This window comes from Halobiforma lacisalsi AJ5, from assembly GCF_000226975.2.
GTDB classification, from domain to species: Archaea; Halobacteriota; Halobacteria; order Halobacteriales; family Natrialbaceae; genus Natronobacterium; species Natronobacterium lacisalsi.
This window is the reverse complement of sequence record NZ_CP019285.1, coordinates 1,219,387-1,333,618: the sequence shown is the minus strand read 5'-3', so window position 1 is coordinate 1,333,618 and position 114,232 is coordinate 1,219,387. Positions and strand designations below refer to the sequence as shown.

Sequence of the window (114,232 nt, the reverse complement as noted above, 5' to 3'; positions counted from 1 at the left end):
CCGTATCGATCGATGTCGGCGGTTACGCTCAATTCATCGCCCGCAACGGCTGCAGTGCTGTTCGTGATGAACACCGCCGCACCTGCAGCACCGATCTCGACGGGCGCAGTGTCGGAGTCGCCGTCGACGGTCTCCGTGTCCTTCACTTCGACTTTCACTTCCTCGAAGACGTAGTCGCCGCTTTCCGTATCGTACGAAAACGTGTGGGTCGTCTCCCCGTCGCCCTCGACGTCGATCGTCGTCGGGCTTCCGTCGATCTCATCCAGCGACTTCCGGTTTCCGTCGTCGAGGAGTCGGAACACCACCTCTTCGGACGCGTCCGCCCACCGCGAATTGTTGATGGCGACGTCAACGGAGATCGATTCCCCTTCGTCGGCGTTTTCGACGTCAGTGATTTCGATCCCCAGGTCGACGTAGTTGTACTCCGGATACTCGATCGGCGTCCCGTTGACAGCGACTACCTCGTCACCATCGACGGTTCGAACCAGTCCGGTATCACGATCCACTTGTAACTCGTCGACGACGACTTCCTGCTCGTCGTCGAGGACGACCAGATCCGGGTCGTCGTCGACCCGATACACCGGTCGGGTTCCGTTTACTTTCGCAACGTCGCCGTCCGGCGTCTGGACGACCTCGAGGTCGTAGTCGTCGTGTTCGTCGACGATGAGGTCCTCGTATCCCCCGTCGCTTCGATTGACGGCGATCGCCGGCTCCGGCGGGAGGTCCTCCTCGAGGGAGCCGCTGACGACGTGGTCCTCTTCGAACCGAACGACGACCCGTTTGTCATCGGGTGGTCCCGACGGAGCGTTGACCGGATCGCTCGTGACGCCGTAGACGTCGGAAGTGTTCGCCGTCGTTTCGAACGTCAGGGGTGACCCGGCGACCGGGGACGACCCCGTCACCGTCGGTTCTTCGTGGTCCGTATCGGCCCGGTCGTCGACGGCGGGTAGAACAACGCTGCCTCCGGCGAGCACAGCGGTAACGACGACGAAAAGGGAGAGGACGGCTATCGCGCCACGGAGTTGTCCTCGCCGACGGTCCCCGTGAGACGCCAGGCCCCGATTCCGACAGCGATCCTCGTCCGCGGAGTTCGTCCGCTCCGTTGCTATTCCGAGTCCGGCGAGAAGAGAGCGAGCGACGACGCTCGAGAACACGGTCCGAGCGACCGCCGTTCGGAGAGAGACAGTCGAGTCAGTACAGAGGTTTCCGTTCATCGAGACGGCACCGGTCGTGTGTTCGCAACTGTTTGCAGGGGCCCGTAATATACTCTCTGGGCGATTTAATTCTCTATATTTGATACCTGCGGGGATGGCCGACGCGCTTTTCACCCATTGGTGAGACCATACCGTAACGATGACTACGGGTCGCGGGTGCTCGATAGAAGAAAGCGACGGCGGCGAACCCGGAAACCGCTCGCCGACGGATACCGAACCGGACGGTCGACTGACACGCCGGCGTGCGCTCGCCACTGCCGCAGCCGTTTCGGTCGGAGCGACGGCGGGGTGTCTGGACTCGGCGCTGAATCTGGACGACACGCGAGTCGAAGTATCGCCGGAAGATCCCGGCGACGATCCCGAAGCGACCCCCGGAGAGTTCTACTTCCTCCTCGAGAAAAACGGCATCGTCGTCGACGAACTGTACCACGATACCGAAGACAACGATCTGATCCTGTTCTACGAGTCGACCGCCGAGAACCGGGCGGAATCCGACGAAGAGGTCGCACTGATCTACCGCGTGTTCAGCGAAGGGCTCGTGGATCGTGGCTCGGACGTCAACCACCTGTACACGGAGGTACTGGATCGGTTCGACGGGCAGGTCGAAGGGTGGGGCGTCAACTCGCAGTGGGCGGAGCGCCACCTCAACGACGAGGTCGGCGATCTCCAGCTCTGGAACCAGATCGTCACGACGATGGTGTACGAGGACGGCGAGGAACGGGGCGCTTCCGAAAACGGAGGTGACAACGACTCCGAGGCCGTTCTCGGCGACGGCAACGAAAGCGCCCCGACGACGGATACGGAGGACGGTGAGGAACGTGACGACGGCGACGAGAACGAGTAGGCGTCGCTCGGGCCCCGACGAAGCCGTCAGCGTGCGCTCGGGACCGGGGAAGACCTGCCGATATGCGACCGGTGAACGGCAGACGGGCCCCACGTGTCGGGCCGGAACGAAACCGGACAGGAAGAGTGAATATTCAGCGGTCGCTACCGAGCCGGTACGGACGAGAATCCGCAACTCCCCCGAGAGTTGTTTTCCGTCCCGAACTGCGGTGAAGACCGGGATGGATGCGGCGACGGGAACGGTGATCTAGAACATGTCCCTCTTCGAACTCGAGCGCAACGCGGAATTCGAACGACTCGTCGAGGTTCTTGAGGAGAGTTCGAATCCGAACGTACGACGGCGGGCCGCGGAGATCCTGGGGAGTCTGGAAAGCGAGATCGACGATACACGCTTCCCTCGCGAGGACGTCGTCGACGCCCTCGTGGCCGCCTCCCAGGACGACGACGACGAGGAAGTCCGCGCGGCGGCCATCGACGCCCTGGACCAGTACGGACAGGAAGCCCTCGAGACGTTCATCGGCGAGGAGTCCGGGCAGCAGATCGACGGCGTCGCCGAGTGGAAGAAGGCGAAAGTGCTGGCCCAGGGACTGACCGCCGACCGACCCGAACTCCGGATGGCGGCCGCCACGGGTCTCGGCCGGATCGGCGAGGACAACGTGATGAAACCCCTCGTGGAGCGACTCGAGGATTCGGACCCCCGGGTTCGAAAACGAGTCGCGCGTGCGCTGGGGCGGATCGGCGCGCCCGAGTGCGTGCCGGCGCTGACGAACCGATTACACGAGGACCGCTACGGCGTCCGCATCGAGGTCGCCTACGCGCTGGCCGACATCGGGACGAACAACGCCCTGCGGGAACTGGTCGACGTCGCCGATGCCGACGACGAGCGGCTCCGCCGGATCGCCGTCGACGCGCTCGGCAGGCTGGGGAGCATCGAGGCCGTGGAAGTCCTCGCGGAGGCGCTGCGGGACGAGTCCGATACCGTCCGCCGGACGGCGATGTTCTCGCTCGTGCAACTGCTCTCGGAAGCACCGGCCGACGCCAGCCACCAGATCCGCGAGAAGATCGTCGGCGAACTCGAGGCTGTCACCGAGACGGAGGTCGTCCAGCCGCTGATCGACATCCTCGATCAGAGTACGGAGACCGCCCAGCGGCGCAACGCGGCGTGGCTGCTGGGCCGGGTCGCCAACGACGACTACGAACGCGGGGCCCAGGAGGCGTTGATCGAGACGCTGGCCGACGACGACGAGATGACCTCGAAGTTCGCCGCGACCAGCCTCTCCCTTCTGGACGGGAGCAACCTCGAGAAACGGCTGCTCGATCTGGTGGAAGACGACACCCGGGACGAGGAAGCCCGCGTGAAGGCGCTGTTCGTCCTGGGGAAGATCGGGACGGAGACGTCCCGCAACAGGCTCGCGGGGTTCGTCGATCGGACGGAGAGCGATCGACTGCGTAAACGCGGGTTCTCCGCACTATCGAAACTCGGCGGCGCGGGGATGCCGAGTGGTGACTTCGCATGAGCAAGTCCGAACAGAAACTCGCGGACGTCACCGGGCAGTTCACCCAGGTGATGCGAGATGGCCGGAAGCTGTCGGATACCGACTGGTCCAACGGCCGGATCATCCTCTCGAACAAGCGGATCGTGATCGCGAGCAACGACGGGAAACACACGATCCCGCTGTCGGAGATCCAGTCGATCCGCGGGCGGTACGACGTCAACCAGACCGTCGCGAAGGTCTCGGACTACATCAGCATCAACTACGGGGCCGACGTCTTCCTCGTCTCGATGGGCGACGTCGAGGAGTTCGAACTCCAGATCCAGAAGGCGATCCTGGACGGCGAGATCGTTCTGATCAAACACCCCGCGGTGAAAGGCGGCGTCGTCCAGGACAGTTCCTGGGAGAAGGCCCGCGTGAAGATCAACGACGGCGTCGCGAACTTCGCGGTCGAATCAGGCTCGCTGGTCCAGATCGAGGTCGACGACGTCGGCACCGTCGAGAGCGACGAGCGGACGATCCGCTCGAAGGAACGGCCCGTGATCGAGGCCGAACACACCGAGGAGGGCTCGAGCGTCCAGACGTACCTCTCGGGGGGCGCACAGAACTGTGCGATCCTCAAGTCGGTACTCGATCGGGGAGCCGAGAAGAACGCCTCCCAGATCGAACTCTCGGGGAAGGAAGAGGAAGTGCTGATGGCGATCTACTCCGGTGTGTCGCCGTTCGAGGTGCCGGAGTTCCTGGACATGGACGTCGACGAGGTCGAGGAGATCTACGAGCGGTTGATCGAACTGGACGTGTTGGAAGAAGTCCGGGTGCGTCGGGAAGTGGCGTTGAAGCCACGTGGACGGAATATCGCGAGCGAAGCGATGAATAGCAAGTGATTGTCTGTCGTTCTATCTGAACCACAGCTTCGTGAACGAAGACGAGAGACAGTTAGTCTCTCCTCTATCGGTAAGAAAATCCCGCCCTTCCTGCGAAGGACGAACGTTCCGACAGGGCCGGAACCGAGGAACGAGCACCGGGTGACTGCTGCAAAGTCGCTCGTACCCCTGCGACGAATGACAGGTGTCGTATCATTGCAACGACCAGTTCAAACATCACAATCTGCCTTCATACGGATACAACAGTAACCGACGGATCTCGTTGCCAGGACTGTGAAACGCGTCAGTGTTCGGCTCCATGTCGAGACAGACCCTCATGCGTCGTTTCGTTGCATCAACACTTTTGAGTGTGTGAAACGAGGGATAACTGATCTCCAGTTCTGAGACAGTCCGCATCTACTCGTAGAAACGTTTACCCAGTTACGGATGTAACTGAAAGACATGACGACGGCGGTCAAAGTACACGAAGACGCGAAGTCCCGTCTCGAGGAACTCCAGGCGGAGATTCGACTGCAGACGGGGCGCAGCGTGACACAGCAGGAGTTGTTAACGCGACTCATCGACGACGCGTACGAATCGCGCGACGAGGTGATCGATTCATTCCGGAAGTCGGCAGTACCGCTCTCGGAAGAGGAAAAAGCGGCCATGCGCCGCGATCGGTACCACTCCGGTGTCGAGACGGACGAGAGCGATATTGACGACGTGCTCTACGGATGACGATCTGTATCGATACTGGCGTTCTGTATGCGGATCACGATCTGGATGCATCGAGACACGGCGCAGCGAGCAATGCACTCGAGGCAGTTTATGACGGGGAGTTCGGCCAACCGTACGTGAGCGACTATATTTACGACGAGGTCGTTACGCTCACGCTCAAACGGGGTCAGGCATTCACACCGGCACAACGGATCGGTGAAAAGATTCGTGGTGTCGATCCGTACCCGCAGGTATACGAACTGGTTCGAGTATCAGCGGTCATATTCGACGATGCCGTGGACCTATTCGAACGCTACGACGACCAGGCGTTGAGTTTCACGGACGCGACGACGGTTGCACTTTGTCGGCGCCACGGTATTGACGCCGTCATGAGTTTCGACGACGATTTTGACGGTATCGTCGAACGGATCGACCCAGAATCCGTGTGACTCGAGCAGTGTTTTCGACCGCCCGGAGCGCCGGTGAGTAGCTGGAACGATGAGAGAAGAGCAGTGCCTCGAAACGAATCGGTCGGACGCTGCGATGCTGTCCGTCGCCGTCGGTCACTCGGTCGCCTTCGAATCCTGCTTGAGGTAGCTGACGTCGCGCTCGAGTTCGTACCCCTGCGGAACCCCCACCTTCTCGAGACAGTCGCCACAGATCGGCTTCGCGTAGGACCGGTTGTTGGTCTTGCCGAGGACGTTTGCATCGTCGAGCGAGAGGAGCTCGTCACAGCGGCTACACTCTACCTTGTCGCCGTCGATGATTTCCATGCTATTGGGTTCGGGAAAGCGACGGGATAAGTGTCCCGGCCGCGGGCGGGCGATCGGCTCCGGGGTTCTCCAGAAGTGGCACACACCTGACTGTTCTCGAGGGAGTGGAGCCGACTCGAGCGTTCGACCGTCGACGCTCGAGGGTCGCTTCCGAACGGTGGCTCGAGGGGACAGTATATAGGAGCGGAGGGTTCGGCAAGTAGAGTTAAGTGGGATATCTTCGGATCGGCAAGAAGGCTTAAGTCGATAGCCTGTTGGCAATTAGGCTTATATAGTGTCAGATTGGCGAGTAGATTTAAGGCTGGGTAGTCGGAATCGTGGCATACGTTCCAGCAGCGACTGAACCCCCGGTTCGGGCGGTTATAGACTGCTGGAGCAGGCAACCCAATCATGTTCGAACGAGTAACAGACGAGGAAGAACGCGGCCAAGTGGGGATCGGCACCCTCATCGTGTTCATCGCGATGGTGCTGGTCGCTGCGATCGCCGCAGGTGTGCTAATCAACACCGCTGGCCTCCTGCAGACGCAGGCGGAGGCTACCGGTGAGGAATCAACGTCACAGGTGAGTGATAGGCTAGAAATTGTGAGCCAGTCTGGGAGCGTTTCACCAACGTCGCTCGACGTTGACTTCGACGGGTCCGATGCGACTGGCGAAGTCGGCTTCACTCTCGAAGTCGGGGGCAGTTCGGACGTAGTTGCAGAGGAAAAAGTGACAATCTCTGTCGCAACTGCTGCCGGTGCTGACTTCGAAGACACGAAAACGGTCGAACTTCCAGCTGCCGGGGAAACTAAGGAGTACACGTTAACGAATCTCCCGGCAGGTGAAACCTTTGACATCACAGTAGACGGAGATAATTTCCACGCCCAGACGTTCAGCGCCACCGACGGTGATGCGGTTGGCGATAACTTAGTTGTTATTGACAGCGATATCGTGGATGAAACCCTGAGTGACCAGGAAACGCTAGTCTTCGTTTCGGTCCCTCAGAGCGAAATTCCGGAAGAGACCGCTGAAGAAAACCTCAAGGTTCGCCTGACGGACCAGAACCGTAAACAGGGCGAATTCATCGGAACTGGTTACGGGCTTACCACTAGTGAAACCGTCGAAGACATCAACGGTATTAACAGTGGAGACGCGAACACGGAAGACTTCAGTATCAACGGCGACGATGGCTTCTTGTCCGCGGCCGCAACCGGTACCGACCCGATCGAGATTGATACCGAAGGTGTCAATATCGTTGCGTTCGATCTCGGTGATCTCACCGAAACCAATACCGACGGAACGGGAGACGGAGCAGGCCAGTACAACGTCGAAATTATCGGCCTCCACGACGGGAGTGGGAACCCGATAACGACGTCGTTCACGGTACCGACAGACAGCGGAGCCGCCGTTGGCGTTGATGCTACGGGCGGTGTCGCAGGCAATATCGAAAACCGCGTGAGCGAGATCCAGTTCGTGACCGCAACCGCCCCCGGCTCGAACGCGATCGACCTCGAGCAGACGACGGTCCAGTTCATCGGTGAACAGGGCGCGGACACCGTGGCTATCGATAAAGGCGAAAATGTCGTCAACATTCAGGGCGTCAGCGACGGCGTGCTGACCGACAGTACCGACCGGGCCGAAGTGACGTTCAGGGTCGTCAGCGAGATCGGCGACTACACCCGCTTAGAAGAGGGTGAACGGTTGTCGGCCATCTTCACGACCGACTCCGGTGCGACGACCGAAACTGAGCTTCGCGTTCCGACGACAATTACGAACGAAGATGAATCGGTGAGGCTATAACAATGTTCGAAACTATCACCAACGACGATCGTGGTCAGGTTGGGATCGGTACGCTCATCGTGTTCATCGCGATGGTACTGGTCGCCGCAATCGCCGCGGGCGTCCTGATCAACACTGCAGGACTCCTGCAGTCGCAGGCTGAAGCGACCGGCGAAGAGAGTACCGACCTCGTCTCCGAGCGAATCGACGCGACGAGCGCAGTCGGTATTGTCGAGGATGCGGACTCGGGTAACCTTAGTGAGATCCGTGTCGGTATCACTGCAGCACCCGGTGCTGACGATATTGCCTTAGAGGATACGATCGTTCAAGCGGTCGGTCCGAATGGCCAAGCGAACCTGGTCTACGAGGATGGATCCGGTTCATTCGATTTCGATAGCGACGACCAGGTCAGTAACCTGGACGGGACGTTCGTCGCCGAAAACGATAACGACGAATATGTCGCACCATCTGACGCTGTTCTCGACGAAGAGAACGACGACTTCACGCTCGTCTTCAACCCTGCAGACGAGCCGTTCGGCGATAGCGAGAACTTCGGCGAGGGTGACCAGTCCACGCTGGACATCGTCTCCCCGTCGTCCGCAACGACTCAGGTCGACCTGACCGCGCCCGACCTCTTCAGTGAGGACGGCGAAGCGGTCCGTCTCTAAGCGAGACGCACCGACCTGAACCGATTCGAGCGATTATTTTTTCGCGGTGTGTCCGACCCCTCGAGTGGCGACGCACCTCAGTAACCCCCTCGAGCGTCCCGAACGACCACCCGACCACTGGTACCTACGACCCACGATCCACGACTTACGATCCGCGAGACACGTTCGCACGACGCGATCCGGGTGGCCAGAGCACTTTTACAAGTTACCTCCCTCCCAACACACAATGGGGTTCAGTACGAGCGGCGCTGTCGCGGTCATCCTGATCGGCGTACTCATCGCCGTCAGCGCCGTCGTTCCGACCCTCTTCGAGGTCACCGCCGCGACCGGTGACGCGTTCTCCGGACAGAACGAACAGTTCCGGGACCAGCAAAACACCGCGATCACCGTCGAGTCGTTCACGTACGATAGCGACGCGGACGTCTCGACCGTCCGAGTCACCAACGACGGTGCGACCGCACTGTCGGTCGCCGAGACCGACGTCGTCGTCAACGGCGCGTACTACCACGTGGAAGGCAACGACGACCGGACGGCGGTGATCCGCGACGGCGAGGAGCGTCCCGACAGCGACGTCTGGACGCCGGGAACTGTCCTCGAGATCACCATCGACAACGCGGACCTCGAGGCCGAGTACGAGGTTACCGGCGACGGCGACAGCGTCCGGATCACGACCGAGAACGGGATCGCCGACCGACTCGAGGTCGGCGGAGGTGGGAGCTAGATGTCGAGCGTCACGGCCACCCACCTGATCATGTTCGTCGCGAGCCTCGTGGTCGCCTCGGCCGTGGCGGGGACGGTCATCATGGAGGTGACGGAAGTGGGGAGTTCGATCGAGACCCGCGGATCGGCGGTCGCGGAGGAGATCGACACCGAAATCGAGATCATCAGCGACGAGACCAAGCCGAACGCGATGGTCGAGGAGGACGCGGACGGGAACGTGGTCGCGATCACCGTGCTGGTGAAGAACATCGGCGACGAGAGCGTCGACACCTACCCGGGGGCCGTCGACGCGCTCGTGGACGGGTCGTATACGAACGTCCAGCGCGTCGAGCGCGTCGACAGCGACACCGGAAACTGGGGGCCGAACGGGGTCGTCGAAATCGAGATCGACACCACGGACAGGGAGATAAGCGGGGATACCGAGGTGGCGATCATCGTCAACGGGAACGAAGACGCGATCGACTTCTACTACTGATCATGACACTACTGATACAACTGTTCGGCGAACTCGGCGGCGACGGCGACGAAGACACCGACGGCGACGCCGACGCCGCGGACGACCTCATGGGCGGCGCGGAAGACAGCCTGATGAACGACGACTCGCTGTTCGACGACGGCGACGACGGCGACGACGACGAGCAAGAACTCTCCTATCGCCTCGACGAAGTGGAGAAGGAAGTCGACGGCCTCGAGAGCAAGGTGGAAACCGTCCGCGGGGAGAACGAGAAGATCAGCGATTCGATCGAGACGGTCGAGCAGAACGTTGACAAACTCGTCGACATGTACGAGATCGTCACCCAGGGTATCAACCCGTTCGTCGGCGACCAGGAGATCGGCAGCGCATTCGAGTCGGCGACCGGACAGAGCGGCATGCTCGGCAGCGACCCCGAGGGCGAGATCGACGACGACCTGATGCAAGCCGAAGCCGACGAGTTCCTCGATGATGACCTCGAGGACGAAGACGAAGACGAGTTCGACGATGGGTTCGATGACGAGCTCGGAGGGGTCGACGGAGCCGACGAGCTTGACGACGGGGTCGACGACGACTTCGACGACGGGATGGACGGGTTCGAAGACGACTTCGACGACGGCGAAGACGAACTGGAGGCAGACGACGACTTCGCAGATCCGCTCGAGGAGGACGGGTTCGACGACGGCGACGAACTCGAGACCGGCACCGACTCCGTCGAACCTGAACCCGAGGACGAAACCGAAGCCGAAGCCGAACCTGAACCTGGGCCCGAAACGGATCGCGGGGAGGCCGAAACCGCCGAGAACGTCGACGCCCTCCCACAGAACGGGGACCTGGACGAACCCCCGTACCTGGCCCGGCACCCGTCCCGGACCGACGCCGAACTCGTGACTCTCGAGTGGCTCCAGTTTCTCGTCGAGGAAGCGGGTGCACACGGGGCCGCAGGAACCATCGCCTACTACGAGTCGATCGGCTGGATCTCGGAACCGGTCGAAACCTATCTGCAGTCGATGTTGCGCGGGTTCACGGACGAACCGACGGTCGACCCGGACGAAGAACCCGAGCCGAGATCGGTGCTGGGGACCGAAGACCACAAGCGGAGCCTCCAGTACATCGCGTGGATTGCGACGCCGGAACGTGCGCCACAGCCGCTCGGTGACGAATTTGGAGGGCCTGCGACCGACGAACCGGAGTCCGAACCCGAGTCCGACTCCGAACCCGACTCTGACTCCGAAACCGAACCCGAAACCGACCTCCCTCCCCCGGGGCAGTAGGCCGGTGACGCGCCCAGAAACTTTGTATAGCGGGCATAACTACGTGGCGGGTACGCTCGGGCTCCGCTCGAGGGACTGGTCGTCCGGGAGATACGTACTATGAGTGTCGTTGGGAACACGGAATCAGCAGCCGACGCCGGGAGATCCATCATCCGTGCGTACGACGAGATGGAGGTCCCGACGCGGCTGTACGTCCTCGGGATCCTGTTCCCGTCTTTTCTCTTCTTCGTCGGGACGATCGTGGCTGCGGTCGTACTCGACGTGTTCTTTCTCGTTCGGGTCCTCATTCCGGTCTTCGGGGTGTTGATTCTCGCGTCGGCGATCGGCTACCCCCGCCTGGCCGTCGACAGGCGCCGCGTCGAGATGGAGAACCGGTTTCATCTGTTCGTGACTCACATGACGATCCTCTCGACGACGAACATCGACCGAATGGAAGTGCTGCGCCAGCTCGCCCGGGAGGAGGAGTACGGCGAACTCGCGAACGAAGTACAGCGGGTGGTCGACCTCGTCGACGTCTGGCACATGAGCTTAGACGACGCGTGTCGCCGGCGAGCCGAATCCGTCCCCAGCGAGTCGGTCGCCGACCTCTTCGAACGCATGGCCTACACCCTCGGGGCCGGTCAGGACTTAGACGAGTTCCTCGTCCAGGAACACGACGTACTGGTCGACGAGTACGCGACGGTGTACAAGCAGTCGCTGACCAACCTCGACGTGCTGAAGGACCTCTACCTCTCGCTGATTATCTCGATGACGTTCGGGCTGGTGTTCGCGATCGTCCTACCCCTGCTGACCGGGAACGATCCGACACTGACCGTCTCGCTCGTCATCGTGCTGTTCATCTGCGTCCAGATGGGGTTCCTGTTCGTGATCCGGGCCATCGTTCCGGACGACCCGATCTGGTTCCTCGAGGAGGGGTACCGTACCACGACGAAGAAGTTGCTGCTCGGTTCGACGGTCGTCGGCCTCGGCCTGAGCCTGCTTTTCATCGTCGTGATGACGCTGATCTTCTTCAAACTCGTTCCGGGTGCGAGACAGGTGCCGATCAGGTCCATCCCGCTCTTGCTGTACATGCCCATCGCGACGACGCCGTTGCTGATTCCGGGGTTCGTCTTCTGGCACCAGGAACGACAGGTGTTCGATCGTGACAGGCAGTTCCCGAACTTCATCCGGGCGCTCGGGACCAGCGAGAGCGCCAAACAGAGCACGACCTCGGAAGTCCTCGCAACGTTGCGGGACAAGAACTTCGGCGCGCTCACCGAGAACGTCGACGACCTCTACCGGCGGCTGAACATGCGGGTGAGCACCGAGAAATCCTGGCGGTACTTCACCGGCGACGCCGGCTCCTTCCTGATTCAGAAGTTCAGCGAGATGTATCTGATCGGCCGCGAGATGGGGGGTGGGCCGAAAAAGCTCGGCGAACTCATCAGCCAGAACATGAACGAGATGATCAACCTGCGAGAGGAGCGAAAACAGCAGACGACGACGCTCATCGGTGTCGTCTACGGGATCACCGCCGCATCGGCGTTCGCCTTCTTCATCGGTCTGGAACTCGCGGTTCTCCTCTCGAGTTTCGACATCGATATGGGCGGGGAAATCGCCGGCGGCTCGCTGATCTACACCGACCAGTACGACGTGCTCATGCTCCGGTACCTGCTCATCCTCGTGTTGATCTTCAACGCGTTCATCTCCTCGATGGTGATCCGCGTCTCCGACGGCGGACACTTCGGCAACTCCTACATCCACTTCACCGCGTTGCTATGGCTCGGTGCCGTTACCGGCGCGGTGACGAACCGACTGGTCGATATGCTGATCTCGGTCGATCTATAACGACGACCGATCGAACGCGAGCGGCCGTAAAACCGTTAATACCTGGCCGGCAACATCCGGTCACGATGTTGCTCGAGTTCACCGACGCTGATTCCGATTTGCACCCTCGCCTGGACCGGGCGATCGCGTCGGCCCATAGCGCGTTGTTGCTTTTCGGTTTCACGATCGTCCTCTCGCTTTTCATGGCCGGCGTCATCTTCCTGAACGGGACGGGCCACTGAGCGTCGATACCGGACGGCAGAGCAAGGGTCAGTGGAGTGGAAGTGGATTACGACCGATCCGACCGTCGATTCATACGGATTGCTGTCCCGACGGACCGGTGTAACCGCGACCCGGGCGGCGGTTGCGCCGGAACTGACGGACAGTAACCCGTATCACTCGAGCGCCTCGAGCAGTTCGCCGATCGAACTCGATTCGTCGAGGTCGTGTTCCCGAAGTGCGGCCCGCAGTTGTGGTTCCGACAGCGGAGCGTCGAAGTCGGATTTGGCGAACAGAAGCGAGGCGGCCCGGTCCGTGCGGGTGTCGCGGGCGACGTTCCGGGCGTACCAGAACACGAGGCTGTTGAACGTATCGAGCACGTCGTCGGAGGTCATCCGGTGGCGGACAGTTTCGTCGCCGAACCGGGAGACGATGTCTACGGCGTAGCGGGCGTCGACCCGGTCGAGTTCGTCCGCGAGGATGGAACGGGCGGTCTCGGGGCTCTGGACGGGTTGGTGCTGACGTCGGGGCGACGACGCTCCGGCATTGGGTTCGGTTGGCGCGTTGTGGGTGGAGGGATGTCCTTGACCCTGGCCCTGGCCTCGACCCTGACCACGCCGTCCACCGCGAGCGCCCCCGCTCCCGCCCCCGCCCCCTGCCTCGAGGTCGGTCTCCTCGTCCGGCCCGGAACCCGCCGATGGCGACTCCCTCGTGGGAAGCGAGTCGCTCTTGTCGGGTGCGTTCGGCGGCGACCTGTCCGCCGACACGACGTACCGGCCCTCGGAGATCTCACTGACGTATGGGCTGTCGGAGATGTCCAGATCCTCGGGCGAGAGGACGCCCCCGGCCTCCGAGGAGGACTGTTCGCTCGGCAAGACCGGCGGCACGTCCGCGTTGTCTTTCGGGTTCCCGTCCTCGTTACGTTCTGTCATTGCGGACCGATACGCGTAGTTCGGGATCACGGAAAAAGAAACCTTCGCTCAAACGGACCTGTTGGGAACTCGAAACGGGCAGAATATATACTGTCAGCCGGCTGAACGGGACCGGATTGGAGGATCGAACGCGGCCAGAATTACTTAATACATCGAATTGCAAAGCATTCACAGATGACGACTCGTCACAGCCCCGATCGGATGGGCAACGAGAGCGGGTTCCGGCGACAGCGGTCGCCGGCCGGGGCTGTGAGAGGAAGGAGCCACTCGAACGATACGTCACCATGTTACTATCCATAATCGGCAACATCCTCGGAGAGGACGACGACGGGAGTAGCGGAGACTCCGGGAACGACGACCTGATAGGCGGCGATCTCTCCGGTACCGGAAGCACGAGTGACCAGGGGCTGATGCCCGACGCGGGCGGTGGAACCGCATCCGGTACCGACGACTCCGATGCCGGCGGGATGGACATGGGTGGCGACGACTTCCTCGACGACGACGGCGGGGACGACTTCCTCGAGGACGAAGGCCTCGGAGGGGGCGACGAGATGTCCCTCGACGAGGTCGAAGACGACGGCGGCGTCTCGAGCGAGCTCGAGGCCCGCATCGAGGAGATGGAGAACGACGTCGGCTCGCTGTCCTCGACCGTCAACACCGTCCAGAGCGAGAACGAGAAGATCAGCGATTCCCTCGAGGAGATCGAAGAGGACATCCGGAAACTGCTCGAGGTCTACGAGATGGTGACCCAGGGGGTGAACCCCTTCGTCGAGGGGGACTCGCTGAGCGAGAGTTTCGACGGCGGTGGCGGTGGCGGCATGGCTGCCGGAACTGGGGAGTTCGGCGGTCAGAGCCTCTTCGACGGTGGTGACGAAGGGGGAGGCGACGAGGACATGGACGAGGACATCGCGGACGCCGAAGCCGAGGAGTTCCTCGACGAGAGCATCATCGAGGACGACGATGGCGGCGACGACTTCGACGACGTCGGGATGGACGACGGGTTCGACGATGCCGAGGACGACCTCGGTGGCGATGACCTCGGCGGTGACCTCGGAACGGACGACGGTGACGACGACGTCGGCGGCTCCGAGGGGGACCTCTCGTTCGACGAACTGAAATCCGAGTACGAATCCGGCGAGGCCGACTGGGACGAGAACCCCGACGCCGACGAGGCCGCTGATAGCGCCGAGACCGACGGCCCGACGGACGAAACCGCGGACATGGAGATGGACGCCGCCAACGACGACGATGACGACCTCGCGTTCGACGAGTTCGACGAAGGGGCCGAGGAGACGAGCCCCGGCGACGAACTCGAGGAGGCGGGGATCGGCGTCGCCGAGGAGTCGGACGACTCCGAACTCGAGGCGGAACTCGGGATCGGGGCGTCCGAAGAAGACGACACGTCGGAGGCCGAACCCGGCCAGGACGGGGACGCCGTGCTCGAGGAATCGGCGCCCGAAACCGAAACTGAGAGCGCGAGCGAGGGTGAGGGCGACGCTGTCGACGAAACCATTCCGTGGGACGACGGCGGTCGCCCGTACCTTGCCGAGATCCCCTCGGAGTACAACACCGAGTACGTCGTGATGGACTGGCTCGAGTACCTCGTCGAGCAGGCCGGGCTGAACGGCGCGGCACAGACCCTGCGCTTCTACGGAACGATCGGCTGGATCTCGGCGTCGGTCGAGGACTACCTCCAGACGATGCTGAACGGGTTCGAGGGCGGCCCGGACCTCGAGGACCCCGAACCGCGGTCCTCGCTGGGCGTCGACCACAAGCGGAGCCTGTGGCGAATCAGCCAGATCGCAACGCCGGCGAAGAAGCGCCGGTCGTTCGACGAGTGGCTCGCCGACGAAGGCATCTCGACGCGTCGGACGATCGAAGTGGAGGAGCCCGGCGAGACGGCCGCAGAGGCTGACGAGGACACAGACCACGAGACCGACGTCTCGGACCCGGCCGACGACGACGACCTCGAGCAGTCGTTCGAGGGAGAGGCCGAACTCGAGATCGAAGACGAGGTCGAGGACGAAGACGAAGACGACGAGGGTGAAGACGATGCGGAAGAAGCCGGAGAGGCCGACGACGAACGGACCGAACTCACGTACACGGAAGTCGAACCGGCGGACGACGCCGAGAGCAACGGCGAAGACGTCGAAAGCCACGAGCCGGACGAAATCACGGAGGAGTTCGCCGCGGAAGACGTGACCGTCGACGAGGACACCGTCGACGTCCCGGTCGCCGCAGCCGGCAACGCCGGTGGCACGGCAGTCGACGACGGCCCCGAAGTCGGCGAGGTGAGCCCGGAGGAACTGGTCGCGGAGACGGAACCGGACGACGAAGACGACGTCGGGCTCGAGGGGTCGACCGCGAACGAGACCGAGATCGAGACCGAGATCGAGACCGAGCCCACGAGTGAGAACGGGACCGTAGCCGAAACTGAAACCGTAGCCGAGCCCGCGAGCGAGAACGGAAACGACGTCGGCGAACGCTGGACGGAAGCGAGCGACGAGGACGAATCGAACACCGCCCAGCGGATCGTCATCGACGAGTCGGGCATCGCCGAAACCGAGGCGACCGAACGGGAGCGAAACCGCGATCGCGACCCCGGAGGAATGGTCTGGGCCGACCCCGAGGTCGTCCAGACCGAGTCCGGGACCGAGATTCGTGACGACTACTACGGATACACGGACCCAGACGACCGCGGCAAGCCAGTGCTCGTTCCCGACGAGAGTGCGGATCTCGAGCCGTGGCAGGTCGAGTTCATCAACTCGATTCTCATCTCCGACGAGACCGACTATGAGTAAGTTAAATAATATTTTCTCGATCGGACTGGACGACCGGGATCGGCTGAACAAGGAACTCGGCGGGGGGATCCCGACCGGGAGTATCGTCCTGATGGAGGGCGACTACGGGGCCGGCAAGAGCGCGATCTCCCAGCGGTTCGCGTACGGCCTCTGTGAAACCGGCAAGTCCGTTACGTTCCTCTCGACGGAACTCGAGGTCAAGGGGTTCATCGAGCAGATGGATTCGCTGAACTACAACGTCGAGGAACACCTGCTGTTCGAGAACATGCTGTTCCTGCACGGCGACCTCGACAGCGGGGGCGTTCTCTCCGCCGACGAGGAACAACAGCGCCAGGACCTCCTGACGGACCTGATGGAGGAAGACACGATCTGGTCGGCCGACGTCATCATTATCGACACCTTCGACGCCATCCTCCGTAACGATCCGAAGTTCGAGGCGCTGGTCAGGGAAAACGAGGAGCGCCAGGCCGCCCTCGAGATCATCTCGTTCCTTCGAGACATCATCTCGCAGGGGAAAGTCGTCGTCCTGACCGTCGACCCCTCGACCGTCGGCGAGGAGGCGATCGGGCCGTTCCGGTCGATCGCCGACGTCTTCATCGAACTCGAGATGATCGAGGTCGGCAACGACATCCGCCGGCAGCTGTTCATCAAGCGCTTCGCTGGCATGGGCGAACAGGTGGGCGACCGGATCGGGTACTCGGTCCGATCCGGAACAGGTATCGTTATCGAGAACCGGAGCGTCGCCTAACGCGGTGGTTGCTCGATGACGGAAATGGGGACGCCCAAGCCGTCGGACGAGCTTCAGGAGCTTGCAGCTCGCCGACCGCATCTGCGCGAACACCTCAAGAAGTTCCGGCAGATCACCGGCGAGTTCCCGATGTTAGTCGACGAGCCGACGGCCGAACACGAGGTCAACCATCCGAACGTGCTCTACCCCGTCGGGGGACCGATCTACAGCCACGTCTACGGCGACGTCGGGACGAAGATGCAGTACTTCGCCGTGGAGCCGACGCTCTCCCAGGAGGAGCAGGAGGTCTTCGAAAAGATCAAAGACTCCCTGCTGCGCCGGAGCGCGACGAAGAAGGCCCCGGAGAAGGAAGCCGAGTACGACGACCGTATCGAGGAACTGCTCAACGAGACGACCCACATCAAAGACGACGAGCTCGACAGCCTCATCGAGCGGTTGAAGGTCAAGTTCCACCCGGGCATCCAGGAGATCCCCGAGGAGACCTACGAGAACATCCGCTACCGGCTCAACCGCGACATCGTCGGCCTGGGGCCGCTCGAGCCGGTCATGCGCGACCCGGAGAACGAGGACATCCACGTGATCGGCCCCAACGAGTGTTACGTCGACCACGGCGTTTTCGGGCTGGTCGAGACCTCCGTCGACTTCGGGACCCCCGAGGAGTTCGACCAGTGGCTCTCGAACATGGGCGAACGGATCGGCAACCCGATGACCGACGCCGAGCCGATCATCGACTCGACGCTGCCGGACGGCTCGCGTCTGAACGTCATCTACAGCGACGACGTCAGCGTGAAAGGGCCCTCGCTGACGATCCGTCAGGGCGACGAGGTCCCGCTGTCGGTGACCCAGATTACGAACTGGGGGACGCTTTCACCGCAACTTGCGGCCTACCTCTGGCTCTGTCTCGAGAACGAGCGGACGGTGTTCGTCGTCGGCGAGACCGCGTCGGGGAAGACGACGACGCTGAACTCCATCATGACGTTCATCCCGCGGGACTCGAAGATCTACACCGCGGAGGACACCGCCGAGGTGCTGCCGCCCCACGACACCTGGCAGCAACTCCTGACCCGCGAGAGTCGCAGCGACGACAGCGCCGACGTCGACATGTTCAACCTGGTCGAGGCCGCGCTGCGTTCTCGCCCCGAATACATCGTCGTGGGCGAGGTCCGTGGTGAGGAGGGTCGGATGGCGTTCCAGGCGGCCCAGACCGGCCACCCCGTCATGCTGACCTTCCACGCCAGCGACATCGTCTCGATGATCCAGCGCTTTACGGGGGACCCGATCAACGTCCCGGAGACGTTCATGGACAACGCCGACGTCGCGCTGTTCCAGAACCGCGTCAAACAGGGCGACGACGTCCTGCGCCGCGTGACGAGCGTCCAGGAGATCGAGGGCTACTCCGAGGAGATGGAAGGGGTCGTCACCCGGCAGGTGTTCTACTGGGACCCCGTCGAGGACGAGATCATCTTCCAGGGGATGAACAACTCCTACGTCCTCGAGGAACAGATCGCAACCCTGCTGGGGTATGCCGAAACCCGAGACATCTACGACGACCTGCAGTTCCGCGCCGACATCATCGAGCGAATGATCCAGGAGAACATTCTCGAGTACCACGAGGTGAACTCGGCGATCGAGTCGTTCCAGCGCGACGGGGTCGAAGGGCTGCCGTTCCACATCACCCGACAGGACTGACGACTGACGAGAGTTTCGCGGCGCGCTCGCACCCGTCCCACCGATCGAATAAGTCAATGGAAACGAATATGACGACGAAACCGCTACAGTACGGCATTCAGGACGACCGACCATGAACGAAGACATCGTCGCCGACTTCACCGGCCACTTCTTTCTCGGACAGTCAGGCGGTGAAGACGGCGGATCGGGGGGGAAGCCGGTGAACGGTCGGATCATCATGACGAAACGGCGGGTCGTACTCGCGTCGTCCGACGGGAAAGAAACGATCCCGCTCTCGCGGGTCGTCGACGTCAACGTGGGGAGCGTGCCGAACCACGTCAAGCAGTTCTTCAACGATACGGTGACGATCGGCTACCGAGACGAGGAGGGGTCGACCAGGAGCGCGGTCATCGAAAGCAAGGGCGAGATCGCCGAGAAGTTCGTCGCGATCCTGTTTCGTTGCCTGCTGAACGGGCGGAAGGTCGCGGTGAAACACCCCGCCCGCGTCGGCGGCCGCGTCAAGGACACGCCGGTCGTCCCGGGAAAACTCCGGATCAAGAACCGACGGATCGAGGTCCAGACCAAAGGCGGGAACTTCAGTTTCGACGTCGAGCGAGTGATGTCGATCGACCGCGGGAACAAGATCGGCGAGAGCGACGACCGGGTGACCCTCGTCGTCAAGCACATCGACGACGACTCCGGACTGACCAAGACGTCGCTGATCGCGCCCTCGAAGAGCCAGTACGTCAACCTGCTCGCACGATTCCTCCGCCTCGAGTTCGACGAACTCCGCGAGGAAGTCGACGACATCGACCTCTCGGACCCCGAGAAGCGCGTCCTCGTCAGCGTCCACGCAACCGGCGGCGATATCGACTTCACGAACATGCTGGACGGGGATCCGGCCTACGTAACCAACGTCTTGAACTCGGTGCGAAACAAGGACCTGATCGTCGAGAGCGGCGACGAGATCTCCTTGACGCCGAAAGGGCGGATCATCGTCAGCGAACGGATCGAGGACGTCAACGCCTGATGGAGTCCTGATTCGGGCCGAGCGTATCGACGGGCAGGCAACCTCGAGTGCGACGAGGACGGCGAGAATAGCGCAGCTAATCGAGAAACGGGTTCCTCCAAGCACAGCTAACAGTGAACAAAAGTTCTATCGGGGCCAATCCGGGTGAAAACATGGCCTCTCAGAAAACTAGAATCAGCTATCTAGTCGAATCTGATAAGAAAACGGCGAAAACTGAATCACAGAATAGTGTCGCCACTATCGGATTTCGAACCCGAAACGGCGGCCAGTTCAGTCGACTGGCCGCATGAAGTTCGCTACGGCGGCCACGAACACCTCGAACTTGATGAGCGGCTCACCAGCGAACTCCATCCCGAGACGCTTCTTCGCGAGCCGATCGATGCTCAGCGGCGTATCTCCCTCTTCGAATCGGTGATCGATTTTATACCGCTCCTCGAGTACTTCCCGTTTCACACGCTTCCGCTCTTCCATCTTCACGACGTACTCGACGTCGAACCGGTCGGCGGTCCTGAACCCGTGGCCGTAGTGGAACTGGTTGTGGACTTCTGAACACCGCCCGTAGGCGGCGTCCATGTACACCGTATCCACTACCACGAGGTCCTGCGCTCGCTCGACGAACTGACTGACGTGGTTGGCTAGCTCCTCTCCACTCCGACTGTCGATCGGCTCCACCCCGTAGATCATCGGACAGGTATGCTCAGCGAATGCCGCAGCGGCGAACTGGAAGCCGTATTCGATATCCTCGTCTTGCTTTTTCGTGCCGTTCACCCACTGCACACAGTCCCGTACGCGCTTGGCAGCAGCCCGTTTATCTGGGTCGTCGAAGTTCGCGTGCTTGATGTCCGCTGGGTCCTCGCCGACGATCGGCTCGAGGTCCCACTCTTCGATCGCCTCTTTCACTTCCGACCGCTCGCGAGCGCCCCAGTCATCGTTGTCGGGATCGGCGATCGTTTCGAAGCTGAACGTCTTCCCGATACCGGTGTACTCGACGGTCGTCACGTCGATTGCAATGTCGACGGGCCGGTCGTAGAGGCCGATATCCTGTGCCCCGCCGACCATACTTTCGATTGCGGCGTCGAACATCTCGAGCATCTCCTCGAGACGTAGCCCCTTCATGTGGTCGAAGAAGGTCTTGCCGTGGGGCAGTTCGCCGTCCTCGGGGCAAGCGTAGATATCGAAGACGTCGCCGCCACCGTAGACACTCGAGTTCGTCAGCCCGCAGTGGGCGATCACCTCGAGAAAGAGGTTTTTGCGGATCTCCTTGCTCTTCCCGCGTTGGAAGCTAATATTCGGACAGACGTGGCGCATCAACTCGTTCACGAGCCGGCGGATCTGCTCTTTCGTGAGACCATCTGGGTCGAGTTTTTCCTCCGACTCGCCGGGATTCACGTCATCGTTCTCGCTCCACAGCTCATGCATCTCGACGAGGTGGGTGTGTCGATGCCAGTAGGCTTCGACCTCGTCGGCGACGTCCGTGATGAACTTCTCCACTCGAGCGAGGAATCGACGATTCGCACACCGGGTGATCGTCGTCTGATGAGGCGTCTCTGGCGTGTGATACACCTTGAGGGCAGGATACTCGTTTTCGTCACCGAAGTCCGGTTCGAAGCCCAGTGTGAACGCGATCGTGGGGTTGCGCTCGAGGAAGTCCGCGAGATCCTGGTGATAACGGATTCCTCGGAGTTCGGCGTAGATGAACGACCGGCGCATTACCTCGAACTCGTAGATTTCTGGGTGGTCATCCCAGTAGGGATCGTTGAATTTCTCGAGTGGAATATTCGCGTTCGTCACGGCATTGGCCACGTCGATCTCATCGTTGAGATCGTCGATAATTTCGTGGGCGGTGATGAGAGCAGCTCGATGGGTAGAGTGTTTTGGATCAACTGGATCAGCAGAGTAGAAACTATTATACGGGTTTTCTCCAGGCTCTCGGGAAATGTTATCTAGGTCAATCGAGCCGAGAAGATTACGATTCCGTTCCTCCCACGAATCAGCATCACCAGAGACGGATTCAGTAGACAGAGAGGTGTTTTGTTCCGGGAACCTGTTTGTCATTACCCCATACTTTCCTGAGTTCGAATAAAAAGTATACGCTACCGGAGTGAAAGTATAACTCATTACTATCGATTGGGTATTCGACAACACGTGGTTTCTTTTCCGTCGCTTCACCTGTTGATTATGCACACAGAGTGCGAATGTCGTACGTTATCTGGCTTGACTATGCCATATTGAATACCACTGTGTTAGTTATCTCTTATCGTTATCTCCAGTAGCTATAAGTGAATTTTCACAATACATAGAATTATGGATACGGAGAAAGCGCACGCCGCCTACATGGTCCTCCACAAACGGTCGTCGATATTCAAACGACTCATCGATGGCCCGGCTTATCAAAACCAACTGGTCGACGAGGTAGACGCCTCACAGTCGACGGTTTACCGTGGCTCAAACAACTCGAAGATCACGATCTAGTCAAAAAACAGGATGGTATGTATGTACCGACAACGTTCGGCGAAGTCGTCTATACACAGTATGAGCGAACCGATGAAATCGTCCGGACGTTTGCAGAATCGAAGCGATTACTTGAAACGAGACAGGAGATTGGAACGGTTCTTGATCCGTCCGTCGCTCGCGATGCAACGACACGTGTGATCGGGGAAACGAGACCAGACCTTGTGTACGAATATCTTGAAGAACAAGTCTCTGAGGCGACCAAGATTAGTGGTGTCGTGCCGACTATTTTCTCGCCTATGGTTGAGACGTATTTGACTCAGACGAGAGTGAACCGACTGGATGCTGAGTTTGTCTTCGGAAGAGAGGCGACTGAACACATACAAACGAAACTCAGTGACAAATTCAAAACCCTCATCAACACCGGGAATTTCGACGCTTATTCGTACTCTGGTGAAATTCCGATGGGGGTCGTCGTGATTACAGAACCCATCGAACATGTTCTTGTCGTTATTCACGACGATATTGGTGTTGTTCGTGGTATCATCGATTCTAAGGATAGGGCCGCAGTTACGTGGGCCAGAGACTGGTATTCAAAACATAAGGCCGAGAGTACACCGCTAACACTCTCCTGAACACCTCCTGAAGTGTAAAACGTCGCGGGAGATCTGGATTAGAGACCCTTCCGTTTTCTCTTCGTTGATTTGGTAGACCGTTCCACCATCGTTTAGTGATTCAACACGGCCAGAATATCAAAGTTAGAGCGTCGTATTGTGGAGAGCGGCGAAGGCTGTGAGCCACGATCTGGTTGAGGTGGCGGTGCAGTGAAAGGGAAATCGGTGGTAGAAGCGTCTGATTCGATATTTGAAGATATCGAACCTCGCCTTGATGAGCGACCGATTTCCCCAGGTTTCATGCTCGTATTCGCAGTCTAAGAGTTCGAGCGGCCAGTCGTATTATGAGTCACGGTCGGCCCGCACCAGCGGGCGACCGGGGCACCGTTCGAGAACGTCTTTCAAAAAGAGGAGTGCAGCGAGGCTCGATCGACCGGGAAAGGCCTCAACGGCAAAAACTTCAAGTGTGTCACAATCGACGCAGCCCAAACGTAGTGCTCGTCGCCGCCGATTTCGACTTTCGTCACATCGACGGTGACTTCTCGGCGATCTCGGCAGTCCGACCCCAAGAAGTGTTTCAGCCGATGAAACTACTGTCTGATCGCCTCGTAGGATCAATCGACGAACGGTTCGATCCGACGGTATGAGAGGCTAGAATGGTACAAAAACGCCGCAAGGACACGCCGTTCTTAGTACGTGAGAGAAGTTTTGGGGCTGGAGTGAGATGGTTGATGAACAGTGAGCAGCGATCGTCGAAAGGACGTTGTTCGACATCTTTCCGATGAGGATCTTGATCGACTTCTGACCGAGGCGGACGATCCGAAGGTCGTCCGCCGCCTTACCTTCGTGAAGAATCTCTATGAAGGAGATACGCTTGAGGAGGCAGCAAACCGGGTGGGGAAATCTGAATCAACCGGAAGCCGGTGGGCACAGCGCTGGAATGAGGGCGGACTCGGTCAACTGACGCCGAACTTCGGGGACGGACGTCCCCCGAAGCTCGGCGAAGATGAACAAGAAGAACTTCTCGAACTCCTGCGTGAGGGCCAACCGTGGAAACAACAAGAGATACAGCATCTCCTCAACGAGGAATTCGACGTTGAGTACCATCCAGATTATCTGAGTACGTTCCTCCGTGAACTAGGGCTTTCGTACTCAATCCCACGAACAAAGCGCCCATCACGGCCTGACGATGCTGAAGAGATCCTCGACGAGCGCCTTGATGAGGCGCTCGCCGAGGACGACAACCAGCCACACAACAAACAGGAAGCCGACGAAGACGGTGGCTGGGAACTTGACGACGATATTTGTACAGATGGGGGTACTGTCGTTGGGTTCTTCGACGCCTCACATCCCCAACCGTGGGATAATTCGCGTCGGATGTGGTACGTCGATAACCCGCACATTGAGCGACCGCTGGTTCGAATCGATGAACCAGCGGTCGGCTTCTATGCACTCAACGGCGAGAGCATCGTCTCATTCCCGGAAGATCAGACGAAAGAACGAATCTGCGACTGTCTCGAAAGGATACGCGAGCAGAATCCCGGCAAGCGGATTCTGCTCGTCTTGGACAATCTCTTCTCGCACACGTGCGAATACACGCGTAAGCGAGCGTCCCAACTCGGTATCGATCTCGTATTCTTGCCGGTTGGATCGCCAGACCTCAACCCAATCGAATCGGTCTGGAAGAGTTTGAAGTGGGAAATATCTCCGCTAATCGTCGAGAGCGCGGAAGAGTTCCGCGCTCTCGTCAGTACTGTCTTCGAGAGATTGACTGCTCGTGTGAGCTTCGCTGGCAACTGGATCAAGCAGTTCCTCGACTTGCAAAAGTTATCTTGAGTACTACGTCGGCGTGTCCTCACGGGAAAATACTTTCTGCTGGCGAGCCTTCTCAACACCCAACTTATCCTTGCTCGACTGCCTCCTATACGCTAAACATCTGGTTCGGTTGTTCTATCGCTGGAATAAAGCATGGCTTATCATAGAGGTATCTCCATTAGCTCTAGTGAACGCGACGACCGTTAGTGTAGTATGCACTACTGGAGAGTATTCTACCTTACAGCGATTCAACAAAGCCGAATAGATTCCCAAACCAACGGGAGATTCCCACCAAGTGAATCAATCACCGATATTTGAATGATGATTCAGTAATTAAAGTGAAATTGGAAGGAACATTAAGGTAAAATGTAATGCAGGAAAACCAAACTCAAGAGGAGGAGACCAGTGAGTCCATATCTCGACGGCGGTTCGCTACTAGTTCCGCTGTCGCAGCTGTGGGCCTCACCACAATTCCTGGAACCGTATTAGCGAATCAGAAGGATGATCCAACTAATTTCGATCCTGATGACCGGGAAGGAGTTATCGAGTTCATCAAAGCACACGATAGTTCCGACCATCCAGAAGAGTTGGAGGATGATTTGACGAAAAATCAGGAAGAGGGGGTTATCGATGTCCTTCTCAATCCGGAATGGGACTACCAAACAGAGGTTGCGAGGGTTTCGGAAGTAGAACCAAACTCAGAATGGAGTGAGCAACCTGAATCCCACACTGCTCGTGCCACCATTGCTGGCAATGTGAGATATCGGTTCGAGCAAACTTTCAGTTGGGAGTACAATGGTGACACTTGGCGAAACGCAAGTACAGATCAAGACGGGAATGGTGACTCATTTACCGACTACGATGGAGAAGTGAGTTCACAGATCAGAAACCAAACTGATGAGCGGTTCGACGCACGTGAGCGCGGGGAATTCTCTCTGAACGTCGGAACGACTTGGCGAACGGTAACTGCCACCATCAACCACCGTTGTGAGGCTAACGGAAACGCCGAATTGATAAACGAAGATACACCACTTTAACTCAAATATGAATCCAGTCCTGTTGGCCTCCCTCGAAATCAAAAACCTCACATATAGACGAATTGCCGCACTGGGTATAGTTGCATTCGCAGCGGTCTTCCTGTATGTGAGGCTCGGATTCACCTTCATAGGTCCGCTGGCAGCTATCCTCTGGGTGCCGTTCATCGGGGTGGCCACAGTCTGGATTCTGTTTGACTCCCAAAAACAGGGTTTCAAACACCCATCAATAGTCGCATTGACCGTTGCCATTTTGCTGGTAGCCATCCTTCCGGGAATCGCAGCACTGGCAGCGTACTACTACTTCACTCGATTCCAATGGAACGACGACAAGCAATAAAGACGATCGGAGGTACAGTAGCAGGACTATCAATTGAGGGTGTCATAGAACGATTACCACACCAAAGAGCAGGGTGAATGCTGAGATGGTATGGCCTCAGCGACCCTGCAAGATGATCCTTCGGTAGAGTCGTTCTTCAATGTCGCGGAGACCGAGACGCTAGCGTTGTTCGAGCACCTCTCCTTCGAGTTTCTCGAAGAGTTCGACGTGTTCGCCCCGGCGCAGACGGGGCGAACACGAGAGCATGAACCACCAGAGTTGATGCGTGGCTTCCTCCACTGCTACTACAAGGACATCTACGGGATTCGTCCGGTTGAGCGAGAGCTTCGGAACACGGTTGTTTGGCTCAGCTGTGGGTTCGATCGACCGCCGTCCAGAGACGCGGTCGATCGCTTTCTCACCGACCTCGAACACGTCGTTGACGAGGTCTTTGGCCGACTCGTCGAGCAGGCCGCCCGCCGCGGCCTGCTCGACTTGACTTACTGCATCGATTCAACTGACGTGAGGGCGATGCCTGCCGATCAAGACGCGTCGAAGTGCTACGATCCAACCGACGACGAGTACTACCACGGCTACGGCTGTACGATCGTCTCGACCGGACAAAAGATCCCGATTGCGGCGGAGTTCACAGAGAGTAAGCAAGCGCCAGAGGAGACGGCGATGCGCGTCACGCGTGACGCGCTCGCCGTCTCCACACCGATCTGGATGCTTGGAGACAGCGCCTACGACACGCTCGACTGGCACGACCACCTGCTGGCCGCAGGGGTCGTGCCAGTCGCTCCGTACAACGCGCGAAACACCGACGAGCCGAAAGATATCGAGTACAGAGTCGAAGACCGCATCGACGAACACAGCGAAGACGTTCAACTGAAGCAATCCACGTTGGATGAGACGTACAACCGCCGTACGGGGGTTGAACGAACCAACGAATCAGTCAAGGACTGCGGCCTCGGGCGAACGCACGCCCGAGGCCGCGTCCACGCACGAGCGCAGGTGTTCCTCGCACTCTGTCTGCGCCTCGTGGTCGCCATCACCAACTATGAACGCGGAGACAATCCGGGAAGCACCATCATCACGGTGTGAGAAGAGTTCTATGACACCCTCGGACTATCAATTGCCAGTATCCCAGCAGCAGCTTCATCTGGCGATTACGAAGCTGCATACGAAGCCGTCTGGCGGAATTTTGGTCGCCAGTATGCGGTGGAAATCGACCTCGAATGGAGTGTGACGGGTGGCGAAGTCACGGATGGATCCGCGGTTGATGACACCGCCACCTCGATCAGTTGGTCATTCGAGGAGTGGACTGAACGAGATACTGAACAAGATAGCAACAAGTTCGAGGCTTACTCTGAGGCAAAGTTCGAACAAGTAGCCCCCGTCATCGGATCCACAGAGCGACTTGGATTCAAAGTCACTGGCCTAACCGGAGGAGATACGAACACGAGTGTAATGGTCGATACAAGTGGTGGTAATGGGAGGACTGTCATAAACGAGATTTAACTGCCGAACTACGGTCGGTAAATACTACCGTTCCAGATATTTTCATTCGACGGAAAGTACAATCTGTTCACGACACAATCACACTTAGTTGAAGGGTGTCAAGGTTAGAGCGTAGCATTGTGGAGAGCAGCGAAGGCTGTAAGCCAGGATCTGGTTGAGTTGGCGGTGCTGTGGAAGGGAAATCGATGATAGAAACGTCTGGTGCGGTATTTGAAGATTCCGAATCAGGCTTCGATGAGCGAGCGATTTCCCCACGTTTCACGCTCGTACTCGCAGTCTAGCAGTTCGCGTTGAATCGTATTATTTGAACTTGGAGTTGCGGGGAGGAATGATTGAACGCAAAGATGCGACCCGGTACGCAGTGGTTTCAAGCCGGTGGCGACGGGCTCATTTGTCTATGGAAGCCACAGAATCGGAAGAAGATAAAACGAATCTATTACTCGTAGGCCCATGAAGAAGAGCGCGGTGAGGAGATCGATGAAGCACTTCTCGACAGTGCGATCGGGGAAGCTAAGAAGTCGATGCCGACCGGATGGATATCTACGTATAGACCTGAACGAATAGAAGGATCAGGTTTGAACACTAAAGGAAAGGCCAGAACAGACTGGTAACGGGGTCAAGTTACATGATGGATTTGACTGAATGAACTTGCAATTCGCTGTTCTAGTCTCCTTCGAGCACGCTTCACGCACGTGCACGCGAGTGGTGTCACGAGTTCACTGACGACTGGCGGCAGCTCGCTGCAGGCGGCCTCGAGCAACCAGAGACAGACGCGAACCCACCGACCGACGTTGACATAGTCGACCTCGCCAAGTCAGTCGATGTCGATCGCCGCAATCTCGAGTGGAACGGTGATGTTTGGGTGCTGGCCGATCCCTCGCTGCTCAACCAGGACACGAACGATATGTTTCGTCGAACCCTTCGCGTCGTCACTGATCGGTTGACTGAAGGTGACACCCACTACCCGTACGATCATCTTGAGGACGGCGGTCAGCGTGCCGAGTGGATCGAACGCTGCCTCGAATCTGGGGAGATCGTTGATCCAAGGTCGATTCGTGGCGGCGGTCGGAAAGGCGTCACGGACGACCAACGAAGCCTCGATTCTTTCTAGAATCTGTCACCTACCAGTATCAGGTAGCGGACAATACGGTCTAAACATCCGGTTCGGGTGCTCTCTCACTGGAATAAAGCTGTGCTTGTCATAGAGGTATCTCCATTAGCTCATAGCGAGAACAGTGAGAACGGACAGAACGGAAATCGAGAACTCGAACCGACTCAGTCGCCGTTTTTCTGCTGCTTGAACAATTCTTCGGGATCGACCCGCGTGTTCTCCGAGTTCTCGACCAGCAGGTCGTCCAGGGCCTGCTCGAGTTCGTCGCGCCGCGGCAGAGCGAGCATCTGACAGGTAAACACCTGATCGCTGTTGGTTTCGATGCTCGAGTCCAGCAGGAACGCGTGATCGTCGGTGTCGCCGATGCGAGCCGTAACCGGATTCATCACCGACGCACCGGTGTCGGCGACGAACTGCGGCGGCTTGTGTTTGATCTCGGCGTTCAACACGTTGGCCCAGCCGTCGACGAAGCCGCTAGTCATGATGTTCGAGAGCTCCTTGAGCGCCTCCTGTTCGACGTCGCCCCACTGTTCGTCGGTTTCCATCGGCACTAGCGAGTCGACGACGGCCCGCCCGGAGGGCTGGTCGAACAGGATCACGAGGAAGCCGCTGATCTTCCCGTCGTACTCCATGACGGTGCCGACGTAGCGTTTACTGCCGACGGCCTTCGGGATGTCCTCGATCGGCACCAGCGTCAGGCGACTGACGTTGACGGCGGTGTCGATTCCCGTCATCGAGGTGATGTTGGTCGCGGCCTTCTCGGCCCCCTCCTTGGTCATATCCGTGAAGACCTCGAGTTTCTCGAAGGAGATACCGCCCGCCGTCTTCGGTTGCATCGTCCGCTCGAGCGAGGTGGAGTCGGGGACGAGCAGGATTCGGAAGTCGACGGCGTTATCGACGCCGTCGCCGGCCTCGACACGACTGCGGAAGACGAACAGGTGGCCGTCACCGTCGGTCGCGGACTGGGGCAAGACGTCGGTCCCCGTTCCCTCGATGTAGGTCGGCGGCGAACTCTTGATCCTGGCGTTCAGGTAGTTGGCCCAGCCGTCGACGAAGCCGCTCGACATGATGTTGCCGACTTCCTCGATGCTGCTTTTCTTCTTCTCGGGATCGTCGGCCGGGACGAGCTTGTCGGTGATCGCTCGTCGCCCCTTCTCGTCGAACGCGAGGGCGACCTCACCGGAGATTTCGCCGTTCAGATCGACGCTGACACCGGCGAACTCGCTGCCGATGAACTCCTGTTTGAGGTCCGTGGAGGACATCAACGAGACGTTCGTGATCTGAACGTTCGTTTTGATACCGGTCAGTTGGGACAGCGAGTCGGCGGCCGACTGTGCACCGTCGTGGGCGAGTTGCTGGTAGTTCTCGAGTTCGCGGATGTCGATCTCCATGGCGAGTTACCCGGCAGCGATGCTGTTGAGTTCTTCGAGCACGCTTTCCTTCTGGAACGGTTTGGTGATGTAGCCTTCAGCGCCGGCCTTGATCGAGTCTTTCATCTGCTCGGCCTGCTCGACGCTGGTGCACATGACGACCTTCGCGTTGGGATCCATGTCCGTGATCTCGTCGGTCGCCTCGATTCCGTCTTTGATCGGCATCACGATGTCCATAAAGACGATATCCGGCTCCTCCTCCTGATAGAGTTCGACGGCCTCGACGCCGTTTTCGGCCTCACCGACGATATTGTGGTCTTCCTCGAGGATTTCACGAAGAAGATCCCGCATGAACCCGGAATCGTCTGTGATCAATACGTCCATAGAGGAGTGAATACACCCGGATGACTTAATGATGTTGACCGATTCGATGTCGTGTTGGTCGCAAACGGGACGACGGAACGGTCGTTCCCACAGCTGTTGGATTCAAACGTGAACTGAAAATTCAACCTACCTTACGCGCGGAATAACGACGGTGTGATCTAGAGCGTCTCGACGTCGAGGATCATCACGACCTCGCCCTCGCCGAGCACGGACGCCCCGCTGATCCCGGGCGTGCCGCTGAGGACACCCTCGAACGGCTTGATGACGACTTCTTCCTGACCGACGACGTCGGAACAGCGCAGACAGACCTGACGGACGTTGTCCTTGATGCGAACGACCATGTCGTCTTCGGCGTGTTCCGCGTCGGGGACGTCTAGCCGGTCGCCGAGCGAGAGCAGTGGATAGACGCGGTCGTCGTGAGTCACCGTCGGCCGGCCTTCGACCGTCTCGACGGTGACGTCCTCGAGTTCGGAGATCTCGTCGATGTTCTTGATGGGGACGCCGTACTGCTCGTCGCCGACGGTGACGAAGAGGACGCGGACGATGGCGACGCTGACCGGCAACATGAGCGTGATCGCGGTCCCCTCGTCGGGTTCGCTCTCGACGTTGATCGAGCCGTCGACCCCGCGGACGACCTGGTTGACGACGTCCATCCCGACGCCGCGGCCGCTGACCTCGGTGACCTCCTCCGTCGTCGAGAAGCCGGGGTGGAAGATCAGGTCGTAGACCTCCGAGTCGTCGAGCACTTTGATCTCCTCTTCGGTCTTGACGCCCTGCTCGACGGCCTTCTCGCGGAGTTCGTCGACGTCGAGACCGCGGCCGTCGTCCTCGACGGTGACCGAGACCCGGTCACGCTCGCGTTCGCCGACCAGCTTGATCGTCCCCTCGCGGGGTTTGCCCTTCCGCTCGCGCTCCTCGGGGGGCTCGATCCCGTGGTCGACCGCGTTCCGGATGAGGTGCATCAGCGGATCGCCCAGTTCGTTGAGGATCGAGCGATCCATCTCGATGTCGACGCCCTCCATCTGGAAGTCGATCTCCTTGTCCTGCTTTCGCGAGAGGTCACGAACGACCCGCGGGAAGTTGCCGACGATCTTCTTCAGGGGGACCAGCCGGATCTCGAGGACCGTATCCTGCAGGCTCGAGGTGATCTTGCCGTGTTCCTCGAGTTCGTCCTCGGCCTCGACGAGGTCGTGTTCCTCGATGATCTTGCGGAGCTTGATCCGGCTCGTGACCATCTCCTCGACCTGGTTGTAGAGCTGGTCGATCTGTTCGACGTCGACGCGGATGGACTCGACCTCCTGGGTGTTGTGGGTGACGGAGCCGGAATCCGATCCGCTCTCGTCGCCGTCGTCGTCGGCGTCGGCGTCGTCGGCGTCGGCGTCGGTGGAGTCGTCGCCCTCGTCGCTCTCGTCCGCCTCGCCGACTACCTCGTCGGTCAGCCGTTCCGCCGTGGCCTCCGCCACGTAGCGGTTGTCCTCGTAGAAGCCGGCGACGTCACCGGCCGTGACGCTCGCGTCGGTCCGGAGGTAGGCGTCGAACTCGCCGCCGAACTCCTCTGACTCGAGGACCTCGTCGTCGGGGACGGTCTCGACGAGGTCGTACTCGTCCTCGGTCGCGTCGATGACGAACATCGCGTCGACCTGTGGGGACTCGTCGTTGTCGATGACAACGATCGCCCGGAACAGGTCCTCGTCGTCCGCGAGGTCGACCGTCTCCCGGAGGCGCTCGAGGGGGACGTCGTGGGTGGCGGTGAGTTCGTCGTCCGCAGCGTCGCCGTCGTCTTCGGTCGCGTCCGAACCGGTATTCTCCTCGATCGAATCGCGGATCTCCGAGATCGTTCCCTCCGGGTTCGTCTTCGTCTCCCCGTCGTCGGAGATCTCGTTGACCATCTGCTCGAGCAGGTCGACGCCCCGGAAGATCAGGTCCATCCGATCGCCGGTCACCGCGAGTTCGCCGTCACGGATGCAGTCGAGCAGGTCCTCGATGGCGTGGGCCAGGTTGCTCGCCTTCGTATAGCCCATCACGCCGAAGTTGCCCTTCAGGTTGTGCGCGACCCGGAACACCGTCTCGATCGCGTCGGATTCCTCGGGGGTCGCGGCCTCCTCGAGTTCCAGCAGGGCGTTGTTGAGTTTCCGGACGTCCTCTTTGCTCTCCTGGACGAAGGTGCTGGTCGGGTCGCTCACGAGGACCACCCCCGGAAGGCGTTGACGACGCCCTCAGCGATCCGATCCTTGGGCAACACCATGTCGAGGTCGACCCGGTCCGCGGCCTCCTTGGGCATCCCGTAGACTCGCGAAGTCGATTCGTCCTGTGCGATGGCCTTGCCGCCGGCATCTTTGATCGCTGCGAGCCCGTCCGCGCCGTCGGCACCCATTCCGGTGAGGACGACGCCGGCGAGGTTGCCCCGCCGGCCGATCGTCTCGGCCGCGGTCTCCATCGTGACGTCGATGGCCGGCTTGACGTTGTGTCGCTCCGGCCCGTCGTCGTGGGCGACGGTGAGCCGTCCGTTCCGGAGGCTCGTCACCTCGAGGTGGTAGCCGCCCTTCGCCAGGACGCCCTCCCCGGGGCCGATCGTGTCGCGGCCGGTCGATTCTCGGATCTCGTAGTCGGTTCGTTCGTCGAGACGCGTCGCGAAGCGTTCGGTGTAGTGATCAGCCATGTGTTGAACTATCACAATTCGCAACCCTGCTCGCTCGGGCAGTTCGGACAGCACTCGTTCGACGACCCGCGGGCCGCCGGTCGATGCGCCGATGACGAGCGTCGGATCGTTCGGGAACTCCTCTGTCGCGCCGACGTCGACGGTGGTGGGTTCCTCGCGCGTCGAGCGTGACGTCCCGGCGTCGGATCCGGAGACGTCCGCCGCGGCGACCGCCCGGACCTGATCGACGATCTCGTCTTGCTTCGACCAGATCGGGACGGAGTTGTCGCCGCTCGGTTTCGCGATGAAGTCGACCGCGCCGGCCTCGAGGGCCTCGAACGTCGCCTCGGCGTTTTTCGTCGTCTGGGAGCTGATGACCAGCATCGGCGTCGGCTGCTCGGCCATCACCTGCTCGATCACCTCGTGGCCCGTCAGACCGGGCATCTGGATGTCGATCGTCGCGACGTCCGGCTCGAGGCGGGTGATCTGCTCGACGGCCTCGGTCCCGTCCTTGGCGCGGGCGACGACGTCGATCCCGGCGTCCTCGAGGATCTTGCCAAGCGTTTCCCGCATGACGGCGGAGTCGTCCGCAATGACTGCCCTGACCATCAGTGACACCGAAACTGGCGCTCGCGGGTGTGAATCACGCTCGATACCTGCCCGACGGCGTCGGTCCGTCGGTGCTGTCGTCGTCCGGTTTTCGGAGAGAAGATAGTGCTCATAGCTGTCAGGTACTCGTTCGCGCTCTTCGCGACCGCCGCGGTCGGCCGCCAGTATACTCAGCGGACGATACGTTCCCTGCCATGGAACTGAATTGCGATGTTCGCCTGATAAAGAATTCGGCCGATTCGACCCGTCGCCCGCCGACGACGGCGAATCCGGTCTCGAGGAGGTCCGTTCGACATCGACCGATAGGGACGATCGACGACGGGTCCCCGTCGCGGTTGGAGCGGAACTCGTTCGCCGGTGGTTCGCAGTGTTTCGCCCCAGTTCGAAAGACTTCGAAGAACGTTGGCCCCCGCGGATCGTTTCGGACCGCAAAATCCCGGCGCCTACCCCGTTTCGAGGCCGTCGTGCGGTCGGTTGGCCGTGTGAGTTATGTGGGCAGAGTTGAAATCTCACGAGAGAATGGCGGAACCCGCTCGGCTGTGTGTGACAAATCAGAAGGGAGGTGTCGGAAAGACGACCGTCGCGATCAACCTCGCCGGCGCGCTGAACGATCGCGGCCGGGACGTACTCTTCGTCGATCTCGACCCCCAGGGGAACGCGACGGAGGGACTCGGGCTGCTCGAGGCCTACGACGCGGAGCCGCCGACGCTGCTCGACGCGCTCGTCGACCCCGAGGGCGTCCCCCGCGAAGAGATCGTCTACGACCACGAGGAGATGGACGTCGTCGCGAGCAACGTGGACATGAACGCCGCCGCCTCGACGCTGGCAGCCGAGGACGACGCTGAACTACGACTCGATCGGCTGCTGACGTCGCTCGAGAGTAACGTCGACGGCGACTACGACTTCGTCGTCGTGGACTGTCCCCCACACCTCGGCGCGGTAACCGACAACGGACTGGTCGCGGCTCAGAACCTCGTGATTCCGGCGCTGGCCGAGCCCACGAGCAAGCGCTCGCTCGAGTTACTGTTCGACTACGTCGGCGCGCTCGAGATGGATCACGACGTCGAGATCGAACCACAGGCGCTCGTGGCAAACCGGATCGAGAACACGAACGCGGCCGACGAGATGCTCGAGTGGTTCGAGGACGCGCTGCCCGAGACCCCGCTTTACCGGGTCCGAAAACGGGTCGCCTTCCAGCGAGCGTTTTCCGCCGGGAGTTCGATCTTCGCGGTCGAGGAGGAAAACGACATGCGAGAGGTGTTCGCTTCGATGGCCGAGACACTCGACGAACGACTCACCGGTACCAGACTGGAGGTATCGGCATGACCGACGACAGAGCCCGACGGATCCGGGAGATGCGCAACCGCTCGAGTCGTGGGGGCGGCGAGGACGGGTCCGACGACGGGACAGGGACGGACGAGGAATCGGCGTCCGAATCGACTGCCGAGACGGAGACAGCCGACTCGGAGACGGAAGCGACCGACGGAGGGTCCAGCGACGCCACAGCCGAGGACGGAGACGACGCCGAGACGCCCGAGGAGTCTACGGACTCGAACGTCGATACGAACGACAACGAGGACGGCGACACGAACGACGACTCGAGCGGCGGAGAAACGGTTTCCTACGACGAATCGGAGATCGTCGACGCCGAGGACGAGACGGAAGCCGACGCAGATACCGAACCCGAACTCGACCCCGAAGCCGAGTCCAATCCCACGCCAGCCGTTACGGACGCCGACGACGCTGACGACGGCCTCGAGGCGATGGTCGAACGCCCCGCCGACGAGGAAGCCGCCGAACAGGGGATCGACCCCGCCTTGCGCGGCGCGATCGCCGGCATCGGCGGCGACGTTGACCTCGGGAACGGTGCCACCGTCGACGCCTCTGCCGTCGGTCAGGAGGGCGATCGGTACGGCGACGCTACGCTTACCCGCAGCAAGGAGGTCTTCGAGCAGGGCGACTCGCTGATCGCCTCGACCCACAACCAGGCGGACACGATCCAGATGCTCGAGTTCTACCTGCGGGACAGCCGCTATGCGATCGAGATCGACCGGGTCAGCGCGATCGTCGAGATGAAAGACATCACGCGGTTCCCCCGCGGCCCCGATGCGATCGACGGCGTCACCGACCTCCGTGGCGAGATCACCGGCGTCCTCGATCCGACGGCCATGCTCGATATCGAGCGCAACGAACTCTCGGACGAACACTACATCGTCGTCCTCGAGCGCGACGACGACAAGCAGAAACTCGGCGTGCGCGTGACCGACGTCTCCCAGGCGGTCACCTACCGGGAGTCCCAGATCGACGACCCCAACAGCGCGATGGACGGCGACGTCGGCGCACAACACGAGTTCGTCGAAGGGATCGTCAAGAAGAACACTGACGGGGAGACGACTCTCGTCACGTGGCTGGACGTCGACGAGATCATCGACAATATCTCGACCGAGCACACGCCGACGGCGGCGGACGCGTAACACCGGGATCGAACGTCGTTTCTTCTCGTTGCTGGCCCGTGTCGCCGGCCCGCGTCGCCGTGGCCGCGAGTGCCGACGGCCCGTACCCGACGAACGGCGAACCGAGCCGCCGCGGTCGACGACGAGCGGGGAAGGTATCGAACCGAAACGGAAAACTCGAAACAGGAGCGCAGTTCCCGACGAAACAGCCTCGAAACGGCCGATCTGCCACGAGATTTAACTGCCCCAGGTTAGACGTTCACAGTGATACGAATGAGTGAACAGACTGTCGACCGAAGGGGCCGTGGAGAGACGGTGGGGACGGACGACGAACCCGAACCCGCGGGAACTGGAGACACAACCGATGACCGAACGCTCCGTCGCGCCGGCTACCAGCAACTGTTCGACGGGACGGGCGTGCCGACGTTCGTGCTCGACGCCGACGGCCGCGTCCGCGAGTGGAACGCGGCCATCGTCGAACTGACCGGCGTCGACCGCGAGGAGGCGATCGGCCACGAACACGTCTCCGAGCTGTTCTACCCGGACGGCCGCCGTGCGGATACCCTCGCCGACAAGGTCCTGCAAGCGCCCGACCGGGCCCACCGGGAGTTCGACGTCGAACTTCGGGATCCGTCTCGCAACCGGTACGGGGACAGCAGTACGATGGTCGACCGCCACGGCGACGAGAAGCACATCGACTTCTCGGCGACGCCGCTGTACGACGACGGCGACCTCGTGGGGGTGATCGAGGTCGTCGTCGACAGAACGGACGTCGTGAACCAGCGCGACGCCACTGCCGACCTCGTCCGCGAGATACAGGCGACGGCGAACCGGATCGGCCGCGGCGACCTCACGGCGCGAGCCAGCCGCCGCGAGGAGTTCGCAGTGCTCGAGTCGGAACTGACGGCGGTTATCGACGACGTCAACGAGATGGCAGACACCCTCGAGACCCTGACCGGACGCGTTACCGAGCGCGCCGAGGAGATGGAGGCTGCGGTCGACGAGGCGACCGGCGCGGCCGACGAGATCTCGGGGAACGTCTCCGAGCAGCACGCGCTCTTGCAGGACTCGGTCGACGAGATGCAGTCGTTCGCGGCCGGGATGGAGGAGTTGGCTGCCCAGGCCGACGAGGTCGACTCGGCGGCCGAAGACGCCAGCGAGGCGGTCGAGAACGGCCTCGAAGCCGGTGAGGACGCACGCGAGGCGATGGCCGACGTCGTCGAGATCGGCGACGAACTCGTCGAGAGCGTCGACGCCCTCTCCGCGCGGATGGACGAGATCGGGGACGTCGTGGAGGTGATCTCGGACGTGGCCGACGAGACCAACCTGCTCGCGCTCAACGCCAACATCGAGGCCGCCCGTGCGGGCGAGAGCGGCGACGGCTTCGCGGTCGTGGCCGACCACGTGAAGACGCTGGCCGACGAAACCCAACAGCACACCGAGGAGATATCGACCAGCCTCGAGGAACTCCAGGCCCAGACCGACGAGACGGCCGACGCGGTCGAACGCTCCCACGGGCGGATCGACCACGCCGACGAACAGATCGAGGCCGTCCTGGACGCTCTCGAGGGGATCTCGGCGTCGGTCCAGGAAGCGACGAACGGCATCTCGGAGGTGGCACGCGTCGTCGACGACCAGACGGCCAGCGTCGAAGAGCTCACGTCGACGATGGAGACGGTCCGGGATCGCTCCGACGAGAGCGAGGCGGCCGCCGAGCGGGTCGTCGCGGCGACGGACCACCAGCAGCAGACGATCGATCAGCTGGTGAACGAAGTCGACGAGTTACGGACGGAGACGGACGTGGACGAGCGGTAGGCCGCGGGCCCGATCGCGGTGACTCCCCTCCCGCGGCATCGCGCCGCTGCGAACGCTCCCTCGGACGGCCGCGAAGCATATCACCGTCGCTCGTCTAGACGTCCACCTCGAGAAGACATACGATGAAGGACGATCCCGAGACAGCCCAGGATAACGATACCGACCCGCTCGGCGCGATCGATTCCGGGGCCGAGAACGTCTACGAGACGATCTTTCGGGCCATCGACGACGCCGTGTTTCTGATCGACGTCGAGCGGACGGACGACGGCGGCGAGGGGGAGGAGGAGAGGCAACGGGAGGGAGAGTACACGTTCACGTTCCGACGGAACAACGCCTCACACCGGGACCAGACCGGCCTCTCCGAGGACGAACTCCGGGGACAGACGCCGCGGGAACTCCTCGGCGACGAACAGGGGGCGACCGTCGCCGAGAACTACCGGCGCTGTGTCGAACGGGCCGAGCCGATCGAGTACGAGGAAACCCTCGCGTTCGGTGCAGGCACGACCTGCTGGGAGACGAAACTGACGCCGATCCTCGAGGACGGCGAGGTGAGCGGCATCGTCGGGGCCTCGCGGAACGTGACGGAGCGAACGGAGCGGGAACGGACGCTGAACCGCATGCACCGTCGGTTCGAAACCGTGCTCGAGACCATGTCCGCCGCGGTGTTTTTGAAGGATACTGACGGCCGATTTCTGCTGATGAACCGGGCGTGTCGGGACCTGTTCGGTATCGACCAGAATGTGGACGTCACCGAGTTGACCGACGAGGATCTGTTTCCCGCGGACCGGTTGTCCGATTATCAGCGCCAGGATCGACGCGTCCTCGAGACGGGTGAGTCGATCGAAATGGAGTGGGCGGTCCCGACTGTCGAGGGGGAGAGCGTGCGGCTGATGCGGAAGTCGCCGGTGTCCGACGCCGACGGGAACGTCGAAGCCATCTGTGGGGTCTCGACGGACATCTCGGAACGGAAACGACAGCAAGAGCGACTGCAGCGCCAGTCTTCGCTGCTCGAGGCCGTGACGGAGGCAACCAGGGACGGGATGCTCGTCACCGATCCCGACTGGGAGGTGCTCCACTACAACGACCGGTTCCTCGAACTGTGGGACCTGGCCGACCGTGACGAGATCCCGACCGACGGAGAAGCGCTGCTGGCGGACGCCCTCGAGATGATCGAGGAGCCCGAGCCCGAACGGTTCACCGCCACGATCGAGCGGTTGTACGACCGTCCCGACGAGGTACACGGCGAGGAGATCCGGCTCGAGGACGGGCGCACGCTGGAGTTGTATTCGACGCCGGTCGTCGACGAAGATCGGCGATACGGTCGTCTCTGGGTCTATCGCGACGTCACCGCGCGCACCGAATACGATGCGGCCATCGAGCAGGCCCGCGAGGAGCTCCGCCAGATCATCGACCTCATTCCGGACCTGCTCTTCGTCAAGGATCGCCACGGGGAGTACCTGCTCGCGAACGAGGCGACCGCCGAGGCGTACGGAACGACGCCCGAAGCGGTCGAGGGGAGCACGGAGTCCGAGATCATTCCCGCAGCCGAGGATTCCGAGCAGTTCCGGTCCGACGACCTCGAGGTCATCGAGTCGGGCGAACCCAAATCGATCCCCGAAGAGGAGTTGACGACCGCAGACGGCGAGACGAAGACGTTCCGGACGGTCAAGATCCCCTACGAGGTGTCCGGCAGCGGCGACGACGCCGTCCTCGGCTACGCCCGGGACGTCACCGAACGCAAGGAGTACGAACGCACGCTCGAGCGACAGCGGGACAACCTCGAGTTGCTCAACCAGGTCGTCCGCCACGACGTTCGCAACGACCTCCAGCTGGTGCTTGCCTACACCGAACTTCTCCGGGAACACGTCGACGAGGGAACCGAGGAGTACGTCGAACAGGTACTGGAGGCGGCTCGCGAGGCGGTCGACATCACGGAGACGGCCCGTGACGTCACGGAGGTGTTGCTACAGGTCGGCGTCGACCGCTCTCCCGTGCGATTGCGGCCCGTCCTCGGGGACCAGGTCGACGATGTCCGCTCGAGCCACGAACGTGCGTTGCTCACCGTCGAGGGATCGCTTCCGGACGTCACGGTGCTGGCCGACGAGTTACTGGAATCGGTGTTCCGGAACCTGCTGACCAACGCGATCCTCCACAACGACGAGGACGTGCCGGAGGTCACCGTCTCGGCGGAGGCCGACGACGAAACCGTCCGCGTCCGGATCGCGGACGACGGTCCCGGTATCTCCGACGATCAGAAGAAACGGATCTTCGAGGAGGGAGAGAAGGGACTCGACAGCGACGGAACGGGACTGGGCCTCTACCTCGTCAGAACCCTCGTCGACCGGTACGAGGGTGACGTTCGAATCGTCGATAACGAACCGGAGGGAAGCGTCTTCGTCGTCGAACTTCCGGTCGTCGACTGAGACGGATCCCTGTGTCGATGTACCGGCGCACCCGCTGCCCGGCCCGGATCGCGGTTACGCCGGAACTGACGGGCAGTCACCCGTCTGAGACAGGTCGTCCCTCGGACGGCGGTGTCGGCTAGCCACCGGAATTTGGCGGTCGGTACCGACCGAGAGTCGACGGAGAACGCCACCGACGAAGGACGGAACAGGAGTTAGACGCGAACGTCGGTCGGATCGATCCAGAGCACGAACTCGTCGTCGCGGCGGATCACGCCGGCGATTCCTTCGCCCTCGACGGAGGTGTCGACCTCCTCGACGTCGATCTGCTCGACCTGGTGGACCTCGTCGGCGAGCCAGCCGATCCGCTCGTCGGAGCCGCGTTTCCGCTTGAAGACGATGATCCGGTTGCCAAGCGACGGCTCCTCGTCGCCGAAGATCATCCGCAGGTTGACGATCTTGGTCGTCTCCCCGCGCAGGTCCATGACGCCCTCGATGTGATCCGGCGTGTTCGGCACGGGCGTCAGTTCCTCCGTGTTGACGATCTCGGCGACGTAGCCGATGTCGACACAGTAGCGGTTCTCCCCGAGGCTGAACTCGAGGACGTGAGTGGTGATGCCGTCCGAATCCGCGTCCGTGGTGGTCTGGTTCGTCGTGGCCATGGTCAGGTTCGTTCCGTTCGGTCGCTCGCGGTCGCGTCGCGGCCCGGGTCGATCCCCCGTTCGGCCGCGAGCGTACCGAGCGACTGCGTTCGGAACCGTCTCCCCGGCCGTCGTACGGCCGTCGGCCGGGTGTGTGGACGGGCGTAGCTTCCCCCGTCAGGGGCGAGCGCGAAACCCGTCGGTTCCGGACATAGTCGTGAAAGGGGAGGTGACACAGATAAGTGTTTTTGCAGCGAGACCGCTTCTGACGGCCGATGGCCGTAATCTTCATGTGCGAGCATCCGGGCGACCGACTCGAGCGAGTACGGGACCGAGTCGCCGATATCGGGCGGTGTCGCGGCTTTTATCCCCCTCGAAGGCCGATAGCGGGTCATGACCGCAGACGAGAGCGAGTTTCCCGCGCGCGAGGAGTTTCTGGCGGGCGACCGACCGGACGACGTCGCCCTCTTTCTGGCCGATTCCTACGTCTCCGACGACCGGCTGGCGGAGTTCGGCGAGGACGTCGACGGCGGGGTCCTGATCGTCGTCGACGGCGAGCGCGGCCGGAGCGCGTTCCAGGCCGCGACCGGCACCGGCGCGATGCAGTTCGCCAAGTCGGCGATGGAACACGAGGGGATCGTCGACGCCGACCTCGCCGGCGGCACCTGCCCGGAGACCCCGGGCGACGACGCTGCGGACCACGAGGTCCAGTTCGTCTTCGCGTTCACCGAGGAGCAAAACGAGGACGTCGGCGGCATCTACGCCGAGGGCGACGTCGTCCACGCCTACGCGCAGTGTTCCTGTGGGGTGGCGTACTCGGATCGGTGGAACCCTGGTGACGCGGGCGACCCCGGCACCGACCTCGAGGCGTAACCGACAGGACCAGTCAGGAGTAAGGAATATCCTTTTCAGCGCCCGGAAGGTAGTCGCGGCCAATGAGTTCCTTCGACACCCCGCACGAGACGGAACGGTTCGCGCTGACGGGCCGGGAAGGTCGCGTGATGGGTGGCGCGAGCGCGCTGATGGCGCTTACCGTCGCGTTGATGTACGTCTTCGTGGCGACGCCGCTCGCGACCGTCAACGATCTCCTGTTCGGGACCGCGCCGATCCTCGGCGTACTCGTCTACGGTGCAGTGATCTTCGTCGGCGAGTTGATCGCCGAACGCGGCGTCCAGAACGGCGACATGGGAACGGCCTTCGTCGGGATGGTCCTCCTGCAGGTGGCGTTCGGCGTCTTCGGTGCCGGCGTCCTCCGGTTCGCATCGCCGGAGTCCCGCCTCACGATCCTCGGGATCACGGCGATCATCACTGCGCTCATGACTGCCCTCGTGACCGGCTACGTCTACGCTCGATCGACGACGTTCGAGCACTGGGGCCGGTTCGCGAACTACGCGTTCCTGGGCGGGATCGCAGTCATCGCCGTCGGCTCGTTCGTCCTGCCGACCCTGCTTTTGGTCGGGTTCGTCCTGGTGTTCCTCGGATTCGTGCTTCGGCTTGGCTACGAGATCTGGCAGGTCAGGGATCGCCGCGACGTCTCGACCGGCCTGCAGATCATCGGCGTCTACATCGCCGTCGCCGGGGTCTTCGTCCACGTCCTCCAGCTCGTGATGCGGTATTTCGCCTCCCAGGAGTAGTCGCCGACGGACGGTCCGCACTCGAGCACCCATCCTTCTTCACTCTCCCCGAAAATAACCCAGCAGCAAGTTTCGAGTCGTGGACCCGTCGAGAAGAAAGACCCCCAGAGACACGACACCCGATATAAACTCGATACGACGGCCACCGAGTTTATTTGAGGCGGCCGGAAACGGGGGACCGATGACGATGACGATGGACCGTCGCCAGTGGCTGACGTCGATCTGTACAGCCTCGATAGGCGCGATAGCAGGCTGTACCGGGGACCTAGAAGCCATGACCGAAGAAGTCAACGAGGAAGCGACTGAGACAGTCAACGAAACGGTCTCCGACCTGGCGCGGCCGCCGAATGCGGACGTCGAGATCGAATCGGACGGGACGATCCTCGTCCTGTCGACCGATCCGGGGACGGTCGGCGTAATGTGTGGGCTCCCGGAGACCGACGACCCCGTCGAGGAGGTCCGAACCGCGGACGAAGCCGTAACCGGTCCCGGCAAAATCGAGGGCTGTGACACGGAGCGAATCGTCGCGGTAAACGAAGCGGGGGACATCGAGGTCGTCGAACGCCTCGACTGACAGCAGGTTCAGACGGATCGGCGAACGTAAGGGCTCTCGAGTCGCGCCACGGGGCGCGCCCGACCGGCTACGTGTCGTCGACTGCTTCGTCTTCGTTGGCTTCGTCCTCGATGACCTCGCGGAACGCGTCGAGGATGACCTGTTTGGTCACCGCTCCACGCGAGGTCCAGTGATTCGCGTAGTCGAGCATGTCGTCGTAGATATCGGGCTTGCAGCCCGCGGCCTTCGGGTGGCCGCCGCCGTTTACCTTCCCCGCGACCTCGTGGCAGCGGTCGAACGCCTCGGTCCCTCGGATGGAGGCCGAGCCGGCGGGTTTGACCACGACGGATGCGTCCGCCCCTTCCTCGCGCATCGCTTCCGCGACCTCGTTTTGCGAGCAGCGCCCGTAGGTGACCCCGACCGTGTAGTCACCGATCTCGCGGTACTCCGCTCGAGCGATCGCCCGCTCGATCAACGCCTCTTTCTCGACGCGGCGTTCCTCGATGAACTCCCGGACCCAGTCCGGCAGGTCGACGCCGTACTCGCGGACGACCTCGACGTATTCCGCGGGGTTGGTCCAGTAGGCGTAGTCCGCCAGGTCGTCGCTGCGGGGGCCCTCCTGCAGCCAGAGGTCGTGGTCCCGCGTGACGGCGGCGAGTTCCTCGTACATCGGGGAGAAGTCGTACTCGAGCGAGCGATAGACCACGTCGGCCGAACACTCCTCGTCGGAGTCGCCGACGACGAGGTCCACGCCGGCTTCCCGAACCGCCTCGGCGACCGCGTCGTCCCACTGGTGGTGGTCGTACCAGGCGACCGAGTCGGCGGTCTCGAGGGCGGCCTCGAGTTCGTCCTCGACGTACTTGTAGCGGTCGGGACAGAGGTCACAGACGTAGAGGTCGATCCCGGGTTCGGCGTGGTCGGCGACCCGCTGGATGGCGTCCTCGACGTCGTGGGGGCTGGCGGGGACCAGCGCGACCTCGTGGGGCGTGGGTTCGGGCGCCTCGACGGCGTCGTCACCGGGGAGGTCGAGCGTTTCGCCCTCTTCCTCGCCGCCGGCGGGGGCGTCGTCGCCGTCAGAGGTGGGTGCTTCGTCGTCGTCCTCTCCGTCGGGCTCCGGCACCGCCCGAACGTCGTCGTAGGCCTCCCGAAGCAAGGCGACGCAGGCCAGCCCGTCGGCGTCGGGGTCGGCGATCACCGCGACCTCGGCCCCCTCGAGGGCGGCCGCGGTCCGTTCGTCCTCCAGGTCCTCCTCGAGGGAATCGGGCAGGAAGAAGCCGGTCCCCGGGAGAACTGACTTGCGGGCGATCGGGAGATCGCCGCTATCGATGAGTTCGTCGTACATGTCCCTCGATGGGGGACGACGGGGGAAGTAAGCGCCGGTCTCGAGAGTGCTCGAGTCCGACTTCGTGGCCAATCAGGCGTCGGCGTCGGCGGCTCCGGCTCCGGCTCCGTCGGTCTCGGTCTCAGTCTCGGTCTCGGCGTCGTCCCCACCCATCGGATCCAGCTGTCGCACCGTCAACACCGGCACCGGGGAGGTCCGGACGACCCGTTCCGCGACGCTGCCCAGCAGCAGGCGGTTCTCGCCGTGACGACCGCGGGTCCCCGTCGCGATCACGTCGGCGTCGATCTCGCGGGCGTACTCACAGATCTCGCTGGCCGGTCGCCCCTCGCGGACCGCCGTCTCGATCTCCCGGTCCTCGTCGGTGCGCTCCTCGACGGTCGCCAGCGCGGCGTCCGCAGTCGTCTCGAGGGCGGTACGAAGCTCCTCCCGAAGCTGCTGTGGCGAGGCGTCGACCTGGCTCGCGTCGACGACCGAGAGGGCATGTATCTCGGCGTCGAAGCGGTCGGCGAGATCGAGCGCGACGTCGACGGCCCGCTCGACGCTCTCGGAACCGTCCGTCGCGACCACGACCGTATCGAACATATCCAGTCGTTACGCCCGTAACCGCTTAAATACCACCGAAAGAGGACCGTCTCCGGGAACTGAACGGCCCACTCGAGGCCGTGGCGAAACCGAAGAGAGGGCGGCGACGCTCGAACCCACGGGGGAGGGTTTTTTTGGTCGCGGCACAGACTGAGCCGTATGGGTAAGGACGACAGCGAGCAGTTTACCGTCGATACCGTCCTCGCGCCGGTCGACGGCAGCGACGAGTCCGCCACCGCAGTCGAGTACGCCGTCGCCGTCGCGGACCGGTACGACGCCGACGTTCACGCGCTCTTCGTGCTCGGTCGCGGGGTCGTACGCGGGTTGGATGCCGGCACCGTCGACGAGGACGACGTTGCCGAGAAGACCCAGGGCTTTTTCAACGATATCGGATCGATCGCCGACGACTACGGCGTGGCGCTGTCGACGTCCGTCGACGACGGCTTCTCCCAGACGCGCAAGACCCGCCACCCCGGCAACGTCGTCCTCGACACCGCCGACGAACTCGACGCAGACTTCATCGTCTTGCCGCGGGAGCCGGTCACCGAACCGTCGGCCGAAGTCCTCGAGAAAGCCGCCGAGTACGTCCTCTCCTACGCGAGTCAGCCGGTTCTCTCGGTCTAGTGGCGTTGCGGTTCCAGGCGTCACCTCGGGGCCGAACCGAATCGTACCGCCGGGATTCACCCCCACAGCAGTGCAGGCCAGGACCGCTATTAATCTAGCAGGATCGCCATCTCCTGTTCGAAGCTCTCCCCGCCGGTCGTCTCGAAGCCGACCTGCTTGTACAGCGCGATCGCCGGCTTGTTCCATCGTTCGACGGTCAGCCAGACGCGGGTGATCCCGACGTCGCTCGCGTGCCCGAGCAACTGCTCGAGCAGGACCGTGCCGATCCCGGCCCGCTGGTACTCCTGGAGGACGAATATCGCGAGTTCCCACTCGATGTCTCCGGGGCCGAGGCCGGAGCCGGGGCCGTCAGCGTCGTCACCTTCACCGTCCATCGACGGCGGATCGTCCGCGTCGGGAACCAGCATGGCGTGTCCGATCACGTCCCCGTCGTGTCGTGCAACGACGTTGATGCTCTCGTCGGCGATCGTCTCGAGCCAGCCCCGGATACGCTCCTCACCGGTCGGCGGGATCCCCTGGGCGCGGTCGGTGGGGTCGAAGGCGTCGTACATCTCGACGACGTCGTCGATAACCTCCTCGAACGAGTCCGGCGCGCGGACCTCGATCGTACGGCCCTCGCCGTCCTCGAACGTCGACGGCGGCGAGGGGAACGGGCCCGATGGTTCGTCCGGGTAGACGCGCGTACCTGACATCGTTATCGCACCAGCTTGACGGTCGTCGGCGCGTTCAGCAGAACGAATTCGGTGATCGGCCCCAGCTGGATCTTCCCCATCGGACTCAGGGTGCCGCCGCCGATCACCAGCTGGTCGAACTCGCCCTGTTCCGCGTAGTCGACGAGCGCGCTTCCCGGATCGCCCTCGAGTTCAACGATATTGGCGTCGATGTCAGTGCCGTCGAGCAGTTCCTCCGCCTGTTCGCGCATCTCCTCCTGCGAGCGTTTCGACTCCGGTTTCTCGAGGATAGCAACGGTGAGATCGTCGTCGACTTCCCTGGTCCGCTCGATCGTCCGGCGGAGCGTCTTTATCGATTCGTCGCTGCCCCCGAGACCCATCAGTACGTCCATACGAACAGGTGTTGCGCCGACGGACGAAAACCGTTATGCCGCTGTCGAGCCGGTCGTCCGCGTCGGCGTCCATTCACGGGCCCGCGTTCGGACGTACATGTAAATCGCGTTCGCCAGCGCAGCAGGACGACGCTGTTAAGAGCGTGTGGGCGTTACGTCGAACGAATGAGTGATGCGGCGCTCGATGTCGTCGAGTTCCTGCTCACGACGAGCGTGTACTCGGACGACCGGACGTTAGACGAGAACGACCTGCCGCCGTCGTTCCGACAGGTGTTCTGGACCGGTGGGAGCGGCGGTTCCGACGCCGGATCGGACGGCGACGACGACGGGAGCAGTCGCCGCCGCGCCGGGATCAGCCGGCCGCTCTCGGCGACCAACGCGACGGCGCGTGAGGCGACCGGCATCGAACGGCCCTGGGAAGCCGTCTCGGAGCTCATGTTCACCGAACGCGACGAGTTCTCCGGGACGATTACGATCACCCAGCGGGACCTGGCCGAGGAGTGGTTCCTCGAGCGCGTCGACGACGAACGGCTCCTCGAAAACCCCACCCTGGCGAAACACTTCGAGGATCACGAGACCTACGACGGCGAGGCCACCCACGAGGAGGCCCGCGAGCGCAACCGGCCGATCCAGGCCGACCGCGCCTGGATCGACGGCCTGCTCGAGGAGTACTTCGACGAGGAAGAGGACGAGGACATGCTCGACCTCGTCGAGGTTCGAGCCCCCGAGGAGGTCGAGATCACGCTCGACGACCTCGTGCTCACCGACGACCAGGAGAACGAACTCGACAAGATCGCGAAGGCGATCGAACACCGGGATTACCTCTCGCAGATCGGCCTGCGGGAGATCGGCAAACTGCTGTTCGTCGGGCCGCCGGGGACGGGGAAGACGTCGACCGCGCAGGCACTGGCTCGCGATATGGACCTGCCGTTCGTCGAGGTCAAACTCTCGATGATCACCTCCCAGTACCTCGGCGAGACGGCGAAAAACGTCGACAAGACCTTCGAGGTCGCAAAGCGGCTCTCGCCGTGTATCCTCTTTATCGACGAGTTCGACTTCGTCGCGAAGACGCGCCGCAGCGACGAACACGCCGCGCTCAAGCGCGCCGTCAACACGCTGCTCAAGAGCATCGACAACATCTCGCTGATCGAGGACGACGTGTTGCTGATCGGCGCGACCAACCATCCGGATCAACTCGACGACGCCGCCTGGCGGCGGTTCGACGAGATCATCAACTTCCCCAAGCCCGACTACAACATGCGGGCGGACATCCTCCAAGTCATCACCCGCCAGATGAAAATCGAGGAGTTCGATCCGCAACTGATCGCCGAGGCGACCGAGGGCCTGACCGGCAGCGACCTCCGGATGGTGCTCCGGGAGGCGGTACTAGAGGCGCTGACCGAGGACCGGACGACGCTGACCCAGGAGGACCTGCTAAACGCCGTCGAGGAGTTCGAGGAGCGGGATAACCTCAAGAACATGGACATGATCGAGGGCGACCACGAGGCGCTCGTCGCGGGCGGCGACATCGGGAAGGCCAGTGACGGGGGCCATTCGCACGGGCACGATCACGACCACGATCACGACCACGATCACTGACCCCCGATAGCCACCTCCGCGCTCGAGCGCCCCTCTACACGACGACCTCGAGCGACGCAGTTTTCAGTTTTGCTGACGATATCTCGGTGTGACCTGTCCGTTCTGTGAAATCGTCGACGGAGACGGGGACGGGGACGGGGACGGAAACGGGGACGGGGACGGTGACACCCTCCTTCTCGAGGAGACGGACGAAACGATCGCGTTCGCGCCCCTCGACCCCGTGTCGGAGGGGCACCTGCTCGTCGTCCCGAAAACTCACTACGAGAGCCTGTTCGACATCCCGGCGGAGACGCTCGCCGAGGTGACGACCCACGCCCGGAGCATCGTTCGACGGCTCCGCGACGCCGGTTTCGACGGCGCGAACCTCCTCCACGCCAGCGGCGAGGCCGCCCAGCAGTCGGTGCCACACTTCCACCTGCACGTCGCGCCACGTCGCGCCGACGACGGGCTAGATCTCTGGCCGGAAAGCGGCTACGAGGAAGGAGAGGGGAAACTCGACCGCCCCTACGAGCGGATACGCGAGGCTCTCGAACTCGAGTGCGCCGGCCGAACCGACTCGTAGACGGAAAGAGCAGGTCTACGCCGCCGAACGGAAGCGGCTCGGCGCCTCAGATCAACCCGTCCTCCTTGGCCAGCAGCAACGCCGTCAGCGTCGAGTCGTTGGCCGGCTGCTCGCGGGCGCGCTCGAGCGCCTCGTCGACCGGGACCGTCCGTACCTCGAGGAACTCGTTGTTGTCGAGTTCGCGCTGGCCGGGCTCGAGTCCCTCCGCGTAGACGATCCCGCGGTCGTGTCGGAGCACGCCCGTCGCAACCGCGTACTCCTGGAGCAAGGCGGTACTCGAGGGCCGGAATCCGGTCTCCTCCTCGAGTTCCCGCGTGGCGGCCGTCGTGTAGGACTCGCCGTCCTCGACGATCCCCGCGGGGAGTTCGAGGTGGGTTTCCCGGATCGTCGGGCGGTACTGTTCGACGAACAGGAGTCGGTCGCCGTCCGTGTCCTCGTCGGACCCAACGGACGCGTCGGCACCCTCGAGGACGCTCCCGTCGATCCGGGCCACCACGACGACCGCCGGCGGTAGGTCCGCCCAGTAGTAGCGTTTCTCCGTGCCGTCCGGCTGTTCGACGCGGTCGTAACCGCCGTCGTACCAGTCGGTCTCGTACTCGGTGACCTCCTCGAGGAGCGCCCAGTCGTCGGGTGTGTTGGCGTCCGGGTCCCGGTCCGGGTCCCGGTCTCCCTCGCGATCCCCTGAAGATGATGGTGGCGATGGCGTCATCGACGAACGCTCCGCCCTCGATGGAAGAATAGGTGGCGATGCCCGCCGCCCGCAGAGCTATCCCGAGAAGTGCTCGCGGTACAGCCGGCCGAACGCCTGCCGGCGGAGCGTCGCGACCGCCGCGTCCTCCTCGTTCTGGAAGGTGGCTGCGACGGCTTCCCCCTCGGGACCGGCGTGCCAGACGGCCCGCTCTACGTTCTCGTGGCCGAGGGTCGTCACCTCGCCGTCGTAGGACTCCCGCCAGGCCTCGTACTCCTCCCGGGAGCCGACCCGTACCTCGAGCAGGCTCGCGAACAGGGCGTCCCGTGCGGTCTCGACGACCTCGCCGGTGACGCGGTCGTCGTACTCCTCGCGGTCGAACTCCATGGCCTTCGCGACCTCGCGGACGACCGTCTGGGCCGCGGGGCCGACCGTCTCGTACTGCGCTCGTGCGTCCTCGACCGACGACGGCGAGAACGTTCCGACCGTGTGCATAGACGAGAGTGTCGGCGGCAGCCTGTTACCTGTTACGCGTCGTCGCCGGTCCTGTCGTTCCCGTCGCCCGCGTCGTCTCCCTCCTCAAGATTACCGTCCTCCGTTCCACTGGATCCGTCCTCGGAGACCTCGTCAACGTCCTCGTGCATCCGCCGCGTCAGTTCCTGCGCTTCCCGAAGCACGCTTTCCGCCTCCGAGGTGAGCGAGCCGCGTCCGGCCTGGCGGGTCTGGCGAGCGAGTCCGTCCTCGAGCGCGTCGGGACGGCCGGGGCTGCCGTGCCCGTGGTCGTGCCCGTGTCCGTGGCCGCCCTCGAACTCCGGCGTCTCGATCTCCGGGGCGTACTCGGCGACGACCTCACCCAGACTCTCCGGATCGCGGTCGCCCCAGTCGGGGGCGTGGTCCTCGAGCCACTCCCGGTGGTCCTCGCGACCGAGCGAGGCCGTAATGGCGAGGTGGTTCGCGAGGTGGGCCGCGTCGGCCTGTTCAGCGTCGCAGACGGGGCAGGCGTATCCCATGTTCGACCGATACGCCGCGAGCGGTAAAACGTCGCCGTCCCGCGGCGGAAGAACGTCGCGTCGGGGTCAGTCCAACTTCCGGATCATGACGATCGCGTCCTCGTCGTCGTAGTAGTCCGGCATCCGCCTGAGCGGCTCGAAGCCGAACTCCCGGTAGAGCCGCTTTGCCTTGTCGTTAGATCTGCGGACCTCGAGTTTGACGCTGTCCGCGCCGTGGGCCGCCATCACCGCGAGCGCCCGGGACAGCAGGGCCGAGCCGATCCCGTTGCCGCGATGGTCGGGGTGGACGGCGATATCTTTGATGTGGCCGATGCGGCGGCCGACGTTCGAACTCACGTCGGCGACGACGTACCCGGCGATCCGCCCGTCGTCGACGGCGACGAGAAAGCCGGGTTCACCGAGGAAGCGGTCGAACGCGTCGTACGGCCAGGGCTGTGAGAACGAGGCGTTCTCGATCCGAACGACTGCCAGCAGGTCGGCACGCTCCGCGGGCCGAATCGAGAGGTCGCCGCCGCGATCCGTCGGGAACTGGACGGTCACGGACGCGTGTAGCACCCGCGAGATAAAAGAACTGTTCGCCTCCCTCTCCCGTCGTCGGTTCCGTCCTCGAACCCCGTCGCCTGCATTATCTCCTCAGGCGTCGTTCTCGCTTTCGTCCCCGTTTTCGTTGCCTTCGCTTTCGTCCGTCTCGTCGATGGTCGTCGTCGGCTGCTCGTCTTCGGTCCCGCCGTACTGCGTCTGGGGTTCTTCCTCCTCGTCCCCGACCTCGCCCTCGCCCTCGGCTTCGCCCCCGTTAGTTCCCATCGAAATCACTCCGCCGGAATGGCGTCCATCGCGTAGGTCTCGGTTAGTTCTTTCAGTTCGTCGAGCGCGTCCTGCTCCTCGCGGAGGTTCTCCTCGAGGAGGTCGGCCGCCTCGTCCATCCCGAGTTGGTCGGCCAGGGGGATCAGGTTCCCGTAGGCGGCGATCTCGTAGTGTTCCGTCTTCTCCGCGGCTGCCATGTTGTGGTAATCCATGACTTCCTGTGCGGGATCCATCGACTCGAACTCCTCGTACTCCTCGATCAGCCCCTCGATCCCTTCACACTCCTCTTTCTCGGGCGGCTCCCCGAACATCTCGAAAACCTCCTCGAGGCGGTCGATCTGCCCCTGTGTCTCCTCCCGGTGCTCGGCGAACGCCTCCGCGATCTCGTCCCGTTCGGTGTTCTCCTCGAGGTCCTCGAGCGCGTCGACGAGCTGGTGCTCGGCGTGGTAGATGTCCTCGAGGCCGTGTTCGAACAGGTCCTGAATCGTGTCCATGCTCATGTCTCCGGGCGGCGGTTCGCTAGCCCCGAGAAAAAGCGACGAGCCTGCGACGGCAGGTGAACGGCCGTCAGCGGAGAGTTTCGGCGTCCGAGTCCACGTACTCTCTCGCCGTAGCTACAGGTAGCCAACCCGGACGACGGCGACCGCGAACTCGAGCCGTGACGTCCCCGGCACGTCCAACCCGGAGCCGACGGCCGAACGATGTCGGAGCATGACTTATACACTTCAGACGTGAATCGCGTCCATGACCGCACCCGAGGATCCCCTGGACGACGATGAACGACCCGAATCCGACGGGTCCGAAGGGGCCGAAGATGGGAGCGACGACGGCAGCGACGATTCCGAGCGGGAACGGGAACGGGAGCGAGAACGGGAGCAGGAACGCGATCCAGGATCCGACTTCGAGATCGACGTCGAGGACGGTGCGGGCTGTGTGGAGATCTGGGAACGCCTCTCCGAGAGCCGGTCGGACGACGAGTCCTGACCGGACAGGACCGGCGGCCGCTCTCCTCTCATGACGAGGATATCCGGTGTCAGGGGAGAGATTCGCCACAGTAGCGACCTTTTTGCGTTCGAAGTCCCTACCGCGGTGCATGACTACCGATCGGTCCGGGGAGCCACCCGATCAGCGCGATGGAGACGACGGTTCCCCCACCCACGAGAGTCGCGACACACCCGACCGAGAGAGAAATCGGACTCCGAGAACCGACGGCGGCGGGGCAGGTGACCGTTCCACCGACGGCGAGCAGTCCCGCGAGCGCGACCCCGACCCCGACGACGGCCGCGCCCGGGACGCGTCGATTCCCACCGATCGCGAATCCCCCGTCGGCGCACCGGTCATCCGTGGGGACGAATCCGTCGCCGGACCCCACGCCCGCGAAGCCGTCCAGTTCGATCCCGACGATCCCGACAGCCTCGAGGAAGCCGCCGAAACGGTCCGGACGTTCGCGAGCGAGAGCGGCGGTGACGACCACCTCTTCATGCTCCGAGGTGCCGCTGCCTGTGCCGCGCTCGTTCGCGCCGAAGGCTCCTACAAGGCAGCCGCCGAACGCGCCGGAAGCGAAGTAACCGTCTCGTTCATTCGGAAGTGGGCGCGGGTGCACGACCTCCCGCGGTCCGTCCGCAAGCAGGTCGCGATCGGCGAGATCGCCCCTACGGCCGCCAAGCACATCGCTCGAGTCAGCGGGGAAGCTCGACTCCTGCTCGCCTGGGCCATCCTCGACGGCGACCTCACCGTCCGGGAGGTTCGCAGCGTCGCCAGCGCCGTCAACGACGGCACGTCGATCGAGCGTGCCCTTGCCGACTGCGACGTCGCGCTCGGGGAACTGGAACTCCGGCTGCCGCCCGAGACGTACCGCGACCTCCGGCGGTGCGCTTCCATCGACGATGTCGATCCCGGGCAGATCGTGACCGACGCGCTCCGTGAGTACCTCGAGTAATTTGGTGCCGCTGTTCCTGAACCGGACCGAATCGAACCGAATCGAACCGGCCGCAGTCCCGACATCGAAAGAAAACGTTTAACCACCACTCACGGATAGTGGTAAGCACAGGGCCGGTAGCTCAGTCTGGCAGAGCGTCTGGCTTTTAACCAGACGGTCGCGTGTTCAAATCGCGCCCGGCCCGCTTTCCTGTCGCGAACAAATTCGTGAGCGACAGGTAACGGATCCGGCGGGATTTGAATCTATCGCTCGAGCGGTCCGACTATCTCCCCATGACGGGACCGAGTACGACCGACCTCGAGGTCGAGGACGTACCGCTCCGACCAGCAGTCGCCGAGCGGTTTCGGGTCTCGATCGGGCTGAAGGAAACGCCCGAAACGCTCGCCGACTGGACAGCGGTCGCGGTCGACGACGAACGGGCGTACGAGACGTGGGCAAATCGTACAGACGACCTCATCACGATGTCGCTATCGCTGTCCACTGTGCTCGCAGCCGCAGAGTCGGTGACAGAGGAATGGAACGAACCGAAAGGCTTCCCGAGGTCCGATGGGTGAGGAAGAGACCGACGCCTCGAGAGCGGGTCAGTCTTGGACCGCGAGTTGCTGGGTGAGCAGGTTCCGTTCCGCCCGCTGGAGGTGTTCGGAGATCGTGCCGTCGTCGAGTCCCATCTCGTCGGCGACGTCGTCGATCGACGCCTCCCGCGGCACCTCGTAAAACCCCATGTCGTAGGCGGTCTGGAGGACGTCGAGTTGCCGATCAGTCAGCGCGTCGAGCGTCCGCTGGCCACCCTCGTACTCACCGAGTTTGTGGAGATCCGGCGCGATCCCGGCCTCCTCGAAGTTGCGGAGCATCGCTCGAATCGACTCCTGGGACCCGACCAGCGACAGCAACATTCCACGGTCGCTCACCGTCGGATCGCACATTCCCACCAGGTCGTCGTGGTCGACCGACGCCGTCTCGGGCATCTCAAGCGCCGTCACCTCGAGGAGGTAGAGATACGAGTCGTCCTTCTCGGTGATGAACTCCCAGTCTTCGACGCTCTCGATACGATCGAGCCTATCCTCGTCGAATCGCGTCTCGACCTCGATCTGCGAGACTCCGCCCGTCCCCTCGTCTTCCAGCAACTCGAGTTCTCGAACGCCCGCCTCCCGACACAGCGAGACCAGCTCCCCGTACCCCATGGCCTCGATTTCCTCGTCAGTGAGGTTGATGATCGCTTCCCGCATACGTTACTAGACTCCACACCCCCACAAAACGGTTCGCCCCCACTACCTGCCAGTATCGTCGGCAGACAAAGTCTTCCCGGACGATAAACCGATCCACTTCCCCCGGCTATCGCGTCAGTCCGGTTCAGTCCGTCGCTCGCTCCAGCCGAACTCGAGCCAGCCGATGGCGACGACGAAGCTTCCCATGCCGGCCACCGCCAGTGGTCCGTGATGGGCACCGATCGCGACGCTCGAGGCGACGAGCAATGCGAGCGGGACGCGCGGTGCATCCGCACGGTAGAGGACGACCGCGAGCGCACCGACCGCCACGAGGTATCCAACTGCCCCCACCGCACCGGCGGCAAACAACAGCGGCTCGGTATGGATGTACTGGACGACTTCCGCGACACCCGCCTGTTGTTCTGCCGGCAGGGTCTGCCCTTCGCGAATCAACAACCCCTTGGCGACACCGACAGTGGCGACGTACCCGAGATAGAAGAACCCGAACACACCGGCCCCCGTCCGCGCGAGCGCCGCCGGCAGTCCCCGGTAACCGCTCGAGAGGAAGTACAGGCCCATGGCGATCGTCGCTAACGAGGCGAACAACAGGACGTGTGTCACAACGAAGGTGTCGGCAACGGGCGACAGGCTCGCGTAGACGTCGTGGCCAGCATGTGGATGGAACCACATCGCGACCGCCGCACCGAGCGACCCGCCGAACAGGACGAGACGCCGAACCACGCCGGAACGCTCCTGCTGGGTACCCGTCTTTCCTATCCGTTTCGTCTTGCTGGGTGCACTCATGGTATCACCGCACCCCATCGTATAGCCGGCTCTCCCGTCGGTTTCACCCCCATCCTGATAGGCGAGTTTAACTGATGGCGGCTGCATCGGATCACCACGCTCGAGACTCGGCCAGGGGATCCGGCAGGCGTCTCCCCCATTACGACTGCGCGGCGATCGGACTACCATTGATCGAGCAGAACTGTTCCACCGTTCGTGACCCCACCAATCCGATCGACCGTCGAACGGGCACTCGGCCGGCGCTGCTCGATTAGAACCGGCCGTCATAAATGCCCCCAGTGGACTCGGAAACAAGGCTTCGGGGATCCGGGTGTATGACCTCTACGTGATGAGCGAAATCACGCCCGACCGACTCGCCGACCGACTCGCCGACGAAGACGACGGTATCTTCATCCTCGATATCCGGCCAGGAGAGGAGTACGAAGCGTGGCACATCTCCGGTAGCGAAAACATCCCTATTTACGATCTATTGACGGAGGATCTCAGGGTGGCCGATCCCGCTCTCTCGACTCTACCGAGAGACGCGGAGATCGTCACAGTATGCGCGGCCGGGGTCGTCTCACAGAAGGCGACCGATCGCCTCAGAACGATCGGGTACGACGCCAAGACACTCGCCAACGGAATGCAGGGGTGGAGTCGCGTCCATCGACACGCCCCGATCGAGATCGATATCGACGGTACGCTCGTCCAAGTCGCACGTCCCGGCAAGGGCTGTCTCTCTCACGTCCTGCTCTCGGACGGCGAGGCGGCAGTCTACGACCACTCACAGTACGTCTCGGAGTGCGAATCGATCATCGACGAGTACGATGCCGATCTCGTCGCCGTCGGCGTTTCGACACCCACGCACACGCCGATCACGTTTCGGGAGGACGACGGCTCGCCGATCGCCACGAGGTCCCGTACTACCGTCACCCCCACGACGCCCACGGGGTCGACGCCGCAGCGTTGATCGACGGCCGGAGTTTCGACGTCGGTAACGTCCACGGCGGCGTCGTTCACACAGCTGGGATCGGCGTCAGCGAGCCAGAGCAGTCGCTTCGCGTTGGCGTTCGGGTGGTTCTCGGCTGCGAGCTCGAGGCGCTCGAGGACCTCGTCCTCGGCCCCGATCATGCGATCTCACCCCGCGCGGCCTCGCGAAGGGCGTGCGCGTCTACTTTCGAGCAGTCGAAACAGAGAGTGTCGTGTCCGTGCGGAGACCGGCGATAGATCGCGTATCGTTCACAGTCGACCTTGGAGGGGCGAACGTCTCTCCACAGTAGGTGACGCCGGCCAGACTCTCGACGCAGTAGCCGTCGTGGCCGTTGTCGAGGTTGACGACGTAGCCGGTCGTCACGCCGACCACCCCCAGTCCTCAAGTGTCGTCTGACCGTCGACGTCGGGGCGTTCGACCTCGTCGGTCTCCTCTGGGACCGGGACGTTCTCGGTCCGTTCCTCACCGACGTCTTCGGGATCGGTCACGTACTTGACCTGTTCAGCCTGCTCGTCGAGCTCCGGGCGCTCGGTGATCGCCTGATAGGTCGCGTCGATCGAGACACCACGACCATCGCGACCACCGACTACTACGCGGCGACACCCCCGTTAGCCGCCGCTATCGCAGTATGTGTTTTAGTATATGGTATTTGAGTATTGGAAAAGTCCGTTACAGGCGCCGAAAGTGACGTCTGGAACCCTACAACCCAGTTGGATTGTAAGGAATTTGGTATAAGCCAAGGGCCGGATTTGAACCGGCGGTGGGCGGCTCTGCAGGCCGCTGCGTTCGGCCGGACTCTGCCACCTTGGCGCGTTCGAAAGTTATCACTGCGTTCGTTTAAGCATAGCGGTACGGCTCGACGACGGGACCCTATAACGAGAAAAAGCCACAGGCACCGGACGGTACCTGTGGCTCTCGATCGCTTAGTATGAAGTATGAGTGGGGCGGCGAATCGACGTTCCCAGAGGGTCTCCCACTCCAGTAGTTGCCGATACGCAGGCGGGCTTATCTTCCGTGTTCGGGATGGGTACGGGAGGAACCCCGCCGCTCTGGCCGCCTAAATGCCGACTCGCGGAATCGAACCGCCGCATCACCAGCCAGGATCGGTCTGACGATGTCGACCGTAATGTACGTGTAGTCCAGTTCGCGCCTGGACCCGTCTCCGGGCTCCAGTTCCGAGAATGCGGTATGAGTGTGTGGCTCGGCCGATTAGTGCTCGCGGGCTCAACGCCTCGTTGCCTTGGCGCGTACACCCCGAGTCTATCGAACTCCTCTTCTAGGAGTGGCCTCGGTGGTTCCTCGTTTCCAGGTGGGTTTCGAGCTTAGATGCGTTCAGCTCTTACCCCGTGGTGCGTGGCTGCCCGGCACGTGCTCTCTCGAACAACCGGTACACCAGTGGCACCCATGCGTAGTTCCTCTCGTACTATACGCACGTTCCCGTCAGGAACCGTAACACCCCCAATAGATAGCAGCCGACCTGTCTCACGACGGTCTAAACCCAGCTCACGACCTCCTTTAATAGGCGAACAACCTCACCCTTGCCCGCTTCTGCACGGGCAGGATGGAGGGAACCGACATCGAGGTAGCAAGCCACCCGGTCGATATGTGCTCTTGCGGGTGACGACTCTGTTATCCCTAAGGTAGCTTTTCTGTCAGCAATTGGCCGCATCAAGCAGCCTAATTGGGTTCGCTAGACCACGCTTTCGCGTCAGCGTCCGTCGTTGGGCCGGACACTGTCAGACTTCCGTATGCTCTTGCGCTCTATCCCGCGTCTCCGACACGGGTGAGGAAATCTTGGGGCGCGCTCGATATCTTTTCAAGCGCGTACCGCCCCAGTCAAACTGCCCGGCTACCAGTGTCCTCCGCCAGGAGTGAGAGTCGCAGTCACCATCGGGTAGTATTTCAATGCTGGCTCGGTGGCCCGCTAGCGCGGGTACCTGTGTACCGCCTCCTACCTATGCTGCACAATGGCGACCACGTCTCAGTGACAGCCTGCAGTAAAGCTCTATAGGGTCTTCGCTTCCCCTTGGGGGTCTCCAGACTCCGCACTGGAACGTACAGTTCACCGGGCCCAACGTTGGGACAGTGGCGCTCTCATTGATCCATTCATGCAAGCCGCTACTGAAGCGGCAAGGTACTACGCTACCTTAAGAGGGTCATAGTTACCCCCGCCGTTAACGGGTCCTTCGTCCCATTGTACTGGGTGTTCAGATACCCGCACTGGGCAGGATTCAGTGACCGTACGAGTCCTTGCGGATTTGCGGTCACCTATGTTGTTACTAGACAGTTGGAGCGCCCGAGTCACTGCGACCTGCCACTTCGCGTGGCAGGCATCCCTTATTGCGAACGTACGGGACTAACTTGCCGAATTCCCTAACGTCGGTTGATCCCGACAGGCCTTGGCTTTCGCCGCCACGAGTACCTGTGTCGGATCTCGGTACGGACAGTGTGCTCGCCTTTTCACGGGCTCTAGGTTGACCTGACTTGCGCTATTCCGCCATTCGCTCGCTTCGTGCCATTACGGCTTCCACGAACTTCGACGGTTCGACTGGGCGAAAGCCCAGCTCAGGCGGCCCCAAAGCGTCAGCTTTGAGTGCACACTGGCACAGGAATATTAACCTGTTTCCCTGTTGACTCACTCGACTTACGGTGAGACTTAGGACCGGCTAACCCTCAGCTGATCAGCATTGCTGAGGAACCCTTACTCGTTCGGCCGTCGGGGTTCTAACCCGACTAACGCTGCTACTATGACCAGGATTTTCGTTACTGAACGGTCCACACGATCTCTCGACCGTGCTTCCACCCGAACAGAACGCCGACCTACGCGATTACCCTGTAACGGGTACGGCTAGGTCTCGGTGGTGGACTTGAGCCCCGATCATTTTGGGCGCCCCGAACCTCGGCCGGTAAGCTGTTACGCTTTTCTTAGAGGGTAGCTGCTTCTAAGCTCACCTCCCGGCTGTCTAGGGCTCGGGACCACCTTCGATCGCACTTAGTCCACACTTGGGGACCTTAACCCAGCTCTGGGTTGTCTCCCTCACGGTACACAGGCTTACCCCGTGCACCGGACTCCCTGCGTCAAACGGCGTTCGTAGGTTCGGAGTTGGACAGGGGGGCGCACTCCTCTCGGAGTGCGGTCCCCCAATCCGTCGCTCTACCCCACGAACTACCTCGGCAGAGGTCATGCTTCGACATGTTTCGGTCGGAACCAGCTGTTTCCGGATTCGATGGGCCTTTCACCCCTAGACATAGGTCACGCGAGGGTATTGTAGGACACCAACGCTAACAGGCCTCCACGTGCCTTTCGGCACGCTTCGCCTTGCCCATGTCTAGATCATCCGGTTTCGGGTCGTACCCGTTTGACTCCCCGCGCTTGAACACGGCGGCCCTCGCAATGCTGCGGCCATGTCGGTTTCCCTACGCCTGCCCCGATACTCGGGTTAGACTCGCCAATCAGACACACTCCCTGGTTCGTTTTTCAAAACGTACGACGGAACACCGGCTTCCCGTGCTTCCTACTGGTAGCTCGCGCTACGGTCGTTTTGCACGGGACCTTGTGTGCCCCGTCGCTCTATCGCCAACTGATTTCACGCCCTATTGCACCTCCCTTCGTGGGGTGCTTTTCAGCGTTCGCTCACGCTACTTGTTCGCTATCGGTCTTGAGGAGTGTTTAGTCTTCCCAGTCGATGCCTGGGAGATTCACGAGGAATTTCCAATCCCCGCTACTCTGGAGCTGACTCGTCCGATACTGGTCTGCAATACGGGACTGTCACCCTGTGTCGTGCTCTGTTCCAAGAGACTTCCTGCAGACGGTCGCGGAGTGATCGTCAGTCCGAACACCACATTGCCCGAAGGCTTCGGTTTGGACTGGATCGCGTTCAGTCGCCCTTACTAACGACATCACGTTCCTTTTTTTTCCCCTGCCGATACTGAGATGTTTCAGTTCTCGGCGTTCCCCATTGCGCGAAGCAATTGCGGTGGGGATTCCCATTCGGAAATCCTGTGTTCTTCCCCTCCGTGCGGGTCCCACAGGCTTTTCGCAGCTTGGCACGTCCTTCTTCAGCTCTCAAGCCGAGCGATCCACCAGCTGGCACAGTAGCCACGTTCATCGGATCGGGATTGCACTGAAGGTGCAATCTGTAGTGACCCGGGAACGGGTCCAGTGGACGCCTGGACTACACGTACACACGGTCTCATCTGCAACGCTGTCGACTGCAGCGTGCATTAACCCTTCCCAGCCACGTTTGCACGGGCTGGTGCATCGGTTTGCGTTCGGATCGAATCGAAGTGCCCTGTCCCACTTAAGGGACACGATCCTTCGATTCGAGCCGAGTCATGGACCCACTGGGATTCGAACCCAGGGCATCCTCCTTGCAAAGGAGGCACTCTCCCACTGAGCTATGGGCCCACCCCGCCGGCGGAGCCGGCGGGTGCGAAGTGTTAGCCTTGACAGTTCAAAGGTGCCCGATCGGCCCGGCGTGGCGCGATCGAACGTGGAGCGAAGGTGGGCCAGGGCGTCGCCCTGGTCCCGGTCAGTGGAGGTGATCCAGCCGCAGATTCCCCTACGGCTACCTTGTTACGACTTAAGCCCCCTTGCGGAGCCCAGATTCGACCCGGAAACCGGGCCTCATCCGGACCCCACTCGGGTGCTTTGACGGGCGGTGTGTGCAAGGAGCAGGGACGTATTCACCGCCGTCTTCTGAACGGCGATTACTACCGAATCCAGCTTCATGCGGACGAGTTTCAGTCCGCAATCCGAACTACGACCGAGTTTCGGAGATTAGCGTCGCCTCTCGGCGTTGCATCCCACTGTCTCGGCCATTGTAGCCCGCGTGTCGCCCAGCACATTCGGGGCATACTGACCTACCGTTGCCCGTTCCTTCCTCCAGTTTGGCACTGGCAGTCCTCCTAATGTACCCAACCACCACGAGGGTGTTGCTGGCAATTAGGAGTGCGGGTCTCGCTCGTTGCCTGACTTAACAGGACGCCTCACGGTACGAGCTGACGGCGGCCATGCACCTCCTCTCAGTAGCTCCAGTAAGCTCATCAGGCTGACCTTCATTGCTACTGTCGATGCTGGTGAGATGTCCGGCGTTGAGTCCAATTAAACCGCAGGCTCCTCCGGTTGTAGTGCTCCCCCGCCAATTCCTTTAAGTTTCATCCTTGCGGACGTACTTCCCAGGCGGTCTGCTTCACGGCTTCCCTACGGCACAACACAGGCTCGTAGCCTGTGTCACACCTAGCAGACATCGTTTACAGCTCGGACTACCCGGGTATCTAATCCGGTTCGTGACCCGAGCTTTCGTCCCTCACCGTCGGATCCGTCTTCCAGAGGCGCTTTCGCCACCGGTGGTCCGTCCAGGATTACGGGATTTCACTCCTACCCCGGACGTACCCCTCTGGTCTTCCGGTCCCAAGCCGATCAGTTTCCACCGGACGCCCGCACGTTGGGCGTGCGGATTTCCCGACGGACTTGATCGGCCAGCTACGGACGCTTTAGGCCCAATAAGAGCGGCCATCACTCGTGCTGCCGGTATTACCGCGGCGGCTGGCACCGGTCTTGCCCAGCACTTATTCCTGGACCACCTTACGGTCCAGAAAAGCGAGGACTATATGCCCTCGCACTTGGAGTCCCCTTATCGCACTGGCGTGCAGTGTAAAGGTTTCGCGCCTGCTGCGCCCCGTAGGGCCCGGTATCTTGTCTCAGATACCGTCTCCGGGCTCTTGCTCTCACAACCCGTACCGATTACTGGCACGGTGGGCCGTTACCCCACCGTCTACCTAATCGGCCGCAGCCACATCCTCTGGCGCCGGAGCGTTTCAAGCTCGGCCCACTCCAGGTGCCGAGCCGTATGCGCCATTAGCCTCAGTTTCCCGAGGTTATTGCGCTCCAGAGGGTAGTTTGGCCACGTGTTACTGAGCTATCTGCTACGGGTCTGAACCCGTGCAACTAGCATGGCTAAATCGGACTCCAATAGCAATGGCCTCCGGCAGGATCAACCGGAATGCTCTTCCCCGCAATGCGGGGAGGTTGGCGGTGAATGCAATGCACTCACACTTGCTATGGTCCACGTTCGATGACACCGATCGCGGACCGATCGGGCGTCACCGAACTGTCAAGGCTAACATCAGATCCCATCTGTACGGCGGACCGCAGGGGTGGAATCCTCATCTCCTTCGGACGTATTCCTACGCTCGGTAGGGTACTTAACCCCTTCGAACGTCGCGTCCGAGTCGACGGAGCCAACCGGCCCCGTCGAACGCGTTTGCGTTCACATCCGAACCCCCTCATACACTTAAGGGCGTCGGATCGGTGCCGCGCCGGAAACCGCAACCGGCGAGGCAGTGTGCGATCATAGCTGAACGCCCCGAGACGTATAAGGGCAACGGATCGGAAATCGGTTCGAAACCCGACACCGATCGTACCCCGATCGTCGAGAGAGGGTGGATGTGATGTGCCTACCTCCGTGCCAAAGGCCGGAGGGAACGTGGCGACCTGCGCCACGTCGTTCGCATTATCATCGAATACCGGGTGCATATATAAGGCCGTCGAACCAGTTCCGCACCGGAACCCGCTACCATGGGACGATTATTCACTTTCGTTGTGCTCGAGTTACACTAATAAACGATCCAGCGGCTCGAGTCGGGACACGATGGGGAACCACGGCAGTTCACCGCAGTGCTCGACAAAATGTCACGCGGGTGGAGGCCGGCCAGTCATCCCGCCCTCGCAGACTCGGTCGGACCGGATGAGACCCGCGTGTTCGCACACGAGTGCGCGCGTGTAATAAGAAACACGGTAACGGTACCGTCCCGTTATCGTATTCGAGGATGAGTGTGCTCGAGGCGGGTCGTGGCCCGAGAAGGTCCGAGCCGTTCGAGCGGCGCCGCAGTCGGGCGAACACGTTCGAAGAGCGGCCGAATCAACCGGCGACGGGCAGAACGCATCGATGCCAATAAACCCCGTGGGTCGTAACTGGGGTACGAATGGTCCGGGACCCGATCGCTTCGGAGTCGACGCCGTCAGCGGAAGAGATCTGCGCTGCGCTCGACGACCCCGACTGCCGAGAAATCATCCGGAATCTCGACGAACCTATGACGGCCTCTGAACTCACGAACCGCTGTGAGATCCCGCAGTCGACGCTGTATCGAAAGCTCGAGTTGCTAACCGAGTCGACGCTGCTCGAGGAGACGACGGAGATCCGCCGCGACGGACACCACGCCAGCAAGTACGCCGTTGCTTTCGAGGATATCACGCTCTCTCTGGACGAAAACCGCGAACTGGCTGTCGAGATCGAACGCCCGGCCAGGAGCGCGGACGAGCGACTCGCGGAACTGTGGTCGGAGGTGCGGAAGGAAACATGAGCCCACACGCCACCAGTGGGATGGAAATCGCACTCGCTCTCGCGGCCGTCAAGACGCTGATGCTCGTGACGGGGGGTATCATCACGTACTTCGCCTTCAAGGCCTATCAGCGGACGAGACAGCGGGCCCTGGGGCTGCTCGCGTTCGGGTTCGGGCTCGTCACCTTCGGATTGGTGCTGGCCGGGATGCTCTATGAGGTACTCGAGGTTCCGCTCGCGGCGGGGATTCTGCTCGAGAGTCTGCTCGTTCTCGCGGGCTTTCTCGTGATCGCGTATTCGCTGTACGTGCAGTAAGTGTGGTGTGGTCGTCCCGGCTTCGACGCCGGGTGTGTCGAACCTCTTCTCCTCTGTTTTCGGTCGCCGTTCGGTTTCGCCGTCGCTGTCCTCGTGACTGGCGACGGATAGGACGCGGTCGGGCTATCGGCTACCTGAAGCCGAATGGGCCTCGAGGCACAGCGAGAGAAGGCAGACGGGCGGGGAGGGCAGAAGCGAAAGTCAGCGGTTCAGCGTGTGGATCGCGTGGCCCAGCGCGTTCTCCGCGGCCTCCATGACCGACTCGGACAACGTGGGGTGGGCGTGGACCGTCGAGGCGACGTCCTCGAGGGTCGCGCCGAGTTCGATCGCGAGTCCGAGTTCGGCGATCAGTTCGGAGGCCTCGGGGCCGACGATGCCCGCGCCGAGGACGTACCCCTCCTCGGCCTCGGCGACGATCTTGACGGAACCGTCGGCGTGGCCGGTCGTCAGCGCCCGACCGCTCGCGCGGAACGGGAACTCGCCGGTGACCGTCTCGAAGCCGGCCTCCTCGGCCTCGGCTTCGGTCATCCCGACCGTCGCGATCTCGGGGTCGGTGAAGACGACTGCGGGCATCGCCTGGTGGTCGATCGCGGCGGGTTCGCCGGCGATCACCTCGGCGGCGACCTCGCCTTCGGCGCTGCCCTTGTGGGCGAGCATCGGTTCGCCGGCCACGTCGCCGACCGCGAAGACGTGGTCGACGTTCGTCCGCGCGCGGTCGTCAGTCTCGATGAAGCCGCGGTCGTCGGTCTCGACGCCTACTTCCTCGAGGTCGAGCGTGTCCGAGACGGGTTCGCGGCCCACGGCGACGAGGACCTTCTCCGCATCGAGTTCGAGCGACTCTGTCTCGACGGCTTCGGCACCGCCGTCGGCGGCGACGTCCTCGGCCGGATCGGCGACGACGTGGATGCCGTCGCCCGTTTCCTGCCACTCGGAGGCGGTGTAGCCGAACTCGAAGTCGATCCCGAGCTCGTTCGCGCGTTGCTTGACCGGGCGCTTGAGGTCGTCGTCGTAGCCAGGCAGGATCGAGTCGAGCATCTCGACGACCGTGACGTCGGTGCCCAGCTTGGCGAAAACGCTCGCCAGTTCCATCCCGATGTAGCCCGCGCCGACGACGACCAGCGAGTCCGGGACGGAGTCGAGGTCGAGCGCCTGCTTCGAACTCAAAACGGGCTCGTCCCCGTAGGAGAAGTTCGGGATCTCGATCGGACGGGAGCCGGTCGCGACGATGGCGTGTTCGAACTCGAGCGTTTCCGAGCCCTGCCCGTCGCCGCTGTGGGAGATCCGGGCGGTGTTCTCGCCGTCGAATTTCGCGGTGCCCTCGAGCAGGTTGACGCCGTTTGCCTTACACAGTTTTTCGACGCCGCCGGTGAGCTGGTCGACGACGTCGTCCTTCCAGCCCACCATGCCAGCCATGTCGACCGCGGGATCGGCGTGGATCCCCATCTCCTCGGCGTGGCGGGCCTCGTGGGCGACGTCGGTCGCCGTGATCAGCGCCTTCGAAGGGATACAGCCGTAGTTCAGGCAGGTGCCGCCGTAGGCGTCCTTCTCGACGAGCGTCACGTCGAGGTCGAGTTGCCCCGCCCGGATCGCGGCGACGTAGCCGGCCGGCCCGGCACCGATGACCAGCACGTCCGTGCCGGTGGTGACGTCTCCGACGACCATTTACGATCCCTCCGTCGCGTTCGATGCCGCTGTGGTGTTCCGTTCCATTGTCGTAATCATCGTCACTCGAGCAGTAGTAGGTTCGGATCCTCGAGGTACTCCATGACGGTGTTCGTGAACTCGGCGCCGACCGCGCCGTCGATCAGTCGGTGATCGAAGGATAGCGACAGCGTCAGCACCGATCGCGGTTCGATGCGTTCCTCGCCGTCCTCCTCGACGACGCGGGGCTTGCGCTTGATTTCGCCGACCGCCAGGATTCCCGACTCGGGGTAGTTCAGGATCGGCGTGGCGTACTCGCCGCCGATGCCGCCGATGTTGGTGACGGTGAACGTCGATCCCTGCAGTTCGTCGGGGCTGATCGACCGTTCGCGGGCGCGCTCGACGAGTTCGTTCATCTCCGAGGAGAGCTGCAGGATGCCCTTGCCGTCGGCGTCCTCGAGGACGGGCACCATCAGCCCGACGTCGGTCGCAGTGGCGATCCCGATATTGTGGTAATCGCGGTAGACGATCTCCTCGTTCTCGTCGTCGATCACCGCGTTCATCTTGGGGTACTCCTTCAGCGCCGCGACGACGGCCTTCACGATGAAGGGCATGTAGGTCAGCCGAATCCCCTTCTCCTCGGCACGGGGCTTGAGCCGTTCGCGAACCTCGACGAGTTCCGTGACGTCGACCTCGTCGTGGTGGGTGACGTGTGGGGCGGTGTACTTCGACTCGACCATCGCGTCGGCGATGCGCTTGCGGACGCCGCCGAAGTCCTCGCGGCGTTCGCGTTCGCCGGGCGCGAACGTCCCCTCGTCGCCAACGGGTTCGCCGGCCGCGACGGCCTCGCGGTCGGCCTCCTGGGCCCGCCGCTGGGCCTCGGCGTACTCGCGGACGTCTTCCGGGGTGACGAACGCCTCGCCGTCGCGCTGCTCGCTCGCGGGGACGGCGTCGAGGTCGACGCCCTCTTCCTCGGCGATGCGGCGGGTCGCGGGCGCGGCGAGGGTCCGGTCACGGTCGGCGGAGTCGACGGACGCAGGGGCCTGCGTCCGGCTCTGTGTCTGTGCCGTCCCGGTCGACGCTCCCGGGGCGCTCGAGGTTGCGTCGGCGGATCCGCCGGCACCAGCACCAGCGGATTCGCTGGCGGTCTCGTCGGTCGCGGGTGCGGCCTCGGCGTCGGCGGTACTACCCGCTGGCTCCGGTGCAGTGCCGGCCGCAGCCTCGACGTCGGCCGCGGTGATCCGGCCACCCGGGCCGGAGCCCTCGAGCGCAGTGAGATCGACGCCCTCCTCGCGGGCCAGTCGACGGACCCGCGGCGGGGCGAAGACGCGGTCGGTGGGGGTAGCGACCTCGTCGCCCTCGCCGCCGGTCGCGCCGGGGCTGCCGGCGGCGTCCGGTTCGGCCTCGCCCTCGCCCTCGGCCTCGGCACCGGATTCGGGTTCCGATCCGGCCTCCGACTCCGCTTCGACCTCGCCCTCCACTTCGAACGTGATGAAGACGTCGCCGACCGGGATCACGTCGCCTTCCTCGAAGTGGCGTTCGACCACGGTGCCGTCGACCGGCGCGGGCACGTCCACGAGAGCCTTGTCGGTCTCGACCTCTGCCACCGGCTGGTCCTCGCTGACCGTGTCGCCTTCCTCGACCAGCCACGAGACCAGTTCGCCCTCGGCGACGCCCTCGCCGACGTCCGGCAGTTGGAACTCGCGTACCATGTTAGAACTCCATCGCCTCCCGAATGCCCGTCTCGACGCGAGCCGCTTCGGGCAGGTAGTAATCCTCGAGCGCGTACAGCGGGAACGGCGTGTCGAAGCCGGTGATGCGCTCGACCGGTGCCTCCTGGTAGAGCAGCGACTGCTCCTGGATCGTCGCGGCGATCTCGGCCCCGAGCCCGCCCGTCTTGGGGGCCTCGTGGACGACCGCCGCGCGGCCGGTCTTCTCGAAGGACTCGACGATGGCGTCCTCGTCGAGCGGCGACAGCGTCCGCAGGTCGACGACCTCGACGTCGATCTCGCCCTCGAGGTTCTCGGCGGCCTCGAGGGTCGGCCGAGTCATCGCGCCCCAGGTGAACACGGAGATGTCCGACCCCTCGCGGCGCACGGCGGCCTCGCCGAGCGGGACCTCGTAGGATTCGGTGGGTACCTCCTCGCGGAACGCCCGGTAGATGAGTTTCGGCTCGAGGAAGAGCACGGGGTCGGGCGAGCGGATCGCGCTCGTCAACAGCCCCTTGGTGTCGTAGGGGGTCGACGGGATGACGACTTTGAGCCCGGGCTGGTGAGCGAACATCGCCTCCGAGGACTCGGAGTGGTGTTCGGGGGCCCGGATACCGCCGCCGTAGGGGGCTCGAATGACCATCGGGCACGTGTATCGACCGCGCGAGCGCGTCCGCAGGCGCGCGGCGTGGGAGACGACCTGGTCGAAACCGGGGTAGATGAACCCGAGGAACTGGATCTCGGGGACAGGGCGCATGCCGTAGGCAGCCATCCCGACCGCGGTGCCGAGGATGCCCGACTCGGCCAGCGGCGTGTCGATGACCCGCTGGTCGCCGAACTCGTCGTGTAGCCCCTCCGTGGCGCGGAAGACGCCGCCGTTCTCGCCGACGTCCTCGCCCATGACGACGACGTCGTCGTCGCGTTGCATCTCGGTGTAGAGGCCGTCTCGAACCGCCTGGACGAGCGTCAGGTTCTCCGATTCGACCGCGTCCACGTCCGGTTCGGCCTGTACGTCCGCATCGGTGTCGGAGTCTGCGTGCGTAGCCATGTGTTATCCCTCCAGCAGGGCGTCGTCGCCGTGTTCCTCGCGGATCGATTCGAAGTACTCGAGCTGGCGCTGGAGTCGCTTCGGCATGCCCTCGTAGACGTGGGCGAAGATCTCCTCCGGATCGGGGCGCTCGACGGATTCGGCGGCGTCGATGGCATCGGCAACCGACTCCTCGATGCGGGTCTCGATCGCGTCGACCCGCTCGTCGTCGAGCATCCCGTTGTTCCGCAGGAACGTCTCCATCCGCGGGATCGGATCCTTCTGCTTCCAGCGTTCGACCTCCTCGTCGTCGCGGTAGACCGACGGGTCGTCCGCCGTCGTGTGGGCACCGAAGCGGTACTGGACCGCCTCGATCAGCGTCGGCCGGAGTTCGTCCTCGCCGGGGTTTTTCGCCTTCTCGACGGCGTCACGGGTGACCTTGTACACCGCCAGGGGGTCCATTCCGTCGACCTGGACGCCCTCGAAGCCGTAGGCCGTCGCTTTCTGGGCCAGCGTTTCGCTCGCGGTCTGGCGCTCCCGGGGGACCGAGATCGCCCACTGGTTGTTGTTACAGAAGAAGACGTTCGGCGTGTCGAAGACGCCGGCGAAGTTCAGCCCCTCGTGGAAGTCGCCCTCCGAAGTTGCGCCGTCGCCGAAGTAACAGAGGAAGGCCTTGTTCTCGCCTTTGAGCTGTGAGGCCCAGGCGGCGCCCGTCGCGTGCGGGATCTGGGTCGCGATCGGCACCGCGACCGTGAAGATGTTGGCCTCTTCGGGGATCTGATTCCCCTCCTCGTGACCCATCCAGTACAGCAGCGTCCGCTTGAGCGACAGCCCCCGAACCAGCCCGGTGCCGTGTTCGCGGTAACTGGGGAAGACCCAGTCCTCCTCGTCCAGGGCGTGGGCGCTCCCGATCTGAGCCCCCTCCTGCCCGGACAGCGGCGGGTACGTTCCCATCCGCCCCTGTCGCTGGAGGCTGACAGCCCGTTCGTCGAAGTGCCGGGCCAGCCGCATCTGTTCGTACATCTCGAGCAACTCCTCTTCCGAGAGGTCCGGGACCTCGGCGTCGTCGAGCACCTGGCCCTCCTCGTCGAGCACCTGTACTCGCTCTCGGGGATCGCGCTGTAGCGTACTCACGGGTAAACCCACCTGCGCATGTTGCAACGATCTATCGCTCACGTTAAAGGATTTTCGTAAATAGTTTACTATCAATGAGATTCTTGCCCGCGCGGACGGGAGGCGTCCGGGGAATCCCGGGCGGATCGGTCAATCGTCCACATCGCCTCGAGAGCACGTCATTCTCCCACGATCGATCGGGTAGGACCGGCCTACCGGCTCTCGAGGCCGAACGGAAAACGAACGCGAGAAAGAACGGAAAGTCCAGTTACTCCGCAGTCGAAACCGTCGAGTCGCTCGAGTGCGCGTCGCGTCGCGCTTCCTCGACGCTCTTCCCGTCTCGGAGCACGGCGTCGACGAACAGTTCGCCCGCCTTGTACGACGAGCGGACCATCGGACCACTGGCACAGTAGAGGAATCCTAACTCCTCCTCGGCGACCCGTCGCCAGGTCTCGTACTTGTGCGGGTGGTCGTACCGCTCGACCTCGAGGTGGTCCCGCGAGGGCCGCAGATACTGCCCGAGGGTGACGACGTCGACGCCCCGCTCACGCAGATCCGCCAGCGTCTGGTAGACCTCGTGGTCGTACTCGCCGTGGCCGAGCATGATCGACGTCTTCGTGTAGATGTCCGATTCGCGGTCGACCTGCTCGAGAACCGATAGCGACTGTTCGTACCCGGCGCGGCGATCCCGGACGGGGAACTGCAGGCGCTCGACGGTCTCGACGTTGTGGGCGATCACGTCCGGGTCGGCGTCGATGATCTTCCGCACGAGGTGTTCCTCGCCCTGGAAGTCGGGGATGAGTACCTCGACGAGGATACCCGGGTGGCGGTCCTTGATCTCTCGGATCGTCTCGGCGAAGTGGCCCGCGCCCTGGTCGGGCAGGTCGTCCCGGTCGACCGACGTGAGGACGACGTAGTCCAGCCCGATCTCGGCGACGGCGTCGGCGACGTTCTCCGGCTCGTCGGGGTCGAGCGGTTCCATCCCGCCCGTCTGGACGTCACAGAAGTTACAGGCCCGCGAGCAGCGGTCGCCCATCAGCATGAACGTCGCGGTGCCGCCGTCGTCGCTGCCCTCGCCGCCGGACCAGCATTCCCCGAGGTTCGGACAGTTCGCCTCCTCACAGACGGTGTGTAGGTTCCGGTCGCGGAGGGATTCCCGGATGTCGGTAAACTCCCGGCCCGACGGCGGCCGCATCTTGAGCCAGTCGGGCTTTCGAGCGCTGCTCATACCCGAGTCCTCGGGCCCCGAGGGAAAAGTGGTTGCGGTCGTCGAACGAGTCGAACGGGCCGGGACGAATCAAACGGCCCGAACGAGTCGAAGCGTCGAACGGCCCGACCGATCCCGCCGGCGTCCGCCGGCTGGTCGGCGAGCGAAACTTTTATTTTATTTACTAATAACCAGTGGCGGTAGATGTTCGACATCGGTCGTGAGGAAATTACAAGCGGACCCATCCCGACGACGCTCGCGATCCTGGCGGCACCGCTGCTCGTCCAGAACCTCGTGCAGGTCGCCCAGCAAGTGATCGATACCCTCTGGCTCGGCCGTCTCAGCCTCGAGGCGGTCGCGGCCGTCGGGTTGAACTTCCCGCTTCTGGGCCTGCTTGCTGCCGTCTCCATCGGGACCAGCGTCGGCACGCAGGTACTGGTCTCACAGCGGACCGGTGCGGACGAACTCCGGGACGGCCGCCGGGCCGCGTTCAACGGGGTTCTCCTCGGGTTCGTCGCCGGCGTGGTAGTCGCGGCGCTGGTTTTCGTCTTCGCCCGTGACATCGTCGGCGTCCTCGGGGCCGAAGCGAGCGTCACCGAACTCGCGGCGCTGTACCTCGCGGCGTACGCGGTCGCCTTTCCCCTGATGAGCGCGAGCGAGTCGCTCGAGTCGGGCTTTATCGGCTGGGGCGATACGCGCGCTGCGCTGTACATCAACGTCGTCGCGGTCGCGGTCAACGTCGTCCTCGATCCGTTCCTGATCTTCGGCTGGGGACCGGCGCCCGAACTCGGGATCGCCGGTGCCGCGTACGCGACGGCCGCCGCCTACGGCGTTGCCCTGCTGTTCGGGCTCACGCTCGCGCTCGTTGGACGCGACGGGTTCGTCCTCACCCGCGAGGTCCGTGCGTTCGACGTCGGTGACTGGCTCGAGATCCGTCTGGAGCCAGTCGGCCCGGGTCGGAATGATCTGGCTCGTCGCCGCCGTCGGCGGCGCGGCGGGGCTCGCGGCGTTTACGGTCGGCGCTCGGGTCGCGACCATCGCCTTCGTCCCGGCGATGGGGCTCCAGCAGGCCGCCCAGAGCATGATCGGCCAGAGCCTGGGCGCTGAACTGCCCGAGCGCGCCCGGCGGACGACGTGGGTCGGCGTCGCCATCGCAGCCGGTGCGCTTTCGATCGTCGGTGCGATCCAGTGGGCCATCCCCGAGACGCTGTCGGTGCTTTTCGTCCCCGATGCGACGGCCGCCGAGGTCGAGGTCGCGGCGCAGTACCTCGAGATCCTCGCGTACGGCTACTGGGCGATCGGCGCGACCTACCTCCTGCAGGCGGGGTTCAACGGGGCGCGACGCACCCGGACGAGTCTCGTCGCGACCCTCCTGCAGTACTGGATCGTCCGGCTACCGATCGCCGCGGGGGCGGCCCTCTTGCTTGGCTGGGGCGTCGTCGGCGTCTTCTGGTCGGTCACCGCCTCGAACGTCGCCGTCGCGGTCGGTCTGGGCTGCTACTACTGGTACGAAACGAGCAACGGGATGAACGTCAGGGCGGTCGACGTCGCCGCCGGAGAGGCCGACGCGGCCGACTGAGTACGACGCCTCGAGAGCGAGCGGGGAAACCACTCCCTACCCGCGATAGCTTTACGGGAACGAGCGGAATACGCTCCTCCGTGAGCCGTCCGACGCCATCGACCCCGGCCACGACCCACCCGGACTGGCTGCACCTCTCCGGCGAGGAGAACGTCGTCTGGGAGAGTCGGCCGCACCCGGTCACGATGGGCGTCAGGGTGCCGATCGGGCTGGCGCTCGTCCTCGTGGGGTTTGCCGTGGCCGCCTGGAGCGTCACCGACGGGGGCGTCGGGGGCCTCTCCCTGGTGGGAGTCGCGCTCGTCGTCCTCGGCATCGCGCTCGTGCTCGTCCAGTACGTCGTCTGGACGAACACGCGGTACGTGATCACCTCCGAGGAACTGTACAAGAAACGCGGCATCGTCTCCCGGAACGTCACCCAGTTCCGGATCGACCGCGTCCAGAACACCGCCCTCGAGCAGGACGTGCTCGGCCGACTCCTGGGCTATGGCGACCTGACGATCTACACCGCTGGCTCGGGCGACCCCGAACTGACCTTCGAACGGACGCCCGAACCCGAGCGTGCGAACGGCGCGTTGAACGAACAGTTGGGGAAACTCGTCGATCGGGACCGGAGCGGGGAACGGAGCCGGAGCCGGAACCGGTCCACGTAACCCATCGACGAACCGCCTCGCGACGATCCCGGCCGGGGAAGGAAACGCCTTTGATCGCCCGCTCCCCGTATCCGCCTGATGGAGGTCGCCGAGGTTCTGCCCGAATTCGCCGACGCCTTCGCGTTCGAGGAGTTCAACCGAATGCAACGCGAGGCCCTGCCCGCCTTACTCGAGTCCGAGGCGAACGTCGTCGCGAGCGCGCCGACCGCCTCGGGCAAGACCGCCCTGGCGGAGCTGGCGATCTGCAAGGCGCTCGCCGACGGCGGCACCGCGCTGTTTATCGCGCCCCTGCGGGCGCTGACCAACGAGAAGGAGGACGACTGGAACCGCTTCGAGGACCTCGACTACTCGGTGTACGTCGTCACCGGCGAGCGGGACCTGAACCCGCGCCGCGCGCGTCACGCGGACATCCTCGTGATGACCCCCGAGAAACTCGACTCGGCGACGCGCAAACACGACTCCCGGCGGTACGACTTCGTCACCGACGTCGACGTCTGCGTCATCGACGAGGTCCACCTGCTTGACGCCGACCGGCGCGGGTCGGTGCTCGAGGTCACCATCTCGCGGCTCCGTCGGCTCTGCGATCCGCGTATCGTCGCGCTGTCGGCGACGATGCCGAACGTCGACGACGTGGCCGCCTGGCTCGACGCCCCCGAGGAGACGACCTTCGAGTTCGGCGAGGAGTACCGCCCGGTCGACCTGAACGCCGGCGTGAAGACCTACACCCACGGCGAGAACTCCTTCGCGGACAAGTACCGCCGGCTCTACCGGGCCCTGGACCTCGCGGAGCCACACCTCCGGGAGGACGGCCAGGCGCTCGTGTTCGTCTCCTCGCGCCAGGACACCGTCCGCGCGGCCGAGGCGGCCCGCGACGAGATCGCCGAACGCGACGTGCCGATGGGGGCCCGCGGCGACTACGACTTCCACACCGAATCGAAGGAACTGGAAAACGACACCCTCCGCAACTCCGTGTTAGACGGCGTGGCCTTCCACCACGCCGGCCTCTCGAAGAACGACCGCGACCTCGTCGAGGAGTGGTTCAAGGAGGGTCACATCGAGTTGCTGTTCTCGACGTCGACGCTGGCCTGGGGCGTCAACCTCCCGGCCCGCTGCGTCGTGATCCGGGACACGAAACTGCACGACCCCCTCGAGGGCGAGGTCGACATGAGTCCGCTCGACGTCCTCCAGATGCTCGGCCGCGCGGGACGGCCGGGGTACGACGACGTCGGCTACGGCTGGGTCGTCTGCGACGGCGCCGACGCCGACAAGTACCGGCGCCTGCTGAACGAGGGCAAGGAGATCGAGTCCAGACTGGCCGACAGCCTCGAGACCCACCTGAACGCCGAGATCGCGATGGGGACCATCACCGATCTCGACGACGTGATGGACTGGCTCGAGACGACCTTCTACTACGTGCGGGGCCAGTCGAAGCCCGAGGCGTACGACTTCCCGAACCTCCGTCAACGTGTCCGGGACTGCCTCGAGGAACTGGTCGAGCGCGGCTTCGTCGAGACCGGCGAGTCGGGTGACCTCTCGATCGAGGCGACCCCGCGGGGCGTGCTCGCCTCGAAGTACTACCTGCGCCTGGAGACGGCCGCGTCGTTCGCCGCGCTCTGTGACCGGGTCGCAGACGGCGAGGACGACGCCCTCGAGACCGAGGACGTCCTCGCAGCCGTGGCCGGAGCCGCGGAGTTCGAATCCGTCTCGGCCCGCCAGGACGAGCGCGAAGCCGTCAACGCCGTCCTCGTCGGTCAGGAAACCGACGACCTCGAGGCCGGCCAGCGGAAGGTGCTTGCGATCCTCCGGTCGGCGGCCAGCGGCACCACCCCCGCGGAACTGCAAAGCGACGCCTGGGTCATCCGGCGGAACGCCACCCGCCTGCTGTCGGCGCTCGGCGCGTTCCTCGACCGGTTCGTCGGCCCGCACGCGGCGAACCTCGCCCGGCGGGTCGAGGCCCGGATCGAGAACGGCGTCGCCGAGGACGCGGTCGGGCTGACCGCCATCGACGGCGTCGGCCCCGGCCGCGCGAGCAAACTCGCGAAAGAGGGGCTGTCGACCCCCGGCGACGTGCTCGAGGCCGAGATCGAGGGGCTGATCGACGCCGGCCTCTCGGAGGGGGTCGCCGAGCAGGTCTACGAAGGGGCCCAGTCACTGCCCTCGATCGAGATGGACTGGGGCGCGTTCCCCGAGACGATCGCCACGGGCGAGAACGAGGTCCACGAGGTGACCGTCCGGAACGTCGGCGAACCCGCCCGCGCCGGGATCGAAGTGACGGTAAACGGGACCGAGATGACGAGCACGAACACCTTCCTGCGAGGGTCCGAGACCGTCCCCGTCGGCGTCTTCGGGGCCGACACGGAGGAACTCGAGTTCTCCGTCAGCGTCGCGTTCCCGGAGGAACCCCTGTTGCCGGTCGAGCGGCACCGAACCGTTTCCGTCCGCTGACCGGTCGCCGCCCGTACTGGTCGCGAGGCCGATACTTCTTTACCCCTCTACTCGCCAGTTGTGCTACATGCAGATCGACCGTTCAGGGGGAGGACGGTGGCCGTTCGGCGATCCGCCGGCGGTCGCCACGAACCGGGGATCCGGAACGTCGTTCCCGGAGGTGATCGATCCGGCCGTCACGTCGCTCTCGCGGGGAGTCGCCGCCCTCGAGCCGACGGTCGGCGTCGCGGGGGACCTCGGCACCGGGGTCGGCCTCGCGCTCGTAGTCGGCGGGGTGCTCGTCCTCGGCGGTGGACTCGCCGCCGCAGTTCGCGCCCGGTCGGGATCGACCGCAACGGCCGCGAACGAAGGGAGAAGCGAGAGGGAGGCGTCGACCGACTCCCGCGTCGACGGCGGTTCCGGAACGGACGACCGACCGTCGTCCACACTGGGCGGAGACGAGGACCCGCGAGTCGCGTTCGAGGAACGAATCGGGGACGGAACGCTCGAGCGCCTCGAGCCGATCGCGCCCGCGGCGGTCGACCGGGCCCGGGCGTTCGACCCGGATTCGGCCACGGACCCGAAACGGGAGATCGACCGACTGGAACGCGAGTTGCGCACCGCGCTCGAGGAGGCGATCGCCGACGGTCGCCTCGATCCGGGCGTCTCCTCCGCGTTCGGCGAACCCTACGAGATCGTGAACCTGCCGAGCCAGTACCGCGAGGTCACGCTCCCGCCCTCGGACGGGACGATCCACGTCGCCGACGTCGAATCCGTCGCCGCGGACGTCCTCGAGGAGGAACGGCACGTCCGGGACGCCGCACGGACGATCGGGGCCCTGTACGACCACTGCCGCGAGATCGAGACCTACGTCCGCCGCCAGGAGGAGGCGTTTACGGACCGCCGTGAGGCCGTCGAGGAGACGCTCGCGGACGTCCGGGAACTGGCCGACCGACTCGAGGACGACCTCGGGGACCGCATCGGCGAGTTCGTCGTCGAGGGCCGACACGAATCGATCGACGGCGTCGTCGAGATCGAACGCCTGCTCTCGGACGCGACCCGGGCGCTGCACCGCTGTACGTTCGACGAGGCGATGCGGACGCTGGACCAGGCCCGGGCGAGCAGCGACGAATTGCTGGTGACGGTGGACTTCCTCGGCGGCGTAGTCGGAACGGTCGATCACGGCCGGGGCAGGATCGACGTCCCGGAGGAGGTACCGCTGGCGCTCGTCGCCGACGTCGTCCCGCTCGTCACGCGGCGGCACGACGTGGCGGTCGACCTCGACCGGGAGGCGCGGGAAATCGTCCTCGAGAAGGTCCAGAAGGAAAGCAGGGGGGACCGCGATCGCCAGGGCGAAACCGGCCGGAAGGGGATCGATCCCGGCTCCGGTCCAGGTTCCGATCCCGGCTCCGATCCACCTCCCGCTTCCTCGAGCGATCCGAAGCCGGGAGACAGCCGGGGAACCGACCGAGAACGAGCACGCGAGGCGGTCACCCCCGAATCGATCGCCGACGAGATCCTGTACGTCCTGCGGGAACTGGACGGGGTCGGCGACGCCGCGAGCGTCGAGTGCCAGACCGAGCGGCTGCCGGACCCGGTCGCGGAACCGGCCGTTCTCGAGGAACTGGCACGGTTCTGCCGGCGACAGACCGACGTCGTCGTCGACGTCGAGCTACAGGAGGGCGCACCGCCGGGCTTCCTCGAGATCCGATTCGACGAGCACACGGGCGTCGACGCCGGCCTCGAGACGCTCCGGGAACGGTTCGCGGACAGGTACGGCGGATGATCCGGCCGACGGCAGCGCCGGCGACTGGAATCGATCCCCGGCTTACGACCGCCGGCGAAACGACCCGAAACCTAAAGCACGATCCGACGAACGAGTACGACATCCGAACATGAGCACTATCTGTAAAATCTGTATGAAACGGGCGGACGAGTGGGACGGCGACTCGCTCGTCGAGCACGTTCGCAACGCACACGGAGACGAACCGGCGTCGGTCGAACAGGTGTATCCGGACCTCGAGGCGGAGGTCTTCGCGGAGCCCGAACCCGACGAACCAGACGCCGAGGACGGACTGGGCTCCGGCGCGGGGCCGGGGTCGGTCGACGCGGGCGGGAGCCGCGGGCCGGCCGAGACCCCGAGCGACGACCTGATGGACGACCCCTACGGGAAGAAGTGGTACCTCGTGGGGGTCGGCGGCGCGGGGAACAACATCCTCGACGCGATCCTGCTTCGCCGGGACACCCTCGAGGCGAACAACGAGCGCCGCGCTCGCATCTGGAACGGCGGACTCGCCGGCTACGGGCCGCTGAACACGAACGTTAGCGAACTCGAGCAGACCTACTACGCCCAGGAAGAGAAGGAGTACAGCCGGAACGACCTCCTTCCGAACTGTATCATCGGCTTCGGGAAACACGACTACGCGGGGGCCGGCTACCGCTGGGACATCGGGAAGAAACTCGTCGAGGCCGACTTCGCGGACGACGGCGACCCCTTCCGTGAACGGTGGGACCTGCGGAAGGACCGGATCCAGGACTCCCAGGCAGTCATGTTCGTCCACAGCGTCACGAAGGGGACCGGCTGTGGGTCGACGCCCGTGCTGGCCGAGAAGATCCGCGAGGAGGTCCTCGAGGACGACCTCGTCGTCCCGAAGCCGCTGTTCAGCAGCATCGTCATCCCCTCGAAGGGGACCGAGTACTCGGAGTTCGGCGGCCGTGCGAAGGTCAACGGCGTCGTCGGCCTCGCCCGCGCCTCGCGGACCGTCGACGCGATCATCCCCTTCGACAACAACCGGCTCGAGAACGTCCAGGCCGACATCCGGCCCCGGATCGAACGCCTCGAGGAGTACAACCCGCCCCAGTATCGGGAGATCAACAAGCCGCTCGTGGCGTTCCTCGAGGCGTTTACCATGTCGTCGGTGCCACAGTTCCTCGACCGGGACGCGACCATGTCGATCATGGGCGACGTCTTCGATCCCGCCGACAGCTTCCGGCCGGTCCAGGACAAGTACGAGCGCGACCCCGACAGCGAGTTCACGCCGGCGGTGATCCTCGCGCCCGTCCTCGGCCGCTCGCGGGCGAGTTCGTTCGACCGGTCGAAACTCGAGATCCTGGTCCGGAACGCCCTGTTCCAGAACAAACTCGCCGAGTTCGACCCGACGACCGCGTGGGGCGGCACCTTCCTCGTCTACGGCCCGGAAGAGAAGATGGAGGAGGTCACGGAGTTCGTCTCCGACGGCACGCTCGCGAACATCATCGGCGACGAGCAGTTCCTCGACGCGGGGAACGTAAGCGGCATCGAGTCGGTCGACATCCACGTCAAGCAACTCGTCACGCCGTACCTGGACGACGTCTTCCTCTGGGGGACGCTGTGGAACCCCGAACTGCCGTCGCTCGAGGAGATGTACGACCACGCCCAGCGACTCAAACAGGAGGGCAACAGCCAGCAGGCCGAGAACGTTCGGGACGCGTGGGAACACGTCGAGGCGCTGTTTTCCTGTCTCGGCCGGGAGAACATGGCCTGACCGTAGTTGTTCGAAGTCGGTCCGACGGCCACGTTCCGTTCAGTTCCGTTCCGTTCCCGTCGACGTGCGAACTCCGGCCGACCGGAACCGGCGTCCGCTCGACGCGGCCGTCGCGGATTCGAAATATTCTCGCCCGCTCGAGTTAGTACAGAAGAATATCGTCTGAAACGGACATATCACGGCAGAAGGTTAATCACGGCCTGAGTGCATGGCCTCTGCAATGGCAGGGGACGTCAACAACATCCGGTGGAAGATCGGCTGGTCGCCGTGGAGCGTCATCATCGGCGTCACGGTCGTCTTCACGCTGATCGGTGCGGGGGTCGAGGAGGTCGGGGCCTTCTTCGTCCTCGGAATACTGGCCGGCGTTATCACGTGGTACTGGGGAGTCAGGGAGATCAACGACAAGTATCGGCCGTTCGTCAAGAAGTTCATCGGCGAGTCCGAGCGCAACGCGAAACGGGGGATCGACGTGGAGGACGCGAACCTCTACAACCTCACGTACAACTCCGGGAGTTCGCCGCTGTTGGTCGAACCGTCCGATACCTACTACAACACGACCATCGTCGTCACCGAAACCTCGATCAATCTCAACAAGGGGGCCGAGTACGACATGAAGTCCCGGTCGGGCGTCGGCGGGGGGACCAACAAGGAGATTTACTACGATCAGGTGACCGGCGTCCAGTCCCACCAGGACGGCGCGTTCACCGAACTCGAGATCAAGACCTCGGGCGGGGGATCGACCCGGATCAGTTCGAGCGCGACGGATACCGTCGACGAAGTCGTCTCCGAGGTCCGCCAGCGCGTCCGGGAGATCAAGAATCCCGGCAGCAGTCGGCGAAGCCGACGGGAGGGGCGCGGACGCGGAGCCGAAGCACGTCAGCAGGCGGGAGCGTCCGCCGAATCGTCCGATCCCGATCCGGATCCCAGTCGCGATGTCAGCGGCGACAGTCAACCCAGCGAGAGCGGCGCGTCCGAATCGACTCCGCACCCGGTGACGGCGGTTGCCGACGACGTCGCGTCCCGAACTCGGCCGAGCGACCCGCTTGCCGGCGAACTGTGTCGCGTCCTGTCCGCTTCTTCGCCCGACGAGGGGCGCGTCGAGGACGTTCTCGAGGATGTAGTCGACCGTCTCGAGCGTGCTGGCACGGTAGCCGACGCCGTCGCCGACGTCGACGATGCGACCGACGAACGACGGGTCGAAGCGGCGAAACGGTCGCTTGCGGCCCAGGAGGGACCGATCGCCGACGGCGTCGAACCGGTGTTCGAGCGGGTTCTGGAACTCGAAACCGAGGTCGCGGAGGCGAGGTCGGAGTCGGCCTCCGCATCCACGTCCGCGTCCGAGGGTCGGCCCGACGAGAACCGACGGGAGGAAATCGCCGAACTCGAGGCCGAACTGGACCGGTACCGGCGAACCTACGACCGGATCGAGGACGCCGCCGGAACCGTCTGTCGGGAGGCTGCCCGGAGCGGGGGCCTCACCTTCCGGACCGACGAGGTCGACGATCGGACGGTCGAACTCGCAGATGCCCTCGAGGACGGCGAACTCGTCTTCGACACCCCGGGGACGGACCTGGCACTGATCGTCGACGAGGTCGAGCGGACGGTTCGACCGCAGACGGCACAGTCCCGGGAGCTACTCGAGGTACTCGGCGACTCGGGATGGGAAGAGTCGGACGTGTCGGCGGTGCTCGAATCGACGGTCGAGACCGTCGACGAACACGCCGAGTTGCGGGCCGCGGTGGCCGATATCGGTACGAACGACGTCCGGCGGCGGCTCGATTCGCTGGACGACGAACTGCAACGCGAGGAGGGCGCGGTCTACCGCCACCTCGCCGACCGCGTTCGGGAACTCGAGGCGATGGTCGACCGCGACGGGGTCGACGACGTCCAGTTGTACGCGATCTACCAGGAGTGTACGTTCTACGACCGAACGCTCCTGCCGCGGCTTGCCCGGTCCCGGTCCGACGAGGGATCGGCCGACGTCCAGCGACTCGCATCCGACGTCGAGTCCCGGGTCGCGACCATCGAAGACGAGTACGTCAGCGTTCGAGCCGACCACAACCACACCATCCCGAACCACTTCCTGTCGCTGGCCCGTGACCTCCGCCGCGAGGCGGCGACCCTCGAGGAGCGGAACCCGGAGCGGGCCGCCGGGATCCTGTCGGCGACCGACGAACTGCTCGGGCACGTCGAACAGTTGTACGAGCGAAACGAGTACAGCGTCATGCTCCGGCGTCTCCGGGGCTGATCCCCGCCGCCGGAATCCGTTCGTCGCCGGACATCGGGAGTCGACGCCAGTCCACGCCGGTCGCCGAGAACTGCAACCGGGCCGACCAGGCCGACAGTGTACTTATTTCTGACACTATCCGGACGGCGTCATATCGACTCGTCTTATGTAAATCGAGAGCAGTATGGTAGTATTCGACACCCAGGACTCTATATCTTTACTAATTCGGCCACAAATAACGAGTAGAAGGGCGAATAAAACAGGATATCGACGAGGGCCAGTATCTTTATTACGCGGTACTCGAGTACTACCTACCGTCGGAAAATGTACCGTTTAGCGACTATTTTTCCGTATGAAATAAACAACGGGCTGATATTCACATGACGTACCTGTTCGTAGGGGCGGGACAGGCAGGGGGAGCGATCGTCGACGCGATCTTCGATCACACCGACGACTCGATGCTCGGGCTGTTCGAGTCGACCGACATCTCGACGCTCGGTCGGCCGCTGGTCTTCAACTCGACGATGCGGGACCTCCAGAACCTGTCCAACGTGCCTGTCGAGGATCAGTACGGCGTCGCAGAACAGCACGGCCTGGTGCAGGGAACCGAACCCGGGTTCGAGGAGATGGTCACCGGCGGGTTCGGGCGCAACCCGGCCGCCGCCGACGAGGTAATGAGCGATCACGCCTCGGAGCTACAGACGATCTTCGGGGAGAAATTCGACGGCGGCTACGAGACGGCCTACGCCGATGACGAGGGCGAGGGCGACGACGAGGAACCCGCCGTCGACCCCGGCCGATCGGACACGATCCAGTTCGCCTTCCTCTTTCTCGGACTCGGCGGCGGGACCGGCTGCGGGATCGGTCCCCACCTGGCTCGAGAGATCAAGGAGTTCACCGACGGTCGAACCAAGGTCGTCGCAGTCGCCGTTCTCCCGAACACCCGGAGTAACGCCGACGACGAGACCAACGCCGGCCGGCAGGCCTGGAACGCCCGTTATGGGCTCGACCGGCTCGAGGACGAGGTCGACGGGATCATCCTCGTAGACAACCAGCGGATCTCCTACCTCAACTCCGCCGGCGGCGAGTTCGGCGAGTACAACGAGTACGTGGCGACGGCGATCCACGACATGGTCGCCGGCCCGATGCTGAGCAGCGTCGACGCCAGCGAGGTCGACGGGGTCGACACCCCGGACATCGACGTCCAGGACATCGTGACGTCGCTATCCTTTGGCGTCGGTACTGACGAGTCGCGGCCGGGCTACGGCGCGATCGGGCGATCGGTGACGATGACCCGATCGCTCTCGGGCTACCTGTTGCCGTTCGTCGGCAAACGGGACGTAGACAGCGCGGCGCTGTCGCGGCTGTCAGCCTCCAAGCAGACGGTCGCGAACGCCGACGTCGAGGACGCACAGAAAGCGATCTCGCTGATCAGGGCACCGAGTTCGAACCTCGGGGCGGGCTCGTACAGCGTCGAGACGGGGACGGTCAAGGAGTTCCTCGAGCGCAGTTGCGGGCTGAACGAAGTGAACCTGGGCGTCGCGCTCAGCGACCGGAACCTCGCGTCGGTGACGACGCTTCTGACCTACCGGCGCGAGGATCTCGACCGACTCGAGGAGATCGAAGCCGCGGCGGACGCCTACGAACGGGAAACGGAGGAGTTGCTCGCATGATGCAGGGCTGGTCCCGAACGGTCACGCGGGCCGCGAGCGCGGCCGCAGCCCTCTGTCTCGGGATCGGTATCGCCGTCGCGACCGCCGCTGCCGGGACCGATGAATCGCCGGTCGGAACGGCGACCGACGTGACTGACAAGGCGATCACCACGGTCGAACTCGAGGGACAGGCCCTCGTGCTCGTCGGCGGTGGACTGCTGATCGGACTCGGCTTCGGCATCGTCGTCGCGAGCGGCCTCACATACTGGTACAAGAACAAGCAGATCGGGGGGAAGCTACGATGACGAGCGGAGGAACGCGAGCCTCGATCCTGATCGTGTTGGCAGTGCTGACGGTCGGTATCGTCGCCTTTGGCGGCAGCGCCGCGGCCGTCGAGGACCCCTGTGAGGGGTACGAGGCCGACGAGCGGACGGTCGTCGCCGTCGTCGATGGTGACGACGAGGCCGAAGACAAGGAAGTCACGCTCCACGCCGGATCGACGTTCGACCTCGTCTACTGCGAGGGTGACGAACCGGCGACCGGCGAGTGGCTCGACACGAGCGACACGACCGGCTTCGAGGCCGACCGCGACGCGGGGACGGTCGACGGAAGCTACGGGATCACCGTTACTGCCCCCGACGGCACGGAGACCGATCGGGTCGCGTTCCCCGAATACGTCGAGACCGACGAATTCGAGGACCGCCCCGACGGCGTCGAGGTCGTGATCGCCACGAGCGAGTACGCGACGAACGAGACGTTCGAGGGTGTCGACTGGGTTGCGGGGGCCGACGGACAGTACCATTTCCACGAGCGGAACTACGTCACGGCGAGCGAGAACCTCACGGCCGCCATCGCCGAGTTGAACGAGACGATCACCGCGATCGAGGACGACGGCGAGTTCGATCGCGATGACCTCGAGCAGGCGAACGAGACGCTGCGCGAACTCGAGAACCGACACGAGGACATGATCGATAACGAGACGAAACTGATCGACCACCTGAGAAGCGAGACGGCGGACGGGAACGCAACGGGAACGTTCGCCGCCATCGAGGCGATCGAAACCGAACGGGCGGACCGGGAAACCGCCCTCGAGGCCGCGACCGAGAACTACGGAACTGCCGTCGAAGAGAAGCGGGCCGAACCACAGTCGACGGTCAGGCTCTCGTTGCTCGGTTCGCTCGCCGGCGGATTGGTCGTCGGGACGGTTGCCGGGGCGGCAGTGCCGCTGATCGCTGCGAGACGCGTCGAGGAGAAGATGAAACTGAGCCGCGACGTCAGCTACGATCGCAAGGCGGCGCTGTTGCCGATGCTGATCGGTCTCCTGCTGGCTGTCGCCGGTATCGCCGTCTTCGCCGTCGTGATCGACGGCGGCACACAAGTTCTGGGGGTGATCGGATGAACGGGAACGCAAAGACCGCCGCGGGAATCGGCGGACTGGTCGTGCTCGCGGCGGCGATCGGGGCCGGCATCTTCGTCTGGTCCGGTTCCCAGGCCGCGACCTGGTTCGTTCTCGTCGGCATCCCGCTGGTCGTCGTAGTGGGCATCACGCTGTACGTTCGCGGCGTCGTCGCCCGAAGCGGTACCAGCGAACAGCAGTTCGTCCGTACCCGCGCCCGGTCGGTCGCCGAGGAGTTCCAGGAGTGCGTACGACGGGTGAACGACCTCGAGGCCGCCTATCCGAACTGGAGCCCCGGCGTGGACGCCCGCCTCGAGTCGATCGAGGGCGACTTCCGAACCGAGGGAGTCTCCTTCGACCTCGAGTCCGGCGCGTTCGACCTCGGGAAGGGCGTCAAAAGCGCCGACCTCCAGAAGTTCGAGCAGCTCTCGACGGAGATCGAGAGCGTCGAGGCGGAGATCGAATCGTCGTTCCGCGAGTTCGGCGCGGCCGAGCAGGAACGCGTCGACGACGCCCTCGAGCGGCTCGCGGAGGTCGACCTCGCGAGCGCCGATCGCGGCTCGTCTCCCGAACTCGATCCCGAGAAGGGAGCGACCGTGCCGGAGTGTCGAGACGCGATCGACGGCCTGCGATCGGACGCGACCGACGAGATCGAAACCGCGATCGGGACGGTCCGCGAGATGGGCCGGGGCGACGTCCGGCCGGACGACGCGGACGCCGTCGAACGCGACCTCGAGGACGCCGAGACCGCGCTCGAGCGGTACGAGTTCGGCACCGCAGTCGAGCGGATCCTCGAGGCTCGCGACCGACTTCGTGACCAGTTCTCGGGCTCCTTCGAGAGCGAGCGGGAGTCGCTGCTGGATCTGATCGATGCCGTCGACCGGGCGGACGTCGATGCCTACGTCGACGCCGAGTACGTCGACGACGTCGATCGCATCGAGTCCGAGGTGGAGTCGCTCGACTCCGCGCTCGACCTCGCGGAACTGAGCCGGCCGCGGGCCGACCTGCGCCGGACGTGTATCGACATGATCGCGACGATGGAACGCGACCTCGAGGACGACGTCCGAACGCTGCGGGAAGCGGACCTCCCGCCGGGGTACTACGCGGAGCCGGAGGTGGTCGGCGAGCGGTTCGTCGACGAACTCGAGGAGATCGACGACCTCGACGCGTTGGCCGACCGCTGGAGCGAGGTCGCGACCCAGCTTCGGGACGCCCTCGAGACGGCAAATACGAAGGCTGCGGTCGTCGACGCCTACGACGACGTCGCCGACACGATCGAGACGACCCTCGAGCGCGAAGGAGAGGTCACCGGCGACGACCTGCCGATGCGTCACGCCGACCAGTTCCTCGGCCTGTACTTCCGACGCAACGACGGCGTCGAGTTCGACCCCGACGTTCCCGTGCTCAGGCGCGGCGACGTCGAGACCTACGAACTCGCGGTCGAGGTGACCTACGAGCGCGGTGGCGACGTCCGGACCGCCACGCTCGAGTTGACCGACGGCTACGCGGCGACCGAGACCCTCGAGACGCGAATCGCCGGCACCGCGACGTTCCCGGACGTGCCGGCGGGGACACACACTCTCGCGGCCGATCCGGGCGACGAGGATTTCGCCCCCGTCGAGCGGGAAATTCGGGTCGACGGCGAGACGACGATCGACGTCGAGTTCGTCGAGCGCGGGCTTCGAGAGCAACTCTGTGAGGACGTCGATGCCGACATGGAGGAGGTCCTGCCGGAGATGCGACCCCGTCTCGGGGACCTGTTCGCCGACGAGGGATACGTTTCGACGGCGATGGACTTGCCCGTTCGGGACAGCCACGCACCGTGTCTCCTGGCAGCGTGGGCCGAGGAGACGGCCTACGACGTCTGTCGGGACGGCGACGACGTCGTCGTCTACGACCGCGAGCAACTCGAGCGGGAACTGACCAACGTCGTCCGGTACAACGTCGAGCCGGGCGACCGGCTGACCTTCGACGAACTCGAGCGGAACTTCCTGTCGGCGCCAGTTCCCGATTCGGTCGTCCGGGATGCGGTCGTGGCCGTCGACGCCGACGCGGACGTGGAGTACAGCGTGACGACCACCGAAACAGCGATCGAGGTACGATAAATGGCACGAACGGACACGTTTACGAGATGGAGCGTCATCGCCTCGGGAGAGGGTGGCGGACGAATCGCGTCGCAGTTTTTCGATCGAAGCGAGAATCCGGGGATCGACGACCGGATCCTGGTCATGAACACCAACCGCGCCGACCTCCGGAACACGATCGACCGGATGCAAGGCGGGATGGGGACCGACCGGGACGAAGACGAGATGATGGAATCCCACGCGCTGGAGTTCGGCTCCCAGCAGGGTGCGGGGAACTTCTTCCCGAACGGGGAGGCCTGCGCCCGCGAGGACCTCGATCGGATCGTCGAGAACATCAAGGAGTTCGGCACGACCGACGCGTTCATGCACGTCGCCACGCTCGGCGGCGGCACCGGGAACGGATCGATTCCCTACGTCGTCGATCAGTTCAAGAACGGCCTCGAGGATCTGAACGATAACGGGGCCTCGGAGCGGTGGATGGACAGCGTGATCCACACGGCCTTCGGCGTCTGGCCCTACTACTACGAGCAGCCCCAGCGACACTTCAACGCCGTCTGTGGTCTTTCCCGGCTGCTTCGAACCGGCGAGGGGGAGCAGAACGGCGACATGGTCCTGCTGGCGGCGAACTCCCACCTGGACGAGGAGGAGAACGGCAACGGCCGTCACTACGACTCCATCAACGACGCGATCATCACTGCGATCGACCTGATGATCGGCGCGGGCCGGGAGACGCGCAGCGTCATCGACGTGAAAGACTACGTCACGATCCCGTCCCAGATGGACGCCTACCACTTCACGCCAGCCGTCGCGACCGAACTCAACGGAAACGTCTACGAACTCGAGTACATGCTCGATCAGGCCGCCGAGAACACCTACGTCCCGATGGATGTCGGCACGACCCAGGCGGCCTACGCGATCGTACGGGCTCCCGAGAGCATGATCGAGAACGACGAGATCACCGAACCCGACGTCTACGGTGCGTTCCGCGACTGGACGGGGAAACACGACATCAACGTCGCCGGCCAGGCCAGCCTCACCCCCAAACGAGGTCGGGGAAGCGACATCGACGTCCTGCTGTTGCTCGGCGGGTTCGACCTGAACCCGCTGCTCGAGCACTCATGGGACGAGTTCGAGATGCTCGGCGACAGCCTCGCCGGGCAGGGTCGCGGCGAGGGCGACCTCTCGCGGGCGGAACTGGATCGCATCGTCGACAACCTCGAGTCGTACGTGGAGCGGAACGCGGAGTGATGCAGACATGGTAGGATACGAACGCAATCGACGCCGGGACTCCCCGCCCGACGGTCGCGCCACGACCGTGAGACGGGTCCTCGTCGCACTCGCGCTCGTCGCGGCACTCGCGCTCGGCGGTGCGGTCGTCGCGGACGTCGCGGCGGCCGACGAAGACGGGAACGAGAACGAAAACGAGGACGGCGAGGCCGCCCTCGAGGTCGACCTCGAGCGCGAGGGTCACGACCTCATCGTGACCCTGTCCGAGTCCGGGGTCGACTCCCTCGAAGAGGTCCGCATCGACGTAGAGGACGCCGACGTCGCGTACGCGGAAGAGGTCGGCGAAAACGAAAGTCGAACCGAGTTCGCGTTCGACGTCACCGATCCCGACGAGGGGGACGCCGCCGGGGTCTCGTTGACGAACGCGAACGTCACCGTCTCGGTCACCGGTGACGGCGAGACGGCGTCGGCCGACCACGAAGGAGTCCCGCTTCACGCCGTGACCGTCTCGGACGATCTACCCGTGTGGACCGACGCGACCGACGACGAAGACGAAGACGAAGACGAAAACGAAAGCGAGAGCGACAAACTCCGCGTGCCGCTGAACGCCTCGGCGACGACCGGCGTCGCCGCCGGCGACACGGTCGCCGTCAGCGGAGAGAGCGGATCCGAGAGCGACTCGTTCCAGGGAACGATCCGCGGAAACGGCAGCCAACTCGAACTCGAGCGCGAAGGCGTCGCCGCGCTGGGTGCCGGCGAGCCGATCGAACTCGCGGTGCTGGCCGAGTCCGACGGGCCGGCTGTTTTCGAAGCTCCCGACGAGCCGATCGTCCTCGAGCCGGAACTCCGGTCGATCGACGACCGTCTCTCGCTGTGGTATCCCGGGCTCGAGACGGATCAGGAGTACGACGTGGTCGCGGAAGGGAGCGACGGACGGTACGTCGCTACCGTGGAACCGAACCGACCCGGCGTCCTCGGACTCTCCTCGCTGTCACCGCAGGGGAGTATCGACGTCGAGGTCGTCGCCGCGAACGACGCCGGTGACCTCGAGATCGACGAGTCACTCGAGTACGACGGGCCGTTCGGCCTTACGGCGGTGGCGGACGGTTCGACGCTCTCGTTCGACGAAGCGGCGGCCGACCTCGAGGTTACCGGTGCCGTCCTCGAACCGAACGACAGCACGGCCCACACGGTCGGGGTCGACGGCATGGACGAGGAAGGGACGCTCGAACTCGACCTCGAGTCCGCTGGGATCGACTCCATCGGCGAGGACGACACCGTGCTCGTTCAGACCGTCGCCGGAACGGCGACGGTCGAACTCGTCGAACCGGACACCGCGGACACCGACGAGGCAGGGATGGTCACGCAGGCGATCGTCGTCGGAACGATCGGGTCGCCGGTGGTGCTATCGCTCGTCCTCGGACTCGGAATCGGCATAGCAGGGGTCCGCATCGGCGGGCAACCGACGACGGCGAAGGTCGCCCTCTCGGCGCTGACCACGTTCTGTCTGGCGCTCGCGGGGACCATCGGCGTGCTCTACGTCACCGGGAACGTCTTTCCGATCGATCCGGTCATCCACGGCGTCGGGGCAGGCGGCGTCCTCCTCGGAACCGCCGTCGCGCCGCTTTCGTACGCTCTGCTTGGCAACCGCTCGAGCGGAGCCGACGTGACTCCCGGCTTCACCGCCGATGTGACGATCAGTGACGGGAGCGGGAAACTCACCGGTCAGGCGACCGTCCACTACCGCGAGGCGGGCGACGGCGACCGGAACGGCTCCTCGACCATCGTCGGCGGGAGCGGTACCGTTTCCCTGCCCGATCGGGGAACGTGGGAACTGATCGCCAAGCACGGCTCCGAAACGTCGGACGTCGAAACGGTCAGCCGACGCAATTCGAGTGCGGTGTTGACCGTCACCTCCGAGACGACGCTCACCGTCGTCGATGCATCGGACCGCGACCCGGTTCCCGGAGCGACAGTCCGCACGGCCGACGGCGCCTCGAAGACGACCGGCAAGCGGGGCACGGTGACGATCGAACCGCCGAACGACGGCTCGAGTTCCGGGGTCGAAGTCGAGATCGGGCACGAAGCGAACAAGTACGAGAGTCGGACGAAGACCGTCCGGTTCGGTCGCAACGACGACCGCACGGTCGAACTCGAGCCTCGAACCGGCCGGGTGAAGATCGTCTCTCGGATCGACGGCGTCGCGACCGAGTCGATGGCGCTTCGGGTCACGCCCGAGGACAGCGAGCGGTTCCTCCAGCAACGCTCGAAGGGCTTCCGGACGACGACCGGGCGCAACGGGACTGCGACCCGCGACGACGTGATGGCCGGTCGGTACCGCGTCGAGGTTCCCTCGCCCGGCGACCGTTCGGACCTCTTTGCCGGCGGCGAGGCCGACCTCGTCGTCCGCGAGAACGGAACGGCGACGGCCGAGGTCGACGCCCGCTTCACCTGGTCGCTCTCCCAGGGCCAGCGCGACCGGATCGCCGACGTCCGGCGCGACCTCGAGTCGCTCGCGGCCCAGTCGGGCCGGGATACGTCGATCCCCGAGTACTACGCGTCGGTCGTCGAGTCGATGCTCGAGACCGTCGAGTCGATGCCCGACGCCGGTCACCTGTTCGTCGGCGGCGACCACGACCCTGACGCGGTCGCGGACGCGATCCTCGAGGCCGCCGCGGAGACGACCGAGGCGATCAACGATGCGATGACGACCAAGCGCAACGTCGACCTCTTTGCCGCCTGTGCTGACATGCCGGACGCCGGCGTCCGGTGGCGCGGCGAGTACGACCTCGCCGAGTTGCTCGATCGCCTCAGTGACGATCCGACGAGCCAGCGGAACCGACTCAAACAACGCTACGAGGACGTCGCTGGGCAGATCGAGGACGCCCGGCGGGACGTCTCCGAGATCGCGCCGGCCCGAGAGATGCACAACCGCGCCTGGGATCTGGTCGGCGACGCCGATCGGGGAGACCAGGCGATCGTCACCGCCTACGCGTCCCTGCTCGTGCTCGATGCGGTCGAACAGTTGTTCGAGCACGACTCCCTCCGCGAACGACTGTCACGGACGGTGTTCTAGAGATGAGATCGAGACCGACACTGACGACGACAACACCGGGCGCCGACGCTCGAGCGGTGATCCTCGTCGCGATCGTCGCCGTTTCAGCGGTCGCGGCCGCGCCGCTTTTCGCGGGGGCCGCCGCGGCGGACGAGCCCGAAACGGCCGACGACTACTTCGAGGAGTTCCGGGCGATGGAGGGCACCGAGGCCTACGAGGAGTACGACGAGTTCGAGACGATTCGGACCTTCGCCGTGACCCAGGTACAGGAGACCGGCACCCTCGACGACGACGAGCGCGCGCAACTCGAGGCCGCGCGCGCCGCGATGGTAGCGTTCGATCGAGCGTACCGCCACGCCGAGGACGGCGACTACGAGGAGAGCCTGGAGTACGCGGAGGAGACTGACGCACACATCGCCGACTTAGAGGAGTACGAACAGACCCAGGCGACGCTCGCCGACCTCGCGGTAACGCGGTTCTACGAGGGGCTTGCCGACGGCCTCTACGACGAGGCCGAGGCGGCCGAGCGGACCCCCGACCGGCTCGAGTTGCTCTCGCTGACCGCGACGGCCTACGAACGGGCGAACATGCCGGACGAGGCCGCGGAGTTCAACCTCCAGGTCCAGCAAGAGACCGCGGCCTACGAGGCCGCTCTCGCGGAGATGGACGACGCCGAAGCCGACGCCGAGGCATTCTTCGACGACTGCGGGGACTGCAACGACGTCGGCAGCGCTGTCGCCGGCGCGCCGAACGTCCTCGGGACGTTCGAGCAGTACCAGGAGGTACGAACGGTCGACGACGCGGTGGCCGACGCTCGAGCGGAGGCAACGTTCCACGGGCTCGAGGACCGCGAGGAGGCGCTCGCGACGCTCGACGACGAAACGAGTGACGCTCGCCTGTCGCTGGCGATTGCGTCGGCGTCGGTGCTCGTAGGGTACGGCGTGATCGTCGGACTGTTGGGGACGATCCTGCTGGGGCGGATCTTCGCATGGCAACGGACCTACGAACGGGCGCAGGTCGGGTCCGTCGTGACGGTGGGTGATGGGGATGTCTAGGCGCAGTGTGGCACTGCTGGTGCTCGCAGTAGTGGTCGGGTTGACGATGGTGCCGGCCGCACAGGCGGCATCCGTCAGCAGTGCGAGCGCCGAAGACGTGGAGGTGATGGCCGGAGAAACGGGCGAGACCACGGTCACGGTCTGGACGAGCGGGACCGAAGAGGAACAGGACGTCGACGCGACGATCTCCGTCGACGACGGCGGACAGCCGTTCGACGTCGAGGAGACGACCGTGACGATCCCGCCGGGCGATTCCGAGAGCGTCGATCTCGACGTCGACGTCGACGACGACGCCGACCCCGGCACGTACACAGTCTACGGTGATGCCAACGGTGTATCGTTCGACTTCACCGTCACCGTCGAAGCCCAGCCACCGACTCCGGATTTCGAGGACGATCCCCTGGACGCCGGCGACCTGCTCGTCGGCGAAACCGCGAGCGGGGAAGTCGTCATCGAGGAGGTCGGCGGCGATACCGGCCTCGAGGGCGTCGAGTGGCGGATCGTGGACGACGATCCGGACGCCACGCTCGAGTTGAACGACATGGACGGCAGTAGCTGGGGCGAAGGCAGCGTCCAGACCGGTCCGGGCGGCGAGGATACCGCCGAGTGGCAGATCACGGTCGACGAGGACGTCGATCAACACGAGTCGCTGTCCTGGACCGTCGAACTCGAGGATGCACGATACGAGTACGACGAGACCCGCCAGGTCGACGTCGAGGCTCGAGTCATCTACCCCGGCTACTTCGGCGAACTCGAGTTCGACGATCCGATGGTGTTCGACGAGCCACGGGACGAAACCGACGAGATCACCGAGACGATCGAACTCGAGGTGCCAAACGACGGCGACCAGCCGCTCGACGTCAGCAGCGTCTCCGCCTCGGCCTCGAGCTGGGACATCTCGGTCGACACCCAGAACGTTCCGGACGAGATCGATGCCCGGTCGACCGAGACGGTCGACGTCGTCGTCACGGCGAGTACCGGCCTCTCCGAGGGAGACTACGACTTCTCGGCGACCGCGAGCGCGTCCGATTACTCGGTCGAAAGCGGGAGCTACGACGGGGACCTCGAGATCGTCCACGACACGCGGATTGCGGTCGAAAGCGTCTCACTCGGCGACGTACCGATCGGCGAGGGCGAACGAGTCACCGCCACCGTCGAAGAGGAACTCGGCTACAACGACATCTACGACCTCGAGATGACGCTCGAGGACGGCCCGGACGACTGGCTCACCGTCCAGAGCGCGCCGGGCGGTCTCCTCGCGGGCGAGTCGGATACGGTCAGGTTCGCACTCGAGTTCGACACCGACGCGGAACTCGGGACGAACTACAAGTGGACCTACGAATTCGACAGCGACGACGCCGAGAGCGAACGGATGACTATCGTCGCCGCACCCGTCCCGCTCGACCTCGATCCGATCCGGGACGATCTCTCCGGACACGACGGCCTCGTCGCCGACGGGACCCTCGAGATGGTCGAGACGATGGATTCCCAGATGCGATCCGGGGAAGCCGACGGCGACGACGTCTCGACGATTCTGACCTTCGGCAGCGCGTCGACGCTCTATCTGGATGCGTCGGAGGAAGCGACGGCCCTGCTCGAGGACGGCCAGTACGACGAGGCCCAGGCCGAGATCGTACAGGCCTCGGCCGCGTACAACACGATGACGCTGTACGCGGAGCGTCTCGAAGGCGACGAACTCCGGGCCGACAGCGACGAGGTCCTCGCAACCGCAGAGGACGACCTGACAGGGCTGATCGACGAACAGGAGGCCTACTACGAGCAACAACTCGAGTCGGGCGATCTCTCCCTGCTCGAGGAGGCGACGATCCAGCGGGACCTCGCACGGGTCGTCCTGCTACAGGGCGACGAAGAGCGAGCGGCTGAACTCGAGAGCGACGCCGAGGCCGCGTTCGAAGACTACTCCGAGGCAGTCGCCACGGGCGAGAGCGCCGCCCAGGAGGCCGACGAGGTCTGGGAGTCGATGGAGTCCGAGCAGTTCGTTACCGTCCTCGGGCAACCGCTGCTCCTGAATCCGGCCGAGTACGACACCGTCACGGACAGGACCGCGGCGCTGCACGAGTCGTACGACGAGGCGGTCGCCGCGTTCGAGGACGCGGGCGAGTCGAGTCGTGCCGAAGCGGTGGCCGCCGAACACGAGACCCGTGCCAGCGCGCTCGAGACGGCCCGACTCTCGCTGTTCCTCGCGATCGGGGTCTACGGGCTGGTCGCGGCGGCGATCGTCACGCGAACCGCTCGACGGATGTACTGGTACCTCCAGGACGCCCGCGAGTCGGTGGCCGGCGATTTCCTCGTGTAGCACCGGCTTCCGAACTCTCTATCCTCGGATTTTCGACCACTCCCTCCCGATATCGGTCGGTCTTACAGACTGTACTACGACAACGAGCCGAGCGAAAAACGGGGGGCGCGAGTTGGACGACCGTACCGGGAACCGGCCTCAGTTACCCCGGCGAAGCGGCGTCGACAGCGACGACGGGAGTTCGGGAACCGACGGCGTCGCCCCCGAATCGGGGGCCGACGACTCCGCGCTCTCGAGTCGTTCGACCGACCACGCCTCGAGGTGGTCGTCGGTCCAGGCGTCCTCGTCTGCGACGGCCGGGCCCGACGCCCGGATGGTGTACTCCCGTTCGGCACCGTCGACGGCGTAGCTCACCACTGCCTCGAAGGTGGGGTCCTCGATGCCGGCCTCGAGATCGACGAAGTGTTCGATCCAGTCGCCGGCAGCGAGTCGCTCGCGGCGGGCCTCCGAGTAGAACATCTCGTTGATCGGATCGCCCTCGGCCGAGACGGAGACGTCCGACAGCGCGCGATCGCTCTCGTTCTCGAAGACGAGGACGACGGAGCCGTACTCGCCTGCAGCCTGGGTTTCCGGGCCGATTTCGACGGCGAGCGGCCGTTCGTCGAGGAGATCGTCCCCACCCTCGCCACCGGCGGCCGCGCCGTCACCAGCGGCCTCGAGCGGGGCAACCGTCGCCAGCGCGTCGATCGTCTCCTCTTCCCCATCGGCGTACCGGACGGCGATCGAGAGGGGAGCGGCCTCGCCCTCTCCCAGCGCTTCTAACTGCCCGTCGGGAGCGACGGAAGCTGCCACGGTCGTCGTTTCGCCGGCCTCGAGTCGCTCGCCAAGCGATTCCGGGCGGGGTGCGTCGGCGAGTTCGAGCCCCAGCACCCGACAGTCCCGATCGTCGCGGTTCACCAGGTCGGCAGCCACCGTCCCCTCGTCCGGGTCCACCGCGGCCTTGACGGCGATACCTCCCACGGACGCCTCGAGACGGCGGTCTGGGAGACGGTCGACGACCGCGTCCCCCACCTCGATCTCCACCGACGGTAGCACGACGCCGTCCGGGGAGACGACGCCTACCGCCCGCTCGAGGGGCACCGTCTCGCCGGCGGGGAGGGTACCGACCCGGCGTTGATCGTCACCGACTGCAACGACGACGTCTTCGGCGGGACCGTCGCCCTCGTTTCGCAGGACGATCCGATCGCGGACCGCGTGGCCGATCGCTGGCTCGGCATCGGGGACGCGACGCGTCGCCGAGAGAGCCGGTGATCCGGTCGTGTCGGAAGCCGATCGGTCGTCGCCATCGTCGGCCGCCGGAATCGATCCGTCGTCGGCCGGAGAACGGGACTCGTCCCGCGTTCGTGATCCCGTTTCTGACGGGTCCGAGCGAGCGGTGTCGTCGGTCGCCTCGCTGCGGGGACGGGACTCGGATCGGGACTCGGTTCCACTATCGGTGCCGGATCGGGATCGAGATTGGGAACGGGAAGGGGACTGCGAACGTGAACGCGACTGGGACCCCGCTCCCGACACCGACCGGCTACTCGAACGCGACGGCGTCGAGAACGGACCCGAATCCGACAGCCGGATCCGCTCGTCGATCCCGAGCGCGTCGAAGCCAATGCGGGCCGTCCCCTCCTCGTACTGGGGCACGACCAGCAGCAGTTCGTCGCCGTCGATCGTCACCGGCGACCGGACGCGTCCGGCTCCGGGCATCTCGATGACCAGGCGATCGGACAGCGTCACGTCCCCCTCGAGCCCGACGGTCGCCCGAAGCGCGTCCCGACCGGATTCCAGATCGATCGTCGGGGCGGACGGGAGCGTACACGTCGGTGCGTACTCCCGACGCCGATCCCCGCGAGCGACCTCGAGCCCGACCGAGACGCGGCGCTCGGGCTCGTAGGGACGAGTCACGGTCCCCGTCCAGGTTTCGCCGGCCGGGAGTTCGCCCGTTCCGGCCTCCGTCTCGAGCAACGTGACGCTATCGAGCGAAACCCCGCCGACGTTCTCGACTGCGACCTCGAGTTCGGCGACGCCGTCCTCGATCGTGCGCGTCTCGAGGGCCGTTTCGACGGCGATGCCGCCGCTGGCGGCGTCCTCGACGGTGATCGACGCCTCGTGAGCGACGGAGCCGTCGACCGCGATCGCCAGGTCCGCGTCCCCCTCCGCGCGGACCGACGACACCGGAAAGTCGACGATTTCGGTCCCGCCGGGGTCTACACTGACGGTTCGATCGCTCGGCGAGAGCGAACAACCCGTGACGTCGACGGCGAGCGAGGCGGTTCGCTCCCGATCGGTCTGGTTCGTCACCTCGACGTCGATCGTCCCGCCGACGCCGACCGAGTCCGTCGCGACGGCAAGCGCTAGCTGATCGCCCGCGTGGACGTGCGTCGAGACCGTCCCCTCGCGCACGGAGCAGACGATCCCCCCGTCCGGCGTCGCGTACGGCGCGCCGTTCGGGAGGTCACCGACGGGTTCGGTCGCCCCGTCAGCACCGACTGCGCGCGTGCCCGCGGCCGTTCCGACGAGCACGGATCCCTCGCCGACCGGGGCGACGTGGGTCGCCTCGAGTTCCGTCCGCCAGCGGAGTTCCCCGGTTCCGGCCTGGAGTCCCACGAGCTGGTCGCTTTGCAAGGCGGCGACGATGACGTCGTCACAGCGGCCGACGCTGCGGATCACCGCCGAGAGGTCGCGGTCGAAGTCGACCTCGCCCTCGAGGTCGACGTGCGTGAGGAACGACCAGGTGGCGATCAGGAAGCCGGTCGGCACTGCGAGCAGTTCGTCGTCGCGGCCGCCGGGGCGGGTTCGGTCGACGTCGAACCGTTGTCGTCCGGTCGCGATCTCGACGGCACGGAGGCGATCCGGTCCGAGCACCCCGCAGATCCCGGCGTCGGGAACGGCGGCGATCGCGTGTGCGTCGCCGATTCCCTGGCTCCAGAGCCGGTCGCCGTCCCGGGAGTAGGTCGTCAGGTCCCCGGACGAGAGGACGACCACCCGATCGGCGACGGCGACGTCGTCGATCCGGTCGCCGTGGTCGATCGCGGTCGACCGGCTCCCCTCGACGACCTCGACGCGAGTGCCGATCCCGAGGGCGATCGCTCCGCGGCCGACCCCGACTGCGTCGACTCGACCGCTCTCGAAGGAGCCGACCTGACGGTAGCTATCGGCCATCGGAGCCACCTCCGTCGTCGCCGGTATCGCCGGTATCGCCGTCAGCACCGAACTCGAACGCGCCGTCGTCCGCGGTGCCCGACTCGTCGGTACCGCCGTCGGCGCCGACGGCCGAACTCGAGCCCCCGGCCCCGCTCTCGCCTCCGTCACCGTCACCGTCACCGTCACCGTCACCGCCATCACCATCACCGTCACCGTCACCGTCGTTAGCGCCACCGCCATCCGCGTTCGACTCCGAAGCGTTCGCCCCCGCCTCGAGCAACGTCTCGAGCGAGGACGGCCCCGACCCCGGTCCCAGTCGCATTCCCAGACGCTCGGCCTGCTCCTCGACGTACCGGCGCAGTTCCGGATACCCCTCGAGGTCGTCGATCTGGGTCCGGACGCTGGCGACGTACTGGCGAATCGTCTTCGGGTCGGTCCCCTCGAGCCGCTCGAGGAAGTAGTCGGTGTTCGGCTCGATCGGCTCCCTGTCCGGCTGGTAGACGCTCTCGACGAACTCCCGCTGCAGTTCGCTGCCGAGGACGCGGTCGGCGATCTCTGCCGGCGTGTACCCCTTCGAGGCTTCGCCGAGGCGGTCGTAATCGATCCCCTCGGTGCCGGACATCTCGGAGAGGTGTTTGCGCCAGACCTCGGCCATCACCTCCTCGTTGGGCTGGGGAATGAACTGCTGGATCGGGAACCGGCGAGTAGCTGCCGGATCGATGGTGAAGGGCATGTTCGTCGCCCCGATCACGAGCAGGTTGTCCTCGATCTCGTTCATCTCCTGGAGGAAGGCGTTGGTCAGCGACCGCTCGTGGCGTTGCAGGGAGTCGTCACCCCGATCCGGAATGAGGGTGTCGACCTCGTCGAAGAAGAGGACCGCGAACCCCTCCTGGGCGATCCCGTGGGCCTTCTCGAAGATCGCCTCGACGCGTTTCTCGGACTCGCCGGAGTACTTCGAGAGGACGTCACTGCCCTTGATCTCGAGGAACTTCACCTCACCGTAGCTGTCCTCGATGTTCGAGTTGTACTTCGCCTCGTAGGCGATCGCCTCCGAGATGAGGGTCTTCCCACAGCCAGGCGGCCCGTACAGCAGCATGCTGTTGCCCCGCGAGGCGAACTCGTCGCCGTACCGCTCGACGACCTCGTCGCGAACGTCCGGATCGAACAGCGCGAGCAGGTTCTCCGCCGTTCGCTTGACCTCCGGGAGTCCGGCGACGTCCTCCTCGAAGCTGACGGTCGGTTTCTTCGGCTCGAGCGACACCTGCACCTCCTCCTCGTCGCCGGCCGCCTCCTCCGGGCCGCCGGGTCCCGGCGCGCCGGGGCCGTGGCTCGCCGCGTTTCGCGTCGCTCGCAGTTCCCGCAGTTCGCCGGCGTCGATGAACTCGAGGTCGGTGTTGTGGGTTACACGGAGCGTGTTGTACCCCGTCGGCTCCATCGCCGCGACCTCGAAGGTCGCGAGTTCGTCGCTGTTGGCCTTGGGGACGACCTCCTCCATCGGGTGCAGCAGGTAGTCGTTCTCCCGGAGGAACGGCTCGAGCTCGTCGGGCGGCACCTCGCTGGTGTGGATCTTCGCGGCCGAACACTCGACGACGTCGCGTTTCGCCGCGTCGGGGTCGACGAGGAAGTCCTTCCCCCGGTCGATCCCCCCGAACACCGTCTTGACGTTCTGGTGCATCCGGACCTTGTTACCGATCCCGTCGACGATCGAGTCGTCGACGGGGTCGACGTAGAAGAACGCCCGCCTGTCGTTGTGGCGAATCTCGACGATGTCGGTGTTCGGTCCGACCTTCTTGGCTCCGATCTTGATGCGTGACGTCGGCTGGTCTCGTTTCAGTATTGGTGTCAGGTTAAGCATTGTCGTCACTCCGTGTCTGGGACCGAGTCCGTTGCTGTGGTCGCAGTTGCGTCGCGGCTCGCTCGACCGTCGTGAGCAGTTCGCCCTGGCGGTGGTCGGTCCGCTCACGGACGTACCGTGCATCCGCGTCGGCCCGCTGTACGACCAGTGCGAGCGTCTCGAGCATCTCGACGACCGCCTCGCAGCCGGTCACGAGCGTCCCGTTCCCACCCGCTGCCCGCACCCGGCGTACGATCCGCCTGAAGTCCTCGAGAGCATCCTCGACGCGGTCGATCAGGGCCTCGATGACCGGCCGCCAGTTACGGGCGTACGGGACGGCCGACGAGAGCGGCACGACCACGCGAGAACCGACCGTCTCGAACCGGCTCGCGTCCGCGATGCGGTCGGCGACTGCGGGGTCGAAGGCCTCGAGTGTCACCTCGTCGTGCTCGTCGCCGACCTCGAGGACGCGCCGAACGAGCGCGTCCTCGGTTCCGGTGTCGTCGGGAGACGACTCCCGGGAGCCGCCGTCCGGGTGGGGAACCCTCGAGTCGTTGCCGCGGCCGGCAACCTCGGGTCGCGGGGGAAACGGCGCACCGGCGCGCAGCAGTTCCGCGAGATCGACGAGCGCGCCCATCGCGACGTCGACCCGTCGCGACGGGTCGGGCCCCGACAGCGTCCGCAAGGAGAGCAGGTGCTCTCCCTGTTCGGCGACCCGGCCGACCCCTCGAAGCAACGAATCGGCGTGCATCCTACGACATCTCGAGTTCGCTCGTTTCCGTCTCCGCAGCCCCGTCGGCGTCGGTGACCTCCTCGCCGGCCGTCTGCTGGGCGGTCTCGCCGACGCTCTCGATGTTGCCGAGCACGTCGTCGACGACGCTGCCGACCTCGTGGTCCGGGGTCTCCTCGATCGCTTCCTCGATGCCGCCGACGCCGGCCAACTGGGTCGTCAGTTCGCCCATGTTGTCGACGATGTTCATCGCCTCGTCGGGGAACGTCTGCTTCTTCAGCGCCTGCGTGCGGACCTGTTCGCGCTTGTTCGCGAGCGTGCTCTTCGCGGACTCGAGCATCTCGATGTTGTCGGCCAGCCGAGCCGTGCCGCTCTCGACTTTCTCGGCCAGGTTCTCCTGGTCGGCCTCCTTCATCTTCTTGTGGTAGATCAGCTTCCGCTTGAGCTGCTGGAAGCGGTCCCGCTCGTCGGCCGGCAGCGTCGACGGATCCTCCGGAACGCCCGCCCCGTCGCCGAGGCTCCGGAGCTCCTGGGCAGTCTCCTCGAGGTGTTCGTCGATCTTGCCCGAGTCCTGATCGATGTCGTCCATCCGGTTCTCGAGTTTCTGTTTCGCGCTGTCGACCCGGTCGATCGTCTCGGTGATCTTCTCGACACAGGCGTCGATCGCCGCCGCCCAGTTGAGGATCATCCGACCGTTGATCTCGTCGGGGTTGTCGCTCGGATTCCGGAGCATGACGACCTGGCCGCCCTGGAGCTCGAGAATGTCCTCGGCTGCGAAGAACTCGAGGAGTGCTTCCGCCTGCTGTTCGCTGGTGACGATGTCACCCTCCTCGTCGCTGGCCGACGCGAGCGTCTCGATGGCACGGCGGCGGTCGATCCGGCCGTTGCCCTCCTTGAGCTCCATCGAACCGAGCAGGTCGGTCTTGATGATCGCCCGGACGGCCCGCTCCCACTCACCCTCGACGTCGTCGCCCTCGATCCAGCGGGCGTCGAGACGCACGGGGTCGTCGGTCTGGTTTACCGGGTCGGCGATCACGTACTCCTGTCCGTCGCTTTCGATCCGTTCGAATTCGTACTTTTGTGGCATAGTGGTAGTCGATGAGGTGTGTCAGATCCGATTCGCAGTTGCTCGTGTCAGTGTCACGCCGCCATTCCGCCGAACTCTTCTTCGTTGACCAGTGACCGGTACCGTTCCCGGACGGCGTCCCGGACGTGCTCGTTGACCGCCGTCGTCGAACTCACCTGTAGTTCCGTGAAGTGTTCCTCGGCGAGTTCGATCCACTCGGGGAGGGTGCCGGGAAGCTGGTCCTGTTCGGCCTTCAGGTCGGTGAGGATCCGCCTGGCGTGATCCTCGACGACGTCCTCGAAGGGGTCGGTTGCCTCGACCATCTCGCGCCCCTCCTCGAGGCCGAGCCGGTCGACGAGCGTGGCCCGGGTCTCCTCGAGGATCTCGCCGCGGACGCTGCGGGCCTGCGAGAGGACGTCGAACCGGCTCTCGATTTCGTTTTCCACGACCTGGTCGAACTCGCCGACCCGGAGGACGTAGCTCGACTCCTCGAACTCGTTCTCGACTGCTTCCTCGATCTCCTCGGCGAGGTAGCGACCGTACTCGTCGATGGCCTCCTCGACCAGGTACTCCCCGTCGAGGTCGACGATGTACCCCTCGCGGTCGAGATAGCGGATCACGTCCGAGGTCGCGTCGACGTCGATGACGCTCTCGAGATCGCTGTGGGCGATCTTGCCGTTCGAGGCCTCCCGCTCGAGCCGGGAATCGAGGCCCACGTCGTCGGCGTGTTCCTTGAGTTGCGGGCCGATGGTGTAGTAGTCGCGTTTCCCAGCGGTGATCCGGCGGAGGTAGTTCCGGTCCGCGAGTTCGTCGGCGAAGAATTCCATGTCGTCGATCGCCAGCGAGAACCGGGAGCGCAGCGTCTCGCCCGTAACGACGAGGCGTTGACCGAACAGGTTGGTCAGCTCCCGGGTGATGTTCATGTTCCCTTTCACGCCGAACGGGTCGACGTAGAAGACGCCGTCCCTGAGCTGTTCGAGGTCGACGAACTCGTCTGCGGCCATCTCCGTCAGGGCCTTGCGCATGTCGCTCGAGGACAGCGAGCGCGCGTTCACCAGCCCCACGTCCGCGCTCTCGTAGGCGGACTTGATCTCCCCTTTCTGGTCGGAGACGTAGATAAATCCGTAGTTGTCCTGGGCGATGTCACGACAGACGTCTTCCAGGACGTCGGTATCGACCGGTAAGAGTGTCATTGTAGAGTGAGTTACATTCTCGCATACTAAACCTTGCGCCCGCGATATTCGTTTCTCGTTCTCAGCCCCTATTTCAACCGATGACCGGAGAGTTACTGACCTCGAGTCATCTGTCAGAAACTGTTCATTCCGGCTTCGGTCGCGTCGTGGATCGGTCGTTGCCGTTCGCCCGTAGCCTTCGGTCACTCGATCCGCTCGAGGACGCTCGCCCGAAGCGCGGCCGGCGAGTCGACGACGGCGTCGGCCGGCGACCGGTCGATGTCGCCGTGGGCGTCGATCCGGTAGGCGACGACGGACGCGCCCGCTCGCGCGCCCGCTGCGATCCCGTTTTCGGAGTCCTCCACAACGACGCAGTCCGCCGCGGCGACGCCGAGTTCGTCGGCCGCGAACTCGAAGACGTCCGGCGCGGGCTTGCTCGCCGCGTCGATGTCGTCGGCGCTGATCACGCGGTCGAACTCGCCCTCGAGGCCGAACCGCTCGAGGACGACGCCGATCCAGTCGTGTGGGGAAGACGAGACCAGCGCCGTCGACGCGCCGCGGTCCTCGAGTTCCGCGAGCAGGTTGCCGAGGCCGTCCAGCAGCGTGACCCGTTCGCCGTAGATCTCCTCGGCCGTCGCGACGAACCGGTCGACGAACTCCTCGCGGGTGATCTCGGTCCCGTACTCGTCCTCGAGGTAGTCGTAGATCTCCCGGTAGTTCATCCCGCTGATCTCGGCGAGGTCGACGTCGGCGTGTGGAACCGCGGCAGGGAGGATTTCCTCGCGCTCGAAGCGAACCCAGTAGTCCTCGCTGTCGACGAGGACGCCGTCCATGTCGAACAGTACCGCCTGCATCTACCCGAACACCTCCCCGCGGCGCTCGTGGGCCATCCGCTCGCCGACGGCGTCAGCGACGTCCTCACCGAACTCCCGTTCGACGATCCACAGCGCCAGGTCGATCCCCGAGGTGACCCCGCCGGCCGAGAGCACGTCGCCGTCGTCGACGACCCGCTCGTCGACCACGGTGGCGTCGGTCCCCGCCAGATCGTCGACCGCGACCGGGTGGGTCGCCGCCGGCCGCCCCTCGAGCAGCCCCGCCTCCGAGAGGATCATCGCGCCGGTACAGACCGACGCGACCGTCGCACCCGCGGTGTACCGTTCGTCGACCGCGTCCGGAAGCGAACCGTCCTCGACGACCGCCCGGACGCCGCCCTCGCCGGTCCAGCCGCCGCCGGGGACGACGAGGAGGTCCGGCTTGCCGAGCGTTCCCTGGGATTCGACGCCTAACCCGTGGCTCGCGGCCACGATGTCGTCGTCCCCCTCGAGCGTCACGAGTCGGGTCTCCAGATCGGCCCCGAGGTCGGCGGCGTTCTCGAAGACCTCGTAGGGGCCGATCGCGTCGAGTTCGTCGAACCCGTCGAACAGTACGATCTCGGCGGTCGTCTCGCTCATGGTGAACCGATCGCCGGCGGCCGGGAAACGCCTTGCGCCTACGGCAGACGGCGGTCGGCCGACGGTCGGTCGTCGCTCCCCGTCAGCCGCCGGGTACCAGAGCGCGACGCTCCGAGCAGTCTCGAGGACGGTACCGTTCGCCCGTCGGCCGCCGTCCACGGTCCGGAACGGCCGGAGCGCAAACCACCACCGTTCATACACGTTCCCCGTCTCGAGCGACGTATGGACGTCGACGACGCCCAACGACAGGTAGCGGAGTTCGTCCAGGAGCACGACCTCGAGACGCCCCCCGAGTTCCGACTGCTCGATCTCGTCTCCGAGATGGGCGAACTCGCCAAGGACGCCAACACGTCGACCGGCTACGGCGACGCCCCCGGGGATCTCGACCTCGCCGCCGACGAGGTCGGCGACGCGCTGTTCGCCCTGCTGGCGCTCGCCGACGCCCTCGAGATCGACGCCGAGGCGGCGCTCGCGGAAGCGCTCGAGAAGTACGAAGGACGGATGGCGGCCGACGCCGCGGAGTCGCCGGGATCCGGAGAATAGAAGCGTCAGGGACGGACGTTCGCGCCGTCCTCGAGGTCGAGCACCGTCGCCGCCGCCTCGCCGACCGGCTCGAGGACCGACTCGGGCGCGTAGACGCCGAGCCGCCAGATCTCTCGCGCGCAGGCGTCCAGTCCCGCCACGAGCGACGAACGTTCCTCGAGTCGGCGGAGTTCGCCGTCGACGACGATCCGTGCCCGCGACTCCGGCGAGCTCGGCTCGCCGGGGCTGTCCAGGATGACCGCCTCGGGATCGACACCGGCAATCTCGGCGATTTCGCGCTCGAGGGCGCGCGTGCGGTCGTAGTCGAGCCCTCGGAACGCGGCGGGCACTGCGTCGCGACGCGCCCAGATCGCTCGCTTGTAGAGGTCGCGGTCGCGGATGCGGTCGGCGAACGCGGCGGTCCGCTCGTACTCCGCGAGCGTCGCCAGCAGGTCGGAGTCGGTCAGACGCGCGAAGGACTCGGGGTCGACGACGCCGTCGGCGAGGAGTCGCTCGCTCGCCCGGTCGAGCATCGCGCCCGCGATCCGTGAGACGTGGTGCCGGTAGACCGTCGCGTTCATCAGCGTCCGGGCGATCAGCGCGCTCTCGGCCGTCGCGACGTTGCCCTCCTCGAGCGCGAGTTCGCCGTCGACGACCTCGAGGGCGTACAGCAGCCGGGCGTGATCGATCGTCCCGTAGGGGACCCCCGTGTGGTGGGCGTCCCGCACCAGGTAGTCCATCCGATCGACGTCCAGCGTGCCGGCGACGAGTTCACCCAGCGGGCCGCGGCCGTCGACCGTCGCGGCGACGGCCTCGGGGTCGAGCCCGTGGTCCTCGAGGACGCGGCCGAGGTCCGTCGACTCGAGCAGCCACTCGATCTCGTCGTGGTGGCGACCGAGGTGGCGCTCGATGGCGGCTTCGGTCTGGTGGCCGAAGGGGCCGTGGCCGACGTCGTGGACGAGGGCGGCGATCCGGAGCCGGCGAGCCAGGTCGTCGTCGATCGGCAGCCGGTCGACGGCCTCCGAGGCGAGGTGATAGACGCCGAGACTGTGCTCGAACCGGGTGTGGTTCGCGGAGGGATAGACGAGCTGGACCGTACTCAACTGACGAACGTACCGGAGTCGCTGCATCGGCGCGGTGTCCAGCAGCGCCTCCGCCGTCGGCTCGAGTTCGATGTAGTCGTGGACGCTGTCCTTGATGACGGTCATTGCGGGACACTCGTCGCGGCGGTCGTATAGACGCGGTGGTTCCTGATCGGTCCCGTCGGGGCCGGAACGGAGCGAGGTGGGATCGACGTACCGCTACAGTATCGCCCGATCGATCTGGCGATACGTCTCCTCGAGCGACCCCGAGTTGTCGATCTCGACGTGGTCGCGCTCGAGCGGATCGAACGTCTCGCGCAACTGGAGGTGTTGCTCGAACTGGGCGTCGCTGACGGTGTTCGTACGGTCCTCGAGCCGTTCCCGGACGACCTCGAGGTCGCACGTCACCCGGACGAAGGCCCGAGCGGCCTCGGCCGTCCGGGCGATTTCGGCTGCGCGGTCGCGGTACGGCCTCGACTGGAAGGTCGCGTCGAGGACGACGTTGCGGCCCGACTCGAGGTCCGAACGCGCGCGCTCGAGGAGTTCGGCGTAGGTCGCGTCCGTCTCCTCGGCGGTGTAGGTCGGTTCCGGGAACAGTTCCTTGCGGACCTCGTCGCTCCGGTAGCGGTTCGCCGGGAGTCGCTCGGCGGTGTAGGCCGAGGCGGCCGATTTGCCCACGCCCGGCAGCCCGCAGTAGACGATCAGCGTTGGGCGGTCCAGATCCACGACGGATCCTCGATCGTACTGGTACTAAATCCGAACGGATCTATTCCGGCGGGCGCTCCCGACGACAGCGAGAATTTTTCAGCCTCCGGAGAAGAGAACGTAAAACGTGAATATATAGTCCTATATCCAGCAATTATCATTGTCTTTAAGCCGATCGGGTTTAGGTTTCAGACATGGTCCAGAGACCAGGCTGTGGCGGTAGCACTCGACGATCGTTCCTGAAGGCAACGGGGGGCGTAGCACTCACGGCCGCGGCTGCCGGCTGTATCGGTAGCACGGAGAGCGACGCAGTCCGGTTCATCCTCAATCCAGCGGAGGAACAGACCGACATCGTCGAAGAGTACACTCCGATGGCCGAGTATCTGGAAGAAGAAACAGGGGCGACGATCGACCTGATCCGGGCCGGAAGCTACGTCGAAACGCTCGAGGCACTGGAAAGCGACCAGGCCGACATCGCGGATACGTCGCCGACGGCAGTTCCCGCCGGGGAGGGATTCGCGGACGTCATCGGCATGCGAACGGCGTTCGGTGGGGCCCTATACTTCTCGACGATCTCGACCACGCCCGACAGCGGGATCGACGAACTGGCCGATCTCGAAGGAGAAATCATGACGACCGGCGCCCGGATGTCGACCAGCGGAACGCTCGCGCCGACGGTCATGCTGTCCCAGGCCGGCCTCGACGTCGGAAACTTCCCCGACGGTGAGGCAAACGACCTCGAACTCCGGACGGCTCCCGACCACGACACGTCCCGGGAACGCCTGGAAAACGACGAAGAGATCGTCGCGGCTGCGACGGGCGCGTTCGCCTCGGCGTCACAGATACCACAGGAGCAGTTCGACGACTATCCGGAGTTCGTCGAACACTCCGCCGAGTACGACGGCGCAGGCGAAGGAATCGACGACGACGAGAATCCGGAACTGCAGTTGCTCGCCGTTTCCGACCCGCTCCCGCGAGCCCCGATCATGGCCCGCAGCGCATGGGACGCGTCGGTTCGAGAGGACCTCGAGACCGCATTGCTGGAGGCCGGCGAAAACGATCTGGTTCCCGAAGACGTCGACGAGGAGTACCAGCTCTGGTTTACTGGGATCGAGCCCGCAGATCGGAGCGATTACCAGCCCGTTCAGGACATCCTCGACGAACTCGGCCTCGAGTTCCAGGACTTCGCTCCTGACGACGAATAGATAAGCGGACGATAACCAATTATCAATACGAGCCCTACAATGTCCGCAATACGGGTAGAGAACCTTACAAAACGATTCGGAGAAACTGTTGCGCTCGATAACGTCTCGTTCGAAATTTCGGAAGGCGAATTTACGGTCGTTCTCGGTATCTCGGGGTCGGGGAAATCGACTCTCCTCAGGTGTATCAACGGCCTGACGACGCCAACCGAAGGACAGGTGATCGTCGACGGCGATTCGGTGACGTCCCACCGGAACGACGTCGCGATGGTCTTTCAGCAGCACAACATCATCGACGGAATGAGCGCGTACTCGAACGCGCTCAGCGGTGCGCTGGGTCGAACCGACCTTCTTCGTAGTCTCTTTCGGTTCAACGAACGGGAAGACAAGCTTCGCGCCCTCGAGGCGCTCGAGATGGTCGGGCTGTTGGACGAAGCCGAACAGAGCGCCGGGCGAATGAGCGGCGGGCAGCAACAGCGTGTCGGCATCGCTCGAGCACTCGTGCAGGAACCGCGTATCCTGCTGGCCGATGAACCGGTTGCAAGCCTCGACCCGGGGAGCGCACAGACGGTGATGCAATACCTTCGGGGCGCAGCCGAACAACAGGACCTGACCACGATGATCAGCCTGCATCAGGTCAACCTCGCGCGGCAGTTCGGCGAACGGTTCATCGGACTCGCCGACGGACAGGTCGTCTTCGACGGCTACCGGGACGACCTGACGTTCGACGTCATCGACGAACTGTACGGTGGTATCGATATGGAAGAATTCCTCGGAGGGACGGACTCCGAATCGATGGTGGAACAATGAGTACTGATACGTCAGTCGAGCAACGTCTCGAGCAGATCCGGCTCACCCGGCGCGTTCGGTGGGTCCTCTATGGACTCTTGACTATCGTCTTCGCCGGGACGCTCTACGGATCGTTGATTCTGCTCGAGTTCTCGCTGGTCGATCTCTACCGACAGTGGCCCTCGTTCGCTGATCGACTCGCCCGCTACACGCCCAACTGGGGGTTCATCGTCGAACGGAACCTGCCGCTGGAGTCGGTGATCACCCTCGCGATGGGGTTCGCCGGAACGATACTTGGCATTCCGCTCGCACTGTTACTCGGCGTGCTGGGGAGCGGCCGGGTGACCCCCTATCCGTTCAATTTCATCTTCCGGTCGATCATGGGAGTTTCGCGGGCGATCCCGGCGCTCGTCTGGTTCCTGATCTTCATCCCGCTGTCCGGCCTGACAGCCGTCACGTCGACGATCGCGATCGGGGTGAGCACCATCGGAAACCTCGGCCGGCTGTTCACCGACGAACTCGAGGAGGTCGAGGACGGCCAGATCGAGGCGATGGAGACCACCGGCGCCTCGAAATCACAGACGGTCGTCTTCGGGATGATCAGCCAGGTCAAGACGTCGTTCATCGCCTGGACGCTGTACATCTTCGAAGTGAACGTTCGCCAGGCCGTCACGCTCGGACTCCTGGGCGGGGGCGGAATCGGCGTCGTCATTCAGGTCCAGCAGGACCTGCGAGCCTACGGGAACATGATGGCGGGGATCGTCGTCGTCCTCGTGTTGATCGTCGTCGTCGAGATGGGCAGCCAGCGACTCCGGTCGTACCTCCGCGACGACGAGGAGGCCGACGGCCTGATCGAACTCGTCGTCAGCATTCCCCAGCGGATGGCCGAATCGGCGATGAAGTAGCGTAATCCGTCCAGTTCGCCCGTTTTCCGTTCCTCTCGCTTCGATCCCGTTCGACTCTTTTCCAGCCCACGCCCGATATCAGCGCGTGGACTCCGAGCTACCAGTCGAGTCGGCGTCGAATTGGTCGGCGGTCGGGAGCCCCAACTCGCGCGCCCGGCGACGGTACAGCGCTGCGTCGGCGACCGATCCGTCCAGCGCGTCGCCCTCGTACTCGAGGGCGGGCCGATCGTGAAACGCCGGGAAGTGGACGGACAGTTCGTACCGGCCGACGTCGGCGTCGGCGGCGTCGACCAGTCGCTCGTCCGCGGCCGATACCTCGAGGTCGAACGCTTCGCGGACCGCGGCGTGCAGGCGTTTCTCCGCGCGGGTGTACCCCGGAAGCGTCCGTTTGACCGGCGCGGGCACGTCCGCGAGGTACGCCTCGCTGGCGTCGTGGAGCAGGCCCCACCGCTGGGCAGCGAGAGTTCCGCCGCGGGCCTCGACCTCGTGACTGACGTGGACTGCGTGGCGCGCGACGCTGTAGAAGTCCGTTCCCTGCCCGGTGAACCGGCTGAGGTTCGAGAGCGCGTGAGCGACGTCCTCGAGGTCGATCGACTCGGGGTCGGGGTCAAGCGGCGTGATCCGCTCGCCCGAACGCGTGTCGATTGGGTCGTGGCCGCCGTTGGCGGCCGCGAGCGCGTCCTGGAGGTGGGCGGCAGCGTCCTCGAACCGCGTTCTGACAGCGTCGGGGTCCGCGTCGCCCACGTCGCGACCGCGAACGACGCGTTTCAGCCTCGCTACTTCCTCTTCGAGCGCCTCGAGTTCCGCGAGCGCCCGCGTCGGTTCCGATCCGGCGTCGGCAGCCGAGTCCGGCCCTGGACCGGCGACGTCGTTCGGCTCGGTCATATCGGGGTCCCCGGAGAGGGCGGACAAAGGCGTTACGTCTCCCGGCGATCCCGGCGGTCGTCGCGTCCTCGAGTTTAAATACGAACGCGCGGCCACCGATCCTATGATCGACGACGCGATCCGCGTCCTCGCGGGCGACTGTACCGTGATCGCCGAGGCCGACGACCGCCAGGAGTATCGCGGCCGGATGACGACGGTCGTCAAGCCCGACAACACCGTGCTGGTCCACGACACCGACGGCTACCAGCCCGTCGCGTGGCTCACACGGGCCGACAGCGTCTCGAGCGACCGCGCGGACGGCTTCACCCTCGTCGCGAAGAAGGACACGCAGACGCTCCGGATCGCGGCCCACGATCAGGACGGGTTCGCCCACTACCCCGCCTCGGTCGCGGGCCCGGTCGTGGGTACCTGCCCCGACTGCGGGGGCGCGCTCGTCCGCTCGAACGGCGTCCACTGCGTCGACTGCGGCGATCGCTACGGCGTGCCAGCGGACGCGACGATTCGGGAGGACGCGAGCAACTGCGACTGCGGGCTCCCGCGGATGCGCGTCGAACGGGGGCTCGCGTTCGACGTCTGTCTCGACCGGGACTGCGAGTCCCTGGACGAGGCGGTCTCCGAAGCGTTCGACCGCGAGTGGAACTGCCCCGAGCCCGACTGTGACGGTGACCTCCGGATCCTCCGACGCGGCGGGCTCATCGCCGGCTGCGAGCACTACCCCGATTGCGACACCGGGTTCGCGATGCCTGCAGGGGTGATCGACGGCCAGTGTCGCTGTGGCCTGCCGACCTTCGATACGGGCAGCGGGATGCGGTGTCTCGACGCCACCTGCGATCCGATCGGGGAGCGGTCGCCCGAGGAGGCGGCCGGGGACGATTGACCGGCGGCGGCCGCGAGCGAGCGATCCACAGCCACTTAGTGTCCGACGGCCAACGCCCCGACATGGAACTCGAGGGGCGGTTCGACGAGGCCGCGGGCGTCGTCACCGTGGGGAGCGACGCGCGCCAACGGTATCACGACTCGCGGGGGTACGGCTACCCCCTGCCCGACGGGGACGGGAGCAACCAGATCGCCCTCTCGCCGGTCGAGGCGGCACACCTCCTCTACAGGGGCGACCTCGCGGCGGTCGTCCACGAAGAGACGGGCGAACGGCTCGACTTCCAGGCGTTCGTCGCCCGCGAACCCGGCGACGACTTCGGCGTACGCTTCCTGGTCTACGCCGACCTCCGCGAACGAGGGTTTTACCTTTCGCCTGCCGCGGAGCCATGGATCGACGACCCGCCCGCCGGCCCGGTCGACTTCGCGGTCTTCCCCCGCGGCAAGGGCCCCGGCGACGGCGAGATCGCCTACGCGCTGCGGGTCATCGGCGAGCGAACCGACGTGCCCGCGAGCGATCTCGCGCCGGGCGTCCTCGCGGTCGTCGACGAGGAGAGCGAGATCACGTACTTCGACGTCGATCGCCGGGCCCCGACCGGAGGTTCCGACTCGGCGGACGCCCTCCCCGACAGTCCCTGCGAGGCCGACCTGCTCGAGGACCGAGTGGTCGTCTGGGACCCCCCGGTCGACCTCTACGAGCGGGCGTTCTACGGCCAGCCGCTCGAGGGCCGGGAGTACGACGAACCGACCCTGCAGTGTTCGCTGCTCGAGGCGGCCGCCCTCGCCGAGCAGGGTGCGATCGACCTCGAGCCGGCGACGGTCCGCCGGCGGGGACGGGACGTCGAGGGCGAGCGGTTCGACCGCCGGCTGGCGGTCTACACGGCCCTTCGGGACCGAGGCGTCGTCCCCAAGACCGGCTACAAGTTCGGCGCGGACTTCCGGACCTACGCGGACGTGGAGTCGGTCGACGACCTGGGCCACTCCGAGTTGCTGATCCGGGTTCATCCCGCCGACTACGTTTTCGAGCCACGGGACCTGGCGCTGGACGTCCGACTCGCCCACGGGGTTCGCAAGACGATGGTGTTCGCGCTGGTCGACGACGAGGGTACCGACGCGGACGGCGCCGACGTCGAGTGGTGGTCGCTCGAGCGGTTGACGCCGTAAGGCGACCGCCGTAACGCGATCACCGTAACGCGACCGAGGTCTCGAGGTCGGCACCGTCGGCGGCCGCGAACGGAACTGTGAAACCCACCCGATGTGATAGGTCCGGATATGCAACTCGAGGTGATCGGCGTCGGCGGCGCGGGGTGTCGGATCGCCGACGCGATTCTGGCGGCCGAGCCGGCGGATCACCGGTTCGTGGGCGATGCGTTCGCGTTCGACACCGATACGGACGGGCTGGCGGCGCTCGAGGCGATTCCCGAGTCGAACCGGCACCGGTACGGCGAGACGATCCGGAACGGGCTCAACGGCAACCTCCAGCGCGGGTTCGAGGTGGGCGACGCGTCAGTCGACGAACTCAGTCGGCACCTGGACGACGGGCGGCCGTTGATCGCGGACGCCTTCCTCGTGGTCGTCGGCCTCGGAGGCGCGACCGGCGGGGGAACGGCGCCGGAACTCGTCGCGACGCTCCGGGCGGTGTACGACAAGCCGGTCTACGTCCTCGCGACGATACCGGCCGAACGCGAACTCGAACCGCCGGAGGATCCGCTGGTCGAGGGTGTCGTACCGGAGCCGGAGTCGGGCGCGGAGGCGGACGCGGCTGCCGAAGGCGCGGACGGGCCCGAGGACACGGACGACCACACCCGCCCGCTCGCGGAAGAAAACGCCGCCCGAACGCTCGAACGGCTCGACGGCCTCGCGAGCGCAGTGCTGTGTTTCGACAACGAGGCCTGGCTCCGCACCGGCGAGCGTCTCGCGGAGGGTCGCGACCGGCTCAACCGCGACCTCGCGACCCGGGTCGCGGCGTTTTTCTCCGCCGGAGCCGCGAGCGAGAGCGACGGCGAGGTCGCCGAAACCGTGATCGACGCCAGCGACGTGGCACGGGTCCTCGACGGGGGCGACGAGACCCTCGTTGCGACGCTTGGCTACGGCGAACAGGAGGTCGAATCCGACGACGGGGGCTCCCGGTTCGGGCTCGGCCTGTTCTCGGCGGAGTCGAGCGTCGACACCGCGTCGGCGGTCAGCGCCGTCGAGACGACGATCAGCAAGGCGCTCAACGGGAAACTTACCCTCGAGTGCGACCGCGAGAACGCCGACGCCGCGATGGTGATCGTCGGCGGGCCGCCCGCCTGGCTCAACCGGAAGGCGATCTCCGACGGCCGACGAACGGTGCAGTCGAGGACCGGCTCGCGGGAGTTGCTCGGCGGCGACGCGCCGCGGCCGGACGGCGACCGCGTGTTCGCGACGATCCTGTTTGCCGGCGTCGAACCGGTCGAGCGCCTCGAGGCGATCCGGCGGACGGCCGGATAACGGGAAGCGATAGCCACGGTTACGTTTCGTCGGAGACGATAGCAGCGCCTTCGTGCTCGAGCAGCCGTCGCTTCAGGTCGAGTCCGCCGCCGTAGCCGCCCAGCGAGTCCGCGCCCACGACGCGATGGCAGGGGACGACGATCGGGATCGGGTTGCGACCGCAGGCCTGTCCGACCGCGATCGGTGCGGTCTCGAGCGCTGCGGCGAGATCGCCGTAGGGTCGGGTCTCGCCGTACGGGACGTCCGCAATCACGCGCATCACGTCGCCAGTGAAGGTCGCGGGGTAGTCGATCTCGAGGTCGAACGCCGTCTGCTCGCCGGCTTCGTACTCACGGAGCTGCGTCCGAACCGTTTCGGCGTCGTCCCGGATCAGCGAACCATCGATCTCGCGGTCGGCGCCGAAGACGCGAACGTTCATTTCGTGGCTGTTCACATCGCATCGGCTTCCCGTTTCGGGCAAGGTGTGGGCGAGGCCGACGGGAGCCGGCCCGAAGGCGAAGGCTTTTGCGCGCCGGAGCGCCAAACCGAGGATAATGAGCGGAGACGATCCACACGAGGAGACCCCGGAAACCGCCGGGACCACTGGAAGCGAATCGGGTGAACCGTTGCCGGACGGCGGCGCTGCTGGAGCCGATGACGTCGCGCTCGATCCGTGGGGTTCCTCGACCGTCTCCGACTATCGCAAACTGTTCGAGGAGTTCGGCATCGAGGAGTTCGACGAGATCTTAGAGGTGGTGCCCAACCCCCACTACCTGATGCGGCGCGGGGTCATCTTCGGCCACCGCGACTACCGCCCCGTGGCCGAGGCGATGCAAAACGACGAGCCCGCTGCCGTCCTCTCCGGGTTCATGCCGACCGGCGACCCCCACATCGGCCACAAGTTGGTCTTCGACGAGATCATCTGGCACCAGCAGCAGGGGGCCGACGCCTACGCGCTGATCGCGGATCTGGAGGCCAACGCGGCCCGCGGGATGACCTGGGAGGAGATCGACGAGCACGCCCGCGACTACCTCCTCTCGCTGCTGGCGCTCGGCTTCGACCCCGAGGAGGGAACCCTCTATCGACAGTCCGCGAACCGCGAACTGCAGGACCTGGCGTTCGACCTCGGCGCGGAGGCGAACTTCTCGGAGTTCCAGTCGATCTACGGCTTCGACGGCGAGACCGACGTCTCGCACATGCAGTCGGTCGTCACCCAGATGGCCGACATCCTCTACCCGCAACTCGAGGAGCCAAAGCCCACCGTGATTCCGGTCGGGCCCGATCAGGACCCCCACGTCCGGCTCGCCCGGGACCTCGCCGAGCGGATGCGCTT

General features: G+C 64.3%; 99 protein-coding genes, 3 tRNA genes, 3 rRNA genes and 2 pseudogenes (2 of these 107 running past the window's edge). 62 read left to right on the top strand and 45 right to left on the bottom strand.

Annotated elements, in window-relative coordinates; translation table 11 throughout:
• Positions 1-1,328: the beginning of a COG1361 family protein gene (locus tag CHINAEXTREME_RS06265; protein ID WP_238593361.1), read on the bottom strand. Its footprint begins 1,567 nt before the window's first position; the window shows 1,328 of its 2,895 coding nt (coding positions 1-1,328); its start codon is at positions 1,326-1,328; its stop codon lies beyond the left edge, outside the window.
• Positions 1,329-1,353: 25 nt separating this feature from the next.
• Here CHINAEXTREME_RS06265 and CHINAEXTREME_RS06260 point away from each other — a divergent pair, with 25 nt between their 5' ends.
• From CHINAEXTREME_RS06260 to CHINAEXTREME_RS06240, 5 genes are all read left to right on the top strand, one after another.
• Entirely contained in the window at positions 1,354-2,058 is a 705-nt protein-coding gene (locus tag CHINAEXTREME_RS06260; RefSeq protein WP_007139837.1) for a hypothetical protein, read from the top strand.
• Positions 2,059-2,311: 253 nt separating this feature from the next.
• A complete protein-coding gene (locus CHINAEXTREME_RS06255) occupies positions 2,312-3,574 on the top strand; it encodes a HEAT repeat domain-containing protein (protein ID WP_007139838.1) in 1,263 nt (420 codons plus the stop codon).
• Positions 3,571-4,434 (top strand): CheF family chemotaxis protein, encoded by an 864-nt coding sequence (locus tag CHINAEXTREME_RS06250; protein ID WP_007139839.1) that lies wholly within the window; start codon positions 3,571-3,573, stop codon positions 4,432-4,434. Before CHINAEXTREME_RS06255 ends, CHINAEXTREME_RS06250 begins: the two co-directional genes overlap by 4 nt.
• Positions 4,435-4,875: 441 nt before the next feature.
• The gene (locus CHINAEXTREME_RS06245) at positions 4,876-5,151 is read left to right on the top strand and encodes a hypothetical protein (RefSeq protein WP_007139840.1); all 276 of its coding nucleotides are present in this window, start codon (positions 4,876-4,878) and stop codon (positions 5,149-5,151) included.
• Positions 5,148-5,579 carry a type II toxin-antitoxin system VapC family toxin gene (locus tag CHINAEXTREME_RS06240; protein ID WP_007139841.1) on the top strand — a complete coding sequence of 144 codons (432 nt, stop codon included), beginning with the start codon at positions 5,148-5,150 and terminating at the stop codon, positions 5,577-5,579. Before CHINAEXTREME_RS06245 ends, CHINAEXTREME_RS06240 begins: the two co-directional genes overlap by 4 nt.
• Positions 5,580-5,693: 114 nt before the next feature.
• On the opposite strand, the gene CHINAEXTREME_RS06235 is transcribed toward CHINAEXTREME_RS06240, so the two are convergent.
• A complete protein-coding gene (locus tag CHINAEXTREME_RS06235; protein ID WP_006673862.1) occupies positions 5,694-5,903 on the bottom strand; it encodes a hypothetical protein in 210 nt (69 codons plus the stop codon).
• Between the two features lie 390 nt (positions 5,904-6,293).
• On the opposite strand from CHINAEXTREME_RS06235, the gene CHINAEXTREME_RS06230 reads away from it, so the two are divergent.
• The 7 genes from CHINAEXTREME_RS06230 to CHINAEXTREME_RS21795 all read left to right on the top strand — a co-directional run bounded on the left by CHINAEXTREME_RS06230 (position 6,294) and on the right by CHINAEXTREME_RS21795 (position 12,843).
• A complete protein-coding gene (locus CHINAEXTREME_RS06230; protein WP_007139842.1) occupies positions 6,294-7,682 on the top strand; it encodes an archaellin/type IV pilin N-terminal domain-containing protein in 1,389 nt (462 codons plus the stop codon).
• A 2-nt stretch (positions 7,683-7,684) separates the two neighbouring features.
• Positions 7,685-8,329: an archaellin/type IV pilin N-terminal domain-containing protein gene (locus CHINAEXTREME_RS06225; RefSeq protein ID WP_007139843.1), complete on the top strand. Its 645-nt coding sequence runs from the start codon at positions 7,685-7,687 to the stop codon at positions 8,327-8,329.
• A gap of 226 nt (positions 8,330-8,555) precedes the next feature.
• Positions 8,556-9,050, top strand: a complete 495-nt coding sequence (locus CHINAEXTREME_RS06220; RefSeq protein ID WP_007139844.1) for a flagellin — start codon at positions 8,556-8,558, stop codon at positions 9,048-9,050.
• Positions 9,051-9,524: a flagellin gene (locus tag CHINAEXTREME_RS06215; protein ID WP_007139845.1), complete on the top strand. Its 474-nt coding sequence runs from the start codon at positions 9,051-9,053 to the stop codon at positions 9,522-9,524.
• Positions 9,525-9,526: 2 nt separating this feature from the next.
• A complete protein-coding gene (locus tag CHINAEXTREME_RS06210) occupies positions 9,527-10,795 on the top strand; it encodes a FlaD/FlaE family flagellar protein (protein WP_007139846.1) in 1,269 nt (422 codons plus the stop codon).
• A gap of 99 nt (positions 10,796-10,894) precedes the next feature.
• Entirely contained in the window at positions 10,895-12,622 is a 1,728-nt protein-coding gene (flaJ, locus tag CHINAEXTREME_RS06205) for an archaellar assembly protein FlaJ (protein WP_007139847.1), read from the top strand.
• 65 nt (positions 12,623-12,687) lie between these two features.
• The gene (locus CHINAEXTREME_RS21795) at positions 12,688-12,843 is read left to right on the top strand and encodes a hypothetical protein (protein ID WP_169317732.1); all 156 of its coding nucleotides are present in this window, start codon (positions 12,688-12,690) and stop codon (positions 12,841-12,843) included.
• A 153-nt stretch (positions 12,844-12,996) separates the two neighbouring features.
• On the opposite strand, the gene CHINAEXTREME_RS06200 is transcribed toward CHINAEXTREME_RS21795, so the two are convergent.
• Positions 12,997-13,752, bottom strand: coding sequence for a DUF7500 family protein (locus CHINAEXTREME_RS06200; protein ID WP_007139848.1), 756 nt, complete (start codon positions 13,750-13,752; stop codon positions 12,997-12,999).
• Positions 13,753-14,036: 284 nt separating this feature from the next.
• Here CHINAEXTREME_RS06200 and CHINAEXTREME_RS06195 point away from each other — a divergent pair, with 284 nt between their 5' ends.
• The 4 genes from CHINAEXTREME_RS06195 to CHINAEXTREME_RS06180 all read left to right on the top strand — a co-directional run bounded on the left by CHINAEXTREME_RS06195 (position 14,037) and on the right by CHINAEXTREME_RS06180 (position 19,999).
• Positions 14,037-16,553 carry a FlaD/FlaE family flagellar protein gene (locus CHINAEXTREME_RS06195; protein WP_007139849.1) on the top strand — a complete coding sequence of 839 codons (2,517 nt, stop codon included), beginning with the start codon at positions 14,037-14,039 and terminating at the stop codon, positions 16,551-16,553.
• Complete coding sequence (locus tag CHINAEXTREME_RS06190; protein WP_007139850.1) at positions 16,546-17,301, top strand: ATPase domain-containing protein; 756 nt, start codon at positions 16,546-16,548, stop codon at positions 17,299-17,301. The genes CHINAEXTREME_RS06195 and CHINAEXTREME_RS06190 overlap by 8 nt, the downstream gene beginning before the upstream one ends.
• 15 nt (positions 17,302-17,316) lie before the next feature.
• Complete coding sequence (locus CHINAEXTREME_RS06185) at positions 17,317-18,990, top strand: type II/IV secretion system ATPase subunit (RefSeq protein ID WP_029601489.1); 1,674 nt, start codon at positions 17,317-17,319, stop codon at positions 18,988-18,990.
• A 112-nt stretch (positions 18,991-19,102) separates the two neighbouring features.
• The gene (locus CHINAEXTREME_RS06180; protein ID WP_007139852.1) at positions 19,103-19,999 is read left to right on the top strand and encodes a CheF family chemotaxis protein; all 897 of its coding nucleotides are present in this window, start codon (positions 19,103-19,105) and stop codon (positions 19,997-19,999) included.
• Positions 20,000-20,269: 270 nt separating this feature from the next.
• Here the strand turns inward: CHINAEXTREME_RS06180 and CHINAEXTREME_RS06175 are convergent, their stop codons facing one another.
• Entirely contained in the window at positions 20,270-22,054 is a 1,785-nt protein-coding gene (locus tag CHINAEXTREME_RS06175) for a transposase (protein ID WP_238593360.1), read from the bottom strand.
• A gap of 249 nt (positions 22,055-22,303) precedes the next feature.
• On the opposite strand from CHINAEXTREME_RS06175, the gene CHINAEXTREME_RS22150 reads away from it, so the two are divergent.
• From CHINAEXTREME_RS22150 to CHINAEXTREME_RS21385, 7 genes are all read left to right on the top strand, one after another.
• Positions 22,304-22,471: a hypothetical protein gene (locus CHINAEXTREME_RS22150; protein WP_238593299.1), complete on the top strand. Its 168-nt coding sequence runs from the start codon at positions 22,304-22,306 to the stop codon at positions 22,469-22,471.
• Between the two features lie 17 nt (positions 22,472-22,488).
• Positions 22,489-23,085, top strand: coding sequence for a transcriptional regulator FilR1 domain-containing protein (locus CHINAEXTREME_RS22145; protein ID WP_238593359.1), 597 nt, complete (start codon positions 22,489-22,491; stop codon positions 23,083-23,085).
• A 717-nt stretch (positions 23,086-23,802) separates the two neighbouring features.
• Entirely contained in the window at positions 23,803-24,900 is a 1,098-nt protein-coding gene (locus tag CHINAEXTREME_RS06165) for an IS630 family transposase (RefSeq protein ID WP_029601817.1), read from the top strand.
• 350 nt (positions 24,901-25,250) lie between these two features.
• Positions 25,251-25,916: a hypothetical protein gene (locus tag CHINAEXTREME_RS21390; protein WP_152423870.1), complete on the top strand. Its 666-nt coding sequence runs from the start codon at positions 25,251-25,253 to the stop codon at positions 25,914-25,916.
• A gap of 7 nt (positions 25,917-25,923) precedes the next feature.
• Complete coding sequence (locus tag CHINAEXTREME_RS06160; RefSeq protein ID WP_007139854.1) at positions 25,924-26,253, top strand: hypothetical protein; 330 nt, start codon at positions 25,924-25,926, stop codon at positions 26,251-26,253.
• Between the two features lie 90 nt (positions 26,254-26,343).
• Complete coding sequence (locus CHINAEXTREME_RS06155) at positions 26,344-27,336, top strand: transposase (RefSeq protein ID WP_076738695.1); 993 nt, start codon at positions 26,344-26,346, stop codon at positions 27,334-27,336.
• A gap of 117 nt (positions 27,337-27,453) precedes the next feature.
• Entirely contained in the window at positions 27,454-27,753 is a 300-nt protein-coding gene (locus CHINAEXTREME_RS21385; RefSeq protein ID WP_044961554.1) for a hypothetical protein, read from the top strand.
• 814 nt (positions 27,754-28,567) lie between these two features.
• Here the strand turns inward: CHINAEXTREME_RS21385 and CHINAEXTREME_RS06150 are convergent.
• The 5 genes from CHINAEXTREME_RS06150 to cheB all read right to left on the bottom strand — a co-directional run bounded on the left by CHINAEXTREME_RS06150 (position 28,568) and on the right by cheB (position 33,865).
• Positions 28,568-28,843, bottom strand: coding sequence for a hypothetical protein (locus CHINAEXTREME_RS06150; RefSeq protein ID WP_193790360.1), 276 nt, complete (start codon positions 28,841-28,843; stop codon positions 28,568-28,570).
• A 185-nt stretch (positions 28,844-29,028) separates the two neighbouring features.
• Positions 29,029-30,255, bottom strand: a complete 1,227-nt coding sequence (locus CHINAEXTREME_RS06145; RefSeq protein ID WP_007139856.1) for a chemotaxis protein CheC — start codon at positions 30,253-30,255, stop codon at positions 29,029-29,031.
• Positions 30,256-30,261: 6 nt separating this feature from the next.
• Positions 30,262-30,618, bottom strand: a complete 357-nt coding sequence (gene cheY, locus CHINAEXTREME_RS06140; protein ID WP_029601393.1) for a chemotaxis protein CheY — start codon at positions 30,616-30,618, stop codon at positions 30,262-30,264.
• 158 nt (positions 30,619-30,776) lie between these two features.
• Entirely contained in the window at positions 30,777-32,810 is a 2,034-nt protein-coding gene (cheA, locus tag CHINAEXTREME_RS06135; protein ID WP_007139858.1) for a chemotaxis protein CheA, read from the bottom strand.
• Positions 32,798-33,865: a chemotaxis-specific protein-glutamate methyltransferase CheB gene (gene cheB / locus CHINAEXTREME_RS06130; protein WP_010546383.1), complete on the bottom strand. Its 1,068-nt coding sequence runs from the start codon at positions 33,863-33,865 to the stop codon at positions 32,798-32,800. Before cheB ends, cheA begins: the two co-directional genes overlap by 13 nt.
• A 519-nt stretch (positions 33,866-34,384) precedes the next feature.
• Here cheB and CHINAEXTREME_RS06125 point away from each other — a divergent pair.
• From CHINAEXTREME_RS06125 to CHINAEXTREME_RS06110, 4 genes are all read left to right on the top strand, one after another.
• A complete protein-coding gene (locus CHINAEXTREME_RS06125; protein WP_007139860.1) occupies positions 34,385-35,191 on the top strand; it encodes a ParA family protein in 807 nt (268 codons plus the stop codon).
• Complete coding sequence (locus CHINAEXTREME_RS06120; protein ID WP_007139861.1) at positions 35,188-36,339, top strand: chemotaxis protein CheW; 1,152 nt, start codon at positions 35,188-35,190, stop codon at positions 36,337-36,339. The genes CHINAEXTREME_RS06125 and CHINAEXTREME_RS06120 overlap by 4 nt, the downstream gene beginning before the upstream one ends.
• 252 nt (positions 36,340-36,591) lie before the next feature.
• Entirely contained in the window at positions 36,592-38,133 is a 1,542-nt protein-coding gene (locus tag CHINAEXTREME_RS06115; RefSeq protein ID WP_238593358.1) for a methyl-accepting chemotaxis protein, read from the top strand.
• A 122-nt stretch (positions 38,134-38,255) separates the two neighbouring features.
• Positions 38,256-40,556, top strand: a complete 2,301-nt coding sequence (locus CHINAEXTREME_RS06110; protein ID WP_007139863.1) for a PAS domain-containing sensor histidine kinase — start codon at positions 38,256-38,258, stop codon at positions 40,554-40,556.
• Between the two features lie 194 nt (positions 40,557-40,750).
• Here CHINAEXTREME_RS06110 and CHINAEXTREME_RS06105 read toward each other — a convergent pair whose 3' ends face one another.
• On the bottom strand, positions 40,751-41,197 hold the full coding sequence (locus CHINAEXTREME_RS06105) for a chemotaxis protein CheW (protein WP_007139864.1): 447 nt from the start codon (positions 41,195-41,197) through the stop codon (positions 40,751-40,753).
• A gap of 372 nt (positions 41,198-41,569) precedes the next feature.
• Between CHINAEXTREME_RS06105 and CHINAEXTREME_RS06100 the strand changes: the two genes are divergently transcribed.
• The 3 genes from CHINAEXTREME_RS06100 to CHINAEXTREME_RS06090 all read left to right on the top strand — a co-directional run bounded on the left by CHINAEXTREME_RS06100 (position 41,570) and on the right by CHINAEXTREME_RS06090 (position 43,384).
• Positions 41,570-42,049, top strand: coding sequence for a DUF5807 family protein (locus tag CHINAEXTREME_RS06100; RefSeq protein ID WP_007139865.1), 480 nt, complete (start codon positions 41,570-41,572; stop codon positions 42,047-42,049).
• Between the two features lie 62 nt (positions 42,050-42,111).
• A complete protein-coding gene (locus CHINAEXTREME_RS06095; protein WP_007139866.1) occupies positions 42,112-42,810 on the top strand; it encodes a hypothetical protein in 699 nt (232 codons plus the stop codon).
• Between the two features lie 181 nt (positions 42,811-42,991).
• Positions 42,992-43,384: a hypothetical protein gene (locus CHINAEXTREME_RS06090; protein ID WP_010546384.1), complete on the top strand. Its 393-nt coding sequence runs from the start codon at positions 42,992-42,994 to the stop codon at positions 43,382-43,384.
• 67 nt (positions 43,385-43,451) lie between these two features.
• Here the strand turns inward: CHINAEXTREME_RS06090 and CHINAEXTREME_RS06085 are convergent, their stop codons facing one another.
• Positions 43,452-44,705 (bottom strand): DHH family phosphoesterase, encoded by a 1,254-nt coding sequence (locus CHINAEXTREME_RS06085; RefSeq protein ID WP_007139868.1) that lies wholly within the window; start codon positions 44,703-44,705, stop codon positions 43,452-43,454.
• Positions 44,706-44,777: 72 nt separating this feature from the next.
• On the bottom strand, positions 44,778-45,287 hold the full coding sequence (locus CHINAEXTREME_RS06080) for a universal stress protein (RefSeq protein ID WP_007139869.1): 510 nt from the start codon (positions 45,285-45,287) through the stop codon (positions 44,778-44,780).
• 159 nt (positions 45,288-45,446) lie between these two features.
• Here CHINAEXTREME_RS06080 and CHINAEXTREME_RS06075 point away from each other — a divergent pair, with 159 nt between their 5' ends.
• Entirely contained in the window at positions 45,447-45,911 is a 465-nt protein-coding gene (locus CHINAEXTREME_RS06075; protein ID WP_007139870.1) for a universal stress protein, read from the top strand.
• 89 nt (positions 45,912-46,000) lie between these two features.
• On the opposite strand, the gene CHINAEXTREME_RS06070 is transcribed toward CHINAEXTREME_RS06075, so the two are convergent.
• Complete coding sequence (locus CHINAEXTREME_RS06070; protein ID WP_007139871.1) at positions 46,001-46,603, bottom strand: GNAT family N-acetyltransferase; 603 nt, start codon at positions 46,601-46,603, stop codon at positions 46,001-46,003.
• 2 nt (positions 46,604-46,605) lie between these two features.
• Positions 46,606-46,974 carry a universal stress protein gene (locus CHINAEXTREME_RS06065; RefSeq protein WP_007139872.1) on the bottom strand — a complete coding sequence of 123 codons (369 nt, stop codon included), beginning with the start codon at positions 46,972-46,974 and terminating at the stop codon, positions 46,606-46,608.
• Positions 46,975-47,139: 165 nt separating this feature from the next.
• Here CHINAEXTREME_RS06065 and CHINAEXTREME_RS06060 point away from each other — a divergent pair, with 165 nt between their 5' ends.
• Positions 47,140-48,573, top strand: coding sequence for an ATP-binding protein (locus tag CHINAEXTREME_RS06060; RefSeq protein ID WP_007139873.1), 1,434 nt, complete (start codon positions 47,140-47,142; stop codon positions 48,571-48,573).
• 88 nt (positions 48,574-48,661) lie between these two features.
• Complete coding sequence (locus CHINAEXTREME_RS06055) at positions 48,662-49,135, top strand: HIT family protein (RefSeq protein ID WP_007139874.1); 474 nt, start codon at positions 48,662-48,664, stop codon at positions 49,133-49,135.
• Positions 49,136-49,181: 46 nt separating this feature from the next.
• On the opposite strand, the gene CHINAEXTREME_RS06050 is transcribed toward CHINAEXTREME_RS06055, so the two are convergent.
• The 6 genes from CHINAEXTREME_RS06050 to CHINAEXTREME_RS06025 all read right to left on the bottom strand — a co-directional run bounded on the left by CHINAEXTREME_RS06050 (position 49,182) and on the right by CHINAEXTREME_RS06025 (position 52,137).
• Complete coding sequence (locus tag CHINAEXTREME_RS06050; RefSeq protein ID WP_007139875.1) at positions 49,182-49,844, bottom strand: NUDIX hydrolase; 663 nt, start codon at positions 49,842-49,844, stop codon at positions 49,182-49,184.
• Between the two features lie 57 nt (positions 49,845-49,901).
• On the bottom strand, positions 49,902-50,318 hold the full coding sequence (locus tag CHINAEXTREME_RS06045; protein ID WP_007139876.1) for a DUF5809 family protein: 417 nt from the start codon (positions 50,316-50,318) through the stop codon (positions 49,902-49,904).
• A gap of 32 nt (positions 50,319-50,350) precedes the next feature.
• Entirely contained in the window at positions 50,351-50,833 is a 483-nt protein-coding gene (locus CHINAEXTREME_RS06040; protein ID WP_007139877.1) for a DUF5810 domain-containing protein, read from the bottom strand.
• A 66-nt stretch (positions 50,834-50,899) separates the two neighbouring features.
• The gene (gene rimI / locus CHINAEXTREME_RS06035) at positions 50,900-51,373 is read right to left on the bottom strand and encodes a ribosomal protein S18-alanine N-acetyltransferase (protein WP_007139878.1); all 474 of its coding nucleotides are present in this window, start codon (positions 51,371-51,373) and stop codon (positions 50,900-50,902) included.
• Between the two features lie 93 nt (positions 51,374-51,466).
• The gene (locus CHINAEXTREME_RS21790) at positions 51,467-51,637 is read right to left on the bottom strand and encodes a hypothetical protein (protein WP_169317733.1); all 171 of its coding nucleotides are present in this window, start codon (positions 51,635-51,637) and stop codon (positions 51,467-51,469) included.
• Between the two features lie 5 nt (positions 51,638-51,642).
• Positions 51,643-52,137 carry a ferritin-like domain-containing protein gene (locus CHINAEXTREME_RS06025; RefSeq protein ID WP_029601394.1) on the bottom strand — a complete coding sequence of 165 codons (495 nt, stop codon included), beginning with the start codon at positions 52,135-52,137 and terminating at the stop codon, positions 51,643-51,645.
• Positions 52,138-52,381: 244 nt separating this feature from the next.
• Here CHINAEXTREME_RS06025 and CHINAEXTREME_RS06020 point away from each other — a divergent pair, with 244 nt between their 5' ends.
• From CHINAEXTREME_RS06020 to CHINAEXTREME_RS06005, 4 genes are all read left to right on the top strand, one after another.
• Positions 52,382-52,621, top strand: coding sequence for a hypothetical protein (locus CHINAEXTREME_RS06020; protein WP_007139880.1), 240 nt, complete (start codon positions 52,382-52,384; stop codon positions 52,619-52,621).
• A 109-nt stretch (positions 52,622-52,730) separates the two neighbouring features.
• Positions 52,731-53,576, top strand: coding sequence for a DUF7119 family protein (locus CHINAEXTREME_RS06015; RefSeq protein ID WP_007139881.1), 846 nt, complete (start codon positions 52,731-52,733; stop codon positions 53,574-53,576).
• Between the two features lie 110 nt (positions 53,577-53,686).
• Positions 53,687-53,760 (top strand) — tRNA-Lys (locus CHINAEXTREME_RS06010).
• Positions 53,761-53,848: 88 nt separating this feature from the next.
• Positions 53,849-54,130, top strand: coding sequence for a hypothetical protein (locus CHINAEXTREME_RS06005; RefSeq protein WP_007139882.1), 282 nt, complete (start codon positions 53,849-53,851; stop codon positions 54,128-54,130).
• A gap of 27 nt (positions 54,131-54,157) precedes the next feature.
• Here CHINAEXTREME_RS06005 and CHINAEXTREME_RS06000 read toward each other — a convergent pair whose 3' ends face one another.
• Complete coding sequence (locus CHINAEXTREME_RS06000) at positions 54,158-54,802, bottom strand: helix-turn-helix domain-containing protein (RefSeq protein WP_007139883.1); 645 nt, start codon at positions 54,800-54,802, stop codon at positions 54,158-54,160.
• Between the two features lie 114 nt (positions 54,803-54,916).
• Entirely contained in the window at positions 54,917-55,585 is a 669-nt protein-coding gene (locus tag CHINAEXTREME_RS05995; RefSeq protein ID WP_007139884.1) for a hypothetical protein, read from the bottom strand.
• Between the two features lie 328 nt (positions 55,586-55,913).
• On the opposite strand from CHINAEXTREME_RS05995, the pseudogene CHINAEXTREME_RS05990 reads away from it, so the two are divergent.
• A pseudogene (locus tag CHINAEXTREME_RS05990) lies at positions 55,914-56,593 on the top strand (rhodanese-like domain-containing protein); the annotation flags it as partial.
• Between the two features lie 142 nt (positions 56,594-56,735).
• On the opposite strand, the gene CHINAEXTREME_RS05985 reads toward CHINAEXTREME_RS05990, so the two are convergent.
• From CHINAEXTREME_RS05985 to CHINAEXTREME_RS05960, 7 genes are all read right to left on the bottom strand, one after another.
• Positions 56,736-56,918 carry a hypothetical protein gene (locus tag CHINAEXTREME_RS05985; protein ID WP_238593356.1) on the bottom strand — a complete coding sequence of 61 codons (183 nt, stop codon included), beginning with the start codon at positions 56,916-56,918 and terminating at the stop codon, positions 56,736-56,738.
• Entirely contained in the window at positions 56,915-57,043 is a 129-nt protein-coding gene (locus CHINAEXTREME_RS22410) for a hypothetical protein (protein ID WP_007139887.1), read from the bottom strand. The genes CHINAEXTREME_RS05985 and CHINAEXTREME_RS22410 overlap by 4 nt, the downstream gene beginning before the upstream one ends.
• A gap of 246 nt (positions 57,044-57,289) precedes the next feature.
• A tRNA-Cys gene (locus CHINAEXTREME_RS05980) sits at positions 57,290-57,365 on the bottom strand.
• 129 nt (positions 57,366-57,494) lie between these two features.
• Positions 57,495-57,616, bottom strand: a 5S ribosomal RNA gene (gene rrf, locus CHINAEXTREME_RS05975).
• A 130-nt stretch (positions 57,617-57,746) separates the two neighbouring features.
• Positions 57,747-60,663 (bottom strand): 23S ribosomal RNA (locus tag CHINAEXTREME_RS05970).
• 228 nt (positions 60,664-60,891) lie between these two features.
• Positions 60,892-60,963, bottom strand: a tRNA-Ala gene (locus CHINAEXTREME_RS05965).
• Between the two features lie 128 nt (positions 60,964-61,091).
• Positions 61,092-62,562: ribosomal RNA gene (locus tag CHINAEXTREME_RS05960) — 16S ribosomal RNA — on the bottom strand.
• The 16S, 23S and 5S rRNA genes sit together here with 2 tRNA genes alongside, the layout of an rRNA operon.
• Positions 62,563-63,542: 980 nt before the next feature.
• Between CHINAEXTREME_RS05960 and CHINAEXTREME_RS05955 the strand changes: the two genes are divergently transcribed.
• Complete coding sequence (locus tag CHINAEXTREME_RS05955; protein ID WP_007141569.1) at positions 63,543-63,920, top strand: winged helix-turn-helix domain-containing protein; 378 nt, start codon at positions 63,543-63,545, stop codon at positions 63,918-63,920.
• A complete protein-coding gene (locus tag CHINAEXTREME_RS05950; RefSeq protein ID WP_007141568.1) occupies positions 63,917-64,213 on the top strand; it encodes a DUF7521 family protein in 297 nt (98 codons plus the stop codon). The genes CHINAEXTREME_RS05955 and CHINAEXTREME_RS05950 overlap by 4 nt, the downstream gene beginning before the upstream one ends.
• Positions 64,214-64,414: 201 nt before the next feature.
• Here the strand turns inward: CHINAEXTREME_RS05950 and lpdA are convergent, their stop codons facing one another.
• The 5 genes from lpdA to lipA form a co-directional block, all read right to left on the bottom strand.
• A complete protein-coding gene (gene lpdA / locus CHINAEXTREME_RS05945; protein ID WP_007141567.1) occupies positions 64,415-65,875 on the bottom strand; it encodes a dihydrolipoyl dehydrogenase in 1,461 nt (486 codons plus the stop codon).
• A gap of 62 nt (positions 65,876-65,937) precedes the next feature.
• A complete protein-coding gene (locus tag CHINAEXTREME_RS05940; protein WP_076738701.1) occupies positions 65,938-67,566 on the bottom strand; it encodes a 2-oxo acid dehydrogenase subunit E2 in 1,629 nt (542 codons plus the stop codon).
• A 1-nt stretch (position 67,567) separates the two neighbouring features.
• On the bottom strand, positions 67,568-68,611 hold the full coding sequence (locus tag CHINAEXTREME_RS05935) for an alpha-ketoacid dehydrogenase subunit beta (protein WP_007141565.1): 1,044 nt from the start codon (positions 68,609-68,611) through the stop codon (positions 67,568-67,570).
• 3 nt (positions 68,612-68,614) lie between these two features.
• Positions 68,615-69,724 (bottom strand): pyruvate dehydrogenase (acetyl-transferring) E1 component subunit alpha, encoded by a 1,110-nt coding sequence (gene pdhA, locus CHINAEXTREME_RS05930; RefSeq protein ID WP_007141564.1) that lies wholly within the window; start codon positions 69,722-69,724, stop codon positions 68,615-68,617.
• 247 nt (positions 69,725-69,971) lie between these two features.
• Complete coding sequence (gene lipA / locus CHINAEXTREME_RS05925) at positions 69,972-70,931, bottom strand: lipoyl synthase (RefSeq protein WP_029601396.1); 960 nt, start codon at positions 70,929-70,931, stop codon at positions 69,972-69,974.
• A gap of 183 nt (positions 70,932-71,114) precedes the next feature.
• On the opposite strand from lipA, the pseudogene CHINAEXTREME_RS22490 reads away from it, so the two are divergent.
• From CHINAEXTREME_RS22490 to CHINAEXTREME_RS05855, 14 genes and pseudogenes are all read left to right on the top strand, one after another.
• Positions 71,115-72,489: pseudogene (locus tag CHINAEXTREME_RS22490) on the top strand (MATE family efflux transporter).
• A gap of 80 nt (positions 72,490-72,569) precedes the next feature.
• The gene (locus tag CHINAEXTREME_RS05915) at positions 72,570-73,139 is read left to right on the top strand and encodes a PH domain-containing protein (protein ID WP_007141561.1); all 570 of its coding nucleotides are present in this window, start codon (positions 72,570-72,572) and stop codon (positions 73,137-73,139) included.
• Positions 73,140-73,217: 78 nt separating this feature from the next.
• Positions 73,218-75,584, top strand: a complete 2,367-nt coding sequence (locus tag CHINAEXTREME_RS05910; protein ID WP_007141560.1) for a DEAD/DEAH box helicase — start codon at positions 73,218-73,220, stop codon at positions 75,582-75,584.
• Positions 75,585-75,651: 67 nt separating this feature from the next.
• Positions 75,652-77,349: a hypothetical protein gene (locus tag CHINAEXTREME_RS05905; protein WP_007141559.1), complete on the top strand. Its 1,698-nt coding sequence runs from the start codon at positions 75,652-75,654 to the stop codon at positions 77,347-77,349.
• Between the two features lie 109 nt (positions 77,350-77,458).
• Positions 77,459-79,087, top strand: a complete 1,629-nt coding sequence (locus CHINAEXTREME_RS05900) for an FtsZ/tubulin family protein (protein WP_007141558.1) — start codon at positions 77,459-77,461, stop codon at positions 79,085-79,087.
• Between the two features lie 220 nt (positions 79,088-79,307).
• The gene (locus tag CHINAEXTREME_RS05895) at positions 79,308-81,335 is read left to right on the top strand and encodes a hypothetical protein (protein WP_007141557.1); all 2,028 of its coding nucleotides are present in this window, start codon (positions 79,308-79,310) and stop codon (positions 81,333-81,335) included.
• Between the two features lie 359 nt (positions 81,336-81,694).
• On the top strand, positions 81,695-82,987 hold the full coding sequence (locus CHINAEXTREME_RS05890) for an FtsZ/tubulin family protein (protein WP_007141556.1): 1,293 nt from the start codon (positions 81,695-81,697) through the stop codon (positions 82,985-82,987).
• A complete protein-coding gene (locus CHINAEXTREME_RS05885) occupies positions 82,984-83,271 on the top strand; it encodes a hypothetical protein (RefSeq protein ID WP_238593354.1) in 288 nt (95 codons plus the stop codon). The genes CHINAEXTREME_RS05890 and CHINAEXTREME_RS05885 overlap by 4 nt, the downstream gene beginning before the upstream one ends.
• Positions 83,268-84,365, top strand: a complete 1,098-nt coding sequence (locus tag CHINAEXTREME_RS05880; RefSeq protein ID WP_007141554.1) for a hypothetical protein — start codon at positions 83,268-83,270, stop codon at positions 84,363-84,365. The genes CHINAEXTREME_RS05885 and CHINAEXTREME_RS05880 overlap by 4 nt, the downstream gene beginning before the upstream one ends.
• Positions 84,362-86,467 carry a hypothetical protein gene (locus tag CHINAEXTREME_RS05875; RefSeq protein WP_007141553.1) on the top strand — a complete coding sequence of 702 codons (2,106 nt, stop codon included), beginning with the start codon at positions 84,362-84,364 and terminating at the stop codon, positions 86,465-86,467. Before CHINAEXTREME_RS05880 ends, CHINAEXTREME_RS05875 begins: the two co-directional genes overlap by 4 nt.
• Positions 86,468-87,694 carry an FtsZ/tubulin family protein gene (locus tag CHINAEXTREME_RS05870; RefSeq protein WP_007141552.1) on the top strand — a complete coding sequence of 409 codons (1,227 nt, stop codon included), beginning with the start codon at positions 86,468-86,470 and terminating at the stop codon, positions 87,692-87,694.
• A 7-nt stretch (positions 87,695-87,701) separates the two neighbouring features.
• Positions 87,702-90,749, top strand: coding sequence for a hypothetical protein (locus CHINAEXTREME_RS05865; protein WP_007141551.1), 3,048 nt, complete (start codon positions 87,702-87,704; stop codon positions 90,747-90,749).
• A gap of 2 nt (positions 90,750-90,751) precedes the next feature.
• Positions 90,752-91,783: a hypothetical protein gene (locus CHINAEXTREME_RS05860; RefSeq protein WP_238593353.1), complete on the top strand. Its 1,032-nt coding sequence runs from the start codon at positions 90,752-90,754 to the stop codon at positions 91,781-91,783.
• Positions 91,776-94,100, top strand: coding sequence for a COG1361 family protein (locus tag CHINAEXTREME_RS05855; RefSeq protein ID WP_238593352.1), 2,325 nt, complete (start codon positions 91,776-91,778; stop codon positions 94,098-94,100). The genes CHINAEXTREME_RS05860 and CHINAEXTREME_RS05855 overlap by 8 nt, the downstream gene beginning before the upstream one ends.
• 138 nt (positions 94,101-94,238) lie before the next feature.
• On the opposite strand, the gene CHINAEXTREME_RS05850 is transcribed toward CHINAEXTREME_RS05855, so the two are convergent.
• The 7 genes from CHINAEXTREME_RS05850 to CHINAEXTREME_RS05820 all read right to left on the bottom strand — a co-directional run bounded on the left by CHINAEXTREME_RS05850 (position 94,239) and on the right by CHINAEXTREME_RS05820 (position 103,485).
• Positions 94,239-97,250, bottom strand: a complete 3,012-nt coding sequence (locus tag CHINAEXTREME_RS05850) for a COG1361 family protein (protein ID WP_238593351.1) — start codon at positions 97,248-97,250, stop codon at positions 94,239-94,241.
• Positions 97,240-99,087, bottom strand: coding sequence for an ATP-binding protein (locus tag CHINAEXTREME_RS05845; protein WP_007141547.1), 1,848 nt, complete (start codon positions 99,085-99,087; stop codon positions 97,240-97,242). The genes CHINAEXTREME_RS05850 and CHINAEXTREME_RS05845 overlap by 11 nt, the downstream gene beginning before the upstream one ends.
• A complete protein-coding gene (locus CHINAEXTREME_RS05840) occupies positions 99,080-99,817 on the bottom strand; it encodes a hypothetical protein (RefSeq protein WP_007141546.1) in 738 nt (245 codons plus the stop codon). The genes CHINAEXTREME_RS05845 and CHINAEXTREME_RS05840 overlap by 8 nt, the downstream gene beginning before the upstream one ends.
• Position 99,818: 1 nt before the next feature.
• Entirely contained in the window at positions 99,819-100,883 is a 1,065-nt protein-coding gene (locus CHINAEXTREME_RS05835) for a hypothetical protein (protein WP_007141545.1), read from the bottom strand.
• Between the two features lie 53 nt (positions 100,884-100,936).
• Positions 100,937-102,055, bottom strand: coding sequence for a hypothetical protein (locus CHINAEXTREME_RS05830; protein WP_007141544.1), 1,119 nt, complete (start codon positions 102,053-102,055; stop codon positions 100,937-100,939).
• Between the two features lie 182 nt (positions 102,056-102,237).
• Entirely contained in the window at positions 102,238-102,888 is a 651-nt protein-coding gene (locus CHINAEXTREME_RS05825; RefSeq protein WP_007141543.1) for an HAD family hydrolase, read from the bottom strand.
• Entirely contained in the window at positions 102,889-103,485 is a 597-nt protein-coding gene (locus CHINAEXTREME_RS05820; RefSeq protein ID WP_029601401.1) for a DJ-1/PfpI family protein, read from the bottom strand. It lies immediately after the preceding gene.
• 222 nt (positions 103,486-103,707) lie between these two features.
• On the opposite strand from CHINAEXTREME_RS05820, the gene CHINAEXTREME_RS05815 reads away from it, so the two are divergent.
• On the top strand, positions 103,708-104,028 hold the full coding sequence (locus CHINAEXTREME_RS05815) for a MazG-like family protein (protein WP_007141541.1): 321 nt from the start codon (positions 103,708-103,710) through the stop codon (positions 104,026-104,028).
• A 5-nt stretch (positions 104,029-104,033) separates the two neighbouring features.
• On the opposite strand, the gene CHINAEXTREME_RS05810 is transcribed toward CHINAEXTREME_RS05815, so the two are convergent.
• Positions 104,034-105,215: an HD domain-containing protein gene (locus tag CHINAEXTREME_RS05810; RefSeq protein WP_007141540.1), complete on the bottom strand. Its 1,182-nt coding sequence runs from the start codon at positions 105,213-105,215 to the stop codon at positions 104,034-104,036.
• Positions 105,216-105,308: 93 nt separating this feature from the next.
• Complete coding sequence (locus CHINAEXTREME_RS05805) at positions 105,309-105,809, bottom strand: AAA family ATPase (RefSeq protein ID WP_029601402.1); 501 nt, start codon at positions 105,807-105,809, stop codon at positions 105,309-105,311.
• A 179-nt stretch (positions 105,810-105,988) separates the two neighbouring features.
• Here CHINAEXTREME_RS05805 and CHINAEXTREME_RS05800 point away from each other — a divergent pair, with 179 nt between their 5' ends.
• From CHINAEXTREME_RS05800 to phnE, 3 genes are read left to right on the top strand one after another with little or no spacing between them, the layout of a single operon-like run.
• On the top strand, positions 105,989-106,999 hold the full coding sequence (locus tag CHINAEXTREME_RS05800) for a substrate-binding domain-containing protein (RefSeq protein WP_007141538.1): 1,011 nt from the start codon (positions 105,989-105,991) through the stop codon (positions 106,997-106,999).
• Between the two features lie 39 nt (positions 107,000-107,038).
• Positions 107,039-107,806, top strand: coding sequence for a phosphonate ABC transporter ATP-binding protein (gene phnC, locus CHINAEXTREME_RS05795; RefSeq protein WP_007141537.1), 768 nt, complete (start codon positions 107,039-107,041; stop codon positions 107,804-107,806).
• Positions 107,803-108,690, top strand: a complete 888-nt coding sequence (gene phnE, locus CHINAEXTREME_RS05790; RefSeq protein ID WP_007141536.1) for a phosphonate ABC transporter, permease protein PhnE — start codon at positions 107,803-107,805, stop codon at positions 108,688-108,690. Before phnC ends, phnE begins: the two co-directional genes overlap by 4 nt.
• A gap of 78 nt (positions 108,691-108,768) precedes the next feature.
• On the opposite strand, the gene CHINAEXTREME_RS05785 is transcribed toward phnE, so the two are convergent.
• The gene (locus tag CHINAEXTREME_RS05785; RefSeq protein ID WP_007141535.1) at positions 108,769-109,575 is read right to left on the bottom strand and encodes an HD domain-containing protein; all 807 of its coding nucleotides are present in this window, start codon (positions 109,573-109,575) and stop codon (positions 108,769-108,771) included.
• A gap of 103 nt (positions 109,576-109,678) precedes the next feature.
• On the opposite strand from CHINAEXTREME_RS05785, the gene CHINAEXTREME_RS05780 reads away from it, so the two are divergent.
• The 3 genes from CHINAEXTREME_RS05780 (at position 109,679) to CHINAEXTREME_RS05770 (ending at position 112,920) form a co-directional block, all read left to right on the top strand.
• The gene (locus tag CHINAEXTREME_RS05780) at positions 109,679-110,452 is read left to right on the top strand and encodes an endonuclease NucS (RefSeq protein WP_007141534.1); all 774 of its coding nucleotides are present in this window, start codon (positions 109,679-109,681) and stop codon (positions 110,450-110,452) included.
• Between the two features lie 62 nt (positions 110,453-110,514).
• Complete coding sequence (gene endA, locus CHINAEXTREME_RS05775; RefSeq protein ID WP_007141533.1) at positions 110,515-111,612, top strand: tRNA-intron lyase; 1,098 nt, start codon at positions 110,515-110,517, stop codon at positions 111,610-111,612.
• 108 nt (positions 111,613-111,720) lie between these two features.
• Positions 111,721-112,920: a tubulin/FtsZ family protein gene (locus CHINAEXTREME_RS05770; protein ID WP_007141532.1), complete on the top strand. Its 1,200-nt coding sequence runs from the start codon at positions 111,721-111,723 to the stop codon at positions 112,918-112,920.
• A 19-nt stretch (positions 112,921-112,939) separates the two neighbouring features.
• Here the strand turns inward: CHINAEXTREME_RS05770 and CHINAEXTREME_RS05765 are convergent, their stop codons facing one another.
• Entirely contained in the window at positions 112,940-113,338 is a 399-nt protein-coding gene (locus CHINAEXTREME_RS05765; protein WP_007141531.1) for a methylated-DNA--[protein]-cysteine S-methyltransferase, read from the bottom strand.
• 115 nt (positions 113,339-113,453) lie between these two features.
• Between CHINAEXTREME_RS05765 and CHINAEXTREME_RS05760 the strand changes: the two genes are divergently transcribed.
• Positions 113,454-114,232: the beginning of a tryptophan--tRNA ligase gene (locus CHINAEXTREME_RS05760; protein ID WP_007141530.1), read on the top strand. 829 nt of this gene lie beyond the right edge of the window; the window shows 779 of its 1,608 coding nt (coding positions 1-779); it begins with the start codon at positions 113,454-113,456; the stop codon falls past the right edge of the window.

What these genes read in the sequence shown, in the direction of transcription:
- CHINAEXTREME_RS05885 (WP_238593354.1), top strand. Translation starts at nt 82,984, where the DNA reads ATGATGCAGGGCTGGTCCCGAACGGTCACGCGGGCCGCGAGCGCGGCC.
- CHINAEXTREME_RS05895 (WP_007141557.1), top strand. Translation starts at nt 79,308, where the DNA reads ATGGCAGGGGACGTCAACAACATCCGGTGGAAGATCGGCTGGTCGCCG.
- CHINAEXTREME_RS06260 (WP_007139837.1), top strand. Translation starts at nt 1,354, where the DNA reads ATGACTACGGGTCGCGGGTGCTCGATAGAAGAAAGCGACGGCGGCGAA.
- CHINAEXTREME_RS06215 (WP_007139845.1), top strand. Translation starts at nt 9,051, where the DNA reads ATGTCGAGCGTCACGGCCACCCACCTGATCATGTTCGTCGCGAGCCTC.
- cheY (WP_029601393.1), bottom strand. Translation starts at nt 30,618, where the DNA reads ATGGACGTATTGATCACAGACGATTCCGGGTTCATGCGGGATCTTCTT.
- CHINAEXTREME_RS06075 (WP_007139870.1), top strand. Translation starts at nt 45,447, where the DNA reads ATGGGTAAGGACGACAGCGAGCAGTTTACCGTCGATACCGTCCTCGCG.
- CHINAEXTREME_RS06015 (WP_007139881.1), top strand. Translation starts at nt 52,731, where the DNA reads ATGACTACCGATCGGTCCGGGGAGCCACCCGATCAGCGCGATGGAGAC.
- CHINAEXTREME_RS06220 (WP_007139844.1), top strand. Translation starts at nt 8,556, where the DNA reads ATGGGGTTCAGTACGAGCGGCGCTGTCGCGGTCATCCTGATCGGCGTA.
- CHINAEXTREME_RS06105 (WP_007139864.1), bottom strand. Translation starts at nt 41,197, where the DNA reads ATGGCCACGACGAACCAGACCACCACGGACGCGGATTCGGACGGCATC.
- CHINAEXTREME_RS06180 (WP_007139852.1), top strand. Translation starts at nt 19,103, where the DNA reads ATGAACGAAGACATCGTCGCCGACTTCACCGGCCACTTCTTTCTCGGA.
- CHINAEXTREME_RS21790 (WP_169317733.1), bottom strand. Translation starts at nt 51,637, where the DNA reads ATGGGAACTAACGGGGGCGAAGCCGAGGGCGAGGGCGAGGTCGGGGAC.
- CHINAEXTREME_RS06185 (WP_029601489.1), top strand. Translation starts at nt 17,317, where the DNA reads ATGACGGAAATGGGGACGCCCAAGCCGTCGGACGAGCTTCAGGAGCTT.
- CHINAEXTREME_RS06200 (WP_007139848.1), bottom strand. Translation starts at nt 13,752, where the DNA reads ATGACAGAACGTAACGAGGACGGGAACCCGAAAGACAACGCGGACGTG.
- CHINAEXTREME_RS05835 (WP_007141545.1), bottom strand. Translation starts at nt 100,883, where the DNA reads ATGCCACAAAAGTACGAATTCGAACGGATCGAAAGCGACGGACAGGAG.
- CHINAEXTREME_RS06020 (WP_007139880.1), top strand. Translation starts at nt 52,382, where the DNA reads ATGACCGCACCCGAGGATCCCCTGGACGACGATGAACGACCCGAATCC.
- CHINAEXTREME_RS06175 (WP_238593360.1), bottom strand. Translation starts at nt 22,054, where the DNA reads ATGACAAACAGGTTCCCGGAACAAAACACCTCTCTGTCTACTGAATCC.
- CHINAEXTREME_RS06155 (WP_076738695.1), top strand. Translation starts at nt 26,344, where the DNA reads ATGGCCTCAGCGACCCTGCAAGATGATCCTTCGGTAGAGTCGTTCTTC.
- CHINAEXTREME_RS05800 (WP_007141538.1), top strand. Translation starts at nt 105,989, where the DNA reads ATGGTCCAGAGACCAGGCTGTGGCGGTAGCACTCGACGATCGTTCCTG.
- CHINAEXTREME_RS05820 (WP_029601401.1), bottom strand. Translation starts at nt 103,485, where the DNA reads ATGAGCGAGACGACCGCCGAGATCGTACTGTTCGACGGGTTCGACGAA.
- CHINAEXTREME_RS05770 (WP_007141532.1), top strand. Translation starts at nt 111,721, where the DNA reads ATGCAACTCGAGGTGATCGGCGTCGGCGGCGCGGGGTGTCGGATCGCC.
- CHINAEXTREME_RS06080 (WP_007139869.1), bottom strand. Translation starts at nt 45,287, where the DNA reads ATGTTCGATACGGTCGTGGTCGCGACGGACGGTTCCGAGAGCGTCGAG.
- CHINAEXTREME_RS06085 (WP_007139868.1), bottom strand. Translation starts at nt 44,705, where the DNA reads ATGTACGACGAACTCATCGATAGCGGCGATCTCCCGATCGCCCGCAAG.
- CHINAEXTREME_RS06250 (WP_007139839.1), top strand. Translation starts at nt 3,571, where the DNA reads ATGAGCAAGTCCGAACAGAAACTCGCGGACGTCACCGGGCAGTTCACC.
- CHINAEXTREME_RS06110 (WP_007139863.1), top strand. Translation starts at nt 38,256, where the DNA reads ATGAAGGACGATCCCGAGACAGCCCAGGATAACGATACCGACCCGCTC.
- CHINAEXTREME_RS06070 (WP_007139871.1), bottom strand. Translation starts at nt 46,603, where the DNA reads ATGTCAGGTACGCGCGTCTACCCGGACGAACCATCGGGCCCGTTCCCC.
- CHINAEXTREME_RS05860 (WP_238593353.1), top strand. Translation starts at nt 90,752, where the DNA reads ATGAGATCGAGACCGACACTGACGACGACAACACCGGGCGCCGACGCT.
- CHINAEXTREME_RS05880 (WP_007141554.1), top strand. Translation starts at nt 83,268, where the DNA reads ATGACGAGCGGAGGAACGCGAGCCTCGATCCTGATCGTGTTGGCAGTG.
- CHINAEXTREME_RS06065 (WP_007139872.1), bottom strand. Translation starts at nt 46,974, where the DNA reads ATGGACGTACTGATGGGTCTCGGGGGCAGCGACGAATCGATAAAGACG.
- CHINAEXTREME_RS06025 (WP_029601394.1), bottom strand. Translation starts at nt 52,137, where the DNA reads ATGAGCATGGACACGATTCAGGACCTGTTCGAACACGGCCTCGAGGAC.
- CHINAEXTREME_RS06005 (WP_007139882.1), top strand. Translation starts at nt 53,849, where the DNA reads ATGACGGGACCGAGTACGACCGACCTCGAGGTCGAGGACGTACCGCTC.
- lipA (WP_029601396.1), bottom strand. Translation starts at nt 70,931, where the DNA reads ATGAGCAGCGCTCGAAAGCCCGACTGGCTCAAGATGCGGCCGCCGTCG.
- CHINAEXTREME_RS05870 (WP_007141552.1), top strand. Translation starts at nt 86,468, where the DNA reads ATGGCACGAACGGACACGTTTACGAGATGGAGCGTCATCGCCTCGGGA.
- CHINAEXTREME_RS06120 (WP_007139861.1), top strand. Translation starts at nt 35,188, where the DNA reads ATGACCGACGACAGAGCCCGACGGATCCGGGAGATGCGCAACCGCTCG.
- CHINAEXTREME_RS05955 (WP_007141569.1), top strand. Translation starts at nt 63,543, where the DNA reads ATGGTCCGGGACCCGATCGCTTCGGAGTCGACGCCGTCAGCGGAAGAG.
- endA (WP_007141533.1), top strand. Translation starts at nt 110,515, where the DNA reads ATGGAACTCGAGGGGCGGTTCGACGAGGCCGCGGGCGTCGTCACCGTG.
- CHINAEXTREME_RS06230 (WP_007139842.1), top strand. Translation starts at nt 6,294, where the DNA reads ATGTTCGAACGAGTAACAGACGAGGAAGAACGCGGCCAAGTGGGGATC.
- CHINAEXTREME_RS05865 (WP_007141551.1), top strand. Translation starts at nt 87,702, where the DNA reads ATGGTAGGATACGAACGCAATCGACGCCGGGACTCCCCGCCCGACGGT.
- CHINAEXTREME_RS05900 (WP_007141558.1), top strand. Translation starts at nt 77,459, where the DNA reads ATGAGCACTATCTGTAAAATCTGTATGAAACGGGCGGACGAGTGGGAC.
- CHINAEXTREME_RS21795 (WP_169317732.1), top strand. Translation starts at nt 12,688, where the DNA reads ATGTTGCTCGAGTTCACCGACGCTGATTCCGATTTGCACCCTCGCCTG.
- CHINAEXTREME_RS05855 (WP_238593352.1), top strand. Translation starts at nt 91,776, where the DNA reads ATGTCTAGGCGCAGTGTGGCACTGCTGGTGCTCGCAGTAGTGGTCGGG.
- CHINAEXTREME_RS05875 (WP_007141553.1), top strand. Translation starts at nt 84,362, where the DNA reads ATGAACGGGAACGCAAAGACCGCCGCGGGAATCGGCGGACTGGTCGTG.
- CHINAEXTREME_RS06100 (WP_007139865.1), top strand. Translation starts at nt 41,570, where the DNA reads ATGACCGCAGACGAGAGCGAGTTTCCCGCGCGCGAGGAGTTTCTGGCG.
- CHINAEXTREME_RS06240 (WP_007139841.1), top strand. Translation starts at nt 5,148, where the DNA reads ATGACGATCTGTATCGATACTGGCGTTCTGTATGCGGATCACGATCTG.
- CHINAEXTREME_RS06000 (WP_007139883.1), bottom strand. Translation starts at nt 54,802, where the DNA reads ATGCGGGAAGCGATCATCAACCTCACTGACGAGGAAATCGAGGCCATG.
- CHINAEXTREME_RS06040 (WP_007139877.1), bottom strand. Translation starts at nt 50,833, where the DNA reads ATGGGATACGCCTGCCCCGTCTGCGACGCTGAACAGGCCGACGCGGCC.
- CHINAEXTREME_RS06255 (WP_007139838.1), top strand. Translation starts at nt 2,312, where the DNA reads ATGTCCCTCTTCGAACTCGAGCGCAACGCGGAATTCGAACGACTCGTC.
- phnE (WP_007141536.1), top strand. Translation starts at nt 107,803, where the DNA reads ATGAGTACTGATACGTCAGTCGAGCAACGTCTCGAGCAGATCCGGCTC.
- CHINAEXTREME_RS06090 (WP_010546384.1), top strand. Translation starts at nt 42,992, where the DNA reads ATGACGATGACGATGGACCGTCGCCAGTGGCTGACGTCGATCTGTACA.
- CHINAEXTREME_RS06095 (WP_007139866.1), top strand. Translation starts at nt 42,112, where the DNA reads ATGAGTTCCTTCGACACCCCGCACGAGACGGAACGGTTCGCGCTGACG.
- CHINAEXTREME_RS05840 (WP_007141546.1), bottom strand. Translation starts at nt 99,817, where the DNA reads ATGCACGCCGATTCGTTGCTTCGAGGGGTCGGCCGGGTCGCCGAACAG.
- CHINAEXTREME_RS06045 (WP_007139876.1), bottom strand. Translation starts at nt 50,318, where the DNA reads ATGCACACGGTCGGAACGTTCTCGCCGTCGTCGGTCGAGGACGCACGA.
- CHINAEXTREME_RS05890 (WP_007141556.1), top strand. Translation starts at nt 81,695, where the DNA reads ATGACGTACCTGTTCGTAGGGGCGGGACAGGCAGGGGGAGCGATCGTC.
- CHINAEXTREME_RS22150 (WP_238593299.1), top strand. Translation starts at nt 22,304, where the DNA reads ATGGATACGGAGAAAGCGCACGCCGCCTACATGGTCCTCCACAAACGG.
- CHINAEXTREME_RS05950 (WP_007141568.1), top strand. Translation starts at nt 63,917, where the DNA reads ATGAGCCCACACGCCACCAGTGGGATGGAAATCGCACTCGCTCTCGCG.
- CHINAEXTREME_RS05995 (WP_007139884.1), bottom strand. Translation starts at nt 55,585, where the DNA reads ATGAGTGCACCCAGCAAGACGAAACGGATAGGAAAGACGGGTACCCAG.
- CHINAEXTREME_RS05940 (WP_076738701.1), bottom strand. Translation starts at nt 67,566, where the DNA reads ATGGTACGCGAGTTCCAACTGCCGGACGTCGGCGAGGGCGTCGCCGAG.
- CHINAEXTREME_RS05780 (WP_007141534.1), top strand. Translation starts at nt 109,679, where the DNA reads ATGATCGACGACGCGATCCGCGTCCTCGCGGGCGACTGTACCGTGATC.
- CHINAEXTREME_RS05905 (WP_007141559.1), top strand. Translation starts at nt 75,652, where the DNA reads ATGCAGATCGACCGTTCAGGGGGAGGACGGTGGCCGTTCGGCGATCCG.
- CHINAEXTREME_RS06225 (WP_007139843.1), top strand. Translation starts at nt 7,685, where the DNA reads ATGTTCGAAACTATCACCAACGACGATCGTGGTCAGGTTGGGATCGGT.
- CHINAEXTREME_RS05845 (WP_007141547.1), bottom strand. Translation starts at nt 99,087, where the DNA reads ATGCTTAACCTGACACCAATACTGAAACGAGACCAGCCGACGTCACGC.
- CHINAEXTREME_RS06115 (WP_238593358.1), top strand. Translation starts at nt 36,592, where the DNA reads ATGAGTGAACAGACTGTCGACCGAAGGGGCCGTGGAGAGACGGTGGGG.
- flaJ (WP_007139847.1), top strand. Translation starts at nt 10,895, where the DNA reads ATGAGTGTCGTTGGGAACACGGAATCAGCAGCCGACGCCGGGAGATCC.
- CHINAEXTREME_RS05810 (WP_007141540.1), bottom strand. Translation starts at nt 105,215, where the DNA reads ATGACCGTCATCAAGGACAGCGTCCACGACTACATCGAACTCGAGCCG.
- lpdA (WP_007141567.1), bottom strand. Translation starts at nt 65,875, where the DNA reads ATGGTCGTCGGAGACGTCACCACCGGCACGGACGTGCTGGTCATCGGT.
- CHINAEXTREME_RS06060 (WP_007139873.1), top strand. Translation starts at nt 47,140, where the DNA reads ATGAGTGATGCGGCGCTCGATGTCGTCGAGTTCCTGCTCACGACGAGC.
- CHINAEXTREME_RS06050 (WP_007139875.1), bottom strand. Translation starts at nt 49,844, where the DNA reads ATGACGCCATCGCCACCATCATCTTCAGGGGATCGCGAGGGAGACCGG.
- CHINAEXTREME_RS06160 (WP_007139854.1), top strand. Translation starts at nt 25,924, where the DNA reads ATGAATCCAGTCCTGTTGGCCTCCCTCGAAATCAAAAACCTCACATAT.
- CHINAEXTREME_RS05850 (WP_238593351.1), bottom strand. Translation starts at nt 97,250, where the DNA reads ATGGCCGATAGCTACCGTCAGGTCGGCTCCTTCGAGAGCGGTCGAGTC.
- CHINAEXTREME_RS05910 (WP_007141560.1), top strand. Translation starts at nt 73,218, where the DNA reads ATGGAGGTCGCCGAGGTTCTGCCCGAATTCGCCGACGCCTTCGCGTTC.
- CHINAEXTREME_RS05830 (WP_007141544.1), bottom strand. Translation starts at nt 102,055, where the DNA reads ATGACACTCTTACCGGTCGATACCGACGTCCTGGAAGACGTCTGTCGT.
- phnC (WP_007141537.1), top strand. Translation starts at nt 107,039, where the DNA reads ATGTCCGCAATACGGGTAGAGAACCTTACAAAACGATTCGGAGAAACT.
- CHINAEXTREME_RS06210 (WP_007139846.1), top strand. Translation starts at nt 9,527, where the DNA reads ATGACACTACTGATACAACTGTTCGGCGAACTCGGCGGCGACGGCGAC.
- CHINAEXTREME_RS06245 (WP_007139840.1), top strand. Translation starts at nt 4,876, where the DNA reads ATGACGACGGCGGTCAAAGTACACGAAGACGCGAAGTCCCGTCTCGAG.
- CHINAEXTREME_RS21390 (WP_152423870.1), top strand. Translation starts at nt 25,251, where the DNA reads ATGCAGGAAAACCAAACTCAAGAGGAGGAGACCAGTGAGTCCATATCT.
- CHINAEXTREME_RS05765 (WP_007141531.1), bottom strand. Translation starts at nt 113,338, where the DNA reads ATGAACGTTCGCGTCTTCGGCGCCGACCGCGAGATCGATGGTTCGCTG.
- CHINAEXTREME_RS06125 (WP_007139860.1), top strand. Translation starts at nt 34,385, where the DNA reads ATGGCGGAACCCGCTCGGCTGTGTGTGACAAATCAGAAGGGAGGTGTC.
- CHINAEXTREME_RS05785 (WP_007141535.1), bottom strand. Translation starts at nt 109,575, where the DNA reads ATGACCGAGCCGAACGACGTCGCCGGTCCAGGGCCGGACTCGGCTGCC.
- CHINAEXTREME_RS06195 (WP_007139849.1), top strand. Translation starts at nt 14,037, where the DNA reads ATGTTACTATCCATAATCGGCAACATCCTCGGAGAGGACGACGACGGG.
- CHINAEXTREME_RS05825 (WP_007141543.1), bottom strand. Translation starts at nt 102,888, where the DNA reads ATGCAGGCGGTACTGTTCGACATGGACGGCGTCCTCGTCGACAGCGAG.
- CHINAEXTREME_RS05815 (WP_007141541.1), top strand. Translation starts at nt 103,708, where the DNA reads ATGGACGTCGACGACGCCCAACGACAGGTAGCGGAGTTCGTCCAGGAG.
- CHINAEXTREME_RS06145 (WP_007139856.1), bottom strand. Translation starts at nt 30,255, where the DNA reads ATGGAGATCGACATCCGCGAACTCGAGAACTACCAGCAACTCGCCCAC.
- cheB (WP_010546383.1), bottom strand. Translation starts at nt 33,865, where the DNA reads ATGGTCAGGGCAGTCATTGCGGACGACTCCGCCGTCATGCGGGAAACG.
- CHINAEXTREME_RS06235 (WP_006673862.1), bottom strand. Translation starts at nt 5,903, where the DNA reads ATGGAAATCATCGACGGCGACAAGGTAGAGTGTAGCCGCTGTGACGAG.
- CHINAEXTREME_RS05935 (WP_007141565.1), bottom strand. Translation starts at nt 68,611, where the DNA reads ATGGCTACGCACGCAGACTCCGACACCGATGCGGACGTACAGGCCGAA.
- CHINAEXTREME_RS22145 (WP_238593359.1), top strand. Translation starts at nt 22,489, where the DNA reads ATGTATGTACCGACAACGTTCGGCGAAGTCGTCTATACACAGTATGAG.
- CHINAEXTREME_RS06190 (WP_007139850.1), top strand. Translation starts at nt 16,546, where the DNA reads ATGAGTAAGTTAAATAATATTTTCTCGATCGGACTGGACGACCGGGAT.